This is a genomic window from Mucilaginibacter limnophilus, assembly GCF_004005815.1.
Lineage (GTDB): Bacteria > Bacteroidota > Bacteroidia > Sphingobacteriales > Sphingobacteriaceae > Mucilaginibacter > Mucilaginibacter limnophilus.
The window spans coordinates 1-98,437 of sequence record NZ_SACK01000011.1 but is presented as its reverse complement, the minus strand read 5'-3'; the positions used below and the strand labels follow the sequence as shown (position 1 = coordinate 98,437).

At 42.4% G+C, this 98,437-nt stretch carries 58 protein-coding genes and 1 pseudogene; 32 read left to right on the top strand and 27 right to left on the bottom strand.

From position 1 onward, the window contains the following. Positions 1–127 (top strand): annotated as a pseudogene (locus tag EOD41_RS21110) (PIG-L family deacetylase); the annotation flags it as partial. 255 nt (positions 128–382) lie between these two features. On the opposite strand, the gene EOD41_RS18920 reads toward EOD41_RS21110, so the two are convergent. The 5 genes from EOD41_RS18920 to EOD41_RS18900 form a co-directional block, all read right to left on the bottom strand. After that, complete coding sequence (locus EOD41_RS18920; protein WP_127707900.1) at positions 383–1,822, bottom strand: TolC family protein; 1,440 nt, start codon at positions 1,820–1,822, stop codon at positions 383–385. Positions 1,823–1,844: 22 nt separating this feature from the next. Beyond that, positions 1,845–5,003 (bottom strand): efflux RND transporter permease subunit, encoded by a 3,159-nt coding sequence (locus EOD41_RS18915; protein WP_127707898.1) that lies wholly within the window; start codon positions 5,001–5,003, stop codon positions 1,845–1,847. A 78-nt stretch (positions 5,004–5,081) separates the two neighbouring features. Then, positions 5,082–6,221, bottom strand: a complete 1,140-nt coding sequence (locus tag EOD41_RS18910) for an efflux RND transporter periplasmic adaptor subunit (protein WP_127707896.1) — start codon at positions 6,219–6,221, stop codon at positions 5,082–5,084. Between the two features lie 84 nt (positions 6,222–6,305). Further along, positions 6,306–6,683 (bottom strand): hypothetical protein, encoded by a 378-nt coding sequence (locus EOD41_RS18905; protein ID WP_127707894.1) that lies wholly within the window; start codon positions 6,681–6,683, stop codon positions 6,306–6,308. A gap of 625 nt (positions 6,684–7,308) precedes the next feature. Next, positions 7,309–8,130: a response regulator transcription factor gene (locus EOD41_RS18900; protein ID WP_164849991.1), complete on the bottom strand. Its 822-nt coding sequence runs from the start codon at positions 8,128–8,130 to the stop codon at positions 7,309–7,311. Between EOD41_RS18900 and EOD41_RS18895 the strand changes: the two genes are divergently transcribed. After that, a complete protein-coding gene (locus tag EOD41_RS18895) occupies positions 8,090–10,000 on the top strand; it encodes a six-hairpin glycosidase-like protein (RefSeq protein WP_127707890.1) in 1,911 nt (636 codons plus the stop codon). The two genes, EOD41_RS18900 and EOD41_RS18895, sit on opposite strands and share 41 nt — an antisense overlap. Before the next feature lie 354 nt (positions 10,001–10,354). Here the strand turns inward: EOD41_RS18895 and EOD41_RS18890 are convergent, their stop codons facing one another. From EOD41_RS18890 to EOD41_RS18855, 8 genes are all read right to left on the bottom strand, one after another. Further along, complete coding sequence (locus EOD41_RS18890) at positions 10,355–10,576, bottom strand: hypothetical protein (protein ID WP_127707888.1); 222 nt, start codon at positions 10,574–10,576, stop codon at positions 10,355–10,357. An 8-nt stretch (positions 10,577–10,584) separates the two neighbouring features. Next, positions 10,585–12,015, bottom strand: a complete 1,431-nt coding sequence (locus EOD41_RS18885) for a serine/threonine protein kinase (RefSeq protein WP_127707886.1) — start codon at positions 12,013–12,015, stop codon at positions 10,585–10,587. Further along, positions 12,008–12,802, bottom strand: coding sequence for an FHA domain-containing protein (locus tag EOD41_RS18880; RefSeq protein WP_127707885.1), 795 nt, complete (start codon positions 12,800–12,802; stop codon positions 12,008–12,010). Before EOD41_RS18880 ends, EOD41_RS18885 begins: the two co-directional genes overlap by 8 nt. Positions 12,803–12,861: 59 nt before the next feature. After that, positions 12,862–16,935 carry an FtsW/RodA/SpoVE family cell cycle protein gene (locus tag EOD41_RS18875; RefSeq protein ID WP_127707883.1) on the bottom strand — a complete coding sequence of 1,358 codons (4,074 nt, stop codon included), beginning with the start codon at positions 16,933–16,935 and terminating at the stop codon, positions 12,862–12,864. Further along, positions 16,922–18,367, bottom strand: a complete 1,446-nt coding sequence (locus EOD41_RS18870) for a PP2C family protein-serine/threonine phosphatase (protein WP_127707881.1) — start codon at positions 18,365–18,367, stop codon at positions 16,922–16,924. The genes EOD41_RS18875 and EOD41_RS18870 overlap by 14 nt, the downstream gene beginning before the upstream one ends. A 92-nt stretch (positions 18,368–18,459) precedes the next feature. Then, positions 18,460–19,407, bottom strand: coding sequence for a hypothetical protein (locus tag EOD41_RS18865; RefSeq protein ID WP_127707879.1), 948 nt, complete (start codon positions 19,405–19,407; stop codon positions 18,460–18,462). A 75-nt stretch (positions 19,408–19,482) separates the two neighbouring features. Beyond that, entirely contained in the window at positions 19,483–20,829 is a 1,347-nt protein-coding gene (locus EOD41_RS18860; RefSeq protein WP_127707877.1) for a serine/threonine protein kinase, read from the bottom strand. A gap of 180 nt (positions 20,830–21,009) precedes the next feature. Beyond that, the gene (locus EOD41_RS18855) at positions 21,010–21,288 is read right to left on the bottom strand and encodes a LytR/AlgR family response regulator transcription factor (protein ID WP_205780596.1); all 279 of its coding nucleotides are present in this window, start codon (positions 21,286–21,288) and stop codon (positions 21,010–21,012) included. Between the two features lie 198 nt (positions 21,289–21,486). Here EOD41_RS18855 and EOD41_RS18850 point away from each other — a divergent pair, with 198 nt between their 5' ends. The 8 genes from EOD41_RS18850 (at position 21,487) to EOD41_RS18815 (ending at position 35,112) form a co-directional block, all read left to right on the top strand. Next, positions 21,487–21,663, top strand: coding sequence for a TonB-dependent receptor plug domain-containing protein (locus EOD41_RS18850; protein ID WP_127707875.1), 177 nt, complete (start codon positions 21,487–21,489; stop codon positions 21,661–21,663). Positions 21,664–22,577: 914 nt separating this feature from the next. Next, on the top strand, positions 22,578–23,180 hold the full coding sequence (locus tag EOD41_RS18845; RefSeq protein WP_127707872.1) for an RNA polymerase sigma factor: 603 nt from the start codon (positions 22,578–22,580) through the stop codon (positions 23,178–23,180). Between the two features lie 72 nt (positions 23,181–23,252). Beyond that, positions 23,253–24,485: a FecR family protein gene (locus EOD41_RS18840; protein WP_127707870.1), complete on the top strand. Its 1,233-nt coding sequence runs from the start codon at positions 23,253–23,255 to the stop codon at positions 24,483–24,485. A gap of 369 nt (positions 24,486–24,854) precedes the next feature. After that, a complete protein-coding gene (locus tag EOD41_RS18835; RefSeq protein ID WP_127707868.1) occupies positions 24,855–28,238 on the top strand; it encodes a TonB-dependent receptor in 3,384 nt (1,127 codons plus the stop codon). 32 nt (positions 28,239–28,270) lie between these two features. Next, positions 28,271–30,157, top strand: coding sequence for a RagB/SusD family nutrient uptake outer membrane protein (locus EOD41_RS18830; protein WP_127707866.1), 1,887 nt, complete (start codon positions 28,271–28,273; stop codon positions 30,155–30,157). 21 nt (positions 30,158–30,178) lie between these two features. After that, on the top strand, positions 30,179–31,363 hold the full coding sequence (locus EOD41_RS18825; protein ID WP_127707864.1) for a DUF5000 domain-containing lipoprotein: 1,185 nt from the start codon (positions 30,179–30,181) through the stop codon (positions 31,361–31,363). A 101-nt stretch (positions 31,364–31,464) separates the two neighbouring features. Continuing rightward, on the top strand, positions 31,465–32,511 hold the full coding sequence (locus EOD41_RS18820; RefSeq protein ID WP_164849990.1) for a DUF4998 domain-containing protein: 1,047 nt from the start codon (positions 31,465–31,467) through the stop codon (positions 32,509–32,511). A gap of 102 nt (positions 32,512–32,613) precedes the next feature. Further along, positions 32,614–35,112, top strand: coding sequence for a glutaminase family protein (locus tag EOD41_RS18815; protein ID WP_240663496.1), 2,499 nt, complete (start codon positions 32,614–32,616; stop codon positions 35,110–35,112). Positions 35,113–35,211: 99 nt separating this feature from the next. Here the strand turns inward: EOD41_RS18815 and EOD41_RS18810 are convergent, their stop codons facing one another. Both EOD41_RS18810 and EOD41_RS18805 read right to left on the bottom strand, forming a co-directional pair. After that, a complete protein-coding gene (locus EOD41_RS18810) occupies positions 35,212–36,045 on the bottom strand; it encodes a sugar phosphate isomerase/epimerase family protein (RefSeq protein ID WP_127707860.1) in 834 nt (277 codons plus the stop codon). 5 nt (positions 36,046–36,050) lie between these two features. Beyond that, positions 36,051–38,645: an alpha-L-rhamnosidase-related protein gene (locus EOD41_RS18805; protein WP_164849989.1), complete on the bottom strand. Its 2,595-nt coding sequence runs from the start codon at positions 38,643–38,645 to the stop codon at positions 36,051–36,053. Between the two features lie 329 nt (positions 38,646–38,974). Here EOD41_RS18805 and EOD41_RS18800 point away from each other — a divergent pair, with 329 nt between their 5' ends. The 6 genes from EOD41_RS18800 to EOD41_RS18775 all read left to right on the top strand — a co-directional run bounded on the left by EOD41_RS18800 (position 38,975) and on the right by EOD41_RS18775 (position 52,040). Beyond that, the gene (locus EOD41_RS18800; RefSeq protein ID WP_127707858.1) at positions 38,975–39,862 is read left to right on the top strand and encodes an AraC family transcriptional regulator; all 888 of its coding nucleotides are present in this window, start codon (positions 38,975–38,977) and stop codon (positions 39,860–39,862) included. Between the two features lie 486 nt (positions 39,863–40,348). Continuing rightward, positions 40,349–43,270: a glycosyl hydrolase gene (locus EOD41_RS18795; protein ID WP_240663494.1), complete on the top strand. Its 2,922-nt coding sequence runs from the start codon at positions 40,349–40,351 to the stop codon at positions 43,268–43,270. A gap of 12 nt (positions 43,271–43,282) precedes the next feature. Beyond that, on the top strand, positions 43,283–44,866 hold the full coding sequence (locus EOD41_RS18790; protein WP_127707854.1) for a family 43 glycosylhydrolase: 1,584 nt from the start codon (positions 43,283–43,285) through the stop codon (positions 44,864–44,866). Positions 44,867–44,931: 65 nt separating this feature from the next. After that, the gene (locus EOD41_RS18785; protein WP_127707852.1) at positions 44,932–46,380 is read left to right on the top strand and encodes an arabinose isomerase; all 1,449 of its coding nucleotides are present in this window, start codon (positions 44,932–44,934) and stop codon (positions 46,378–46,380) included. Positions 46,381–47,113: 733 nt separating this feature from the next. Next, positions 47,114–50,248, top strand: coding sequence for a SusC/RagA family TonB-linked outer membrane protein (locus EOD41_RS18780; RefSeq protein ID WP_205780595.1), 3,135 nt, complete (start codon positions 47,114–47,116; stop codon positions 50,246–50,248). 10 nt (positions 50,249–50,258) lie between these two features. Continuing rightward, positions 50,259–52,040, top strand: coding sequence for a RagB/SusD family nutrient uptake outer membrane protein (locus EOD41_RS18775; protein ID WP_127707850.1), 1,782 nt, complete (start codon positions 50,259–50,261; stop codon positions 52,038–52,040). A gap of 86 nt (positions 52,041–52,126) precedes the next feature. On the opposite strand, the gene EOD41_RS18770 is transcribed toward EOD41_RS18775, so the two are convergent. Next, a complete protein-coding gene (locus EOD41_RS18770; RefSeq protein ID WP_127707848.1) occupies positions 52,127–53,014 on the bottom strand; it encodes a helix-turn-helix domain-containing protein in 888 nt (295 codons plus the stop codon). Between the two features lie 208 nt (positions 53,015–53,222). On the opposite strand from EOD41_RS18770, the gene EOD41_RS18765 reads away from it, so the two are divergent. From EOD41_RS18765 to EOD41_RS18750, 4 genes are all read left to right on the top strand, one after another. After that, positions 53,223–55,691 carry a family 78 glycoside hydrolase catalytic domain gene (locus EOD41_RS18765; protein ID WP_127707846.1) on the top strand — a complete coding sequence of 823 codons (2,469 nt, stop codon included), beginning with the start codon at positions 53,223–53,225 and terminating at the stop codon, positions 55,689–55,691. Between the two features lie 231 nt (positions 55,692–55,922). Next, on the top strand, positions 55,923–58,256 hold the full coding sequence (locus tag EOD41_RS18760; RefSeq protein ID WP_164849988.1) for an alpha-L-rhamnosidase C-terminal domain-containing protein: 2,334 nt from the start codon (positions 55,923–55,925) through the stop codon (positions 58,254–58,256). Between the two features lie 250 nt (positions 58,257–58,506). After that, complete coding sequence (nqrF, locus tag EOD41_RS18755; protein ID WP_127707842.1) at positions 58,507–60,786, top strand: NADH:ubiquinone reductase (Na(+)-transporting) subunit F; 2,280 nt, start codon at positions 58,507–58,509, stop codon at positions 60,784–60,786. A gap of 262 nt (positions 60,787–61,048) precedes the next feature. After that, positions 61,049–63,355: an alpha-L-rhamnosidase C-terminal domain-containing protein gene (locus EOD41_RS18750; protein WP_164849987.1), complete on the top strand. Its 2,307-nt coding sequence runs from the start codon at positions 61,049–61,051 to the stop codon at positions 63,353–63,355. Between the two features lie 175 nt (positions 63,356–63,530). Here EOD41_RS18750 and EOD41_RS18745 read toward each other — a convergent pair whose 3' ends face one another. The 4 genes from EOD41_RS18745 to EOD41_RS18730 form a co-directional block, all read right to left on the bottom strand. Then, positions 63,531–64,418 carry an AraC family transcriptional regulator gene (locus EOD41_RS18745; protein WP_205780594.1) on the bottom strand — a complete coding sequence of 296 codons (888 nt, stop codon included), beginning with the start codon at positions 64,416–64,418 and terminating at the stop codon, positions 63,531–63,533. A gap of 688 nt (positions 64,419–65,106) precedes the next feature. Next, entirely contained in the window at positions 65,107–65,349 is a 243-nt protein-coding gene (locus tag EOD41_RS18740) for a hypothetical protein (RefSeq protein ID WP_127707836.1), read from the bottom strand. Positions 65,350–65,512: 163 nt separating this feature from the next. Further along, entirely contained in the window at positions 65,513–66,430 is a 918-nt protein-coding gene (locus EOD41_RS18735; RefSeq protein WP_127707834.1) for a helix-turn-helix domain-containing protein, read from the bottom strand. A 110-nt stretch (positions 66,431–66,540) separates the two neighbouring features. Then, positions 66,541–67,449 carry an NmrA family NAD(P)-binding protein gene (locus tag EOD41_RS18730; protein ID WP_127707832.1) on the bottom strand — a complete coding sequence of 303 codons (909 nt, stop codon included), beginning with the start codon at positions 67,447–67,449 and terminating at the stop codon, positions 66,541–66,543. Between the two features lie 653 nt (positions 67,450–68,102). Between EOD41_RS18730 and EOD41_RS18725 the strand changes: the two genes are divergently transcribed. The 5 genes from EOD41_RS18725 to EOD41_RS18710 all read left to right on the top strand — a co-directional run bounded on the left by EOD41_RS18725 (position 68,103) and on the right by EOD41_RS18710 (position 75,050). Then, complete coding sequence (locus EOD41_RS18725; protein WP_127707830.1) at positions 68,103–70,388, top strand: GH92 family glycosyl hydrolase; 2,286 nt, start codon at positions 68,103–68,105, stop codon at positions 70,386–70,388. 1,247 nt (positions 70,389–71,635) lie between these two features. Next, positions 71,636–73,864: an alpha-L-rhamnosidase-related protein gene (locus EOD41_RS18720; protein ID WP_164849986.1), complete on the top strand. Its 2,229-nt coding sequence runs from the start codon at positions 71,636–71,638 to the stop codon at positions 73,862–73,864. A gap of 387 nt (positions 73,865–74,251) precedes the next feature. Further along, positions 74,252–74,416 carry a hypothetical protein gene (locus EOD41_RS20805; RefSeq protein WP_164849985.1) on the top strand — a complete coding sequence of 55 codons (165 nt, stop codon included), beginning with the start codon at positions 74,252–74,254 and terminating at the stop codon, positions 74,414–74,416. 9 nt (positions 74,417–74,425) lie between these two features. Beyond that, the gene (locus tag EOD41_RS21290) at positions 74,426–74,704 is read left to right on the top strand and encodes an aminotransferase class I/II-fold pyridoxal phosphate-dependent enzyme (protein WP_127707902.1); all 279 of its coding nucleotides are present in this window, start codon (positions 74,426–74,428) and stop codon (positions 74,702–74,704) included. Continuing rightward, a complete protein-coding gene (locus EOD41_RS18710) occupies positions 74,643–75,050 on the top strand; it encodes a hypothetical protein (protein WP_127707826.1) in 408 nt (135 codons plus the stop codon). Before EOD41_RS21290 ends, EOD41_RS18710 begins: the two co-directional genes overlap by 62 nt. 16 nt (positions 75,051–75,066) lie before the next feature. On the opposite strand, the gene EOD41_RS18705 is transcribed toward EOD41_RS18710, so the two are convergent. The 3 genes from EOD41_RS18705 to EOD41_RS18695 form a co-directional block, all read right to left on the bottom strand. Further along, complete coding sequence (locus EOD41_RS18705; RefSeq protein WP_127707824.1) at positions 75,067–75,879, bottom strand: helix-turn-helix domain-containing protein; 813 nt, start codon at positions 75,877–75,879, stop codon at positions 75,067–75,069. A 7-nt stretch (positions 75,880–75,886) separates the two neighbouring features. Next, positions 75,887–76,768: an SDR family NAD(P)-dependent oxidoreductase gene (locus EOD41_RS18700; RefSeq protein WP_127707822.1), complete on the bottom strand. Its 882-nt coding sequence runs from the start codon at positions 76,766–76,768 to the stop codon at positions 75,887–75,889. Positions 76,769–76,853: 85 nt separating this feature from the next. Further along, on the bottom strand, positions 76,854–78,062 hold the full coding sequence (locus EOD41_RS18695; RefSeq protein WP_127707820.1) for an MFS transporter: 1,209 nt from the start codon (positions 78,060–78,062) through the stop codon (positions 76,854–76,856). Positions 78,063–78,717: 655 nt separating this feature from the next. On the opposite strand from EOD41_RS18695, the gene EOD41_RS18690 reads away from it, so the two are divergent. After that, positions 78,718–83,424 carry a hypothetical protein gene (locus tag EOD41_RS18690; protein ID WP_127707818.1) on the top strand — a complete coding sequence of 1,569 codons (4,707 nt, stop codon included), beginning with the start codon at positions 78,718–78,720 and terminating at the stop codon, positions 83,422–83,424. A gap of 1 nt (position 83,425) precedes the next feature. Then, complete coding sequence (locus EOD41_RS18685; RefSeq protein ID WP_127707816.1) at positions 83,426–84,670, top strand: 5'-methylthioadenosine/S-adenosylhomocysteine nucleosidase family protein; 1,245 nt, start codon at positions 83,426–83,428, stop codon at positions 84,668–84,670. A 77-nt stretch (positions 84,671–84,747) separates the two neighbouring features. On the opposite strand, the gene EOD41_RS18680 is transcribed toward EOD41_RS18685, so the two are convergent. Genes EOD41_RS18680 through EOD41_RS18670 form a run of 3 tightly spaced genes read right to left on the bottom strand, consistent with a single transcriptional unit; the run spans position 84,748 to position 90,194 of the window. Continuing rightward, positions 84,748–88,002, bottom strand: coding sequence for an error-prone DNA polymerase (locus tag EOD41_RS18680; protein ID WP_127707814.1), 3,255 nt, complete (start codon positions 88,000–88,002; stop codon positions 84,748–84,750). 4 nt (positions 88,003–88,006) lie between these two features. Continuing rightward, positions 88,007–89,476 carry a Y-family DNA polymerase gene (locus EOD41_RS18675; RefSeq protein WP_127707812.1) on the bottom strand — a complete coding sequence of 490 codons (1,470 nt, stop codon included), beginning with the start codon at positions 89,474–89,476 and terminating at the stop codon, positions 88,007–88,009. Further along, on the bottom strand, positions 89,469–90,194 hold the full coding sequence (locus tag EOD41_RS18670) for an ImuA family protein (RefSeq protein WP_127707810.1): 726 nt from the start codon (positions 90,192–90,194) through the stop codon (positions 89,469–89,471). Before EOD41_RS18670 ends, EOD41_RS18675 begins: the two co-directional genes overlap by 8 nt. A 28-nt stretch (positions 90,195–90,222) precedes the next feature. On the opposite strand from EOD41_RS18670, the gene EOD41_RS18665 reads away from it, so the two are divergent. The 5 genes from EOD41_RS18665 to EOD41_RS18645 all read left to right on the top strand — a co-directional run bounded on the left by EOD41_RS18665 (position 90,223) and on the right by EOD41_RS18645 (position 97,766). Then, the gene (locus tag EOD41_RS18665; RefSeq protein ID WP_127707808.1) at positions 90,223–90,465 is read left to right on the top strand and encodes a hypothetical protein; all 243 of its coding nucleotides are present in this window, start codon (positions 90,223–90,225) and stop codon (positions 90,463–90,465) included. Positions 90,466–90,884: 419 nt separating this feature from the next. Then, complete coding sequence (locus EOD41_RS18660; protein WP_127707806.1) at positions 90,885–91,445, top strand: RNA polymerase sigma-70 factor; 561 nt, start codon at positions 90,885–90,887, stop codon at positions 91,443–91,445. A 78-nt stretch (positions 91,446–91,523) separates the two neighbouring features. Beyond that, the gene (locus EOD41_RS18655; protein ID WP_127707804.1) at positions 91,524–92,534 is read left to right on the top strand and encodes a FecR family protein; all 1,011 of its coding nucleotides are present in this window, start codon (positions 91,524–91,526) and stop codon (positions 92,532–92,534) included. Positions 92,535–92,749: 215 nt separating this feature from the next. Continuing rightward, on the top strand, positions 92,750–96,127 hold the full coding sequence (locus tag EOD41_RS18650; RefSeq protein ID WP_164849984.1) for a SusC/RagA family TonB-linked outer membrane protein: 3,378 nt from the start codon (positions 92,750–92,752) through the stop codon (positions 96,125–96,127). Between the two features lie 16 nt (positions 96,128–96,143). Then, positions 96,144–97,766: a RagB/SusD family nutrient uptake outer membrane protein gene (locus EOD41_RS18645; RefSeq protein WP_127707800.1), complete on the top strand. Its 1,623-nt coding sequence runs from the start codon at positions 96,144–96,146 to the stop codon at positions 97,764–97,766. Between the two features lie 129 nt (positions 97,767–97,895). On the opposite strand, the gene EOD41_RS20800 is transcribed toward EOD41_RS18645, so the two are convergent. Beyond that, positions 97,896–98,437 (bottom strand): hypothetical protein (locus EOD41_RS20800; protein ID WP_449406675.1); only part of this gene is annotated, 542 nt, incomplete at its 5' end.

The window sequence follows — 98,437 nt, the reverse complement described above, 5'->3', positions numbered from 1 at the left end:
TGATGCGCGGGAGTTTTGGGTACGTGCCGAAGACCGCACCCGCGAAACCGCACGGTTGTATAACGAGCTTGGTTTGGCCGAATATGAAGCCATTGAGGCATTTGTTAAATGGAAATTTGAAGAATAAGTATCTTATATTACAACTTATTTGCCCCTATAGACATATCGCTTGCATCTGCATCAACAACCCTGCGGGCAGTAACCGTCTTTATAACTTACACCAATACAACCGATTGAATGCAATTGGGCGCGCTTTTGCTTAGAGCTGGAGTGTAACATGGGTTCAACATATGACTCAATCTTTTGCAACTTATGATAATCAGAGGGCTCTTTGTATTGGAAGAGCATACCCGCTTATCGGCATAAAAGAAAATCATAATCTTTATCGCCAGCCGCCACCAACTGCCTGATACAGGTTTATAGCGCTCGAAAATATGTTGCGTTTGGTGTTAGCCAAACCCAGTTCGGCATCCAAAACGCTTTGTTGCGCGGTGATTATTTCTAAATAATTTGCCCTGCCAACCAGATACAAGTCATTAGCAACCGATAGCGCGTTGTTTAGTGATTGCAACTCCTGTTGTTTAAGCAAATAAAGCTGGTTGTAATTCTCAATGCCGTTTAACCCGTTACTTACTTCCTGGAAACCTGCCAGTATAGTTTTCTGATAATTATAAAGGGCCACTTTGCTTTCAGCAATTGTACGTTCCAGGTCGGCCTTAAGCATTTTACGGTTGAATATCGGCGCTGTTATGCCGCCTAAAATCCCATAGGTGAACGAGCCCGGATTGAACAGCAGCGCGCTTTTAAACGCGTTATAACCTAAGTACGGCGTAAGTGTGAGTGCAGGTAAGAAGTTTTTGCGCGCGACTCTTATATCGGCGTTCATAGCAGCAAGCTCTAATTCGGCAGCCTGTATGTCGGGGCGGTTAAGCAGGAGTTGGGCAGGTATTCCGGCAGCCAATAATCCCGGCAGTTTAGCTGAGGTGATAGAGGTGTCCCTTTTTACCGGCTTATCAAAGTTCCCCGTAAAAAAATTAAGTTGATTTTCGGTTTCTTTTACCTGTTGTTGGGTTTGATACTCCAAACTTTTGGTTCGTAAAAGTTGCGCCTGAAACTGCTGCACTGCGAGTTCAGTCGCGCGGCCGCCCTGTTTTTGAATTTTCACGATCTCCAGCGCTTTATCCTGCAAGGCTATGTTTTTGCGAATGATCTTTAATTCGGTATCAAGCGCCAGCAGTTGGTAATATAACTGCGCAATTTGTGAAGTAAGCGAGGTAATTACTAACCGATAACCGCTATGACTTGCTAAAAAACGCGCGTATGCCGCCTTTTTGCGGTCGTTTAGTTTGCCCCACAAATCAACTTCCCACGAGCTTTGGAAGCCCAGGAAATAGTTAGGTACCGGGTTAGGTATGCGCTGGTCGCCATTAATGTTCGGCGAAAAATTTGTATCATAATTACCCACCCCGTTCATGGTATAATCGCCATACTTTTCCACCCCCGCATTGGCGGCGGCATTTATCTGCGGCAGCAATTGCGACGCATTATAACGCACATTGGCTTTGGCTATCTCAATGCGCTGCACCGCGGTTAAGATATCCGGGTTGGCGGCAATGGCGGTATCAATCAGGCTTATCAGGTACGGGTCGGTAAAAAAATCCTTTATCGGCAGTCTGGCTATGGATAGGGTATCGGCATTGCCGGTGAAAGTTACAGGCAGTTTTATATTGGCCGATGACGTTGTAGCTTTATAATTTTGACAGCCCGTTATTATACAGGCCACCAGTAAAAATGGTATACAATAATTTGCTTGTTTAAGCATGACAAAATATTAAAAGTTTAAATCAATTATGAATAGGTTCGGCCAGTTCAACATGCTGTACCGCGGGTTTCTTTTTCCTGCGTTCCGAGATACCAGCAAAAATCACATACAGGCCGGGTATTAATATCAGACCGAAAATAGTACCGATAAGCATACCACCTGCCGATGCGGTACCTATTGAACGGTTACCCATGGCACCCGCGCCACTGGCAATACAAAGCGGTATCAAACCGGCTATAAACGCGAGCGATGTCATTAGGATAGGGCGTAACCTTGATACCGCGCCTTCAATAGCTGCTTTAAGTATGGTTGCGCCTTCTTTTTGCCGCTGAATAGCGAATTCTACGATCAGAATAGCGTTCTTTCCCAGCAAACCAATGAGCATTACCAATGCTACTTGCGCATAAATATTGTTCTCCAAGCCGGTAATTTTCAGCATAAAGAATGCGCCGAAAATACCCGTTGGCAACGACAGGATAACCGGTAGCGGTAGCAGGAAACTTTCGTACTGCGCAGCCAGCAGCAGGTACACAAATATCAAACAGATAATAAAAATGTAAATGGCCTGGTTGCCCGATAATATCTGCTCCCGTGTCATGCCCGACCATTCGAACACAAAGCCTTTAGGCAGGCTTTCGTCAGCTACTCGCTGTATGGCGGCAATGGCGTCTCCGCTGCTGTATCCCGGTCCGGCATCACCTGTTATCATGGCCGATGTGTACATGTTATAGCGCGTAAGCTGTTCAGGACCAAAGATTTTTTCCATCCTGATAAAGGTTGAAAAAGGTACCATTTCACCCTTGTTGTTCTTTACCTGCAGGTTCAACACATCCTCAGGTTTTGACCGGAACTCGGGCGAAGCCTGTACCATTACCTTGTACATTTGCCCGAAGCGGATAAAGTTCGAGGTATAGTAACTACCCATTAGTGTTTGCAGGGTCGACATCGCTTTGTCTATAGTGATACCTTTTTGCGCCGCCGTTTGCTGGTCAACGTGTATCATGTATTGCGGAAAATTCGGGTCGAAACTGGTGAATGCTCCGGCAATTTCTGGTGAATTATTAAGCGCAGTTACAAAGTTTTTGCCAACTTCAGCGGCTTTTTGCAAATCGCCTTGTCCCCTACGGTCAAGCATCCTGATCTCAAAACCGCTGGCATTACCAAAGCCCGGCACCGTAGGCGGCGGAAAAAATTGTATAGAAGCGTCATTGATGCTTCGGGTGCTTTTTTCCAGTTCCTTTATCACATCATCAAGACTTTCCTTGCGTTCATCCCATGATTTCAAATTGATCATGGCCATTCCGTACGAAGCGCCGGCTATCTCATTCACCAAGCTGTAGCCTGCAAGCGTTGAAACTGACTCGATGGCGTCTATTGATTCGGTTTTCTTTTGTATCTCATTCAGCACTTGCTCGGTACGCTCAACCGTAGCACCGGCAGGGGTGGTTACGTTAACGTACAGCATGCCCTGGTCTTCTGTAGGAATGAAACCTGTAGGCAGTATGGCGCTAAAACCCCAGGTTAACACAAAGAAGCCTGCCAGCATGATTATGGTAAGCCCTTTACGCGGAGAAAGGTAAATCATCAAACCTGAATATTTTCCTTGCAGTCGGTTGTACTTATCGTTGAACCCGGAGAAGAAACGTTGAATGATATTTTTTTTACGAGGCGAGTGGTTATGCTTCAACATGATGGCGCATAGGGCAGGGGTAAGGGTGAGCGCGTTAATGCCTGATATAACGATGGATATTGCCAGCGTTAACGAGAACTGCCGATAAAATACGCCTACAGGTCCCGACATGAATGCCACCGGCACAAACACCGCCGACATAACCAAGGTAATAGCAACTATTGCCCCACTAATTTCTTTCATGGCGCTTATGGTGGCTTCCAATGGCGGCATGTGGTGTTCGTGCATTTTTACGTGGACGGCTTCAACCACCACAATGGCGTTGTCCACCACTATACCAATGGCCAGCACCAGTGCGAACAGCGTAAGCAGGTTAATACTGAAACCCAGCATCTGCATAAAAAATAGCGAACCTATTAGCGCCACGGGTACGGCCAACGCCGGTATCAGCGTCGACCGGAAATCCTGCAAGAAAATATATACAACGATGAATACCAGTATAAATGCCTCAACCAGTGTGCGTAACACTTCGTGTATCGATGCGTCGAGGAAACGCGAAACGTCGTAGTTGACATTATAAGTCATGCCCGAGGGGAAAGATGTTTCCTTAAGTTCGGCCATGCGGGTTTTTATGTTATGGATAACATCCCGGGCGTTAGAGCCGGGGCGTTGTTTTATCATGATTGATGCCGAGGGACGCCCGTCAGTATTCGATACCATGCTGTACGTTAGTGAGCCAAATTCTACATCGGCAACTTCTTTGAGCTTGAGTACAGCGCCGCCTTCTTCAGCCCGTATAACAATGTTTTCGTATTGCGTCGGCTCAAAAAATTTACCGGGATAACGCAATACATATTGCAGCAGGTTGGGTGATTTATCGCTGCTTTGCCCCGTTTTGCCCGGCGCGGCTTCCACGTTTTGCGCGCGTATGGCTTCAATCACCTCATCGGTTGATACGCGGTAGGCCATCATGCGGTCAGGTTTCAGCCACACACGCATCGAGTATTCTTTGGCGCCCATAATTTCGGCACGACCGACACCCTCAATACGCTTAAGCTCCTGCAGTACGTTTATATCGGTAAAGTTGTAAATAAACTTCTCGTCCATGCTGGTATCCTGGCTCATAACGTTGAGGTACATCAGCATACTGTTCACCTCTTTTTCCGTGGTAACACCTGCCTTAATAACTTCCTCGGGCAATTCGTCAATAATGGTTGAGACCCGGCCCTGTACGCTCACGGCAGCCTGGTCAGGGTCGATACCTACGTTAAAGTAAATTTGTATGACGGTTAAACCATCGTTACTGCAAACAGTGGTCATGTAGGTCATGCCAGGCACACCGTTTATGGCACGTTCAAGTGGCGTAGCAACAGCCTTGGCACACACCTCGGCGTTAGCGCCAGTATAGTTGGCCGTTACGGTAACCGATGGAGGCACAATATCCGGAAACTGGGTAACCGGCAGGGTAATAAGCGCCAGCACGCCCAGCAAAGTGATTATCAAAGAAATAACCAGCGACAGCACAGGCCGCTTAATAAAAGTTTCAAACATATCAGTTTAAAATGGAATGGGTATAACAATAAAACACTGCACCAGCGGTGCAGTTAACAATGGCGAAGCAGCCTGCAATTAATGCATGGCCAGAAGTGTATCCTTAGCCAATAGCTTTGGTTTGATTACCATTCCGTCCCGGGCATTTTGGGTACCCTCAAACAGTATTTTGTCGCCCGCTTTTAAGCCCTCTTTAACTATATAATAGTTTGATATGCGGGTAAGCGGGGTGAAGGCCTGCATGTGCAGCTTATTGTTTTTATCAACTATATACACATAGCTTTTATCCTGTATGTCAAAAACCGACTGCTGAGGTATCATCACCACGGCTTTGGCCTTAGTTGATAGGTATAACTTGCCCGTAGCGCCGTGCCTTAACAAGCCTTGCGGATTGGGAAACCGCGCCCTGAAATTAATTGAACCTGTGGTTTGTTCAATCTCGCCTTCCACGGTTTCGATATCACCTCTTTCTGGAAACTCCAATCCGTCGGCCAAAACCAGACTAACTTTCTGACTGGTTTTATCGGGCGAAGTTTTCATGGTACGCACATAATTCAGATACTCATTTTCCGGGAAGCTGAAATAGGCGTACATCGAACTATTGTCGGATATGCTGGTTAGCAGCGTGCCTTCATCTATCAAGCTGCCGGCTTTAAGCGGAATACGGTCGATAATGCCAGCAAAAGGAGATTTTATATAGGCAAATTCCAGCAAATTTTCGGCACTTTGTACCATGCTGCGTGCTTCGTCAATAGTGGCTTTGGACGCGTTCAGTTTTGAAAGCTCAACATCCAGTTCGGATTTTGAGATAACTTTTTTATCGACCAGCATGCGCACACGGTCTGTTTCCAGTTCAATAGCTTTAGCGTCGGCAATGGCGTTGCTTAGCGCCGCCTTTGCTTTGCTGAGCATAACTTTATACTCGCGGTCATCAATCTTAAATAAAGGCTGACCTTTTTTTACGTATTTACCTTCATCAACATATATTTTTTCAAGAAAGCCTTTTACACGGGCACGTATCTCTACATTTTTAAGGGCCTGTATATCGGCCACATAAGCTTTTTGTAAAACCGTATCGCAGGTTTTAAGCGTTATTACGGGCATTTGCAGAGTATCTGCAGCTTCTTTATCTTCTTTATTGGTGCTTGATGAGCAACCCGTGACAAGCAGGAGTAGGGCACAAGCAGCCACATAGCAAATTGCTTTAAATTTTTCCATTATGAAATGTATTTAAGTTAAGGGGACTTGCGGTTTTACCGCGCTAAGTACATTTGGACAGGACACATGTAGCGTGCGCTTTATTTAAAATGGAGAAAGCCGAAATAGAAAGTTGTAATAAGCAGGTCGGGTAGCCGTGCGTATCTCGTATTTAGTATATAGGTGATGTATATGTTGCGGTATGTAACCGGCTATTGATTCCCACACGGGTAATATAGCGTTGATATCAACCGAGCGGTTAACCAAAAAGCGCATTCTGAAACGGGCCAGGTGTCCTTTCTTTCCTGCTGTTTCAGGGCCGTCATCATAAAATCCGGCATCACCTTTTTCGATATTTTCTCCGCTTTGGGTATGGTTTTCAGCGAAGCTTATTGGTGAGGGTTGGTTTGCACAGGCAATGGTGATCGCTGTTGCAAACCAGCAAAGTATGGAGATGAATATGTGGCTTATTCGTCTATACATAACCTTGATTGCTAAGTTATCAATAAAAAGCATGGTTTGCAATATTTATTGTAACAAAACTGAAATCTTAATGAAATAAATCAGGCAAAAGCCAAATTTTAATTAGTAAGATCAGATTAAAATATTGGGCAAGCAGCCAGGGCGTCCTCGATGTCGCGGTAGGCGCGGGGCGTCGATGCTATACTTTGCAACGATAAACATATACTAACGAAAATTTGGATTCGCGATGATAATGCCGTGCTAAATGAATATTGTGCGGCGTGTCGTTCATTTATCCTCATCAGGAAATAACATTTCCTGCGTTTTGCTAATAACATAAAAAAGGTGCCCCTATTCATAGAAGCACCTTTTTTTAAGGAAGCACCGGCAGTTTATTCATTTTTTGTGTTTACAATATCAAGAACTTCACATCATGAACGACGGGCATCTGATAAAAAATACTTGACGATAAGCACACAGCACCTGACTACTCATTTAAAAAATGGGATTTTATATTAAACCCGGGTTGCACTAATGTTTTTATGGTAGTAGTCACACCTGTTACAAACTAAGAATTTGTTGTTGAGAGAAATATACTGTTAACAATGAGTGTTATCAGGTAAAAAGGCATTTATAGTAAACGACTTTAAGCACCAGGAGAAATCTCTCTTAACGCTCGTATATATTGCAACGGAGATTTACCATATTCCTTTTTAAACGCCCTTGAAAAGTTAGAACTGCTCTGCATGCCAATTCTATTAGCGACTTCATTCATTGAAATATCCTCATGTGTCATTATTTCTACAGATTTCTTTAAGCGTAACGTTCGGATAAATTCACCAATGGAACTATCAGTAACACTTTTAATTTTCCGATATAAGGTAGTACGGCTCATATATAACTTATCGCATATAAAATCAACATCAAGATCAGCGTTGGCAATGTTATCGTTAATTACCCCGGTCAGTTTCTCAAAAAACTGTTTATCAACATCAGATTTGACCAACATTGCAGCATTGGTCAGGTAATCATTCAAAAAACGTGTTCTTAAATTTTCGCGCTGCTCAAATATATTTTTGATGGTCAGCAACAATAATTCATTACTTAGTGGTTTGGAGAAGTAAAAATCTGCACCATAACCCAAACTGTCCACTTTCGATTCAAGTGAATCTTTGGCAGATAAAATGATAAAAGGAATATGTCTGGTCTCAAAATTCTCCTTAACCATTTTACATAATTCAATTCCGTTTATTTTGGGCATCATAACATCGCTTATTATGGCATCAGGAAGTTTTTCAACTGATTGATAATAACCCGTTTCGCCATCTGCAGCTTCATATATTGTATATTGTTTTTCCAATAGTTGCCTAAGAAACAGCCGCAATTCAGTATTATCCTCAACTATCAGAATCCGATGCCTGCCTTCAATGTTATTACTGATTGCTTCTTGTAAATCCGAGTCGGGCATAAGCATTAATGACTTGTCCGGTCAGCAGGTGTCAGGCATCATAAGCTATAATGCAACTCCTGAAAAACAGGTAGAGATCACCAGGGACATTATATTTCCGCAGTTACGGAAATTTACAAGGTCGGATGAGTCGGTTTATCGCGCTTATCTGCGAGAACAGTACAAGGATAATATACTTCCGGTAATCATCTCAGATCAAAGGAAATTTGAGCCAGGTATCCTTGATTCAATTTGTATAAATGGTAAAATCAGTTTTTACTTTGGTGAACGCAACGGCCTGAGGCTGGTAAGAACCTTTTTCCCTTCCATGAAGCAACGGGTTTTTATAGAGAAATGGTCTTTGACAAATACCGGCGACACCGCTAAGAATTTGAGAATAGGTGCAACGGACTTTTTGCAGCATGAAACTGGTTGGAATGGTGAATATCGTAGGAAGATATTTAATAATTCATCCTCATCTGTTAGCATTAGTCCTGGCCAGGAATACCAATTTGCAATATATTATACGGCCACTTTAAACAATGAGTCTTTAACTAACGTATCCTGGCAGGAAACAGAGCACGAGCGTAATAAATTTCTGGATACGATCTCCCGTAATTTGGTATTAAGCACGCCCGACAAAACGATCAATACCTTGTTTTACTTTTCGAAGATACGGGCGGCAGAAAGTATCTTTCTGTCAAAGGAAGGTCTTGTTCATTCGCCAGGTGGAGGCAACTACTATGTTGGAATTTGGGCCAATGATCAGTTAGAGTACAGCGGGCCTTTTTTTTCGTACCTGGGTTATCATAACGGTATGACGGCTGCAATGAACGCCTACCGGATATTTCAAAATAACATTCCTAAGGACAACGGAAAAATATGGGCATCATTTGAAATGAATGTGAACTTTCCGTTTGGCGAATACGACCGTGGAGATGCTGCAATGATTGCATATGGAGCTACGCATTTCCTGCTGGCGTCCGGCGATCAAAAAAAAGCAACAACACTTTGGCCTTTGATTGCCTGGTGCCTGGATTATTGCAAAAAACGTCTTACGCCTGAGGGTATTGTGACTTCAGAAAGTGATGAACTGGAAGGGCGTTTCCCTGCCGGAACTGCTAACCTGTCAACATCGTCGCTTTATTATGGCGCTTTGATACAGGCAGCACGGCTTGCCGGGTCAATGAATATGCCTAAGACGGTTGTAGCTGATTTTGAAGCACGTGCTAAAACGCTGTCAGGAAATATTGAGCGCTATTTTGGTGCCGACATGAACGGATTAAAAACCTACAAATACTATAAGGAAAACACGACGCTGCGCAGTTGGATATGTTTGCCGTTGGTGGTAGGGCTAAACGAGCGAAAAAATGGCAGGTTAGATGCGCTATTTAACTACCTATGGTCTGCAAACGGGGTGCTAACTGAAGGTGGCAAAAAAAACAGTGCGCCGCAGGTATTTTGGGATCGCGGAACATTATATGCGTTTAGAGGAGCTTTCAAAGCAGGCGAAACAAACAAGAGTTTAAACAGGTTGCTATCTTACTCACAAACACGGCTTACTGGTTTTCGTGTTCCTTATGCGGTAGAGGCATGGCCTGAAAACAGCATGGCTCATCTTTCTGCAGAGAGTGCGCTATATTGCCGGATTTTTACCGAAGGGGTGCTCGGTTTAGAGCCAACCGGATTTAATACATTTACACTTGAACCGCATCTGCCCGATAAATGGGATAATGTAGCTATTAAACAGATTAAGTCATTTGGTTCCTCTTTTGATATTAAGGTAGCCCGGGTAAAGGATAAGACAAGGATCACCGTTGTTCAGGAAGGTAAACTCCTGTTGAATAAAGTCGTAAATGCCGGCGAAAAAGTGCAGGTATCCCTACACTAATATTATTCAAAATTTAAGTCTATACCTTAACAGGCTCGTATGTACTGATGTATAGAAATTTTCGCAGATCGACTAACAAAAGGTTCGAGTTTAGTCCTGTCCCGCTAGACAAGTAATCCTTTTAACTTTCTGAAGTCATCGAATTCTATCTTACCTATTACGAATGACTTTGTTGCCTTTGCGATAAAAATCCCTGTTCCTTGATTTGTTTCAATATATACGTTCAGTCGGCTATACAGTCATCGAATCTGCATGCTGGATCAGAACGAAAATTTGGTGCGAAGCCTCTTTGCCGACCAGCTCGACTGTCGGGTAACCATACTGGGCATGGATATCCTTTGCCGCCTGCAATCCTCAAATGAAGACAGCCTTCTCTAAGGAGTCCTGGCGTTTCAGACTGTCTTCCGGCATCCCACGTTTGCTCATAGCTTGAGCGGTAAACTGAAAGGACTTTTCTTCATTGAACAGGCTGCCGATCTTTTTGGCGAGTGCCGGATTTTGCTGCGCATAGGCAGCATGCTCTATCGTCATTAACGGTATCAGATAAATGTATTTTTTATGTATAGCGATTGCCATCGCATAGTTTAAAATATCCCCAGGAACTTTTTCTTCTTCTTTTTTTTCTTCTGCGGCCTGTGTGAGATTTTTTTTGAAGATTTTAAGCTGGATTTATTAGCAAGTAACCGTTTTGCATTGGCAATACTGTCCCGTTGGGCGTTTAATACGCTATCGTGATTATATCGCTTAATAAAAATGAAAGGAGAACGGTAGGGTTTTGCTATTGTGGCTGTAGTCGCGGTTGAATTGTCAGCCGTTTTATTTTTTGATAAAAACGAATATAGAAAAAGTGCCATAAATAAGGCTGCAACACCGACAAGCCCTATGAAACCTCGCTTAGGCAGATGCACCATGTTTCTGTCGCGCTCGTAAATCCCGCGGCTTTCGTCGTATTTTAAACCTGCTTTACCGGCAATCAAGTTAATGGAAGCTAACTGCTTCTCACTTCCCGCACTAGTCTGCTGCCATAACCTCAACTGTTCCTGTAGCCTTTTATTTTCAGTTTCAAGGGTAAATGTATTTAATGAGGCTGTTTGCCCGGCTGAAGTGGCCATACTGCCATGGATTATATTGTCGTGTAGTTCCTTCCCGTCAGCAAACCTATTTTCCGGGTCTTTTTCTAGGCATTTCTGCAGCATAGCTGTAAACCAGGCCGGAACCTGCATTTCCATGGTTTTCTTTTCAACGCTCCAGTCATCCGGCAAATTAGCTTTGCGTAGTTGCAGTGGTTCCGGAATTTCGCCTTCCATGTGCATAAGCATCACCGTATTGCGACCGGTGTCGGCATTGCCGCCGGGTAAAGGAAAAGGCACTTGACCGGTAAGCAGTTCATATAAGACGATGCCATAGCTGTAGATATCCGTTTGCAGCAGCATTTTACCTTCATGTTGCTCGGGGGCCATAAATTCAATGGCGCCGGCGTGGCGTATACTGCTGCGGCGCTGCTCTTCACTCATTATGGCGAGCCCAAAGTCGAGCAGCACATAATTGCCGGTATGGATGTTATACTTTACATTATTGCTTTTAATATCGCCATGTTTTACACCAACCTTATGGCAGTGGGCAAGGGCACAGGCCAGCTGCTCTGCAACCTTAATAAGTTCTTTGAGCGTGAATATCTTATCGTGCGGTGGTTGCAATAATTCACCCAAGTCAGGTCCTTCTATATATTCCATCTCTATAAAAGGGAAGGAACCGCTTTCGGTAATGCCCGAGCTGAGTATTTTTACAACGTTAGGATTAGGATGTTCATTAACCTTTTGCAATTTGGTTACTTCGTTTTGGAAGTTACGGTAGTTCTTATCACTTTCGTCTTCGGTATAAATTGGAGTGGGGATCAGCTTCACCGCTGAGTAAATTGCCCCGGTACGCCTGCCTTTATACACCGAACCTTGACCACCAGTGCGCAGCGCGCCGAGATTTTCAAGCCCTTCTGTTATCGTAAATACTTTACTCATTAGTTAGTGGTTGATAACTGAATTCTAACACCACAGATTCGCCTAAAATTACCTGATCGCCTTCCTGTAGTTCATGCCCTATGTGGGTGGAATGCAGCTTTGTGATATTCTCGCTCGCCTCCGACCGTACTTTTACTTTATTACGAGGTGGTATGCCGCCTTCATCAGCAAATATCATAAAACGGCCAGCATCATTGTTCCACTCTATATGTGCATGTTGGCGGCTGATAAATTTGTTGCCGTCATTTTTACTCTCGGACGGAAAGGCGATATGGTTGGTACGAAAGTAACCTTCGTCCGACTGCGCTTTTTTGTCGCGGCCTATGTTCACTTTACCGCCTTCGGATGACAAGATGTATTCGGCTTCCAGCGTTTCGCCGCTTAAGGCACGCACGTAAGCCGTAGCTTTCTGTCTTATAAAATGCTTGCCGGTCTTTACAAATAAAGCGGCATCAATAGCAATAGCCTGAATAGCCGCTGCCGGAACCTCGCCGTCAAACATTACATCTAACGACCAGCTGGCAGGTAATTCAACTGCGTAATCATCTGCTACCCGCTGTATTTCGTCTTTTAACTTGTCAGCATCATCAGCATAAACGGCAGCCTCATAAACGTGCCTGTCGGCTGCACCGGGGTTTAAATACAGACAAAGCCCTTTAATATTGGCGCCTTCACCTCCTTCCACTTTCTGTAGCTCCTGCTTAATAAATTGAAGCAGGGCATGGCGTACTCCCTTTACATCAACCGGACGTTCGTCAGCGTCGTTTCTAAATAATTTAAATATCATGTTATACCAGTACTGATCTTGACAAATGTTGTGCCCGAATAACCAATTTAACCTTGCCGTTATTCTTTTGTTTGCGGCGTAATACTCTTAATATATCCCTTTTTTTGCAAAAAAGGGATAACGTGCTTCCCGGCGAGTTTCACCGCGTCAGAAGAACCCTTTGTCGATTCAATACGTATGCAAACCACTACATGATCATTGCCTCTGGCCACGGGTGCAAAAAACACGTACCAGCCATCGTTTATCTGCTGTCTTTTCCAGATACGCTCAGGCGTACCGGTTTTACCGGCTACAGCAATCCCTAATGTATGAGTTTTCGATGCACTCTGTTCTACCATGTAACGACGGACCAGATCGGCATATTTAGCGTGATTAACAAGTTTTGTACTCGGGTTAACAGGCGCCAGCGAATCACTTACCTTTAAAACATAACGATTGCTTACCAGCGTCCCGTGATTGGCTACGCCGGATACCAGTCTTGCCACCGCTGCAGGAGTGGCTATTAGTTCTCCCTGGCCCCAAGCCATGCCTGAAATGCCCTTAGCACGAGTGAGTCTTATATTGTTCGGATTGTAGCGCGGTTTAGTATTAAATTCAGTTTTACGCCACAACTGGCGCCATTTGTCTTCCTGCGCAGCATTTTCCGCAGGCTTATTGTAATAATAACCTCCAACACCATGCAAAAACATCCCGGTTTTAAGGTACAGGTCGCCCATTTGCTCCTGCAATTGTTCCTCATTAGCCAGTTTAATGAAGTAAACGTTATTTGACTTTACTAAACCGCGCTCTAAATTAATCACTCCGGTTTCATCCGGCTCAAGTCCTTTGGTGCGAATGCGCTCCCAAGAACTAACCGTGAATTTTTTATTAGCTGCTGCCAGCCCAAGCTTATTGAATGCTGCCAGCGAAGTAAGTACTTTGGCGGTTGAACCGGGTTGTGTAAAGTGAGTAAAGCCCAGGTCGGACGTGGTTGTCCATTGCGATAACTGATTTTGCTCGGCCGTGCTCATGGTAAGCTTCTCCCAGTCGTGCACTGGCGGCAACGGATAAACGGCAGAGGTGAGCACATCCCCGTTTCCGGCTTGCATAATGACCACAGATACCCGGTTGTTATTCAGTGATGTATCCGCGGCCATAGACCGTTGTATACTGGTTTGCAGGCCGGCATCCATCGTTAATTTAACATCCCGGTTACGGTTTTTAAAAGCCTCCACCTCCGGGCCGTTAATACCGGCAATTAAAAGTGGTGCAAGCGCTTTGTAGTCTTTTTTTACCACCGTCATTTCTTTTACGCCGCGTGCTAAAAACCTATTTTCGGTAAATCGTTTGGCAATGGCGGTAAAGCTGGTTGTGGGTAATTCAAACCCCCGCAATTCTGCAGCGTGTTCGTATTCAGCAAAGTAGCCATTCACACTGCCATTAAATACGCCGGTATTGGCATCGCCCGTCCAAAAAAACATTTGGTCGTCAAACGGGTAGTATCGGCTCAGCCTTTTGTGCACTGCCGAATCAAGATTGTAATTGACAATACCTGCGCCGGCCAGTTTAAAACGCTGACGCTTCACCGTATCCGGATTACTGGTTGCCAGCAAAATGCCGTTACGGTCATATAGCGATCCGGCTTTCAGCCTGTTCATCAGTATGGCGATACGCGGATTATAGCTAAACATCCGCGCCCCGCTGCGATCGGCTACAAGTGACGGCTGCACCACCCATTTTTCATTATTTAACAGATACCGGGATACGTTTACACTTAACAGTACAATAGCCATACAGGCCGCCATAAGTGCAGGCACAAGATTCTTGTCCTGCTGTTTAGAAATATAAGTCATTTGCACCGGGGTGCCCCGAACCATAGATGCTGAAAGTAAAAAACCGGATGCCAGTAAATTGGCTACCAGGGACGACCCGCCGTAGCTTTGGAATGGCAAGGATACGCCTGATAAGGGCAGCGCACCGGTAGAGCCGCCCGCTATAAGCAGGAACTGCACAAAGGTTGATATGCCGATACCCGCGCAAAGGTAAAACAGGAATGGGGTGCCCGTTCGCCGGCCGATGATGATAGACCGGTGCAGGTAAAGCAGAAACAATACGAAGATTGCTACAATTCCTGTCCAGCCAAACTCTTCACCCATAGAGGGAAGTATCATATCTGTATGTGCTTCAGGAATGGTTTTGGCAAAACCTTCGCCAACACCCTGCCCCGTAACGCCACCGCCAGACATGGCCCAAAGGCCGTTGGCTACCTGGTCGCCGCCGTATACTTCGTTATTCCAGGCATCTTGCCAAATAGCTTTACGGTCTACAAGGCGCTGTACCGGGCCAGGGAAAAGCTTACCTAAATAGGGTATCTGGTCGATAGTTAAAAACGCAGCCATGATCACCAGCACCATAATGGCCGATTCGCTGAGCTGTTTACGCTGGAAAAGCATAAGCAGTGCCACCGCTCCTAAGGTAGCCCCCGCCGCCAGCCAAACATTGCTGAATACCCATGATGTAAGCACATAGAGCAATACGGAAATGGCCATAAACATAAAATCGCCGCGCGAGAAAGAAAACAAGGTTATAAAAGTAAAGCAAACCACCATAGCCGGCCCAAGATCGCCTAAAAGCAAAAACAGCAGCAGGGTTACCAGTATGGCTATTAAAGCGAACGAAAAGAACGACCAGCGTTTATGCCAGCTGGTATACTCGCTGATAAGCTTTTCGTTTATGGCGAAAAATCCTGCCAGGAAAAATATGATGAGGTATTTGACTATCTCGCTGGGCTGAAAGCCAAACAGGTTCACTTTAACGCCGCTCCCTTCTGGGCCTGTACCAAATTTAATGGTTAGCGCCAGTAATAATACGGCTAAAGCTACCCATGGCCACCCGTTTGCTGCCGAACGAATATCTTTAAACAGCAGCATCCTGTACACCCACGAGTCGGTGTTAAATCGGCGCAGCTTTAACATCAGCATAACCAACATGGCGCCCATACCTATGCCTAGGTAAACCAACGAATCTTTAGCCAGGAAACGGTCGCGCAACGGGTCTTGCACACTAAGTAACGTTAAAAATGACAAGCCTGTAAGCAACATCACTACCGGCAAAATCAACTGGTCGGCAGTGCCGAATCTCCACGACAGTATAATATGGATCAGCACAAATACACCTAAAAAGCTTCCCGCAATTATTAAAAACCACCGGTTAAACTCCTGCGGTGTACGGATGATAAGCGACCGCTCCTTTTTCAGGATGTTGAAATCGCGGGTAGAAAAAAGCTTGATTGTATGCGGCGCCTGCTGAAAGGTGAAGGACACATCTTCGTCAAGGCTTTGCACGCCCTGCGAGGTGCCGAACTGGTAGCCGGGTTGCAGAGGCAAAACTTTAAACGCTTTATTATCAGGCAGGTTTTTGAATGTGAAATTTCCGTCCTCGTCAGTTCGGGCGTAGGCTGTCAGTTCCTGCAAGTGGCGTATGCCGGCGCTGTCGGGCAGGTAGATGGTGGTTACGCCGTTGGCTGTTTTAGTGATGCTTTTAATATTTTCTACCGGTTCATCATTAAATATACTGTCCTGCGGTAATATTAGTTCAAGGCGGATAAGTACCCCTGGTACCGGTATTTCTTTGTTAAGTATAGTGCCAGCAATACTATGTCGACCCATTTGCAGGTCGTTAACCGACGGCAGGGCCGGTGGACTTTTCCGCTCCTGCACAAAGCGCAACGAGTCGTCGCCGGTGTAGCCCAGCAGCGACCGCGAAGCGGTTACACGGGCTTTGAACGATTTGCCGCCTTTTTCAAAGGCTTCGTCTGCATCTATGTAATATTTACGCTTGTTCAGTTCACCAACGTTGTCAATTTTAACGTCGGGCGTAATGGCATTGGCTACAGTAGCTTCAATCAGGTCGATGTCTCGCTTGTCATCAAAATAATAACCTTTTTCAAGCAGGTGACGAATGGTTATTGCCGGGTTTTTATCATTCAGGTTAATCATCGTGCCATCTTTCAGGCGATTATCCACATCGGCAAACCTCAATTGCAGTACCGTATAAAGCCTGTAAAAGAACAGCGACAGTATAATGGCCACCAAAAGTACAAACACGCGTTCGGTGCTCCGGCGAATAACCGGTACAGCTTTATCTTGCTCCATTTCCTATTTTGCGATTTATGGCTGAAGATTCAATGGATGTATTCAAAATAGGCAAACTGGCGGTGACGTTTACCTTCCCGCCAAACTGGTAGGCATTGTTTACCGGCACCGCACAGTTAACAAACCGTACGTTTTTCAAAAAAAGCGCAGTATTATTAAGATAAATAGCCACCGGAAAATCATTGAACTGCAAACTGTCTAACACCGTTATTTTGGCATGTGGCGATATTGCCAGCGCCGGGCCGTGGTAGGTGGTGTCGCGCTGTATAATGAGATTTCCCTTTACTTTAACAAACAGGCTATCATTATGGATGTGCAGGGTATCGGTAATTAGCACCGGGCTTTTAAATACCGTGTCAGACAGAATGAGCGTATCACCGGTTGCATTGTCAAAAGCATCCTGTAACAATTGCTCCTCCTCTTTACGGGGTGGCTTTTTTGTAGTGACTTTTTGCGTTTCTGAAGGTATAGCTTTTTGCCATTGCAGGTACAACCATATGGAGGAACCAAGAAACGCCAGGCAAAATATGCCTAACAGCGCAGTGAAGCCGTTACTCTTCTTTGCAGGAACAACCAGTGGCGGTTCAGCGGCTACCGTTCTTCCAAGTGCGGATGGGACGTCTTTATCTATTACGTTACTTTTTTTTTGTGAACCAACTGGAATGGTTACCGTCGGTGTTTGGCGCTCTTTATTGTTGTGCACCAATACCACGGTAATATTATCGCTGCCGCCATTGTTATTAGCAGCATTTATCAGCGCTGTCGCTTTTTGCTCCAGCGTGTTATTTTGGGTAATCAGTCCGGTTATCTCTTCCTTTTCAACCATGTCTGTCAGCCCATCGCTGCATAGCAACAGCATATCACCGGGTAAAAAGGGCGATTGCCCTGTTTCTATGTAACTGTCATCGTCATCTATCTGGTTGCTAAATCCCAGGGCTTTATTTATCTCGTTGCGTTTGGGGTGTTTCATGGCGGCGGTCTCGGTCAAGCGGCCAGAGTCTTCAAGGAAACCAACAAAAGAGTGGTCTTTTGATATTTTTACAAGAGAGCCATCCCGCAGCAGGTAGAGGCGTGTATCACCCACATGCGCATAATAAAACTGGTTGTTGTTTACGTCTGCTATCACAAGGGTGGCCACGCAGGCCATTTTATTATGGTCTTTGTCTTTTTGCCTTTTTTGATAGATTTTGCCGCTCGCCTGCTTAAAGGCATCTATCATCAGGGGGATAATGTCGCCTTGGATTTTACTTAACTTTTGAGTGATCTCCTCGCGTGCAATTGCCGCAGCTATGTCGCCGCCATGATAACCGCCTACGCCATCAATAACACAAGCCAATAGGTAGTTTCCTGTAATCGGATGGGCAATAAATGTATCTTCATTATTGTCCCGGATTTTACCAGTATCTGTTAGTCCGAAAAAGTTTTCAGCCATTTTGTTTGCCGGAGTTTTTAATGTCGATAAAATGAGTTGCCAGCAAACAAATTACAAGCGCCAGCAGGGCTATAGATAACGCGTGTGACATACTATGATTTAAAAAGGTTAACACCAATTATTCCGTTCAGCAGTAATCTTGAATTAACAGGCAGCTCCACCCATTCAGGATTATTGATGCCACTGGGTTTCACCGCACCCTCGTTTAAAGTAGTAATTTCGCCAAATGAAGCCAAGTAAAACTTGCCATCGGCTTTGTTGTATTTTATTTGCAGGTGCGGCGAGTTTACCCATTCGGACGGTATGACAAAAATATTTGGTTCTTCGCGTGTTTCATCACTGCCCGATATAATAATGTCGTCGTCCTTCATCAAATACTCTACCTTTTTGCCGGCAAACTGCTTATCGGGTATAATTGTCTCCAAACGAGCCAGCGTAGTAGCCGGGGCGTTCTTTTGGTCGATGTATTCCAGCTCTTCTTCGTAGGGTATTTCCATATAGCCTTCGCTGTAGTAGGTAAATCCTTTCAATACATCATTATTCACATCAAAAGTTTGGGCTATACCCGTTTGCCGCGGAATGAATGTTACGCGAAGGTTCTCTGCTTTTTGATCATTATTATCAGGCAACAACTTGCCGATAAAGCCTTTGTCACCGCGCACATAATCGGGATGAGACACGAGCCTGAATACCCATTTGGAACCTGACGGCTCAACCGTTTTGCCCAGCGCACGCTGTTCTTTCAATATCTCATAAAACTTCTTAACGGTTTCCTGTACAATCAAGCCAAAAATGCCCTGCTTGTTTTCCACAAATTCGCGGTAGTCTTCGGCGTTGAAACTGATGATAAATTCGTGATAAAAAACCACGCGCTGCCCAAAAGAAAGTTCCTTAATGGAATCTTTGAATTTTTCAATTATGTAGCTGTAAACCGTATCGGGCGTAAGCGGCGGCGTCTTACCGTTGATACCAGAGGTTTCATTGGTCAAAAACCAATCTTGTATACCCAGGCGCTGCCAGAAGTTCGACTTTGTTTCCATTAATTATTTCAGCTATGTTTTACTGAACACTTTACCGCAACAGATGTTTGGACGGCTGTTTATTTGCATTATTATTTAAGGCTCCGGTGCCACGGTCGTGTCTGGCGCCAGGTCTTCGAGGCTATCCGTTACGGCGGGGGTGTCAGTTTCGGGTTTTACTATAACGCTGTCCTGTTGAGCGGTATCACGTGTTACCGGCGGTTTGTAGTAGGTAGCCGGGTTCGGTGCGCTGTCAACCACAGTGGTATCGGCGCTGTTTTGGATAGAATCCGTATTACCTACATGGATTTTGGCCGACCTATCTTTAAAAAATGCCAGGTACCCAGATAAAAGCATGAAAATTATCATGAGCACCATTATCCCGTTGAATGCAGTCTTCGATACCAAAATTTTCGACTTATCAATATCTTCACCAATTTGAGAAAGTTGCGGTTGTTGCGCAAGCGCTTGTTGCAAGCGTTCATTCTCGGTTTGCAAAGCAGCTATTTCCGGGCCGGGGGAATAGCCGGTAACCGACGAAATACTGCCTGCTACAACGGCTTCATGTAATGCTATACCGTTGGCATACCTGTCCTCCGGCTTTTTCTGAAGGCATTTGGCAATCAGGTTAATCAGCCAGGCAGGTACCTGCATTTCCTGGTCTTTCTTTTCCTTATTCCAGGTTTTGGGCATGTTGGTTCTACGCAGTTCCAGCACATCGGGCAACGCATCTTCCATGTGGCATAGCATAACCATATTCCGCCCGGTATCGCTGTTGCCGGTTAACGGGTAAGGAACCTGGCCACCAAGTAATTCAAATAGTACCACACCGTAGCTGTACACGTCGGTCTGCATCAGCATCTTACCTTCGTTTTGTTCGGGCGCCATAAATTCAACGGCTCCCGCGTGGCGTATGCTGGTACGGCGCTGCTCTTCGGTCATAATCGCTAAGCCAAAATCCAGCAATATATAGTTGCCGGTATGGATGTTGTACTTTACGTTATCGCTTTTTATATCCCCATGTTTAACGCCAACCTTATGGCAGTGGGCAAGCGCGCATGCCAGTTGGTCGGCAACTTTTACCAATTCCTTAAGTATGAATATTTTGTCGTGAGGATGAGTGAGCAGTTCACCAAGGTCGGGACCCTCTATAAATTCCATCTCAATAAAGGGAAATGAACCGCTTTCAGTAATACCCGAGCTAAGTATTTTTACCACGTTAGGACTGGGATCTTCATTAACTTTTTTCAGCTTGGCTACCTCGTTTTGGAAATTGCGGTAATTTCTATCCTCCAGGTCTTCGGTGTGTAGGGGGGTGGGTATGAGTTTAACAGCTGTGTAAATGGTGCCGGTGCGTTTGCCCTTGTATACTGAACCTTGTCCGCCTGTGCGTAATGCCCCTAAATTTTCAAGTCCCTCAACTATTGTAAATACTTTACTCATACTGGGTAATGTACATTAAAACAACGATTTTGTTGAGTGTAAAAGAAATTTTATATCCATTAACAGGACTTTGGCCTGGTACCATAAATCATTGTATCGAATGCAACGCAAATTTACTAACCGATACCAACAACCTTTGCGAAATAGCTGGTTTTTTCGGATGGTCGGCCTAGGACCATATCACTTACTTAAAATTTTTCTGGTTACAAATTCATTAAAGAAGTGATCCCTGTAAACATTGCCGATCGGTATCTCGTTTTCCCCTATGTAAACAGTATTGTTATCTACAGAATCTATGTTGTTTACATTGATGATGTAAGATTTGCTGACCCTTACAAAAAAGCTCTTTGGAAGCAGGTCATGAATAGTTTTAATATTCATCAGCGTGATCACTTTTTGAGTTACTAAATAAATGATCACATAATCTTTTAAGCCTTCAATATAAAGTATATCACTCACCGCTGAAAAACAAGTTAAACACGAAAAAAGCCGCTAAATCGCATGATTTAGCGGCTTTTTTGTTCTTTATACTACACAAAACATGCAAAAAACACAATACGAAAGTGCGTCATTCGTGTAGTCACCAAACAAACCGGCGCAGCCGTCAAAGTACAACTGAGAGGCTAAAGTAGTTTGTCAGATGTATAAAGCGAGCCTATGTTTGTAATTGACGGGGTGCCTTTTGTAAACTCAATGGCGGGTAACGTTGTACTGACCGGTTTGGATACTATTTCTGCCTTAAGCTTTATAAATTCTAAGGATATTGAGTCAATTGATCTATTGAAAGATGCGGATGCTACCGTTATTATGGCAGCCGTGGTGCGAATGGCGTAATCCTAATAACTAAAAAATGGGAAAGCTGATGCAACGATTATCAATGGCAGCTTTACGACAGGTCTTTCTAGCGTTGGAAAGCGCCAATTTGATGAATACACAGTAATATCTTAAGATAAAGAGAGAGGCTATAGGAATGCAGGTATGCCAATACCAAGCCCAGCTAACGCCGATTTTGCAAAAGATCTCGGTAATTTTGACCTGATTGTGTGGGATTCAAACAGGTACACCGATTGGTATAAATATTTTTGTATTGCTATCGATTTATTTAATGGCAACTATTAATAAGATTTGTTCATCTAATTGATTGCGAATATTTAGCTCACTTTTGATACCGAATTAACTGATCTGCTCAGGCGGATGATGGTGCTGCGCTTAGGGACATTGCTGCTCCTTTGAGATTACTGCCAGTTAAAACATGTATCAGGAGGAGGTATGTATTTTTTTAGTATCAAAAAGTATAACTTATTTATCAAATCATCTATTGCTGCTATTTATATGCCCCTCTATTTTTGAAATAAAAAGGCTACACTGTATGCTTTTAACCGGACATCAAAATTCAGGTAAGATATAGGGGATCGTGCCAAGTGAAATTCTTTAACTCAATTATTTTAAGTAGGGATTAATTTAGTTGAACAAGCTATAATTATAGCGTGCCATCTTTAATAATAGTTTTTCAAAATGACGTTAATGCGATGATCAGATTTGTGCCATTGTATCAAAATAGATAAACACTATTGCCATTTGGTAAAATAGCTTTTGATTAGCCTTACTTATGTTTGGCATATATGCCCTAAGCCAAAATGCGCTTTGTACCTTTTAGCTTATATCAGTTGAATATCTATATACTGTTTTTAAATACATCTTGTCATATATGAGAGTTATTGCTGTTTTCTACAAACCTAAAAATACCTATGGGTCCATCTGAGGCTGATACTGATGTAGAAATGACCGCCTTACTAAAAAGCGGAAATGTTTTGGCCTTTACCCGGCTTTACCATAAATACAGCCTGAGGATTTATGCCAATGTATTAAAAATGGTGAAAGATGATCAGGTTGCTGAAGAAATTACTCAAGTATTATTCGCACGTATATGGCAGAAGCGCGAAAGTATAACATACGAACGTGATTTCGACTCATACCTCTACCGGGCCGGCGCTAACTTGGTTTGCGATTTTTATCGAAAAATGGAGCGTGACAGGAATATGTCAGCCCATTTTAAATTGAAAATAACAGAACAATACTCGCACATTGAAGAGAATATATATTACCGTGAAAGCGAAACGCTTTTAGAAGAGGCCTTAGCCAAGCTTAGTCCACAACAAAGGCTGGTTTACCAGTTGTGCAAGCTGGATGGGTGCAGTTACAAGGAAACTGCCGAAAAATTAGGCATTTCCACTCACACAGTAAAAGAATACTTGAGCAAGGCAAAAAACCTGGTTAGATTATACATGACTAAAAACATGGAAATTGTTACATTAATAGGTTACATTTTTTATATTGCCTTGTTTTATTGAATATTCAATGAAACATTAGTCCCCCCAAGTATTTTTAAATAGCGTCTTTAGTATTTAATCATAGTGTTTTTAATGGATCACAGCGAAATATCACTGTTATTTAAAAAATTGGTTAATAATCAGTGTACTAAAGAAGAGGCGGACCAGTTAATGGATTTGTTAACGCAAAAGCAATACGAGGAAGTATTTCAGCAATTGATTGAAGAGCAGTTAAAAAGGCCTGAGCCGGATACTGTTGAGATACAAAATACAAGATATTCACTTAATTTAAGACTCAAGGAAATTTTAAAAGATGATACGGCCGAAATAAAGGTAATAGAGCCTAAGTTTAGGACGTACAGATTTTTACGTACAGCAGCTGTTATTATTTCGTGTCTGTCAATAAGCGTTTATTTTATAACAAGGAATATTTCGCATGAAAAAATTGTCAATAAAGACAATGAAATATCTTTTGGAAGCAATAAGGCTTTTTTAACACTAAGTAATGGTAAAAAAATAAACCTAGAAGATGTAGCTAATGGCAATATTGTTACCCAATCAGATTTGTTGATTAAAAAAAATAGTGATGGGTTAATGGTGTGCCAACCCAATCCTACAGCCAAAAACCACGGAAATAGTACACAGACATTCAATACCATAACAACTCCTGATGGCGGGCAATATCAGATCATACTGGCTGACGGGTCAAAAGTGTGGTTAAACGCGGCATCATCTATAAAATTTCCTTCGCATTTTGCACCGGAAGAACGTTTGGTTGAGCTGAGTGGTGAAGCCTATTTTGAAATTGTGAAAGTAACAAATAGCCATGACAGCAAGGCAGCGCGAAAAAAACAACCTTTTGTTGTTTTAAGCAAGCGGCAAAAAATTGAAGTGTTAGGTACACGGTTCAATGTAAATGATTATGCCGAAGAAAACGGAGTTAAAACCACGTTGTTGCATGGCAGTGTTAAAGTCGAAGCTTTTGACAACGGCGGACGGCAAAAAGTATCCCAAACTAAAATACTTTTACCCGGTCAACAGGCCGAATTATCAGCTGTAAAATTTACTATCAGCACAGCTGATACCGCATCGGCTGTTGCGTGGAAAGAAGGTTATTTTCAGTTTGATAACGAGAATATTTACGTAGTGATGCGGAAAATATCCCGCTGGTATAACGTACAAGTAGAATATAAGGGTAACATGCAAGGCAAGATGTTTTCCGGTACCATTTCTAAATATTCACATGTATCTGATGTTTTAAAGATGCTTCAGTTAACCGGAACTGTCTCATTCACAATAAAGGACCGCAAGATAATCGTATCTTAACTCTGCATTTTTTTCGGTCTGCTCCCCCCGTTATATTTTGAAGTACGTCTTTACTGTAACCATTTATAACGTAACCTACCCGTTCACAAAAATTATGGCATTAAACCATATCCTGACAGATAAATATGTTTTGCAAATAATTTGATCGGGGGCCTAAGTAACGAAAGGAGAAGCATATGCAGTAAAAAACTACAAGTCTAAAGGAAACAAACCAGGAGTGGTTACGACACCCCCGGTTTATGTTGGCCTATCGAAATCATTCCCGTTAAAGAACAAATTCATTTTATAAACCTAACTCAAATGTATAAAACTTATACGGCATTTAATTGCGGGATAAACTCCCGTGTGACATTAAATTTCATAAGGATAATGAAGCTAACTATTATCTTATTAATAGCAGGCCTTTTACAGGTTCGGGCGGCCGTTTACGGGCAAAAAATAAACTTGTCTGTAAAAGACAACTCACTCGAAACTGTTTTAAAAGAAATTAAAAAGCAATCCGGATATAACATTCTTTACAACCCAACTATATTTCAGGTATCTAAACCTGTAACCATTCAAATAAATAACCTACCGGTTGAGAAGGCGCTGCAAAAATGTTTCGAAGGTCAGCTGCTAACGTATGTTATTGAACGGCAAACCATCATTGTAAAAATGAAAACTGCTGATAAGCGTATTGATGAAAGCATGGTGCCAGAAACTGATAACACAGTTAGGCAAAAAGGTCCTGTTACCGGTACAGTGCGAGACTCCGTAGGTATTTTGCCGGGTGTAACTGTTATGGTAAAAGGTACCACTATCGGTACGAAAACCGATCAGAATGGAAAATATGTGATAGATATACCTGATGATAATGCAGTGTTGGTATTCTCTTTCATCAGCTATGTATCGCAGGAAGTACCAGTGAACGGTCAAACTACCATTGATGTAACCTTAAAACCAGATACTAAAGCATTAACCGAAGTGGTTGTTGTAGGCTTCGGTACACAGAAGCGTACTGATATGGTGGGTTCGGTAACCTCAATTAAATCATCCGACTTGAAAATTCCGTCAAGTAACCTTACCACAGCTTTGGCTGGCCGTGCCGCAGGACTTATTGCTTTTCAGCGCGGCGGCGAACCCGGTCGCGATAATGCTGATTTTTTTATCCGCGGTGTTACCACGTTTGGTTATAAAAACAACCCGTTGATATTGATTGACGGTATGGAGCTGAGTACTACCGATTTGGCCCGCTTACAACCTGATGATATTGCCAGTTTCTCTATCCTTAAAGATGCTACATCTACTGCAGTATATGGTGCGCGTGGTGCGAATGGAGTAATTCTGGTAACCACCAAACAAGGTAAGGTAGGCAAGGCACAAATTGCAGTGCGTTTAGAAAATTCGGTATCTACTGCAGTGAGAGACATTGAGATGGCCGACCCGGTTACTTACATGATACAGGCTAATGAGGCAACCTTAACTCGTAACCCGTTAGGAACTACTTTATACAGCGACGAGAAGATTGCTAATACCGCTGCCGGTGTGAACCCTATCATATATCCGGCTAATAATTGGAAAAAGCAGATATTCAAAGATTACACTATGAATCAGCGCGCCAATTTAAATGTAAGCGGCGGTGGGGAAGTGGCTAAATACTTTATTTCGGGTGCAATTAACCGTGATAACGGTATGTTAAAGGTTGATCACCGGAATAACTTTAATAACAATATCGATCTGACAAGCTATTCTCTTCGTTCAAATATCACCGTAAACCTCACTAAAACTACTGAAATGATTGTACGCCTGAGTGGTAACTTCGACGATTATACTGGTCCGTTAGATGGCGGTGCCGAAATGTATCGCAAAGTGATGCGCTCTAATCCGGTACTATTTCCGCAGTTCTACCCGGTTGATGCCGACCATGCCTTTGTTAAGCACATAATGTATGGTAATTATGATCAGGGCCAATACACCAACCCGTATGCAGATATGACCAAAGGTTATATGAACTATTCACGGTCGTTGATGCTGGCGCAGTTAGAGGCTAAACAGGATCTTTCAGCCATGGTAAAAGGGCTCAATTTAAGTGCTATGATGAATATCAACCGTACCTCTTACTTTGATGTAAGGAGAGCTTACAACCCGTACCTGTACACGCTTACCGGGTATGATCCGGCTGTGAATACCTATAACATAAAAAACATAAATGAAACCACTGCGACAGAGTACCTCGATTATAATCAGGATCCTAATAACCGGCAGCTTAACTCTGTTTTTTATGCGCAGGCAATGTTAAATTACAGCAACCAGTTTAAAAAACACGGCTTTAGCGGTTTGCTTGTGTACATGATGCAGAACAACATCAATGCAAGCGCTACTGATTTGCAGCAATCGCTGCCATTCAGAAACATAGGTGTATCGGGTAGGGCAACTTATAATTATGATAGCCGCTATTATCTGGAGTATAATTTTGGATACAACGGATCAGAAAGATTTGCAAAAAAAAATCGTTTCGGTTATTTTCCGTCAGCCGGTATCGCTTGGAGCATATTTAACGAAAAATTCTTTGAAAAATTCAGGCCCGTTGTTAATAACCTGCGCTTACGGGCTACTTACGGTTTCATTGGTAATGATGCAATAGGTTCGCCGGCCGACAGGTTCTTTTACTTGTCAAACGTAAACATGAATGCCGGTAACCGTGGCGCTACATTCGGAAATGGTCAGGGGGGAGGCACGTATTTAAACGGTGTGGATATTACCCGGTATGCCAATGAAGATATTACTTGGGAAAGATCGGCAAAAGCGAATTTGGCGTTGGAATTAGGACTGTTCAATAAACTTAAATTAACTGCCGAAGTATATTCTGAGAAGCGTAAGAATATCCTGATGTCGCGCGCTTCAATTCCGGTTACTATGGGTTTAACAGCTGATGTACGCTCAAACGTAGGCCAGGCGTCCGGAAAGGGTATGGATATCTCGATGGAATACCAGCAAACGATTAATAAAGATTTTTGGTTTCAGGCAACCGGTAACTTCACTTACGCACGCAGCAAGTACACTGTATATGAAGAGCCTGTTTATAAAGAGGCGTATCGCAGTCGCATAGGCAACCCTATCTTCCAGGAGTACGGATATATTGCCGAGCGGCTGTTTGTTGACGATGCCGAAGCCGCCAATTCCCCCAAGCAAAACTTTGGCCCCTACGGCGGCGGAGACATTAAATACACAGATGTAAACCGTGATGGCCAGATCACCGATGCCGACCGAGTGCCTATTGGCAACCCCCGTTTACCGGAAATTGTTTATGGGTTTGGTTTTTCAAGTGGTTACAAAAGCTTCGATTTTTCTGCGTTTTTCCAGGGGCTGGCTAACGAGTCGTTCTGGATAGATGCCAATAGTACATCGCCGTTTAATAATCAGACGCAGTTATTAAAAGCTTATGCAGATAGTCATTGGTCTGAAGATTCACGCAATGTGTACGCGCTATGGCCAAGACTAAGCCCCGACATCAACAATAATAATAACCAAACCAGTACTTGGTTTATGCGCGACGGGTCATTTTTACGCCTGAAGCAGGTAGAGCTTGGCTACAAAATTCCACAAGGTTTTCAAAATAAGTTACATCTGTCAAGCTGCAGGATATATATAAATGCCACCAACTTACTCAGCTTCAGTAAGTACGATTTGTGGGATGCAGAGATGGGAGGCGACGGACTTGGCTATCCCATTCAACGCGTGTTTAACGTCGGTTTAAATGTTACCATAAGGTAACATACAGTAGTAAAATCATAAACAAACATATTATGAGAAGAGATTTAAAAACAGGAGCGATTGTATTACTTGTTTTGATAGTGTTAACATCCTGCAAAAAGTTTTTGGATGTAGTTCCTGATAACGTAGCGACCATTGATAACGCATTTACCATGCGTACGCAGGCAATGAAATTTCTATTCACCTGCTACTCGTTTATGCCAAAAAACGGTCGGTTGGACGATGATCCGGCTATGGTTGGCGGCGATGAGCTTTGGGAGATACCGGAAAGGGCCGCTTTTTTGGACATGGCCAAAGGCTTTCAAAGCAAGGTTGGCCCGTTGGGCGACAGGTTCCAGCCTATGTACCAAGGGATAAGAGACTGCAATATCTTTTTGGAAAATATCGGTAAAGTGCCCGATATGCAGGAAACCGAGAAAAAGCGCTGGATAGCTGAAGTGAAGTTTCTTAAAGCCTATTATCATTTTATTCTGGTAAGGATGTATGGCCCCATTCCGGTTATTAAAAAAAACCTGCCTATTTCTGCAGACGTTAATGAAGTTAAGGTTTCGCGCGATCCAGTTGATACTTGTTTTAATTACATAGCGCAATTGCTTAACGAGGCAGCACCAGATTTACCATTAACTATTTTAAGCCCCACTACCGAAGCCGGACGCATTACCAGGCCAATTGCTTTATCACTACGGGCCAAAGCATTGGTTACATCAGCAAGTCCTTTGTTCAATGGTAATGCTGATCAGGGCAATTTGAAAAACCACGACGGAACGCCGCTATTTAACACCACTTTTTCTAAAGTAAAATGGGATACTGCGGCTGTAGCTTGCAAAAGGGCTATAGATGTATGTGAAGAAGCAGGTATTAAGCTATATATATATAACCCGGCCTTTCAACAGTTTCAGCTTTCCGATACCATTAATACACAGCTAAGTATCAGAAATGCGGTTACTGAGCGATGGAATAGCGAGATTATCTGGGCCAATACGCAGGCCAATACCGATGGTTTGCAACGTCTGATATCGAGTTGGTGGGATCCCCGCTATCTTGATGGTGTTATTACCAGGGGAGAACTATCGCCACCATTAAAAATTGCCGAAATGTTTTATAGCGAAAATGGCGTACCCATTAACGAAGACAAAACTTGGAATTATAGCGGCCGTTATACATTACGCACAGCCGGAGATGATGATAAACTATATATCCGGAAAGGTTACACAACTGTTGGCCTTCATTTTGACCGGGAACCTAGGTTTTATGCTGACCTTGGCTTTGATGGAAGCATTTACTATGGACAAGGTCGATTTGATGATAAAAAAGACAATGAACTATTTTACCTGGAAGGAAAATTTAAACAACGTAATGGTAAAGGCAAATATGGTTATAATACAGTAACTGGTTATAACTTAAAAAAGCTAATTAATTTTCAGAATACAATTAATTCTAATAATGATTATTCTGTCGTTGATTATCCATATCCGATAATGCGTTTGGCCGATTTATACTTACTATATGCGGAAGCGTTGAATGAATCATCCGGGCCTTCAGCTGAAGTAAACAAATACATTGACTTAGTTAGAAAACGTGCAGGTTTAGGCACCGTTGAATCATCATGGACCAATTTTTCAACTAACCCAGTGAAATTTTTAAACCAGGACGGCATGCGCGACATTATCCAGCAGGAGCGCCTGATAGAATTGGCCTTTGAGTCGCAGCGCTTATGGGATCTTCGCCGCTGGAAAAAATCGTCACAGGTATTAAATGATCAGATAAGGGGTTGGGATATGTCGCAAACGACACCCGAATCATATTATCGTATCACTGTGCTTTACAACCAAACATTTGGCGCAAAAGATTATTTCTGGCCAATATCCGAAGGCAATATGACGACCAATACAAACCTAGTTCAAAACTTAGGCTGGTAATCAAAAATTAAACAGAAGAAAATGAAAAAAATATATTTTATTGGTGTATTAACAGTCGCCCTTTTATGGTACGGCTGCTCAAAAGAAGGCCGACTGGATTTTGTAGATGCGGACTCTCCCGCACCGGGCCAGGTAAGCGCCGTAAAGGTAGAGGCAACCCCTGGTGGCGGGGTATTAACTTACAAGTTACCGTCAGACGCTAACCTGTCATACGTAAAGGCGATTTACGAAATACAACCCGGCGTATTCAGGGAAGCAAAATCATCGAGATATACCGATACACTTAAACTGGTAGGTTTTGGCGATACGCTCACCCATCCTGTAAAAATATACAGTGTGGGCAGCAATGAAAAAGAATCGGCGCCGCTGCTTGTAGATGTTACTCCTAAAACACCACCGGTACGGTCAGTATTTAAAGAGTCTAACTTTGCCGAAACATTTGGCGGGGTAAGTATATCCTTCAGAAATCCTGATAAGGCTGATTTACAAATAGTGGTGTTGCGCGATACTACAGGAAATAATAATTGGGTAACTGTGCGCACTTTTTACACCGCAGCCGTAACAGGTAATTTTGCGGCACGCGGTTTTGAGTCGAAACCGCAAAAGTTTGCAGTGTTCTTTCGCGATCGCTGGAACAATAAATCGGATACACTGATTAAAACCTTAACTCCAAAATTTGAAATAGAGATTCCTAAAAACACGTTTAGTAAGCTGGTGCTTCCTACCGATCAAACCGAGCTGGCCGATCCGGCCTTTAGCGTCGAAAATATCTGGAATGGTTTGTCTGATAGAAGGATCTACGCGTCGTCAAATGCCTCATCCCTGCCGCAATGGATCACTATTGATCTGGGTAAAAAAGTATTACTGAGCCGGTTTAAACAATGGATGGAACCGAACGATCACTGCTATACAGGTTCGGGTTTGAAAACATTTGAATTGTGGGGCTCAAACTCACCTGACCCTGATGGTGGCTGGACGCAATGGACCTTACTAGGTAAATTTGAAACGCTTAAACCATCCGGGCTTCCATTAGGCCAAAAAACCAATGAAGACCAAAACTACGCTACAAATTTAGGGTGCGATTATAACTTTGATATTCAGCCGCCACCGGTGCGTTACCTGCGCCTTAAATCATTAGAAACATATAGCAGCCCAGGGCAGGTAGTAATTATGGAAATGACTTTTTTTGGCCAAATACAACAATAGATATTTATTTAATATAATCATAGAAGAGTATTATGAAAAGGATATATCATGTCGGGCTAATGTTGTTGATAACGATTTGTGTTATAACAGCTTGCCGTAAAATGGACTCGGCATATAAAAATTATGTAGTTCCTGGTGGATTAACCTATGCAGGTAAGGCAACAAAGCCAAAAGCATATTCCGGCCTTAACAGGGTGAAAGTTGCCTGGCTGAGGGGGGCTGATCCGTCAGTTGTAAAAGCAAAGGTATTCTGGAACAGTTTTGCGGATTCGATAAGCGTTGATATTCCGGAGATAGGTGATACCATAAGCGTGATGATTGACAATCTGCAGGAGAAAAGCTACACCTTCATTATTCGCACTTATGATGCCCAAGGCCATTCATCAATACCCGTTGAAGTGGTGGGCGGCTCGTATGGTGAAAAATATCAGGCACAGCTGTTAACGAGACCTGTAAATTCGACTGTCATAAAAACTAACGGTGCTATTACTATTAACTGGGGCGGGGCTGACGTATCAAACGGCGCTTTTGCATCAGAAGTTGAATACACTGACGTGTCAGGAAATGTTAAGCATAAACTTTTCCCGGTAGAATCGCTTACATCGGAAATATTGGACATGAAACCCAACACGAACTATAAGTTTAGAACCCTGTTCAGACCCGACTCGTTAAGTGTTGACAATTTCTACACAGGTTATACCGACGGTGGTTTACGATCGTTTGACAAAAAGGATTGGAAGATCATAGATTATTCAACGCAGCACTCGCCCGGTGAAAACGCTGTAATTAATTTTATCGACGGTACTGATGGAACACGCTGGCATACCTGCGCCGGTTGTTCAAACTACCCGCATTTTGCGACAATAGACATGGGTGTGGAGCGAACAATCACTCAATTTGGTGTTTGGCGAACTACTTATGCTATGCCTGATGGTGACGATCGCGGACCTGATAAGTTCGAATTTTTAACCAGTATAGATAACATTACCTGGATAAATCATGGCTCATTTAATTTTAACCGCCTTATTAATGGCGAACAGCGTTATTTACTGCCTGAAAATGCAAAAGCAAGATACTTTAAATTTGTAGGTACTCAAGGGCCGCAAAGCTATATGGTTATGGGCGAGATAAGTACATACGGACAATAACAAGTTCTGATCGTATAAAATCACATGGGCGTAACTGGGATGATAGCTTTTTACCGGTCATGTGTTTGATCAAAAACAAGTCAATTTAATATCAACATAAAAATGCAAAACTTACTTTATAAATTATCATTAACTACAAAAGCACTAACCACATTAGTAGCAGTAATGCTTGTTTGCGCGATATTTATCCCGTTTTCTCTATCTGCTCAGCAAAGAAAAGCACCATCATATCCCTTAATAACAAATAACACCTATTTTAGCGTTTGGTCAAATTCGGATAAGCTGGCTGAGTCCACCACTACCCATTGGACGGGTGCTGAACAATCATTGATTGGCTTAATTAATGTAGATGGCACAAATTATCGCTTTTTAGGTAAAGAGCCTGAGCAATATCGAACGATATTGCCGACATCTGAAGAAAAAGATTATGTGGTTAAATACACATTTACCAAACCCAATGGTAACTGGACGGGTGTCGAATTTCCGGCAACAGACTGGGAGGAAGGTTCATCTCCTATCGGAGACGGCAAAGAAGATAAGCTAAAGTGGACAAGCAGAGATATTTGGATCAGGAGGGCATTTACAGTAGCACAAGCTGAGGCTATTAATAAACTGCTTTTGAAACTAACATGGGATGATGATATTGAAGTTTCACTTAATGGCGAACCTGTTTTCGCGAAAAAAGGTGTTAGTAAGGGCTATGAGTTTATACCGGTTGATAAATCTAAATTGAAAGGAGGCGAAAATATTTTGGCTATGCATATAGTGAATACCGGTGGCGGCGCACGCGCAGATATCGGTTTGGTAGATCACGAAAAACCGGCATTAAATAAACAACTACAAATGGCCGATCAGAAAAATGTAACCATCAATGCTACGCAAACCATATACAGCTTTAAATGCGGAAAGGTAGATCTGGATGTCACTTTTACTTCGCCATTGTTATTGTCTGATCTGAATCTGCTGTCAAGGCCAGTGTCATACATTACTTATAATGTAAAAGCCAACGATGGCAAAACACATAAAGTAAAGGTGTTTTTTAGTGCATCCACTAATTTGGCAGTGAATCAATCCAAACAGCCAGTTACCGCTTCTAAGTATGTTACAGCCAACTTATCTATATTAAAAGCCGGTACTAATGAGCAGCCCGTTCTGCAAAAAGCAGGTGATGATGTCCGAATAGATTGGGGATATATGTATGTGGCAGCGCCTAAGTCAATAGCTGTATCGCAATTTATCACCAACGGAAAGGATGCTGTTGAAGCGTTTTGTAACGGTGAAAAAACGTCAACCGTTACAAAAGGCACCCAGCTGGCGTTAAACACAGTAATTCCATTTGAGCAGGTTGGGGCGGCAGCCGTATCAAAATTTATTGAGGTAGGTTATGACGATATCTATTCAGTTCAATATTTCAATCAGAATTTAAGACCCTGGTGGAATACATCCGGCAAAGAAACCATTGAAGGGCAGCTTAGTAAAGCTGCGGACGAATACTCCTCGGTACTACAAAAATGTGTTTCCTTCAATAAAAATATGTACACGGATGCATTTAAGTCAGGTGGCAAATCATATGCCGAACTGTGCGTGTTAGCTTATCGCCAGGGCATTGCGGCGCACACATTGGTAAAAAGCCCGCAGGGCGAGGTTTTATGGTTTTCCAAAGAAAATTTTAGCGGCGGTTTTGTTAATACCGTAGATGTTACCTATCCATCGGCGCCATTATATCTTATTTATAATCCTATACTAATGCAGGGCATGTTAAATGGTATATTTTATTTTAGTGAAAGTGGCAAATTCAAAGATAACTTTGCGGCGCATGACCTGGGCACCTATCCTCATGCTAACGGTCAAACCTATGGCGAAGGCATGCCTGTTGAAGAGTCCGGTAATATGATTATCCTTACTGCGGCGATATGTAAAGCACAAGGAAATCCGGCTTACGCAAAAAAACATTGGAAAACTTTAAGCACTTGGGTTAATTATTTAACCGAAGAAGGGTTTGACCCCAAAAACCAACTTTGCACTGATGATTTTGCCGGGCACCTTGCACGTAATGCAAATTTATCAGTAAAAGCGATAGTAGGTATCGGCTGTTATGCCCAACTGGCCGACGCCATGGGCCAAAAAGCAACAGCTGTTAAATACCGTGCCATTGCTAATGATATGGTTAGCAAATGGATGAAACTGGCGGGCGATAAAGATCATTACACATTGACTTTTGAGAACCCGGGCAGCTGGAGCCAAAAATACAACCTGATTTGGGATAAAGTATTACGGCTGAACTTGTTTCCGCAATCGGTGTATGATACCGAAACTAAATACTATCTCACCAAACAAAACGAATATGGGTTGCCGCTTGATAGTCGTAAAAGCTACACAAAGTCTGACTGGATTATGTGGACGGCTACTTTTGCGCCTACCCGAGAGCAGTTTGATACGCTGGTAGAACCGGTATATAAATATGCGTTGGAAACGCAGAGCCGTGTGCCACTTAGCGACTGGCATGAAACCACCAATGGCAAACAAGTAGGTTTCCAGGCACGTAGTGTAGTAGGAGGATATTTTATGAAATTGCTTTACGATAAAATCCGTAAAGAATAGCCGGTACAAAAGTCCCTGATTATAAAAATGCCTCACTCAAAATTTACTATTGAGTGAGGCATTTTTATGACCATCGGCTGTATTATTTTGCTAATTGAGTTAGGTTGCAATAGGTGAGTGTATATTATATCTATTGCTTAGCAGGTCTTTCATGTAACAGTTGATTTTAAACTGATCGACCATTGGTGTGTTGCTCAATGGCACTTTGGGCATGTAAGGTTCGGGACCAAATTCTGTAGTTATAGTGAATACTTTACGGCCTGCCTGTGTGTTTGCTGTTATAATTTGATCCCACCATTTCAAAAAATTATTCACAGCATATTGCCATTCAGGTGCAGCCGGATCGGCTATTTGAGGGCCTTCTTCAAAACCTACACGTGAGTGAATATGTATGCTTCGTTTAATAGCTATATTAACGGTATCAGCAAAATTTTCGAGCATGCTCTCGGTAACACATACCCAGTGCGAAAAGTCGGCGGTGATACGCATATCGCTGCGCTGATCAAAAAAATCAGCAATCATCTGCGGGCAATAACCAAGCCTGCCGCGATGCGTTTCATGCGCCACCTCAATGCCAGTTTTTGCGGTAAACTCCAGTGCTGTGTCTATCAGGTCGAGATTTTGCTGAAAGGTAAAATAATCTCTGCCTGTGTGCGAATTAATAATTATCGGTTCCATTTCGGCACAAGTATTCAGGTTTCTCCGAAAGGATGCTCTGAATTTTTGAAAGGTGCTGCCGTCTGCTTCGTGCTGGTGCGCTACTATATGCATTTGTTCGCGCTGCAGATAATCGTACAATGCGTTTTTCTCTGTTTTATCCTGCGGCACCCAAGTGTCAATACCATGATAACCTGCAAGCTTTATTTTATCCATAAAAGCTATCACTTCAGCATGCTCATATCCCCATTGCGGGCAAAGAATTTTTATATCCATAGGCTTTATGCCTCCTTGCGTATGTGAAATTTAACAGGCTTTTTGCATTCTTTTCTAAAAGATAAGATACCATTAGCATCTGTTTTTAAAGGCTGTACTATGTTATTCATCCTAACCCGGTAGCTTGTATTTGGCTGTAAGCCTTTAATATCGAACTGGTACTTATTTGCTGAGGTGATGATAAAGGAGAATACATTTGCATGCCATGCATCAACTTCCATATCTATGCGTCGCGCAGACGTTGCGGTTATTTGCAGCATTTTAACTTCGCTGTTATCAGGGTAAAAGGTTAAGGTATTGCGTGTTTTGCTTGCACCAAAGGCTTGCTTACTTTTAACAGAAAAGCCGGTGGTACTCATGGTGTAGTTGTTAACGCTTATCTGCAGCTTGTACACCGTATCCCGAAGCGTATACAAAAATTGGGTGCCGTTTAGTACTTTACTCATATTAGGCTCAATACCCATGCGGTTCCATTTTGGGCGCAGGCCATATATATCGCGGTATAAAGCTGTAATACTAGTACAAATTCCGGCCAAAATATCGTCTCCCAAGCCAGTTTGAGTTTGGCGACTATACCTTTGGGATGACAGACCATCCTTTTCGTATTGCTTCAGCAGGGCATTTATGTACTTCAAGGCTATAGCCTTATCATAATGAGTATAGGCCCTAATACCAAGATATCCCCAAGTAGGGAAGATATCCCCATTCTCATACTTAGGAAAGGGCCAGTTACCACCAGAAACTTCTTCGCGCGTGAACGAATCGAAGCATAGTGGCCAGTGAAACAAGTTTTCCTGTACACTTCGTTGTTCAATCTGGTCAAGTATCAGTTTGATTCGTTCAGGATTATCGCACAATGCAAAAGCAATCGCCGCGAAGTTTACCGGCGTAACCAGATTATTGCCGTGCACTGTGCCATCATTATCGCGCCAGTACACATACTGCTTCTTGTTTGCCGACCAAAAACCGCCTTCTTCAACCGGTTTATTGAAGGCTGTTTTAAGGCGAGCTGCTATATCTGTATAGTGAGCCGCCTTTTGCTCATCGCCGAGTATCTTTTCACAATTAGCCCAAAGTGTAAGTGCCTCATACATTTGCGCATTTACAAAGGCGTTCTCATAACTTGCCCAAACAATATCCAGCCAGTCGCTGGCCTTATTCTCGGCAATATTGTTGTTCATCATTTCGAAGATGCCGTTATTATTGGCATCACGTTTTATGAGCCAGTCAAGAGCCTTTTCGCAACTTTTTTGATGCGATCGCAGCCATTTTATGTCGCCGCTCAGGTCAAATTGCTCGCTGGTATTAATTACATAGTCTGGTTGTGAATCAATTGTATATCCCCACATAGCTTCATAATAACCGGTTTTAAGATTATAGGTTCCGGGAATTTCATCGCCAGGTGCATTATGCCAGCGCGACAGTACACGCCCATCAGGGAGCATGGCTAAATCTCGTTCCTGGTCAAGAGTGGCCGCCATATTATGAACGTAATTTTTATCGTTAAGTGCCATGCCTATTTGGGCGAAGAATGGCTCGTGCAAACATTTCCAATTGGTTAACCAGCCATTTGCACCTATAATGTTATTATCAACTACGCCATATCGGCCGGTAGTGTTCATCAGTTCACGTACGGCAGCGGCATCAATACCCGGTAATGTACCACGTGAATATTCTTTAAAATAATATATATACTGCAATTCATATGATACATTGACGGTTGTTTTTTCCACCTCAAAAGGGGCGAACACATCGGCTTTTCCATTTACAAACCGGCTTAAGTTATAGCGTTGCTGAAGTTGAGTATCGGTTATTAGTTGCGTGCAGGTGAATTCGCCTTTTTCAGTGTGCGAGTATTTGGAGGCGATATGGCTCTTGTTATCAATTACCGGAATTATTCGCAAACCATTGCCAGTTTCGGCATTCCATAAAGTTATGCCGCCTGTATGTACGCCATAAGTATCATTTACCTGTTTCAGGTATTTGCACCAAACCATTCCACCGTTATCTAAAATGCCGCCTTTCCATACCGACAGATCATGGAAATTCCATACAGGGAAAGCCATGTCATCAAGGACGGTTTTATTCTTATAGGTGCGGTTAATATTCCAGATTATCCTATCGCCTTTTATATTAAAACTCCAGGTCTCTTTAATTTCAACAGCGTCATCACCATAATTTATACCGCTCAGCGTGACACCGTTTGCATTTTCAGCCACTTTAACAACGTTAATTTGCATGGCCGATGTAAATGAGTTTTGGTGTGTTTTTATCCCTGTATAAATTCCCGATGCAGACAGGGTGTTTTTGCCTTTTATGTTCAATTGCTTTATGACACAGCCATGCGAGTAATCTATTAATATAGCTAACGTTTTATTGGGTAGCCTAATGGTAATTGTTTTGGTAGCGCGGTTAATCTTTATGGCATTTGTGTTTTTGTCAAAAGCATAGATGCTGTTTTGTGCTGTTATTACTATACTTGCAAGTAAAGTGGTTATAAATAGATGTTTATGTATTTTTCGGAATCGTCGGAAAATACCTTTCTTGTGGTTTTTCGTAGTTGATGTTGACGTACTTTTATACTTGATTAATATATTCATTTTATATAGATTAAATACTAATATTCTTCAGGTTTATCAGATCAAAACTATACCAATGAAATGATTTTAGTTTGTAATTAAAGCAGCATTATTTGTATTTTTTGATATATGTTACAAGCTGTTTTTTTTTCTAAAACTCAAGTAATAAAAAGAACGACATCTTTCAACATTATGTAATATTGTTATCAAAACAGCCGAGTTTTGATTATTGATGTTTAAATATTAATCGTAAAATTAGCACTGTTAAATAAAGACAATTTAATAGTGGTCTTATTACCGTAAGCGGTAGGTGTTTAGGGGGCACTTAAATTATGTAATTTATTACGCATATGATCAATTATTATAAATATCTTCCAGTAAGTAAAGAGGACGAACGATGGGGGCTAACGGTGCTGAATGCCGGCTGCACACATATTGAGGCATCACACACTTATCCTATGCTTAATCACCCTGCTCACCACTATTTTAACTGGAACAGTTGGCGCATACTTCAAGAGTTTCAGATTATATATATCACTAAAGGCAAAGGTATTTTCGAATCAGATAGTTGTAAACAATCATCCGTTAAAGCCGGTACCATCATCGTACTTTTCCCCGGCGAAAAACACCGATACAAACCCGACAGCGACACCGGCTGGGATGAATATTGGGTAGGTGTAAAGGGTAAGATTGTTGATAACCTGCTGGTAAACAATTTTATAAAGCCTGAGCATCCCTGCATTTTTATAGGTTTTAACGAAGCTGTTTTTAACCTGTTTGATGGTATCATCCAAAAAACAAGGCAGGAAACACCGGGTTATCAGCCTATGATATCTGGAGCGGTACTTCATCTCATCGGTACGTTTAATGCCATATCCCGGCAGAACCTGGTCGAAAATAAAGAAGAAGAAATTATCATCGATAAAGCCAGACTGCTTTTTCGTGAAAATATCAATAGCTATTACTCGCCCGAAAGTGCTGCCGTTGAATTAAATGTCGGCTACTCGCGTTTCCGTAAGTTGTTTAAAAATTATACCGGCCTGTCTCCTGGTCAGTATTACATCCAGCTAAAAATTGAAAAAGCGAAGGAACTGTTGAACAGTCCCGATTATTCGGTTAAGCAAATAGCTGTCGATCTAAGCTTCGAATCAAACTTTTACTTCTCCAAAGTATTCAGGGAAAAAACGGGTTTAACACCTACCGAGTACCGCAAAAAATGCCTTTCGCAATGGTCGTGAGCCTGGCATTTTCTATCATAATTTATTGAGGCCATTCTCGCTGAAAAGCCGAAGGCTATCACCAAATTTTTTTACTCCACCAACTTTTTGATGCATGCTGATAACACTCAGGCATAATAGCAATTATCCATGCGTTTAAATGCTTATTATATACATTCTTTTCATTGCATTTATAACCAATTGTTCACGTGAAAGTATGTGTAGTATTTACACTGCTTTTCTGATGTGTCAAAATTTATAACTGATTTATCAAATCATCTATTTCTAAGGCATGTCAGTTCGGATACTTTTGAACTGAAGTTGCAAGCACCTGTGCTCGATGTTTTGTTAAATGAAACCATTTGCCGTAAAGCTTATCTCGTTGGATAGCTAACGTAACCTTATTATAAAACTTAAATAGAAAACGCTGTAATGTACAAATACGCTATAGTTGCTCTTCTTTTACTTTTATGCAGGCTTAACCCTGCCTGTGCACAGATGCACGAAATGAAAAAGAATTTTTTGCATCCGCCTGATTATGCTAAACCCGGCGTTTACTGGTATTTTATGGATGGTAATATGACTGCCGAATCAATCACTAAAGACCTTGAATCGATGAAAAAAGCGGGCATTGGCAACCTTATTTTTTTAGAAGTGAATGTAGGTATTCCCAGAGGTCCGGTTGATTTTTTGAGCGACGAATGGATAAGCCTGTTTGCCCATGCCGAAAAAGAAGCCCGCAGGCTGGGAATAGAAATAACACTGGGCATAGGCCCCGGTTGGACGGGCAGTGGCGGGCCGTGGGTTAAGCCGCAGCAATCTATGCAGCATCTTGTTTCAAGCCAAACTATAGTTACAGCAGGCAATAAGCAAAAGATCATGTTGCCAGTACCTTTACCCAAAAAACCTTTTTTTGGCGAAGGTAGCCTAACCGACGAGATTAAAGCCGAATGGAACCGTTATTATGAAGATGTCGCCGTACTGGCCTTCCCTGTAACAGAAGAGATAAAACAAATAATAGACTATGAAGAAAAAGCGCTTTATTACAGGGCGCCATATAGTTCGGCTGTAGTAAAACCATACTTGCCGTCGCCGGGCATTGCATCTATTGATAAAAACAATATCATTAACAAAAGCCGCATTATTGACCTAACAGGTAAAATGGAGGCCGACGGAACGTTGAACTGGACACCGCCATCGGGTAAATGGGTAATAATGCGCTTTGGCAGCCGTAACAATGGCGCCATTACACGCCCTGCGCCCGTACCCGGGTTAGGCTTTGAGGTTGATAAGTTTGATACAACAGCGCTTAATACGCATTTAGATACCTATATAGGCAAATTGCTTAATAAAATTGATAAGCCACAAAAAAATATACCCGGCGGTTTAAAACGCCTGCACATGGATAGCTGGGAAATGAGCGCGCAAAACTGGACCGGCAGGTTCAGGCAGGAGTTTCTGCGCAGGCGCGGATACGATCCCCTAAAATATTACCCGGTTTATGCCGGCAATATTGTAGGCAGTTTACAGGAAAGCGAGCGCTTTTTGTGGGATTTGCGGCAAACTTCTCAAGAGTTGGTTTTGGAGAACCATGCCCGGCATGTTAAAGCGTATGGTAAGCGCCAAAATCTGCTGCTATCTATTGAGCCTTATGATATGAACCCCACTGCCGACCTTGAATTGGGCAGCATTGCCGATATACCCATGGGCGAATTTTGGAGCAAGGGTTTCGGTTTTAATTCAACCTATAGCGTTATTGAGGCTACATCAATAGGCCATGTAGGCGGCAAATCGCAGATAGCTGCTGAAGCTTTTACATCGCAGAATGACGAAGGCTGGAAACAATACCCCGGTGCTATGAAAAACCAGGGCGATTGGGCGTTTGCCGCGGGCATCAACCAGTTTGTGTATCACACGTTCCAAAACCAATTCCTGCCCGATTCATTAAAACCGGGCGCCACTATGGGTCCCTATGGCGTGCATTGGGACAGAAGCCAAACCTGGTGGCCAATGGTGAGCGGTTATCATGATTACGTAACCCGTTGCCAATACTTATTACAACAAGGCCGCACAGTTGCCGATATCCTTTATTTAACGCCCGAAGGTTCTCCGCATGTTTTTGTTCCACCGGCATCGGCCATAAAAGGCGATACTATTGGCGATAGAAGAGGCTATAACTTTGATGGTTGTGCGCCATCGCAGCTAATGGGCGCTTATGTGAAAAACAAACAGATAATATTCCCTTCCGGCGCTGCATACCGCATGCTGGTTTTGCCTGTTATCGAGACGATGACACCAAAGCTGCTTGCCAAAATTGGTGAACTGGTCAAACAAGGCGCTACGATAGTAGGTAGTGCCCCGTTACGATCTCCAAGCCTTGAGAATTATCCGCTTTGCGATAAAAATATTAAAACGCTAGGCAGGCAAATATGGGGGCCAATGCAAAACGCATTAACAGAAACGCGCGGTAAATATGGCTTAGGCGAAGTGATATGGGGCAGTGCTTACCGTGAAAACATAGATAACCTTTATCCGAAATATGACGTTATAGCTAATCTGCTTCGTGCAAAAAACATTAGTGAAGATTTTAGTACAAACCAGGCTATCAGGTACACCCATCGTACAGCAAATGGCTGGGATATGTATTTCGTATCAAACACCACAAACCAGCCGGTTGATTTTAACGGCACATTTCGGACTAAAATTGGTTCGCCCGAATTATGGAATGCCATTAACGGGAAAATTACACGACTTGATAATTTCACGGTAAGTAATAGCAATACAAGTATACCCTTGCATTTAGATGCCTATGAAAGTGCATTCATTGTTTTTGCAGAAACTAATAAATGGACAGCCACTAATACGAGTAAACTGGTTACTGAGCAAACTATTGCCGAAATAAATGGCTCATGGGAAGTTAGTTTTGATATTAAATGGGGTGGCCCTGAAAATATAAAATTCGATGCTTTGATCGACTGGACAAAGCGGTCCGAGGAAGGTATAAAATACTACTCGGGCACAGCGGTTTATAAAAAAAGTTTCGATGTTCCATCAACAGGCATAACAGGGGGCAAACGCTTATATTTACATTTAGGCGATGTTAAAAATATGGCGCGCGTTAAACTAAATGGAACCGATTTGGGCGTGCTATGGACGGCGCCATGGATGGTTGACATATCCACTGCTGTATTGCAAGAAAATAATCAATTGGAAATTGAAGTTGTTAATTTATGGCCGAACAGACTGATAGGTGACGAGAACCGGCCGGACGATGGAATAAAAAACGGGCATTGGCCCGAATGGCTCTTAAAAAAACAACCCCGTCCCAGCAAACGCAACACATTTTCAACACACCGGTTTTATAATAGCAAGTCGCCTTTGTTTAGTTCGGGATTGTTAGGCCCGGTAACCATTAAACAAAAACTATAAATATTTCACATCATGATTTTTAAAAATAATAAACCGCTGATACGGAAATATATGCTGTTGCAATCGATATTTCTAATAGCAACCGGGTATGTTAATGCACAGTCGGCCGGTAAAGCATCAAAAAAAGCTACCTATGTTAATTTCAACAGTCTGGGCAAACAGGTTACCCGATACGATCAACTTGGCGATGCCATTGATGCACACGATGGTGAGATAGCCCTTTTTAACGGTGTATATTATTTATATGGTACAAGTTACGATTGTGGTTTTGAGTGGGGAAATAAAATAGCGCCATTTTGCGGTTTTAAAGCTTACTCTTCAACTGATTTGGTGAACTGGACTGACCGTGGATTCCTGTTCGATGCCAAAACCGAATTATGGCAAACCCGTTGTGATGGTAAAACCTATGGCTGTTTTCGCCCGCATGTTATTTATAACAGTAAAACACAACTGTATGTATTATGGATAAACGTTTATGATAACAGGGTTGGTTATCGGGTTTTTACCAGCAAAACGCCGCGCGGACCGTTTACAGAGGTTGCTGAACCCAAACTGGCCATTAACTCGGATATGCCGGTTGCAGGTTTAAACAATGGCGACCATGATACTTTTGTAGATGATGATGGCACAGCCTATCTGGCTTACACCGACTGGCGTGCGAAAGGTGCCATAGCGATAGAGAAACTGACCGACGATTACCTTACCGGTACCGGTGAAGTAGTAAAATCGGTTACCCAGGCAAATACCGAAGCACCCTGCCTGTTTAAACGCAACGGGATTTATTACGTGATTTTTTCTGACCCTAATTGTGGCTATTGTTCAGGCACAGGCGCTTCTTATTGTACGGCTAAATCGCCTTTAGGGGCATGGTCGGCACCGATTAAAATAAGTGATAACTCATGCGGCGGGCAACCATCCTTTGTATCGGCCATAAAAGTAAGCGGCGAAATGGTGTATATATTCGGCAGCGACTTATGGAACAATGCGGCTAAAAACGAAGCATTAGCTAACTATTATTGGGCTCCGCTAACCTTTGCTGCAGATGGCGCTATAAATCCAATGAAATGCGAGAAAACGGTAACTTTAACACATTCCGCTAAAGCTTTATCGAGATCTAAACAGGTAAAAAACAAATTGGATAACACATCCGGCAGCTCAGGTTTTACTACCCATTGCGATATTGGCAATAGCCTTTGGCGTATGCAGGCTTTTACAGCTAAGCGTACAGGTGAATTAACTTCGTTGAAGTTTATTACTTCAAAAAGTGGTTATCCGGATGCCGGCTTGTCTTTTGAACTTTATAAAACAGGTGCCAATGGGCAAATCAGCGGAAAGCCAATTAGTGTAAATACCATTGATGCCGCCACTATTGGCTGGTCGCCCAAAGTAATAACCGTAAAAATGAGTGGTATTGTAAAAGCAGGAGTGAAGTACGGCATAGTGGTACACTCGGCATCAACAAAAGGATGTTATAGTTTTCAGTATAATGATCTCGCGCCATACCCAGGCGGTGGCGCAGCGATTAGTAATGATAGCGGTAAAACTTTTACTGTCGAAACAAACCGCACGTTACGATTTGAAACTTATGTGGAATAACGATACTGAGACACTGCAAATCAAAAATATCAATCAATAAAACACGAATAGAATATATAATACAGATGGGCATAAACGGTAGGGTTAATAATATAAATATAAAAGTCGGGCTGTTCGGTATCGGGTTACAAACTTATTGGGAGCAATTTGACGGTTTAGAGGAACGGCTGACTGGTTATATAAGTGTGGTAGAGGAAAACCTGAAAAGTTTTGGCGCCGAAATAGTTAATGAGGGCCTGGTTGATACGCCTGAAAAAGCATTTGAGTCGGGTAGGCGTTTTAAAGAGCGGGATGTAGATATTATTTTTTTATATGTTACCACCTATGCTTTATCATCAACGGTATTGCCAGTGGTTAGAAAGGCTAAGGTTCCGGTAGTTATTTTAAACCTGGTGCCCGAAGCGGCTATTGATTACAGTAAATTTAATAAAATGGCGAACCGTAGAGCCATGACAGGCGAGTGGCTTGCCTTTTGTTCGGCCTGCCCCGTACCCGAAATAGCTAACGTATTTAACCGTGCAAATATTCCTTTTTTCCAAATTACCGGCATGTTGCATAACGACCCATATGTTTGGAAAGAGGTTGAAGAATGGATAGCAGCCGCCCGTGTAGCCTATGTTATGTATAATAACCGCCTGGGTGTAATGGGCAATTATTACGGGGGGATGCTTGATATTTACACAGATTTTACCCTGCAATGTGCGGTTTTCGGCGGGCATATCGAGGTTATCGAAGTAGACGAGTTGTCGGCCATACGCGAAACGGTTAATCAGGCGCAGATTAATGAGAAACTAATAGAGTTTAATAATTATTTCGACATTCAGCACGACTGCACGCGCCATGAACTGGAACGGGCCGCACAAACAGCAGTTGCGCTTGATATACTTGTAAAAGAGCATAACCTCGGTTCATTAGCCTACTACCATAAAGGAACAGGAAACGTCCAAAACGAAAATACCATGACCTCTGTTATCTTGGGCAACTCGCTATTAACCGGGCGGCACACCCCGGTAGCAGGCGAGTATGAGGTAAAGAATGCCCAGGCCATGAAAATAATGGACAGCTTTAACGCAGGCGGATCTTTCACAGAATATTACGCCATGGATTATAACGACGATGTGGTGCTGATGGGACATGACGGCCCCTGCCATCCAACCATTGCCGAAGGTAAAATTAAGGTAAAACCGCTACAAGTTTATCACGGTAAAGTTGGTAACGGCCTGTCTGTTGAAATGTCTGTTAAATATGGCGAAGTAACCTTATTATCAGTAGTAGAAACTTCTGAGGGTAGCCTGATGTTTCTGGTTGCCGAGGGTGAATCAGTTGCCGGGCCGATACTAGAGATAGGTAATACCAATAGCCGTTATAGATTTTCGATAGGGGCGAGAGGGTTTGTTGAAAGCTGGAACTCGCAAGGCCCGGCTCATCATTGCGCTATTGGCAAAGGGCATATCGCTGCTAAAATTATAAAACTGGGTAAATTATTAAATACCGAAACTGTACAGATTTGTTAATGTCATTCCTCATGTTAAATAACGTCAAATCACAATATCTAACCAACTGCGGGTAATTGGCTTATACATATATGCTGCCACCGATAAGTTGATTCGTTCGCCCTGTGTATTTGGATCTTGTTCTCTTAATTCGTCTAATGTCCACCTTTCCAACCATTATTACATGTAAACAAAAGACGTCTTCTTGCAAAATTATGTACAGATGTGATACTGATGTTGCAACTAATGCCAAAAAGCTGACAATTCATATTTGAGTGAAACTACTTATGTGTTGACGAGCTAATCTAAAGTGTAATACCTTATCATTTACAGAATAAAATACATTGTCTATCTCATCCTTATCTCTAATCAAAGCAACTCTGAATCGCTAATTTCTACTTGGTCAAAAAGTTAACAGTATATATCAAAAGTTGCAATGTAATTTTTTTGTTATAAGATACTTTCGTTTTGTCTATACAGGCTTATTGACAAAGTACTTATCCTGTTTGACTAATCGATTATTTTAACTAATTATTTACATACCTACAGTTTACAAAAATTGCCGATGGTTAAGCGCTTGATCGGTCGGGCTTTTGTTTGCCGTAAAAAAGACCAATTGAATTATGAAAGAAATATTACCATTCCATTCTCCATTTCCGGCGGTATAACCTTTCCGGCAAATCAGTAAGTAATGAAACTTTTATCTAAATACTAACCCGGTCAGTTTTACTGACCTTATTACTCCCTAAATCATATGAAAAGAAAATTATCATTTTTTTATAAAGATTTTGTGTGCTTGCTCATATTCGCTTTTTGCCTAATATTAAAATCGGAAGCGCAGGCACAGCAAACAATTGATGTAACCGGTGTGGTTACCGAACAAGCCACCGGAAAACCATTGCCCGGTGTTACCGTAAAAGTAAAAAACGGCAGTAATGGCGCGATTACAGACGCAAATGGCAATTATAGAATAACCGTAAGCAAGGGTGCTACTTTGCAATTCTCCTTTATTGGTTTTGAGTCGATCGAAAAAAACGTAACGGCAGAAAAGTTGAACACACAGCTCATTGCTTCCCAAGGCTCATTAAATGAAGTAGTTGTTGTTGGATATGGCACTCGTAAAAAGGCTACACTTACCGGATCAGTATCAACGGTAAAAGGCTCGGAGGTGGCAAAATCACCTGCGGGAAACGTGTCTAACTCATTAGCAGGTCGTTTACCTGGTTTAGTGGCTGTTACACGTACAGGCGAGCCTGGTAATGACGGCTCAACCCTTCGGATACGAGGCGCTAACACTTTAGGCGACAACTCTCCGCTGATTGTAATAGACGGTATACCTAATCGTAATCTCGAACGTTTAGACCCTGCTACCATAGAATCTGTATCGGTATTAAAAGATGCCTCGGCAGCAATTTATGGCGCACAGGCAGCTAATGGTGTAATATTGGTTACCACTAAGCGCGGTACGACAGGTAAACCAACAATCCAGCTCAATCTTAACCAAGGATGGAATACCCCGACTGTTTTGCCTAAGATGGTTGATGCGGCTACTTATGCGCAGATTCAAAATGAAATTTCTGCAGCCTATCACCCAAACAATCCGCTTCCATATACGGAGGAGGACATTCAGAAATACAAAGATGGATCGGATCCTTGGGGACATCCAAACACTGATTGGTTTAAAGAAACAATTAAAAACAACTCACCACAGCGATATGGAAACCTAACGCTTTCGGGTGGATCAGATGCTGTTAAATATTTTACATCATTAGGTTCCAATTTTACTGACGGTATGTTCCGTAACAGCAATATCAATTATTCGCAAACGAATTTTCAAAGTAATCTTGATGCACGCATATCAAAAGATATACGTTTAAGCTTTGATGTCGTTGGCCGCCAGGAAAACAGAAATTACTCAGGCGGGGGTAATAATGGAGGTAGTACCGACGCGGCACAGAATATTTTTTGGGCTCTAAACAGGGCATTCCCCACAACCCCGGCGTATTGGCCAAACGGATTACCCGGCCCGGCTATTGAATACGGAGCCAACCCGGTAGTGCTGGTTACGGATAAAACCGGTTATACAAGGCAACGGGACTATGTATTTCAGAGTAATGCCAGATTGGTTATTAATATTCCATGGGTGCAAGGCCTGTCTATTACCGGAAATGCTGCTGTTGACAAAACATTTATAACCTATAAACAATTTAGAAAGCCGTGGAATCTTTACACATGGGATAAAGTAAGCTATGATGCAAACCAACAACCGTTGCTTTTGCCCAGTAAAAGCGGAAATACCGATCCGCGCGTTTATCAATCTTTCAATCTTTTAGGAAATATTACACTCAATGGTCTAGTTAACTACGATCGCACGTTTGGCAGGCATGATTTGAAAGTACTTGTTGCTGCTGAACGTATCAGTGGTGATAATATGAATTTTTGGGCATTCAGAAGAAATTATACCAGCGATATACTGCCCGAACTTGACCTGGGAAGCAATGCGCTTAAAGACAACGGCGGTAATTCAAGCCTATCAAGACGACTGGATTATTTTGGAAGGGTAAATTACTCATATGATTCAAAATATCTGGCTGAATTTGTTTGGCGTTACGATGGCTCGTACATATTTGATCCAAAAGGAAAACAATTCGGCTTTTTTCCAGGTGTTTCTTTAGGTTATCGCATATCTAACGAGCAATTCTGGAAAGATAATATTTCGTTTGTAAACGAACTAAAAATCAGAGGTTCATGGGGAAGAACGGGTAACGACCGTATTAGCCCTTATCAGTACATGACTACGTATGGCTATAACGGTTCATACGTGTTTAACCAAAGCGTAGTTCAGCAAACCCTGACAGCGCTGCGTATTCCAAATTCCGGTGTAACCTGGGAAATAGCCAATCAATCAAACATCGGTTTTGATGCGCAGATGCTTGGCGGTAAAATTACGCTCACCGCCGATTATTTCTATAACCTGCGTTCAAACATTTTGGCTTACCGTAATGCGTCTGTGCCAGGTTCAGCCGGTCTTAGCCTGCCGCAGGAAAACATTGGTAAAGTGGTAAATAAGGGCTTCGACTTTCAAATAGGGTATCAAAACCGTGCAGGCGAATTTAATTATAGCATTTCGGCAAACGGCGCGTATTCAAAAAATCACATTCAATTTTGGGATGAAACGCCTGGCATTCCTGATTATCAGCGATCAACCGGGAACCAAATGAATGCGAATCTTTATTACCAGGCTATTGGTGTTTTCAAGGATCAGGCCGCAGTTGACGCTTACCCGCATTGGTCAGGCGCAAGACCTGGCGACATCATTTTCAAAGATGTGAATGGCGATGGAGAAATTAACGGACTTGACCAGGTAAGAAGCAAAAAGACTTCTATCCCAACTTTTACCGGCGGTGTATCTATCAACCTGCAATACAAAGGTTTTGATGCCAGCATACTGTTTCAGGGCGCTGCTGGTGCCGAGCGCGCTTATACCACCTTTTCGGGTGGCCCGGGTGTAGGTAACTTTATGTATAACCTTGTAAAAGACCGTTGGACACCTGAAAATCCAAGTGCAGTAAATCCAAGGGTATGGGAGCGTGGTGGCGCCTACTGGATGACTGACGGTATGCCAAATAACACCTATTTCGTTCGTAGCAGCGATTATATCCGGTTGAAAAACTTTGAACTCGGTTACTCTTTAGCCTCAAAATACACGAGTAAACTTGGCATTCAGTCTCTTAGAATATTTGCCAGTGGTTTGAATATGTTAACATTTACAAAAATGAAAGATTTTGATCCCGAGTCTCCTGATACCGCGCCGGGTTCTATCTGGGTAAATAGCCAGGTTTATCCCCTTAACAAAACCATTAATCTAGGATTATCACTCACCTTTTAAACAATCAAAAATGAATAACATAAAAATAAAAGCATTGGCCACATGGGCTGCATTTGCATTGATGTCATTAGGCTCATGCAAGAAAGACTTTTTGGATACCAAGCCATCTACCCAGTTTGCAGAATCTGATGTATGGTCTGATCCAAATCTTATTCAGCTTAATTTGAACAGCATTTACAACCAGAACCCGTTTAGTTTTTACCTGACATCATTATCTGTTGATGAGGCACGCTCTTACGATGGGGGTAACGATTTTAACATGAGCAACATGTTATTAACACCTGATAACGCCGGTTGGGGTGACTGGAACGGTAAGTACCGCGCAATACGTGATTGTAATATATTTTTAGAGAATATAGACAAACTGCCGGATGATCCCACTTTAATAGACGGTGTTACACTGAAAAATAGGCTCAAAGGAGAGGCCATATTTTTAAGGGCATGGTATTATCAAATGCTTGTAAGTTATTTTGGCGGAGTGCCGTTAATCACAAAATCATACATATTAACTGATGATTTCTCCGCTCCAAGAAATACTTATGAAGAATGTATCAAGTTTATTTCTGATGAGTGTGATATGGCAGCTTCTCTGCTTCCGTTAATCAATACAGGCGATAATAATGGCAGGGCCACCAAGGGTGCCGCACTTGCGCTTAAATCAAGAGTGCTATTATATGCGGCAAGTAAGCTCCATGAACCAAACACTTTTGCAGGCTTTGCTAAGCCCGAATTGCTAGGATATACAGGCGGAGATAATGTTCAACGCTGGCAAGCAGCTAAAAGTGCAGCCAAAGCCGTGATTGATCTTGGGGTTTATAGTCTTTACCAACCCAATCCTGAATCGGCTGAGCAAGCGACTAAAAATTATGAGGACCTGTTCACTTCTAAAGAGAGCACTGAGGATATCTTTGTAAGGTATTTTAATGTTGCCGCCAACCTCGGAGCTGATTTTTGGCCGGTGTTTCCTAACGGTTTTGGAGGTATCGAATACAACGGCGCAACCAGCGAAACTGTTGATGCTTTCGAAATGTCTGATGGAACCGTTTTCTCCAGAAATAATCCTGACCAAAATAAAGAACCTTACAAAAATCGCGATCCGCGGTTTTATGCTACTATTTTATATGAGGGTGCAAAATTCAGACCGCGACCGTCTAATTTACTTGGTGTTGACCCTGTGGGAGTACTGCAGGTTGGAACCTGGGAAAAATGGGATGCTGCGACGGGGAAAATAACCTATATATACGGTCTTGATAGCCGTAACAGTGCGGTGTACGGTGGGGGATACAACAATACAGGCACTTCGATGCTCAAATTTATCAACAGGAAAACAGACATGTACGTGAATCATCAAGATGACCTTACATGGCGATACATCCGCTATACTGAGGTAATTCTTAATTATGCAGAGGCTTGTATTGAGTTAGGAGAGAATGGGGAAGCCCGCACCTACCTTAACATGATAAGAAAGAGAGCCGGTATGCCAGGATTCACCGAATCAGGCTCTGCATTGAAAATGAAATATCAAAACGAACGGCGTATTGAAATGCTGTTTGAAAATCAGAGATTTTTTGATGTTCGCAGGTGGATGATTGGCCCAGAAGCGTATCACCCAATGCATGGTGTTGATGTTGTTTATAAATTAAATGCTGATAAAACAACAGCTACTATACCAACAATTACACCTGTGCAAATCACTACAGGGAAATGGGAAGATAAAGCCTACTTCATGCCAATTTCAAGGAGTGAAATGAATAAAAATAATAAACTAGTGCAAAACCCAGGCTATAATTAAGATGAAGTTTTGCTATTCAACAATAAAGCCGGTTGATGTTAATTCACCGGCTTTATTGTTACTAACAACGTTTACAAGACTACCTGTTATTCCTGTTGTTTCGCAAATGATTTTCTAAATTCTATAGGCGTTAGTTTTGTTTTCTCTTTAAATAAATTGGAAAAATATTGTGTGGAATCGAAGTTAAGCATATACGCTATTTCCTTTATTGAATGAGAAGAATTGACCAATTCTTCTTTGGCTTTTTCTAATTTCAGCTGAATTTGATACTGAATAGGTGCCATTCCTGTATATGCTTTGAATACCTTTCTAAACCGAGAATAACTGATTCCTAATTGATCCGCAATATTATTGGGCCCGATTTTACTTTCTAAATTTTCGCGCATGATAAGGCGGGCTTTATTAATTATAGTTTCCAATTTATCTTGCCCGGAAGCGTTTTGTTTAGCTGAACTGTAAACCTGTCCAAGTAAATATGTAGCGGCGCCCGAAACTAGCGGCTGATAAGCTTGCTTTTCCTGATCAATTACTTCTATTACCTCATCAAATATTGCTATCATGTGTTGATTGTAGCCAATATTTACTACCGGATATAAGGGGTCAAAAAAATCACAGTCAACTAGATTGCTCATAAATGCGCCTTGGTATCCTATCCAATATTCTTTCCATCCGGTTTGCAAATTGGGTCTATAGCGATGTCGGATGTTAGGGAAAATAACAATCACTGAACCACTGGTTATTGGAATGTCGCCCGTGGCTTCTGTATTAAATACTCCTGAGCCACCCGTAATATAAACCAACGAATACTCCTGTAACACGCGGCCATTTTCCCAACTAAAGTTGTGGTGGCTAGGATGCGCGGCATCAGGGTATTGCCCCCCGGGTGCATATTCCTGATATCCGGCATGCAATACCTGTAAACCCCAAGCCTCATCTTTATCTGATATGGGAAGATATTTATAAAAATTTCTCATTGCTGATCGGTATATAGACAATAAGCAATCTAATATCGAAAAAAAAAAAAAATTGCGGTCCTCGAGGCAAAAAACGCACAACAAATATCAAATAGTTAACAGGCACAATTCAATTATCCGTCAAATACTATGAGTGATATATCAAAAACTATACATTTAAATACCATCTTCTTCACACCTTTAAGTTTTCTAAACCCCTTTACTTAATATGATTTTTGGTCGTTCAGCTTTTTCCCGTACATATATGGGTGGTGCCCTCAGTTCTATGCTGCTGATGTTGTTGTTATTGCTGACATCAGCTTTGCATGCGCAAAACGCGCCGTCACCTTACCGCTGGGGAAAAGAGGCATTTATATCTCCAACCTCTCTAACGCTCTATGGTGTAAAACCTTTAGCTAACTGGATATGGGATTCGGGCGAAGAAAATCCGAGAAATTATTACCTGCTTGTTCGAAAAAGTTTTGATTTAGATGAAGTACCAGTCAGTTCCATCACTTATATCTCAGCCTATGCCTATGCAGATGTATATATTAATGGTAAGTTGTTTGAGCGTTGCCCGATAAATAGTGACCCGGAGTACCAGAATTATGATAAATTTGATATCGTCAGTTATTTGCAAAAAGGAAAAAACACAATTACAGCCGTTGTGCATAATTTTGGTGTTGGACTCCATTCGCAAATCAATGCCCGTGGCGGGTTCTTTTTTCAGGGAACGTTAGTTTACCCCCACAAAACGGTTAATTTGTTAAGTGACAGCAGTTGGAAAGTAACACATGCCAAAGCCTGGAACACTCAAACGGCCTTTCGCGACACTAATGCGCATTTAATTGGATTTATTGAAGAATTTGATGCCCGCCTATGGCGTACCGATTGGCAGAATATCAACTTTGATGACACCACATGGGAAAATGCCAAGATGATTGGCGTGCCACCTGTAGCCCCCTGGAACCATATAACGGTTATTGAACGCCCACGACTAAGTCGTAAAGTAATAAAACCAGTTAAGCAATGGAAAAGCGGGAACAAAATGGTTTATGATTTTGGTGTAGAAATAGTGGGCTACCCACAATTTACTATTAATGCCCATAAAGCAGGCATCAGATTTGAAATTGGTACGGGAGAGCGCCTGGATTCGGCTGGTGCGCCATTGCTTCGTGTCAGTAGCGACCATTCAGAAAAGTACATTACAACCACAGGCTTACAAAGCTGGCGGCCTTATACATGGAGCGGATTCAGATATTTTTCTATAGAAACTGATAAAGCTATAGACATACAGAATGTAAGCGCCGAATTTGCCTGTTATAATTATGAAATGGAAAGCGCTTTCGCCTGTTCTGATACCTTGTTAAACAGATTTTGGGAAATTGGGCGGCATACCATGCGTATCAACTCTATTGATACCTATCAAGATCCGTGGCGCGAACATACCCAGTATATCGCCGGCGACTCACGTTATATGCAGATATTCGGGAATTATGCATTTGGTAAGAGTTCAAGGCTGTTATCAGCCTATAATCTGCTCTCAGGTGCGCAATCGCAACGCTGGCGAACAGATGGTGCTGTGCGAAGCCGGTATCCTACCGACTACTTTTTGCAGGCTGGAAGTTCTGCCTACCTGGCCGACTATCAGCTGGAATGGGTGCTTATGATGTACGAATATTTCCTGTATTACGGTAAGGATGAACTAATAGCAGACCTGTATCCTAACTTGAAAATGGCGATGAAATATTATCAGCCTTTTTTAGACCCTGCAACAGGATTATTGGCCAACTTACCCGGTTGGATAGTGCTCGACTGGCCAAGTACCTATCCTATAGAGCAAAAAAAGATCATCACCGGAACAAACTGCCTGTATTATGGCGCCTTAAACGCCGCAGCCAGTATTGCCGATGATTTTGGTCATGATCCACAACAGGCAAAACAGTGGAGAGAAGAAGCTGCCCGTGTGCGTGAAAATATCAATAAATGGCTTTGGTCGGTAAAAGACAGGGCTTACCTGGATAGTTATGACGGTACCAAGGTGCAACAACAATCGCAAGTTTATGCTTTGGAATATGGAGTAGCTAATGCTGATAAAAAAGCTAGGATGGTTGACCTGATTGCAAAAAGCGGTAAAGCCAGCGAGCAATCATTTGCCTACAGGGTATTAAAAGCAATGTTCGCTACGGGCAACGAAGGATGGGCTTTAGACTATATGCGTAAAAACTGGGGTGCCCAAACAAAACTCACCTCTTTTAATGGAGCATGGCACGAAGGCTGGGATTTATCATGGGGCGCAACATCCCACGCTTGGTCATCAGGTCCAACAGCTTTGCTAAGCGAAAAAATATTGGGTCTGGAACCTACCGGTTACGGATGGAAAACCTTTAATGTTAAGCCCATTATAGCAGATTTAAAATGGGCAAAAGGAAAAGTCGCCACTGTATCAGGAGATATTAATGTCGAATGGACTAAAACTACAAGGAATCTATTCACATTAAAACTGAACGTGCCTAAAGGTACAACAGCTAAGGTATATCTACCAACCTTAGCTCAAAAAACGATCAGGATAAACGGCAAAATACCGGAAGTGTCAAGATACCAATCGCACGCTGAAAGCAATAAATGGTATGTTTTAACGATAGGGGCGGGAAATCACGAATTTAAATGCAAGTTACCATCAATGATTCATCATTGATGTAGGGCCGATAAAACATTTACTAATCATCGTTCAATTATGAAAAGAAAATTCGTTGTAGGTAATCTACTGCTTTTTTTTACGATCTTATATCAGTATTCCGTAGCTCAACTATATGTATATCCTCCCATAACAGCAACAAAAACATCTGTAATTAACCCACATTCGCCGGATCCCATATTTTCTTATCGGTGGACGAATCCGGACTTAACTGATGATTTAGAATGTTATGTGCTGAAACCGAAGTGCTGGAGCTTTTCGACCAGATCAAATTTTGTTGCCGAGGTAGAAAATGATGGCCTGCATATAGGGGTAAAAGGTACAGGTGATATTCGTTTCGATTTTGGCCAGAATAATGCGGGATGGTTGGAGTTCGACAGTCCGGATCTCAATGGGGCCGTTGAGATGAGTGTCAGTGAATTTAATGAGCCTCTGATGGCTTTATCTACTTTCCCAAAGAAAACAATGGTACCTAAAAAGCATGGTAATACTTACAGATTAGAGCTTAACCCGGAATTATATGAAGGTGTTCAATATGGCTGGATACATATCCGTTCACTTAACAAAACATGGCATATCAACAATGTTAGATTAGTTTGCCAAGTCAGGCCGGTCAACTATAAAGGAAGTTTTTCGTGTAGTGATACGCTTTTAACGCGCATTTGGTACACCGGCGCCTACACTGTTAAATTAAACTTGCTTAAAGATTATTTTGGCGCGATCCTGATTGATAGAAGCGACCGCTACTCCTGGACAGGTGATGCACATCCTTCGCAAGCCGCCTCACTGGTCGCTTTTGGAAACTATGAAATGGTAAAACAAAACCTGGCACATACTTCCGACCAAAGCAATGGGATACGAAGTTATGAGCTGTACTGGGTACTTAGCCTGATTGATTATTACTACCACACAGGCGATGCCAAAACGGTTACATCCTACATTGCTAATGCATGTAAAAAAATGGATGATGCATTTAAGGTATATAACACTAATCCAAGCCTGGTGTTTTATGGATGGGATGAGCGTCTAGGTGCTGGTTTCGAACACCCGGACAATAAGGAATCACAAAACGCTTATAAAATGCTTTCAATACGGGCGTGGGTAGAGTTTGCAAAGGCTATGAAAGCATTGGGTAGAATGGACCTTTATAATAAGTATAACACATATGCCTCTGAGAAAATAACAGCGCTTAGAAACGATAGTAGGTGGTATGAGGATTTTGGTTTGCATGCAGGTGCCGATGCTGTCAATACACGGCTTTTGTCACTAATAGAACGAAAATTTATCTATTTAAAAAGTTTCACCGATCCGGTCAATCGTGTATCGTATTCGCCTTTTAATCAGTACTTTATTATACAAGCCTTTGCGCTGATGGATAAGTACGATCAAGCGATCGGCTCGATAAAGGATTTATGGGGTGGCCAAATAGCTTATGGAGGTAGTACTTTTTTTGAAGTTTACCGTCCATCATGGAATGCTGTTATTGGCAGGAATTCACCGGTACCAAATAATCAATGTGGTTTCACAAGTCTTTGCCATCCTTGGGGTGCCGGGGTAACCAAGTGGCTTAGCGAAGAGGTATTAGGCATACGGCCAACTGCGCCCGGATTTGAAAGAGTAGACATCGTGCCACATCTTGGACGTTCAATAACTAATGTTGCAGGAACTATGCCTACGCCAAAGGGCGAAGTGAGGGCTAGTTTTAACGTGTTAAACGGACAATGTTCGATCACAATTCCACAGAAAACAATCGCACGGATCGGTATACCTAAAGTTGAGAAAAATATCGTTTCGGTAACCGTGAATAATAAAGTTATTTGGGGTAAAAAACATGTGCCGAATGAGTATGTGGCCTCGGTTTCGCAAGATGATTCTTTCATTTATCTTAATGGCGTTAATAGTGGTCATTACAAGATATTTATACACTATAAAGGAAATACGCCAAAATTAGTTGATGTGCCCGTAAATTATGCAGCCAAATGTGTACAGGTGGATAAGTTGACCGGCGGAAACTGGGGAGGCAAATACGGAAAGGACGGCTACGTATTGTGCAATTATTTAGGAGATGGTAAGGATATCCAGCAACTTCCGGCCTACGTTTCGTCATTAACATACTATAAAAAGAACGGGAATACTTTACCATCAAATAACATTTGGTTAACCAATACTACTGATGATCGTGCGCTTGCCCCGGATTCCAAAAATGGTTTTCCACGATCAGCAACGTGTATTTACGCAATGGATACCGATCAGACAGGTATTACTTATACCGTTACCGTAAATCTTAAACAGGAAAAGGATTATAAGATATCATTATACTTTGTCGATTGGGACGATAAAGCTCGTGAAACGGCGGTTGAAATGTTTGATGAAGCTTCACTTAAATTGATAGCCCCGGTTAAGGTGATTAAAGATATGCGTCGCGGTACTTACATCACCTATGCTTATAACCGTTCAGCCAGATTTCGTATCAACATTGTTCGGGGACCTAATGCGACATTAAGCGGATTATTTATAGATCCGGCCAATCAGTCAACAATGCTTCCGACAAAAAAGGAATCTTAGGCATGTGTTTGCAGATAAATATTTATCACTTTACTTAAGGCGCAAATTGATTGCATTTTCTGATAAATCGATTTGGTCGGTTAGTTCGCTGAATGAAGTTGTGGTAAATTAGCTAATGTAGAATAAACCCTATCGAAATCGAAAATTTAAAATGGATCATGAGGTATTGGATCATCTCACTATGACACAACAATTGTGTGAATTCGTCCTGCTAAAATTATGATCAACATAAATATTAAAAAGAATTGAAATGAAAACAGGTGTGACACAAAAGCCTGCAGTTACTAAACTCGATTACACGCTTACAGGGGTTAATGCCACCAAAGCTATTGAATCAGGTCTGGCCGAAGCAGATTGGTATCAAACGCCGGTACCGCAAAAGTTGATGCGGGAATTATTGATAAGACGTGACGGGCCAGCCATACGGGACACCCTTTTGCTTTTTGCTATTTTGTTAGCCACATCATATTTAACTATAGTTTTATGGGGAACTTGGTGGGCAGTTATACCTTACCTGATTTATGCAGTATTTTACGGAACAAGTTCTGATTCGCGTTGGCATGAGTGCGGACATGGAACCGCGTTTCGAACAGATTGGCTAAACAATTTGGTTTATGGGGTATCATCTTTTATGGTGATGCGTGAATCACATATCTGGCGCTGGAGTCATATTCGTCATCATAGTGATACGATAATTGTAGGTCGGGATCCTGAGATACAATTACCTCGCCCTCCAGATATTAAAGGGTTGATTCTGTCTCTCTTTAATTTGCAGGGTTACAAAACATATTACACTAATTTGTTTCGTCATGCTTTTGGTAAGATGAGCGATGCCGAAAAGACATATGTTCCTGAGAGTGAATTTCAAAAGGTTTTTAAAAATGCCCGGTTCATTCTGATTATATATTTCACGATCATAGCTTCAGCCGTGGTGTTACAAAGTTGGATACCAATCTTCCTGTTCATTTTACCGCAGTTTTTTGGTACATGGCTGATGATCATCCATAATACGACTCAACATGCCGGTTTAGCAGAAAATGTATTAGACCACCGGTTGAATTGCCGTACGGTCTATATGAATCCGGTTAGCAGATTTATTTATTGGAATATGAACTACCATACGGAGCATCACATGTTTCCATTGGTACCTTATCACGCCTTACCAAAATTGCATCAATTGGTAAAGGATGATTGCGCTCCTGTATATCCGTCTATATATTCTGCCTGGAAGGAAATCTTACCAACGCTTATCAGACAACTGAACGATCCGGCCTATCATATTAAGCGAAAATTACCGGAAACTGTTAAATACATTAAGGAGAATGTATTAGAAGTCATTGATTTAAAAAATACAGACGGTTGGCTGAACATTGGTAACGCAACTTTATTGCGAACTGAAAATGTTTTACGATTAGACCATGAGGGAAAAACATATGCCATCTACCGCGATGCTATTGGCAAGCTGTACGCCACTGATGGTATGTGTACACACGGTAACACTCACTTAAGTGACGGACTTGTAAAAGGATCGATTATTGAATGCCCCAAGCATAACGGCCGGTTCAATTTAAAGGATGGATCTCCGGCACGTGCGCCGATATGCCGGGGATTAGTTACCTATCCGATTGAAGAACGCGATGGACAGCTGTGGATCGATTTGCTTAGAAAAAACGAAAGTGGCGTTCAGGAGGAGAAATTATATGAATTGCAGGTGATTTCAAGCAGAAATGTCGCAACATTTATCAAGGAGGTAATTCTGAAACCCGTAGACAAAACTATTAAGATTGGCTTTACTCCTGGCGACTACATTCAGCTTGTGATACCCCCTTATGAAAGAATAGCTTTTAACGATATTGAGATTGATGAGCCTTACAGGCAAGTTTGGGAAGAGCAGGGCATCTTTGATTTGATCAGTAAAAATCCAGGATCACAAAAACGAAATAATTATTCAATAGCAAGCAACCGCAAAACAGATGAGGGATTCAAACTTAACGTTCGTATAGCCACGCCACCACTGGGACAAGATTGTTTACCCGGTGTCGGTTCAAGTTATGTATTTGCATTAAAGCCTGGCGATAGGGTTTGGGCTGTGGAGCCGGTAGGTAATTTCCATATCAAGTCAACACAAAAAGAAATGGTGTACATAGGCGGCGGTGCCGGAATGGCGCCTATACGAGCCCACCTTGCCGAACTTTTTGAGAATGAGCATACTGGCCGTAAAGTAAGTTATTGGTACGGTGCCCGTTCAAAGCAGGAATTGTTTTATGATAATTATTTCAAATCACTTGCTGATGATCATCCAAATTTCAGCTTTCACGTTGCTTTGTCTTCCCCAATAGAATCAGATAATTGGGAAGGGCCGGAAGGATTTATCCATGAAGTTGTTCGTGATAAATATTTACGACATCACCATGACCTTCACAATGTTGAATTTTATTTATGTGGGCCGCCTATGATGATTAAAGCCTGTACAAGAATGCTTACAGCGCTTGGGGTGAGCAACGAACAGGTTGCATTCGATGAATTTTAAACACCCAATTTTTCATATTCCTTATTGATCTATGAGCAAAATTGTCCGCTGCATTACCCAAATCCCTACTATCTCCAGAAGTATTTTTGTTAAGTTCTCCGGTATGCTTCTAATTGCTATCGTTACTATTCCATGCCTTTCATTGCATGCACAGATAAATGTTTACCCGCACATAACTGCTAAGCCAACAGGAAAACGGGTAATACATTCACCTGACCCTTTGGTTAGTTACAGATGGGCAGCGCCTAGAGCTTCAGATAACATGGAGACCTATATTTTAAAGCCTGTAAAAATAAGTGGCAGTAAAAGTTTTGATATGAAAAACTATCGTTCAAACGATAGGATTGCTGTAAATGGCATGGGAGATATTCGCTTTGATTTCGGCAGAGTAAGCGCAGCCTGGGTTGAATTCGATAGTTCTGACCTTGAAGGAGAAGTTGAAATGAGTATTAGTGAATATGATCAGATTCCTGTTTATGCAACTAATTATCCTAAGCGCACCCTAAAGCCTGTTAAAAGGGGTAATACCTATAGATTGGAACTTAATCCGCAACTTTATGAGGGTGTGCGCTTTGGTTGGATACATGTTCGTTCGTTTTCTCGACCGTGGAACATTAGTGGAATACGATTGGTTTGCCAGATAAGACCTACAAACTACAATGGAAGTTTCAACTGCAGCGACACAATGCTTACCCGCATTTGGTATACCGGTGCTTATACCGTAAAACTCAATTTATTGCAGGACCACTTCGGTGCTATTTTAATGAATCGTGGCGACCGGATCTCCTGGACAGGGGACGCTCACCCGGCCCAAGCCGCGTCGATGGTAGCATTTGGCAACTACGATTTTGTGAAACAAAACCTTGTGCATACATCAACGCAAAGTAATGGCATCAGAAGTTACGCGTTATACTGGGTGTTAAGCCTGCTTGATTACTATCGTTATACCGGCGACACAGCAACGCTCGAGTCGTATATTGATAATGTTATAGCTAAACTGGATGACGCCTATAAAGTCTACGGCACTAACCCCGATCTTCTATTTTTCGGGTGGGACGAACGTTTGGGGGCAGGGTTCGAGCATCCTAATTTACCTGAACCACAAAACGGTTATAAAATGCTTTCTATCCGGGCGTGGAAAGAATTTGCCTCTGCAATGAATCAATTAGACCGTAAAGATCTGTTTGATAAATATGCGCGTTACGCTGAAGAGAAAATGCAAGCTATACGAAAAGATGAGGCATGGTATAGATCTTACGGGTTACATGCATCCGCTGATGCTGTAAACACCGGATATTTAACAGCACAGGAGCAGCATGCCGTTTTTAAGCAATCCTTTACAAACCGCGTAAACCGTATCTCTTATTCACCATTTAATCAATATTTTGTTATCCAAGCATTCTCCGCAATGCATCAGTATGATGACGGATTGGATGCTATACGTGACTTATGGGGCGGCCAAATCAAATATGGAGGTACTACTTTTTTTGAAAATTATCGCCCGTCATGGAATGCAATTATAGCAAAGAATGGGGCTGTGCCCAGTAATCAATGTGGCTTTACAAGTTTATGTCATCCTTGGGGCGCTGGCGTTACTAAGTGGTTAAGTGAAGAGATCTTAGGAATCAAACCAACTTCTCCAGGCTTTGAAAGTTTTCAAATAATGCCGCATTTAGGTCGTACCCTTACTTACGTTTCAGGCGCGGTTCCAACGCTTAAGGGGGAGATATCAGCCAGTTTCAATCTGTTAAGCGGTAAGTGTAGTTTTTCAGTACCTGCAGGCACAAAAGGTACAATAGGTATTCCAAAAGTAGAGAAGCGAATAAAGGCTTTGCATGTAAATGACGTATTGTTTTGGGATGGAAATTATCATTCAATTGAGGGGATATCCGGCGCTTATGAAGATGATGAGTTTGTTTATTTAAAAGATGTTCAGCCAGGTGTTTATAACCTTCAAGTGCAATACGGAGGCGTTACGCCAAAACATTCAGTTTTACCGGAGGTGTTTCCTGCGACATATATTGGCAAAGATTATAGTACAGGTGGAAATTGGGGAGGGACCTATGGAAAAGACGGCTATGAATTATGTAATTACGATGGTGATGGGAAACACAGACAACGTTTACCGGACTACATATCTTCAATAAACTATTACAAGATATTTGGGAATAATCTACCGTTAAATAAAACCTGGCGCATTAATACTACTGATAAACGTGCTTTAGCACCAAGCTCGGCAAACGGGTTTCCCAGAAACGCAGCATGTATCTATTCGGAAGATCAGGACCAGATAGGTTACACATTTACATCGACAATTAACATCAAAGAACCTAAGCGATATAGGGTAACCTTATATTTTCTTGATTGGGACGGCAAAGGTCGGAAATTAGCAGTAGAAGCTTTCGACGCTCAGACGTCTGAATTGGTAGCACCCGTGCAGGTGATTGAGCATTGCGAAAATGGTGCTTACATTACCTTCGAGTACAACCGTTCTATCAAATTCAGAATAAATCCTATCCGTGGACTTACACCCGTTTTAAGTGGGATATTTTTTGACGCTACACAATAGAAGTTCTTGAGTATTTTTTAAATAAACGAAGTTTATAAAACTAGCGTAATTTTTACCCATGTTTATTCAGAACATTGATATCTTGCCAATGTCTGTAAAGATTTAAAGCCACACAACTCGACGCTTATTTGAAATTATTAGGTATGCAGTACGAATTGATGGTAAAATTTCTTACTTATTCAGTTTTTGACATCTTATCTCTAAACAATTTAGGTGAGATTCCATTTTTGGCCTTGAAGCGCCTGGAAAAATAAAAAATGGATTCAAATCCGGTTTGATCGGCTATTTGATTAATAGTTAAGTTCGTTGTTGTTAGCAAATCTTTTGCCTTATTAAGGCGTAAATTTAAATGATATTGGTTGGGTGATATTCCACAAATTTCTTTGAATACTTTGCGAAATTTAGAATAACCCATAGGCAGTTCTTTAACCATTTCTTCGAGATTCAATGGATTATCTATCGATTCCTGTAGTATAAACTTTGCTTTAGATATCAAACGTTTTTCCAGGCTTACAGAAGGTTGTTCATATTTAGACGCTGTCATAACTACGCCCAGTATCTGTAATGTAATACCTATTGCAATCTGTTGATAGCCAGGTTCAGCTAGGGATGTGATCTTCATAAGTGTATGAAATAAATTCAATAATTCTACATTTAATCCTACATCTACAATCGCATTATCAGGACTGAATATCTTATTTTTAACAAGGCTGGCTGGATAAGTTCCGTTAAATCCGACCCAATATTCTTCCCAGCCGAATTTAGCATCAGGTCGGTACCTGTGCCAGATACCGGGAAATAAAAAAAAACAAGTGCCGGCATTGATAGCTGTGGTGCTTTTGTTTTCCATGTCGAGAATACCTTTTCCCTTGCTGATAAAAACCAAGTAATAACCATTAAGAATCCTGCCTTTATCCCAATTAAGAACATGGTCAGCCGGATGCGCACGATTGTTTGGGTATGATTGATTTGGTTGAATTGAGGCTGAACCGACAGTATTGATGTAAAAATGCCACTGTTTATCTAATTCGGTATTGGTAATGTATTTACGATAATTAAGCATCAGAGTAAAAATGTTTACGCGTGATACAAGTTACAAAGTGTCGACAATTGATGCAAATGGCCATCCGTTTCTTTAAAAATCAGAAAGATTTGGAGTAGTTGGTATAAAGTTTTGATAGATAGTGCCTTAAATATTTGATAGCCGCGTGTGGAATTTATAATTGACGGTTTATTGAAGATTTATATCAAAAAATATAAAACTTTTAAATAAATGTTCAATAACATTGGTTACATCTTATTAGCTGATGACCTAAACTACTTGGTGAGGTCACCCTAATCTATTTTTTAACCTTATTCCATTTAATTGATTAGCCTGCAATTAGGACCAAAATGCCTTAGTCCGTAAGTTATTGTACCCTAACTCTTTCAACAGCTTTCTAAGCGCGACTACAAAAGATTGGTTGCCGGTGAGATAAAAAGCGGTATGCGTGTTGCAATAGTTCTGCCGACTTAGCCAAGCAGCCAATTCATTATAACTACCGGTAGCTTTAATGGAGCCGTAAAAATAATTAGACAGCAAATGGCGAGTCTCTGCATCATTGGTCAGCAGGCGCCATCGAAACGGCTGTGCGGCAAGGTCAGCTGTCGTAGCGCAAGAAGGTGAGCTATGCTACTGCAGTCACCCAAACCCACAACAAGGTGAGTTTAATGCGGTGACTGATGGGTTGTGTCGATTTTTACATATTGTACTATGTTACCAGCTTGCAAGGCCCGTGCCAGCTCGTTCCTAACCCTTTGTGGGCCGCATCAACCAACAAGGAGCAGGTCTCGGTTTCTGCATCCCAGCCGAACGGTGTATAATCCCGAAATTGCAGGTCGGCGACACGGAATTTGATATATGGAACTTCGACCCACGTTTGCATGCGGCTTCCGGGCAGGTAAAGGTCAATTTCCACTACCGGCGAACCCGGCCACCATCGTACCTCTAGCACTCGGCCCTGCTTCAACAGTCGCTTGTCAACTGCAGTCGTTACTTTCGTTTTAAGCGTTTTTATTATATTTAATTCCATGTAGTTGTGTTTTACAATACATAGAGACGCATTTGATGTACTGGATATGCGTCGTCTTTAAAGTAGTCATTAATGTTGTAGAGGTTCAGTTAGCCATAAAGGATTTTCGGAACTCCAGAGGAGAAAATTGGGTTTTCTGCTTAAAAAATTTGCTGAAGGATTGGGAATGTTCAAAACCCAGAGCATAAGCGATTTCACTTACAGACAGGTTGCTAGCGGATAAATGTTCTTTAGCTTTCGCAATTAGTTTTTCATGAATATGCTGTAGTGCGGATTGGCCTGTTAATATCCGCAACAGACTGCTTAGGTACTTCGGAGAAACATGTAGCTCTTCGGCAAGGTAGCCTACGGTTGGCAGTCCTTTTTCCAATAATTTGCCATTGTCTATGTAGTGTGTCAATAGTGCTTCCAAGTTATCAAGTATCTGGTGATTAGCTTTCTTTCTGGTAATGAATTGACGGTTATAAAAGCGCTCTGAATAATTCAGCAACGTTTGTATTTGCGATATAATAATGTTATGGCTGAATCCGTCAATGTTGTTTTGATACTCTTGCCGGATAGTTGCTATAATTTGCCCAAGCGTCTCTTCTTCTTTTTTTGAAACGAACAGCGCTTCATTGATACCATAGCCAAAGTAATCGTATTTCCTTATTTCAGTTCCCAGTGAAGTTTGCCAGAGATAGTCCGGATGGATAAGCAGCATCCAACCGGATTTCTCAGGGTTTTCTTGCACATTCCTGCTGATGCTGAATACCTGCCCCGGTGCTATGAAAAACATGACGCCCTCGTCAAAATCATACTCCTGCTGGCCATATTTAATGGTGCCGCCGATATTCTTTTTCAGCGAAATAAAATAAAAATCGAAAACCCAGCTTTTGTGACTGTATTCTGGTACAATGCTTACTTGCGCATAATCCACCAAGCTAATCAGCGGGTGCTCCGGTGGCGGTAATGATCGGGTGCGATGAAATTCGCTGATCGTTTTTACTTTTTCAATATCCATACCGATTGTATTTGATTGATAAACTTAGTATCATAATGTTAAATTATTAAGGAGTCGTTTTAAAAAACTTCCTATCTGCGCAAGCAGATCACCGGTGGATAGCATCCGAACTATTTTTGCAGATAAGCTGCAGCAAAGTCTCTGGCAAAGTCGTGTAGTTTTACTTTCCCTAACACTGGACGATGTAGTTCGTAGTCTTCATATAGCTTACCATTACCCTGACTTTCTTGCATTTCTATAAAGCCATGAGCCACCTGGGGGTTAAAGCCCGCATTTAGCCAGATGTTTAAAAGTTGTTCGCTTGGTATAACCTGCCATTGCAGATCCGGTTTGCCAATCGCTTCGCCCAAAGCTTTGGCAACCTCAATGGGTGATACCTCATCACTGGCAATATACCGAACGATCCGCCTTTGAAAAGGCTTATCAATCTCTTCAGCTATAACGTCTGCAATATCCAATGGTGACACCAATGGTTCTTTACGGTTGCCGCCATAGTTAGAAATGATTACTCCTTTCGACCGAATGCTATGGACAAAGGAGAACATATTGGTGTAAAAACCCACCGGGCGCATGGTTTTAATCACTACGTCCTCCGGCAGTCGATTTAGGATATTTTCTACATTGTGGTGAAAGATTAATATGCCGTTGTCTTGAGCCATATGCGCCCCGACACTACTGAGATGAACCACTTTTTTTACACCCGATTTTTCTATAGCCTCTTTATAGTTTTGGCCAATCTGATTGATTACGGCTATAAAATCGTTTTCTTGATCAGCTAAGTCACCACCCGCAGCGTCCATTGTTTCCATCAGGTAAACGATATCCGCGCCGGTAAACGTATCGGTTAAAAATTTTTCATCCAGTATTGTACCAATGGCAGCTTTTGCTCCTAATTTTTCAATAGCCTGTTGCCGTTCAGTATTGCTACTGATCACTTTAACGTCGTGCCCTTTAGCTATCAGGGCTTGTGTCAATGGTTTTCCGATATTTCCTATAGAACCGGTAAGTACAATCTTCATATTTCTCTGTTTTTAATTAATACAAAGATCGGCCGCTGATCAGAAACAGTTGTAGCCAGATGTCGCAATTTTGTAGTCAAATGGGAATTGTAATAATATACCGGCATTGAAGGCTGATTATTATGCGCAATTACTCAACTATTAGCTTGCTCTTATAATTCGGGGGTATCAAGCGGACGATTAATTATTCATTAAATTTTAAGTAGCGACTGAAGCTTTTATTTGTGGCTTTTTACGGCAATTATTATCACTAATTAGATTCATAATATTTATCCTAGTTAAAAATGTCGCATATAAGGGAGCACATTATTGTCAAAAAATGTAAATATTTGATGATTTGTGCTATCCATCTGAACGTTAGGACAAATAATTTTGTATAGTTTCTGACATGTTGTTAACCATAGATCATAACTAATATGCAAGTTGAATTCATCATCTTAATTGATTGCCCATCGTACAATTGATTAGCAGGTTTTAATTAAGACAAAACTTAAATTACCTGGATAATGAATTTCGAAACGCTATCAACTTGCCTGACGTTAGGGAATTATTGTGCATTATAATCTCTTCAATGGTGTTGCCAGCTATTTCCCGTGTCTGGCTTTATCGGATGGTTGCGATTATATGCGCTAGTAAGCATTACACTATCAAATATGAAAAAAACCATTCTGTTATCACTGTTAATATTGTCTTTTGTTCAAGCCTACAGCCAGCAGGTAGGTAAGCTGAACGACCCTGTTGAATGGATAAATCCGCTAATGGGCACTGACTCGGACCCTGTATTATCAAACGGTAACACATACCCGGCAATAGCCGTGCCATGGGGGATGAACATGTGGACACCACAGACGGGCAAAATGGGCGACGGCTGGGCCTATACCTATGACGCTACCAAAATACGCGCCTTTAAACAAACACATCAGCCCTCACCGTGGATGAATGATTACGGGCAGTTTGCCATTATGCCGGTTACCGGTAAGCTGGATGTTGACCAGGATAAGCGCGCCAGCTGGTTTTCGCACAAGGCAGAGGTTGCAAAGCCATATTATTACAGCGTGTATCTGGCCGACCATGACGTAACCACCGAGATAACACCTACCGAACGCGCTGCACAATTCAGGGTAACTTTCCCTAAAACTGATAGCTCATATATTATTATTGACGCGCTTGACAAGGGTTCATACATAAAAGTAATCCCGGCCGAAAAAAAGATAATAGGTTACTCAACAAAATATGCCCGTGGCCCACTTAAAAACTTCAAAAACTTCTTTGTTATTTATGTAGATAAGCCCATTACGTCAGCCTTCACGTTTAAAGGCAATAACAAAAACGGAAACGACCTGGAGTTAACCGCCGACCATGCCTTAGCCGCCATAGGTTTTAAAACAAGCAAAGGCGAAAAGGTAAACCTGCGTGTGGCCTCATCATTTGTAAGCATTGAACAGGCAGAGTTAAACCTTAGACGCGAACTAGCAGGAGATAGCTTTGATGTAACCAAACAAAAAGCAAAAGCTGCCTGGAATAAAACACTGAGCCGAATATCAGTTGAAGGTGGTAGTGTTGACCAAACCCGCACGTTTTACTCATGTCTATACCGCATGCTGTTTTTCCCGAACAAATTGTATGAGTTAGATGCTAATAACAATATAATACATTACAGTCCGTATTTAGGTAAAACTATGCCGGGTTATAAATTTGCCGGTACCGGTTTCTGGGATACCTTCAGAGCGCTGTATCCATTTTTGAATTTAGCTTATCCATCTATCAATAAAGAAATGCAGCAAGGCTTAATAAGTGATTACAAAGAAGGCGGCTGGCTGCCCGAATGGTCGAGCCCCGGCTATGCAGATATTATGATTGGCAATAACTCGGCTTCGGTAGTAGCTGACGCTTATATAAAAGGATTACGTGGCTACGATATTAATACCCTTTGGGAAGCGGTTGTACATGGCGCCAATAACGAGGACGAGAAAAACTCAGCTATAGGCCGCAGAGGTGTAAAATATTATAACGAGTTGGGTTATGTGCCTTACGATGTTAATATAAATGAAAATGCCGCCCGTACCCTTGAGTATGCTTATGACGATTATGCTATTTACAGCTTGGGTAAAGCATTGGGCAAGCCCGAAAGCGAAATAGCTATTTATAAACAACGTAGCCAGAACTATAAAAACCTTTTTGATAAGACAACCGGCTTTATGCGCGGCAAAAACAAGGACGGTCAGTTCCAGTCACCGTTTAACCCGCTGAAATGGGGCGATGCCTTTACTGAAGGTAATAGCTGGCACTATACCTGGAGCGTTTTTCATGATGTTAAAGGCCTGATAAACCTGATGGGTGGCAACCAGCGTTTTGTGGCTAAGCTGGACTCTGTATTCTCTGTTCCGCCGGTATTTGACGACAGTTACTATGGCGGTGTAATACACGAGATACGCGAAATGCAGATAGCCAACATGGGTAACTATGCCCATGGTAACCAGCCCATACAGCACATGACTTACCTGTACAATTATGCCGGTGAGCCATGGAAAACTCAGTATTATGTACGTGAGGTGATGAATAAATTATACCAAGCTACGCCGGATGGTTATTGCGGAGACGAGGATAACGGTCAAACATCAGCATGGTATGTATTTTCGGCAATGGGCTTTTATCCGGTTTGCCCGGCAAGTGATCAATATGTAATAGGTGCGCCATTGTTCAAAAAGGTAACTCTTAATTTGGAAAATGGTAAAACTATCACCGTTAATGCAACCAAGAACAGCGCAGCAAACAAGTATGTGCAAAGTGTAACTGTAAATGGCAAACCGTACAGCTTTAACTGGTTCAGCCATTCGGCGTTGCAAAAAGGTGCGGTAATTAACTTCAATATGTCACCGGTACCTAATAAGCAGCGCGGTATCAGCGGATCTTCGACGCCGTTTTCTATGAGTAAATGATAGAATGCCAATTCTAAACGATTAAATCATTTTATACGTAAGCTTGGTATTTTCTAAAAGCTGTTTCTTGAACTTGTTACAAATAAGATCAAGTTTCTACGGTGTTGTTACCTATGGTATATATATATGAAGTAATGTATTAAAGCGATGTTTCTTTATTATCTCTGTGAAATTTACAGAACAGGTGAGAGGGCTTCGAATTTATTAATCTGCTCTTTTGTTTTTGGTAGTGTGAGGTCTGGACCGTTAGGATAACGCAGATATTAATTTTGTTGAAGCTTATTCTTTTATAAAATAATTATTAAACCGTACAGAGCATTAGCCCTGAAACCATTTACAAGGATAATCTGTATTAACTTAAGCTGGAAATGATCGGGATTGGAAATGAAGAGTGCAAATACGCCTGGAGCATACTTTACAGAGAATTAAAAGAACAGCGATCAACCAGCTTGAATTACTGCTTTTGATACGTTACAGTATGCTAGCAACGAATTTATATATGCCTGTCAGCGCAAGCCATGGGGCGCATCCGTAAAAATCATTTTCGCTACTTTACAGAAGTTAGTTACCATGCTTGATATAGATTTCAGGATACAAAACTAATTAGCAAGGAGGTTAAAATACCGGCCTACCTTGACGACTTTAATTCTGTAGAGGATATGTTGTACATTTCTGATATTTCCATTGTGATCATTCGTTTTCAAATTGCTATTCGGGCGACCGACCTCCTAATTATCAGTAGCTAAACGGGTAGGTTGATATAATGGCAGGTAAAATTAACTTCCAGGCCCTTGCTTCCTTTTGCACATTTCATTTCTTTTTTGCACTTTCTGACTAATGTTAAGTTGGGTCAATGTACCTAGAGCTAACCAATGTTGGCTTTAAGGAAGTGACAGGTAGCTCCGATGAACAAGAACTCTGATAGCTCCGCCTTATCAGCGGTCACCTGAATCTAAATATCCCCGGTGTGTTACACTATTGATCAGAAAGTGCAAATAAATGGTCGAACGCGACAAATTCTGTCAGGTTGTTTTTGATAGTTTTACCCTTAAAACCCAAAGATAAACGGCCCATTGCTGCGGGAATGACTCTCCAATGTATAATTCACACATTCAACAAATTAGATAACTACCATGTCAAAGTATTCCTTGCTCTTTCTTATTTGCCTTAATTCTATAAGGTTATTAGCACAGCCCAAAAACGCAGAGATCCGAGAGCCCTGGCATGCTCAATGGATATCTGCACCTATGTTAAAAAATGACATAAATGTTTGGCAGGTATTCCGCAAAGAGATCGATTTGCCCGATCGGCCTCAATGCGCGGTAGCCAGAATCGCTGTCGATTCTAAATATTGGCTTTGGATAAATGGAAAAATGGTCGTTTATGAAGGTGGTCTAAAAAGAGGACCTGATCCTAAAAATACATACTTTGATGTAGTGGATCTGTCAAGACACTTGAAAAAAGGAAAAAATACGATCGCTGTTTTAGCCTGGTACTGGGGTAAAGATGGTTTTTCACATAAAAACAGTGGTGTAGCAGGCTTTGTCGCCGACTTTGACATTGACGGAAAAAAGATCGGAACTGATGATGCGTGGAAAGCGATGCGCCACACGGCGTACGGAAATACAGGAGCACCACATCCTAATTATAGGTTATCTGACGACAATATTCATTTTGACGCGCGCAATGATATTGGGCCATGGATTTCTTCCGGATATGATGATTCAAAATGGCCTAATGCCATCGTCTACGGGAAACCGCCGGTAGCTCCGTGGCATCAATTGGTAGAACGTCCGATCCCGTTATGGAAAGTATCACCACTTCGGCGGTATGAGAACCTAAAAGGGATACCTAAAGTGAGCAAGGGTGAATCAATTGTTGCAAAACTTCCGCTCAACATCACCATATCCCCTTATTTGAAAATAAAAGCGCCTGCAGGACTTGTGATCGATATGCGGACCGATAACTATAATGGCGGTAGTGAATTTAATTACCGCGCTGAATATGTGACCAAAGAAGGCGTGCAGGAGTTTGAAAGTTTGGCCTATCTTAATGGGCATGAAATGATCTATACTATGCCTAAAGGGGTCGAGATCTTGGAATTAGCCTATCGCGAAACGAAGTACGATACGGAGTTTGTTGGCAGTTTTCAAAGTTCGGATCCCTTTTTGGATAGGCTTTGGCTAAAGTGCCGGAATACAATGAATGTAAATATGCGGGACGCGATACAAGACCCCGACAGAGAAAGAGCACAATGGTGGGGTGATGCGGCGATTGTTCAGGGAGAGATTTTACATTCCTGTGATGTGAAGGCACATGCGTTGATCAAAAAGGCGATCGACAATTTGGTCGATTGGCAAAAAGATGATGGTGTGTTATACTCCCCGGTCCCAGCAGGTAGTTGGGACAGAGAATTACCAGGCCAAATGCTGGCAAGTATTGGAAGATACGGCTTTTGGTACTATTATAGGTACACTGGTGATATGGCTACGATCAAGCATGCTTATCCGGCGGTTAAACGGTATCTAGATCTTTGGAAGCTAGGTCCGGACGGCTTATTGGTACACCGCCCGGGAGGCTGGGACTGGGGAGATTGGGGTGATAACATTGATCGGCCAGTACTTGATAATGCCTTGCTCTATCAGGCATTAGGCACAGCCGTTGATATGGCCAAAATAGTTGGTGACCAAGTAGCAATCTCCAAGTATCAAAATATGATGAAAAGTATTGATGATAATTATGACCGGGTCTTTTGGACAGGCACATCATATCGGTCCGAGGGATTTAAAGGTCTCACGGATGACCGCGGACACGCCTGGGCAGTTATTTCCGGCCTGGCGAAACAACAGTATTATCCAGCTATCAAAAAAGTGTTCGAAACCTCATTTAATTCCAGTCCGTACATGGAAAAATATGTCATGGAATCTCTGTTCAAGATGAATTATCCGGATGCGGCTTTGACCAGGATGAAGCAGCGCTATCAGAAAATGGTCGAAAGTCCGCTTACTACCCTTTGGGAAGGATGGGGAGTAGGTAAGGAAGGCTATGGCGGGGGAAGTTACAACCATGGGTGGTCAGGCGGGCCGCTTACGTTGTTGATGGAATATGTTTGTGGGATCTCTCCATTAGAACCCGGGTTCGTAAAATTTCAGGTATCTCCGCAGCCTGGGCATTTAGTTAATGCGAGTGCATCCTTCGAAAGCGTAAAAGGGACTATCAGATCCTCGTTTGAAAGGAGCAGTGAAGGAATTCAGGTCAAGGTCACCGTACCGGCCTCAAGCAATGCGGTAGTATTAATGCCATCTCAAGCGGTGAAGCGAATAAAGATAAATGGAACTTTGGCATGGGAGAATGGCAATTATCTTAACGGACACAAGAAACCTAGTGAAGTTGTGGAAAGCAGAATAGGATTTGAGGTCGCAGCCGGTGAATGGAAATTCATTGCAGAAGTTGATCATCTAAACCGAAGAGAGTGAAGATAAGACCGAAGCATTCCAACGACAGGTCGAGATCAACCACTTACATTTCTCTTTGGCATTCTGTAAAAATATCCATAAACACAAATATTACTGGAACTGGATAAACAAATTGTTATTTCAGGCATACTAAGATACGGCACGGCAGAATAGACATCATCAGAACAATTACAGCGTTCCCTTAGTAACTGATAACCCAACGTAATAAGCGCATGAAATAAACAAATAATACAAAACCCCCGCTAATTCCCCACTAGGGGGCAATACGGTTTCTACCTTTAACCTAAACCAACATCTTTTATGAAAAGCTTAATTAACAGAACATTCAAAGACTTTGAGAACATTCCCGAATGGGACCTTATGAACGCGCTGCGGAATGGGCGGCTTATGTCACCGACTGTCGTTAACCGGGAGCATTGGAACTACCGGCAGGAAGCTGTTTCCGGCTGCGGCCCGCGTGTGGAACTGAACCTGCCGGGTAACCCGAACAGAAATTTTGTGAGCTTGGTATCGAACGACTACCTGGGCTTCACCCAGCATCCTAAAGTGTAAGCGGCTGCCATCAAGGCGATCGAGCAATGGGGGACGGGAGCGGGCGCGTCACCGGCAATCGGCGGGCACTATCACTTTCATGTGGAAATTGAACGTGCTATAGCTGATTTTTTTGGCAGAGAGAGTGCCATTGTTTATACAACAGGTTATACAGCGAATAGTGCGATGCTGCAATGTCTGTTGAAGTGGGAAGATCTCGCCATCTTCGACGCGGCAGTTCTCGCTAATGTACAGGAGGGCGGTTCCGCTGCGCCAGCTGGGCTTGTTGATACAACAGGCGCTGAATGAGCTGGCCCATAGTGTGTATAACCGCTATCAAACGTTCCTGCAGGAAAGTAAACCACCATTAATTGAAACTAATAACCCGCCACCTAATTTTTTGGATAAAGTGCTGTGCGCCCTGAGCGCCGATCAGTTAGGCATCGTCTTAAAATCGGCATTTGACGTCAAGCTGATATTGGGCAACAGTTTCCGGAAGGTGTGCAAGGCCATCGCGCCGTTTCTGTCAACGCCCTGGAAAACGGATATCTCCTGGGATACGATCCGCAGTATCGCGGGAAGGGCAGAACCGCGGGATAAGGAGATCGCTATCGAGTTCCTGGAAAAGATGATCCTGAAGATAAAAGGCGGCTGAAATAAGCGGCCAGACTTTAGCCCACACTCACTTTCGATGGCGTCACCCCATAGGCTTTTTTGAACGCGAACGAAAAGTGAGACAGGTCCTTGAAGCCGGCATCCAGGTAAACGTCGGTAACTTTGCGGCGCTGCTCTTTGAGTAAAAAGTAGGCTTCTTTCAATCGCTGTTCCTGCAGCCATTTATTGGGCGAGGTATGAAAGGCCTGTTCGAAATCCCGTTTAAAGGTCGCCAGACTGCGGCCTGTCAGATACGCGAACCGGTCAAGGCCGACATTGAACTTATAATGTCGGGTCATGTAGGCTTTGAGGTCAATCTTACCGGGCGGGTCGAAGTCAAACAGCAGGTCATTTAAATTTGGATTGGTTTCCAGCAGGATCATGGCTGCTTCCTTTACCTTCAACCGGGTGATCATTTCGTTCAGTTCGCCGGAGCCATTCAGGTAAGGGCCTAAGGAAGTGATAAAGTTTTGCAGCAAAGGCACCGGCTTTAAGCTTAACAGGGTTTCGCCTGTATAAGCTTTATGCCGGTGTAAATGGTATTCTTCGCTGATGCTGCGAAGGGTGTGCTGATCGATGACTACACTGATGGACTTGAACGCACCGGTATTACTTGGGTATTTGGTAAATTTAGCCAGCTGGTTTTTGGCTGTAAACCTGAACTCACCCTCGCCAAAGCTGTGTGTTTTGCCATTCAGATAGATATCATTCCGGCCGCAGACCACATAACTCAGGGTATGGTTCGGCACAAAGTGTTCGCCGCTCCGGCTGATGTTGACATAGCAGGATTGTAAGATCCTTGGTTCGTCATCTGATCGCTCGGTATTCATTCTTCCTTTATTTTTTTTTCATAAAAAACTGCCCCTGCTCGGTCGCGGTAAAATCAGCGGCGTCATCGCTGTCCGTTGATTCACTTACCTGCAGCCAGGCCTCTAACTCCGCGGTACGCTCGGTATCCGCCTGTCTGATCATTTTGACCGCATCGCTGCCTAAGACCAGGTGTACCGGTGGCTTAGGATGTGTTGCCAATTGGATCATCACTTTTGCCGCTTTATCCGGATCACCGGCAGGCTGGAATTTGCCTTCTGCAAACAGTTCCGCTCGTTTATCGGTCGTTTCTTCATAACCTTCCACTTTAGGCGCAAAGGTCATTGAGGAACTTCCCCAATCGGTACGAAAACCGCCGGGTTCCACCGAAGTTACGAATATTCCTAAAGGGTTGACCTCATTATTCAGCGCTTCGGTAAACCCACCCAGACCAAATTTCGCCGCCTGGTAAATGCTCACGCCAACACTGCCGCGACGGCCGCCGATCGAACTGATCTGCAAGATGCGGCCCGAACGTTGCTTGCGCATATGCGGCAGCACTGCTCTGCTAAGCGCGATAGGCGCATACAGGTTGGTCATTAACTGACTGTTGACCTGCTCTTCGGTATAAGCTTCGGTTGCGCCCGTTATGCCAAAGCCGGCATTATTCACCAGTACATCGATCCTGCCGAAGTGTGTAATAGCATTTTCTACGGCCGCTGTTATTTCTTCCTTCACATTAACATCCAGTTGGATCGGAAGGATCTGCTCACCGTATTTCGCTGTTAATTCTTTTAAATCCTCTGTATTCCGGGCTGTAGCCACGACGTTGTCGCCGGAGGCCAGTACAGCTTGCATAAGGCTGCGTCCTAAACCGCGGGAACTGCCTGTGATAAACCATGTTTTTTTCATTGTCCTTGATATTTGTTAAGACAAAGGTCGGCCCAAAAAAGGTCTGAGGTTTTGTTGTAAGGCTCAAAGTATTTTGTTGGATGGCTCAGCTATCGGTGACCGCTGGCTGTCGATTAAGTTTTAGAAGTAGCAACATAACGATCAGGGAGCAGGCAATAAAGACGAGATAACTGTAACTCAGGTGAGCCATATCTTTAGCCGGTATAGCTGCCACTACAAGATAGGTTAGGAGCGAGAGGATCACATATACCATACCGCCGGTGAGACCGCCGGACATTCCTGCGTTCTTCGGGAAACGTCCGAGGCAATAGGCGAAGTAATTGTTGTAGGTAAATCCCGCGCCGACGTGGATCAGGAAAGCGAAAAATACCATGGTGTACAGATTCGATAAGAAATAACTGCTCAGGATCATCAATCCCACCACGATCAATTGCAATACGACGTTAACCAGTAGTTTACTGAAGAATGGACGGTTAATCAGTGCACGTCCGACAAAGCCACCAAGCATCCAGGCAAGACCAAGGATCAGCGAACAATAGCCAGCGATGACCGGTGTCAGCTTAAAATGGTGTTCAATGATAAAAGGACCTGTCATATTATACATAATGACCATCGAGTAGGCAAAGCACAACATGAGGATTCCCAGGCTAAAGGTGGTTGTCCGGATCATTTCTACATACAGGCCAGCAATGGTTTTTAGGTTGAATTCGGTACGATGCCGGATGGTTTCACCGCTGTAAAAGTACTCCAGCACGGCGATCACGGCAGCCAAGCCGGCTAAAAAATAGAAGTTAGACTGCCAGCCGAAATAATGCTGGAAATAGCCGCCCAAGAAGGGTGCCACAATAGGTCCGGCAGACCAGATGATGGTAAACATACTAAGGTAATGCTGCAGTTGCTTTCCCTCGTACACATCTACAAAATAAGCTCGTTTGGCGATCACGATTATAGCTACGGTAATGCCCTGTATAATACGCATAGCATAGATCACATAAAGATTGGGAATTATGGCGATCAGCACGCTGGCAACGATAAAGACCAATAGCGAAATAAAGCTCATTTTATAACGGCCATAAGCATCCAGTAAGCTCCCTAAGAATAACTGCGAAACGCCGTAGCTAACTAAGAATAAAGTAAGGGTTAGTTGCACTTGTAGACTTGTGGCGCGTAAGCTATTGCCCATGCTGGGCAAAGACGGAATGTAAATATCGGTCGCGAAGCCGGATAAGGGTAATAAAGCAAATGCCAGTATCGTCGGGATGCGCTGGTCTTTTGAGTTAGAAGCGGGTAGCATGATGCGGCAAAAGTAAGCATCGAAGTTTGGCGTATTGTTAGATGAAAGTAAGAATGTATGTTAAAGGTAGGGCCCTAGTGCTTAATGCAGATTCAAGGAATATAGAAGAATATGGACAATCTAGGAACAAAACAGCATTTGCTAAAGCTAAACAATTAGCAATATTTACCGGGAGTATTGATGGATGGCAGAATCATATAACCAGGTGTTAGACAAGGAAATTAGTGAGATGGTTTATACCTTTGCCTTTGCGACTACAAAAGCTAATGCATTAATGAGTCAGATTCAATTGCCAGGAAACAGGTTCCGTCACGGGATATAGATTGCACGATAACTAAAGAATATTTATCTGATCGGTTGGCTAATATTACGGAATATCCTGGTTTGCCAGTAATTGATTTGACTTATATGAATGTACAGGAGGAACTGCTACATCCGGCTACTTAAGCGGTTAGAAGCTTCAATTGCAAAGCCTTTAAGGTCTTTAATCGGCCGTATTACATTGAACATGAAACGTGCTTATTGAGTTAAACGTTTATCTCATATTTCCTTTCATTTAGGATACTTCATATAGGACACAACCTGCTCCAATAAATTGCATTTTTTATAGCGTCAAAAAAATGCTATTATTATCCGGTAAACCTTATCAAGATACATGGATAAACTCGAATTTAATATCTTTTCGGAGATCGCCCTGCTCACTTTACCTCATTATTTTAGAAATGATAATTGGTCAACTGATTTTGGCAAGGTCCAACTATATTGTAATTCCGAGAATGTCAAACCAGAATTTATCATCGACCTTTCGAAGTGTTTATGGATAGATCCGTTGCCACTTCTTTCTTTAATAATTTCGCTTAAGCAAGTCAATCTTGAAATCACAAAGAAGGTTATTTTAAAAAGTGAAGACAATCATAATGATGAACAATGTAGGTTGATGTCATTTTTGGAAAAGGAAGGATTTTTAGACCAATTCACTCGTTCTGGATGTTCTCTCCTCATTTTAGAATCGGAAGATAAATATCGCGTTTACAATGACCGGGACAGAGATGAGTATAAAAACTATGAAAACTCTTTAAGGTATAGTGACTCGACTATAATTAAGGCGCAAGTTGTTGACTTATCTGAGAAAGTAACGGAAGAATCGCTTGATGATTGGGTCGATGCATTGCTTGCTGATCAATATAAGTTAACACATAAAATAACAGAAACATCGAAAGATGACATATTCAGCCGTGTAAGTCTATTTTTAAAAGAAACACTAGATAATATTTATGAACATGCTTATCCTACCCAATCAAGTAGGAAGTATGCGGGCTTCTACATTAGATTTCGAAAGGGTTTGGCTGACAACTCTTTAGATATGCCGTCACGTATAGAACTTAAAAATACGATCGATAAAGAGCACAAACACTGTCCAACTTTAGAGAAATACTTTCTTGAAGATATAAGTTCGTTTATAGAGATATTTGTTATCGATTCAGGCATAGGCATCGCGAAAAGTTTTTATAAGGACATTCCTAAGTCCAAGAAGTTTCCATTTCGAGAAGCTTGGCGTCAGATAATTGGATTTGGCCATAGAGGACAAGATAATCCAAAGAAAAAGAGCACGAAGTATGGCGGCCTATATAGCCTTGGTAGGCTACTTCACCAAAATTATTTGACAGTGCGTGACCATAACGAATGGATCGGAGATGTTTTGCCAATTAAAGAAGTAGGTGACAATCTAGCAAGCAATCGTTCATACCTCTTAATTTCTGATTCTCAGTTGCAATTGTATGGCGCTGCGCTAATTGGTAGAATTACATGGAAGGCGGCGGCCGATGAAAATCCGGACTGGGGGATAATTGAGAATCTAACCGCAGGCGAAAAAAATGATTGGCAAATGCATCCGTTTGCTGTTGCTTTAAGAACTGATAAAGATATTTATCTAAAATATCAGGGGAAGCCATTTAATGAGTTTCCTGAAAACCCATTTTATATCCGCGACGACAAGTATAATTATTCTGATAAAGCCTTGTCCACCTACTATTTGAAACGTGAATCAAAAGCCGATTTCTGTCTTTATTTACCGAAGCCAGGTGCAACTAAAAATGTGATTCACAATATAGTAGAAAACGATTTTATCAACCTTGAATCAAAAAGTAAAACATTAATAATTGGCGATATACCCGTTTGGGAAACTAATGTATACCAGCTCGCTTTAAAAGACGCTGCATATAGTAGTATGTTTCTTGAAAGATTTGACCGATTGATTTTGGTGTCTAAACGTTTGTCCGTGTTACTGCTTGAACGAAGAGGTAAAACATTTGTAGATAGCGCTGTAAAACGGACAAAGTACTTATCTAATTCTTCTTCAATATTTAACCCGGCAAATTGTTTTTCCCATTATATTGAATGGGTTCGTACTCATGACAGTATGATTTACTGGCAATACTTGAATCATACGAACAAATTGAATGAATATTATATCAATGCAGAAATTATTTGGTCCCAGGGCTTAAATGCAATCGGCTTAAACGGTTACCTGAATTTTTCCAAAACGCTTACGGACCGCTTTTGTATGACCATATACAAAGACTCTTTGGAAAGAACTTTGTGTCTGAATAATAGAAATGGATGTTATTATGAAAGTATCGATGTTCTTACTAATAAACTTTGTCAGCAATTTAATTCACTATTTTACAACCGCGTTCAATTAGGGGCTCAGAGAATATTGTTAGGAAGCGTAGTAGTGACCGGACATTCGGCTAAATCTGTGCAAACGCTCGCATCAGACTATTTAAATGCGCTGGTGGTGCATTTTTTTTATAATCTAAACAGCGAAGCTGAAAAAAGCCCGCTGGGAGAAATGCATTTACTTCTCTGGCCACTAAAAGGACAGGCTTGGTTTGCCGATAACGTGCTTCAAACAGAAACAAGTGTTTCGAAAGGTAAATTTGAAAGAGTAGGATCTTCACATGTAATAGCTCCCTCTGGATGGAAATATTTTCCTATTCCCAGATACAAGCTTTTCGATTTAACAAAAAGACGTTTCATCGACACTTATTCGCCTATACAAGCAGGCAATGAAGAACTTTACAGATTTATATCTATCTACAAATGTACTCCACCCGAAACATACCGCTACTGGCAAGGAAAGAAAAACGAAGTTATTTCAATTGGACATACGAATTATGAGAGCAACCATGATCTTTTCAAAATTGACTTTCCCTTCGCACTTAATCAGAGTTTTGCTCTAGGTGACGGCTTAGCGATCTTTCTATTGGGAGAATTTGTTTTAGCGCTTGGTATAGAACCGTCAGACCTCATTTCAGATAATGGAAGGCTGATAGATGGTGTTGCAAATTATGTAAAACACGAGCGAGACTTTTTTTCGAAATCAATTTTTGAATGCTCCCTTATAGTTTATCCTTACCATTATAACACGGAGCATGCAATTGAACTGATAAAAAACTATTTACCGGAAAGTTATCATTCTAAAATCATAGCTATATTTCCTATTAATAAAGATCGATACGGCTCGACTTTTTTACCATCGCCAATAACTATAGAAACTATCGCTCAAAATATTTTTCAAGAAAAAGAAAATATCAGGATGGAAGGGAATGGCCGTCAGCTTAACGCTATGTTATTTGACGATGCGACCATAGGTGGAAAAACAAGATCCGATATTGCACACATTCTTTATAGTCTCGATATAAATAATGTAAAGACGGTAAGTATGGTTGAGCGTTCAAGACTACCTTTTAGTACATCGTATCCGTATAAACATAAAGCGTTTTGGAGACTTGATATCCCCAAACTTGGCGATGACGATTCTTGCCCGATTTGCAGAGCCTTCAAAGAAGTCGACAATTTCTCAAACATATTAATTTCACAGAATGCCATCGATCGAATTAATTCCTGGAGATCTATATGGTCTAAACGTACGCCGTTCGAAATGAAAGGAACGAAGATCTTAACGCCCACCATGCTAAACTTGAAGGAGGATAGACGATACAAAAAATTCGGTATTTATTACGACGGTATTAGCCACCAACAATGTGGTGGGGCAAAAAATAAGATAGAATTGACTACTTCTATAGGTCTTTCAATATATACGGCAGAATTGTATTCAAACACCTCAAAAGATGATGTGGTGATTGAATACCTTGCATTAGATGAAGTTAGTAACAGTGCCAAACTTGAAATGCTATGCACAAATTTGTTATTATTTGGACGAGAGTTTTCTAATACCGTAAAGAAAAATATAATCATCGCGATCTTCATGCTGGCTGAGTTATCTGAAGAAAACAATTTAACAGCCATGGCTGCGATTGCCTTAATTTCACAAAAAAGGGAGCATCTTGATATCCTTTTCGAAGAGGTTAAAGACTCACAAGCTGTAGATGTTCAAGTGAAAAATCAAGACATGCACATAGTCTTAAGTCGGCTTAGTTCCTTTAGAGGCTCGAAATTTTATGGGTCAAAAAAATTAATGCGCCTTCATACAGGCTTTCAAGATCTAAAGGTATTATACAAGCAATTTCATTCTGAATTATACAATGACTTTGGTCTGGCACACGATACTCCGTTGCAACTGGTTATTAGAGAAATCACCAATAGTCTTAGAACAATCAACGCAATAGAAGATTCATGTGACAAGGTTATATTTCTGTTGGAAAAAATACCTATTTGGCATCTGAGGAAGATTGGCTTGGTTAATAATGCTGAAGCCGATACGACATTAAAAAGCGAAATTAATAACCATCTAAATAGTGCGAAAGAATTTTTGGCAAATAAATCTAATAATTTGTTTGTTCCGGAGACAGCAAAAAAGTTTAAAAGTATTGTACGAGCGGCAATTGATCATTTAAAAGCGTTCCACGATCGACTTTTTTTATGCGTAAATGGACTTGATGCTTGGGACATGGGCGATGTACTGGCTGATCTAATAAAACAACAACAACTCCAAGTAGGAGTGTCGCGCAATATAAAACGGCCACTACAAAAAAGCTTAGATTATAGCAATTGGATTTGTTGGGACCGGGAAGTTATTTCATCTGTATGTTCTATTATTGGAAATGCGAGGCATTGTAATAAGAACCTAATTCTAGACTATTATAATGAAAATGAATCAAATAGCGTCAAAAGTGGTTGGATTACTGTTGACATAGGTGAGCGTTATCTAACCATTAAAATGATTAATTTTAGTAAGCAGACTGCAAATGAAATAAGCAGCTTGACAGGTAAGCGAAATAAACCTGAGAAACTCCATCTTAAGGAATTAAATATTAACGTAAATTACGTCGATGTAAAATATCAAGATAACACTTTAGTTGAAACAATAATTGAATTTCCTTACCTAAACACATATTGATATGAAGCTGCAAAAACTTATGATTATTGATGATCGGATAGTAGATAGAAAAGAGATTTATCAGAAGGTTTTATCAGATAGCTTTGAGCTGGTTTTTATTGAAAAAGCCAGTACTTTAATGGACCGCGTTTATACGGAAGAAGTTGATGGCTACATAGTTGATATTGTCCTTTCTAATTGGCTTGGAAAGGATGGCAAACGACTTCCTCTTCAGGAAGTACTAAGTTGGATAGGTACTGAAAAACCAATAATACTCTTAAGTAACGAGTATAATTATCTCGTTACGGAAAATGAATTAACTGATCTATTCAATACTATACTTGACACAGGATACAGAGTGAATCCGTTTTTTTTGTGGGACGAATTCATAAGAGTTTCAAACAATCATCCAGATGATTTAAATCCAATTACAAATGCAATTAAGCTAAGTTTAGCAAGACATAGAAAAAGCGTTGTTAAAGAGGAGGCACAGCGGTTTGATTTGGGGGTGATAGCGGCATTAGGCGAAGAACTTCAACCTTTCCTTCAAAATTTAAAAGATGTTGAAAATGCTAAATTCCAAAGCATACCATATAGTAAGGGTGTTTTAAAAACTAAGAACGGAGCTGAAATTAAAGTAATAGCAGTCCAACAAGAAGAGATGGGAACGGTTGATACTGCCATTATCTCGTCCGCTATTGTTAAGGAATTTCAGTTGGATTTTTTAGTCATGATAGGCGTTTGCGGTGGTAGGGATGGACACGCTCAGATTGGAGATATTATTATCCCAAACGAAATAATAGCATATCAAAAAGGTAAAATAGGTGAAAATGGGTTAATGATGGATATTGATATTTCTCGATCAAACGTTAATTTAAGAATGACCTTTGAGAACAAATCAGAGCAACTTGCCGAAAATATTTCCAAAAAGTATTTAACAAAACTTGTAAATAAATTTGGCTCACCAATAGAGGTAACAAAGCCAAAGATCAGGTTCCATGAAATGGCTTGCGGAGAAAATGTAGTGAATAAGGAAGGCGAGCTTGAAAGAATTGCTACAGATGTCAAAAAACAAAAATTATGCGCAATAGATATGGAAACATATTCGATTTATCGACTGAATCATTTTATGGATGTCTCTACAATTGTCATAAAATCTGTAATGGATCTTAGCTCAAAAAAAAGCGATAAGTTCAAATCTTATGCAGCGCATATGTCTGCAAATTTTTTATACCAAGTACTATTTGAAGAAATTCTCAAAGTTTAGTGCAATAACTCCTTTAATTCTATATCTGAATGTGAAGATTATATAAGATTTAGAATATAACAGTTAACTATAACACTTCATTTGAAATTCCGCCCCTTGTGCAGGTAGTCGGCTGAATCATTATCCAGGGTTTTCAGTGGTTTTTCCATTGGGATGAAGGGTGATGCTTTTTCATCGGCTCTGGATAGGGTGAGCACGGGTTGCTGGGTGTTGGGTATGGCCGTTAGGTTACCGAGCAGTTTAGTGATGTCGAAAATGCGTCTGACGATAATGTGGGTGACTTCCGTGCGTTCCACGACGCCTTCTACCATGAGCAGTCTTGCGTGGAGGATCTCTTTCCGGTATTTGTCGAACAGTTTAGGGAATACTACGAGGTTGCTGGTGCCGGTTTCATCTTCCAGTGTGATGAAGCAAACGCCTTTGGCGGTGCCTGGTCTTTGGCGGATAAGGATGAGCCCTGCGGTTTTGATGAGGGCTTTGTTGTCGGTGGTGTTGGCCTGTTGCGCGGGTACGATGCGCAGCATATTCAGCTGGTGGCGGATAAAGCTGAGCGGATGACCTTTGATGGACAGGCCGGTGGTGGCGTAGTCTTTTACGACGTGTTCAGATAGCTGGAGCTTAGGCAGTTCGACCTCGGGTTCATAGGTGCTTTCGCTGGGTTGCCCTTCGTACAGGTTGACGGGGCGGTCATGTAAGGCGGCGACTTCCCAAAGCGCTTGTCTGCGGTCGAGGTTAATGGAACGGAAGGCGTCCGCGCTTGCAAGGCGTTCGAGTGTGGCTACACTGACACCGGCATCACAAAGCTGGTGGGGTGCGGTGTAAGGTTGCCCTTTGACTAGTTTGCGCATTTCTTCTTCACGGGCGCCTTTGATCTGTCTTGTGCCCAGGCGGAGCGCGAAATATTTGTTTGGTTGATTGTCCTGTTCATCGCGTTGTTTGTCTATCGCATCTTGCCGATCATCAAACATTTCCAGTGTATTATCCCATTGAGAATGGTTAATGTCAATGGGCAGGATCTTGACGCCATGCTGGGCGGCATTCTGGATGATCTGCGCGGGCTGGTAAAAGCCCATGGGCTGGCTGTTGAGTAGGGCAGCGGCAAACGCGTCGGGGTAATAGAACTTGAGCCAGCAGGAAACATAAACGAGCAGGGCGAAGCTGGCGGCATGGCTTTCGGGGAAGCCGTAGCTGCCGAAGCCTTCGAGTTGCTTGAAAATGCGTCTGGCGTACTCTTCGCTGTAGCCTCTTTCTTTCATGCCGTTGATGAGTTTGTGCTCGAACTTGCTGACCAGGCCGTTGAACTTAAAGGTGGCCATGCTGCGTCTCAGGAGGTCGGCTTCGCCGGGGGTGAAGCCGGCGGCAACGATGGCGAGTTCCATGGCCTGTTCCTGGAACAGGGGTACGCCTAAGGTACGTTCAAGGATGCTTTTGATCTCGTCGGATGGATAGTCAACAGGTTCTTCGCCGTTTCTTCTGCGGATATACGGATGCACCATATCGCCCTGTATCGGGCCGGGACGGACAATGGCCACTTCGATGACCAGGTCGTAGAAGCAGGTGGGTTTCATCCGGGGCAGCATGGACATTTGCGCGCGGCTCTCGATCTGGAAGACGCCGAGGGTGTCGGCGGCGGTGATCATCTCGTAGACTTTAGGGTCATCCTGCGGAATGGTGGCGAGTGTCCAGTTTTTGTTATAATGCTTTTTGATGAGGTCGAATGCCTTGCGGATGCAGGTAAGCATACCAAGGGCGAGGATGTCGACTTTCATGAAGCCGAGGGCATCGATGTCGTCCTTGTTCCACTCAATATTGGTGCGGTCGGCCATGCGGGCCTTGAAGATGGGGCAGAGGTCGCTGAGCTTGCCATCGGTGATGACAAAGCCGCCGGTATGCTGGCCGAGCTGCCGGGGGAAGCCGATCATCTCGCCGGTAAGTTCGAGGGTTTTCAGTAGGTGCGGGTCTTTCGGATTGAGGCCAAGGCCTTGTAAGCTTTTGGCAGTCAGTTCATCATCGGAGAAATCGCCGAAGGCATCGGCCAGGTGGCCGACCACATCGACGGACAAGCCCATGGCCCTGCCGACATCACGGACAGCACCCTTAAAGTGCAGCATGGTGACGGTGGGTAGGATGGCGGCGCGGTCACGGCCGAAACGGTTATAGACGTATTGCATGACCTCTTCGCGTCGCTCGTGCTCGAAATCGACGTCGATATCAGGTGGTTCGTTGCGTTCTTTGGACAGGAATCGCGCGAAAAGCAGGTTGGATTTATCCGGTGGAACGGCGGTAATACCGAGCACGAAGCAGACGGCGGAGTTAGCCGAAGAACCGCGTCCCTGGCAAAGGATGTTCCGGTTCCGGGCCCAGGTAACGTAATCCTCTACGGTTAGAAAATAGTTGGCGGTTTCGGTTTCGGCGATAATCTGCAGTTCCTCGTTAATGGCGTTTTTAACCTTTTGCGGGATATTGCCTTTGTAGTATTGGTCAGCGCCTTTCCAGGCAAGGTACTCCAGTTGCTGCTGCGGGGTGCGGCCTTCGGTGGTAAGTTCATGCGGGTACTGGTACTTGAGGCTTTTCAGGTCGAAGCGGCAATGGTCTGCGATGTATCTGGCATTTTGGATGGCTTCGGGATACCGGGCGAACAGGCGCTGCATTTCTTCATCGGGTTTTAAATGCCGCTCGGCATTTTGATGCAGCTTATAACCGGCATTGAAGACGCTGCACTTTTCGCGAACACAGGTCAATACGTCCTGTAACTGGCGGCGACCGGCGTGGTGGTAATGTACGTCATTGGTGGCGACGAGCGGCACGCCGAGTTCGGATAGCAGGAAAAGGCGTTTTTCGTCATCGCCGGTATAGTATTTGGTCGCTGCCAAGTACAGGTCAGGCAGGTGTTTTCTGTAGTCGGCCACGTGTTCGGTAAAAACGAGTTCGAACTCAAAATCAACTGTGAGCGTGGCAGGTGGTATGATCACAAAAAAGCTGCCTTCGCTGTGCTCATACACATCTTTTTTGCTGATATAGCATTTTTCTTTTTCCGCACGAAGGTTGCCGAGTGTCAGGAGTGCGGAAAGCCTGGCATAAGCGGCTTTGTCCTTGGGATAAGCCAGCAGGCTGGGGCCGTCGAGCAGGTCCAGGCGGACGCCGATGATTAATTTTATCTTTCTTTCGGTGGCCACCGTATAAGCTCGAACAACACCGGCAAAAGTATTGCGGTCTGTTATGGCGATGGCATCATAGCCGAGGTCGGCTGCCCGATCCACGAGTTCCTCAGGATGGCTGCCACCCCGCCGGAAGCTGAAGTTGCTGGTGACCTGTAATTCGACGTAATTCATTTTTTTAAGCAAAGTATCCGTGTAAAAACCAGCGGTCGGTAGTTCTGAAGATCCAGTAACGGCGGCCCTGTTCGTCTTCTACGATGAAGTAGTCCCGTTGCGTGTTGGTATCGATCCACCATTCATTTTCGATCCGTTCGGGACCATCTGCGCCGACAATAACATGACGGGTACCGCGATGGATGAACTGTTTGGGTGGATAGTCGGGTGTCAGCGCCATCGCTTCCACGGGTTCCGGCGGTTCCAGTAATTGGATAGGCCGGGGTTTATCCTCGCGCCAGTCGTTTTGCGGTTGAGCGCTGATGCTGTCTGTTTTGGAACTGCGTTCCGGCCAGTAATGTTCATCGGGCAGGTAATGCCTGATCTCCCCCCGGCTCGCGATGCGGTCAAGGAGTTCAGCCACCTGCTCGCTGTCCGCCCACGGTTTACCGGCCCAGAGGTCACTTTGCTTATTGCTTAATGGTTCGGTAGCATCTGCATCCAGCGTAAAGAGTTCAATACCGAGGCCTGGTGCCACCTCATCGAGATGGATGAAAAACAGCTTGAACAGATGCGGGCTGCGGTGGGTGGCGTGATTAGTGCCGATGGTGATATGGCCGCTTTTGCCGTCAACACGATACCAAGTGAGGGTGGCTTTACGCATGCCAAGTCCTTCACTGTGCAGGCGTTTGCAAAGCCGCTCCAGTAAGTCCTGGAGCGCGATCTCAATCGCGGGCCGTGTTTTGACGGGTTCGAGGCAATCCAGTCTTTCGGTATAGGGTACGGGTTCCTTTAGGGGGAACAGGAATTCTGCTTCCTGCCCTAATGCCTGGTAAAGCCGTAAAACGAGGTCTTTTCCGAAGCGGCGGCGGAGTACGGATTTGGGCATATGAATAAAGCTGCTGATCTGGTACAGGCCGAGTTCGTGCAGCTTGAGCAAAAGCGGTGTAGGTAAGCGTAAGGCTGATGGCGGCAGTGGCATGAGCGCGTTGCGGTGCTGCCCTGCGGTTACGAGCAGGCCGTTGCTGGCGCAGCGCGAGACGCCCCAGGCAGCACCAATGGTATCGGCAATAGCTGGGCGAACATCATAACCGATGTCTTTCAGGCGCTGGTAGATTTCAGTGAGATAAGCTTTCTCCCCGCCTTTGAGGTGGGTACAGCCGGTGACATCCAGCAGGAGGCCGTCCGGCGGGTCGATGGCAACCAGCGGTGTGTAACGCAGGCACCATTCGGCCAGGCCTTTCAATAGCTTGAGGTTACGGCCGGGTTTATCATCAAAGATCTGCAGGTCTCCGAGGAGTACCTGGGCATCGGCAACGGTCATGCCGGTTTGCAGGCCTGATCGGATGGCTTTGGCATTAAGGGCGACGATAACTTTGCGACCATGATCGAGCGTAACGATGGCCACGGGTTTTTCACGCAGGGAGGGTCGCCTGATCGCGAGCTGATCGGTGAGTAAATAACGAAACCATATGGCGGCAAAGCGTTTAGGCATAACGGCGCTGGATTTGAATGGTCGGCTGCGGAGTAACGACTTTAAAACTTTTGTTTTTCCATTCTAGCGTCCAGCTGCCGGGTTGCCCGTTCTTCACTTTCAGGAGATCTACCTGCCAGCGGGGATGCCCGACGCCGGGCATGCCGGGACGCAGGGAACTTCGGACAGGACGGATCTGCCAGCGTGCGGTACATGCGGTTGAGTTGGCGTTTTTAACGCCTTTACGCAAGATGAAGCCAGTGACACGGCTGGTTTCAACGGCTAAAAGCAAGCGGCGGGACTCCATAAAGGTCAGGGCGGTGGTTTCACAAATCACGGCAGCAACGCCTTCGCATTTCAGGGCTTCTTCAGCGATCCAAAGGACGTCTTTTTGAATGGGTACGTCCACAAAGATGATACGGTCAGCATTCAGACCGAAGCGTTTCAGTGCCGGCGGATAGATGCGTCTGGACCAGCTGATCCACAAACAAGCGCCGCCATCGGCGAGTAAACGGGAAAGCAGGCCGCAGAGGAACGCGCCGCAGGCAGCGGTATCTTCGGGTGTTGCGCTGAGTACTTCGTGAATAGTTCCGGTGGGAAATATGCTATTGGGAAAAGCGGTTTCGACGGGACCTAAACCGAGCGAAACGTTGCTGCCCGCTTCGGGCGGACGGTAGCCTTCCCAGGCAATAATGTCCTGGCGAAGTTTAGCGATCAGTTCTTCTTTCCTTGCATTCATGATGGTACAATTTGGGGCCTACAAAACTATGCTAATATTTTTAGCAAAACCTATAGCTTTTTACAATTTATTTTTCAACTTTGTTTGCATGGAAGAAATAAAAGCCTGGCTGAAGCGAAAGAAAGATGTGGACGAAGTATTGCGGATCATTCCATTGCGGGAAGGTTCGGTGAGGGTGTTTGTGCTGTTACCGGCATATGACCTTGGCGCAAAGTCTTTGGGGCGAATCTTGTTCGACGGAAACGGTTGTGATGGACCATATCCATGGTGAAGTAACGCTGCTGAGCATTCGAACTAAAGACCGCGGCAGCCAGCAAAACAATCGAAGTAATCGTTTTTAGCATGTTAGTTTTATTTTTTGGTTGGTTAATGTAGAAGAGTTAGCAAAGCCAATTTATTGGTAAAAGCTTTTAGCTAATGGCATACAATAATACAATAAATGTTGAATAATAGAAAAGTGTAAAAACAGATCAGAATTCATTCAAATAAATATACGGTATCTTGAAACTTAATTAGGGTTACAGGCATAAGTTAAAATCAATTAAAATTATAATGATACAAAACACATATTAATCCTGATGGATGTTACTCGTCTTTACGATTCTTCTTTACTAAATCGATTAATTTTGCTTGGTATTGTTTTTTTTCTGACTTTAGAATTCGTAAACCATTTAACCAGTCTCTTAATAGATGAAGAATTACACACAGTTATCCGACACTGAGTTGGTTGCCTTGTTGAAGAGCGAGGATAATAGTGGTGCGTTTAGAGAGATATACAATCGTTACTGGGGTGAATTATATAATACTGCATATAAACGATTAAAATCATATGAAATAGCTGAGGAGCTGGTTCAAGACCTGTTTGCTGATCTTTGGTTGCGAAGGGGCTCACTTAATATTACTACGCTATTAAAAGCATATCTATTTGGGGCAATGCGTTATTTGATAATCAAGCAAATTCACCTGGAAATGTCGGAAAGTGAGTATCAGATAATAGCTGCTATGAACAACATTATTATCGATAATTCGACCGAGGAGACCATATTTGTTAATGATCTTTATAACCGCTTGCAAGTTCAAATGGACAATTTGCCAACGCGTTGCCGTGAAGTTTTTGACCTTAGCCGTAACAAGCACAGGACGAATAAGGAAATAGCCCACTCATTGGGAATTACTGAAAAAACAGTTGAAAATCAGATAACACGCGCACTGCGTTATTTAAAAACCACATTACGCTCCTTTTTATTTTAAAAAAATACGATAGTGTTTGGGGGATAACGTCAAATTTTATCACTTGGTTAAATAACGGGCTATTATAAGCTCAGCCAAATGAAACCATCTATTTCAAAAAAGTTATTAAAAAGATTTTTAGACGGAAACTGTACTACTGACGAGCGTAGGGCTGTTTTGGAGTGGTATAATTCGTTTGATGCTGAGAAAGATGCTCTGTCAACCATTTACCAGGAAAATGAAATTGCCCTCCGTGAGCATATATACCAAAAGGTTAATCACAAAATTATCTTGTCTGAAAGAACCGGCAAAACTGCTAATCGAAAACTTCTTTACATTGTATTAAGAGGGGTAGCAGCAATGTTAATTATTTCGCTAGGCATAACATATTTTAAAATAAGGCCTGTATTTCCATCGCGTTCAACCCCTGGACCAGAAAGCGTAGTTATAGTAAGCAATAAAACCAACCATATTGTTGCCAGGCAATTGAGCGACGGATCACAAGTTTGGCTTAATCCAGGAGCTGAAATTAAGTTTGCAAACAGGTTTCGAGGTACAAGCCGGGATGTATTTATGGTTGGTGAAGCTTTTTTTGAAGTTACAAAAAACTCTAAGATGCCTTTTATAGTGCATAGCTCTAATATAATCACAAAGGTATGGGGAACAAGTTTTCGAGTTCGGGACTCAAGAGCTATCAACTTTGCGGATGTTACCGTGGTAACGGGAAAAGTTTCGGTAAAGTTAAATAGCAGTGTGGTTAAACATCAACAACCAAAAGAGTTTCTGCTCTATCCCAAGGACCACGTAGTATTTAGTAAACCTAAAAAAACTTTTATCAGAGATAAACCTGAGTTAGTAGAATTGAAAATGTGGAAACGGGTTGACTTGTCATTCAACAACACACCTTTAGCCCAGGTTGTTAAAACATTAAATAACCGTTTTAGTTCAAAAATTGAACTAAGAACCACTGATCTTGAGCAATATACCATCAATGTTAACTTCACCGGACTTAACCTGGCCGAAGTGATAACTATACTATGTAAAACACTGAATATCTCTTACCAGCTAGATGGAGATAAAATTATTATGGAAGCCAATAAAAACAATTAAACCTAAATTAAAGCATATGAATAATACCTAACCCCACACAATAAATTAAAAAAAGAAAAGCAGGAGTACGCCAATACCCCTGCTTTCTCTCTCAAAGCCTGAATTGCCGGTTCGCATTTTCATGTGGCTTTGTATTGTCTCATTTTTTCTTAAAAACTTAACGATTTAAATCTATGAAATTATTTCTATGTATTCCCAACACATGGTGTAGAATTATGAAATTAACAATAGGCCAATTGATTATAGCAATCCTGCTTACAGGCTTGTCCTATGCTAAAGATACCAATGGGCAAGCATTGCTCGAAAAAACGGTAACCATTACTATTCAAAATGAGAAGCTTGAAAACGCACTTAAAGAGTTGAGCAAACAAGCGAACATAAAGTTTTCATACAGCCGTGAAATTATAGAAACAGGCAGGCATGTATCAGTCTCAGCTAAAAACGAAAAGCTTTCAAGCATACTTGATGTGTTATTTAAATCATCCGGAATTCAATACGAAGTAATCAGTGACAGAATAATACTTACCAAAACTAAAGAAAACCAACCGGGGCAAATTGCGGCAGCCAATGTACCAAATATGGTTGTTTCCGAAAATGCTTTTTCTGTAACAGGAACAGTGTTTGATGAAACAGGAATTGGCTTACCGGGCGTAACGGTGAGGGTAACTAACACAACCAAAGGCACTGTAACAGATCAGCAAGGAAATTTCAAACTTGACGGTGTTGAGGCTACCGATTCATTGAGCTTTAGTTTTGTAGGCTATGCTGAGCAAAGGGCTGTGGTTGGTAGCGAACGTGTATTTAACATTAAAATGGCTATAAGCCAGAATACCCGGCTGAATGAGGTGGTGGTTATTGGTTATGGTACATTACGCAAGGCCGATCTTACCTCATCAATTTCAACAGTTGATGCAAAAGCGCTTAGGGATTTACCTGTAACCGGTATTGAACAGGCTTTGCAGGGCAGGGCGTCAGGTGTTACGGTAACATCTGCTTCAGGTTTACCGGGATCGCCGGTATCAGTTCGTATTCGTGGTATAGGTACTGTTAATAACAACGATCCGCTGTATGTGGTTGACGGAGTACCGGTAGAGAACATGAACTATCTTAATCCATCAGACATCGAATCATTACAAGTTTTAAAGGACGCTTCCGCGGCAGCAATTTATGGTTCAAGAGCGGCAAACGGTGTGATTTTGATTACTACCAAGAAAGGGAGTAAAGGATCGCCTGTTGTTACGTTTGAAGGATATGTAGGTTCAGCTCAACCATGGAAAAATTATAAACCTGCTGATGCGGATGAATACCTGTACATGATGAAGTCCATACATGGTGAAACAGGTGCAGGTTATTTAAACGCCAAGGCCGAATATGATCAGGGATTCAATACTAACTGGTGGAAAGAAACTGTAAAAAGCGCATTGGTCCAAAGCTATAACGTGGGCATAAACGGAGGTACCGACAACGCGCGCTATAATTTATCTGCTGCTTATTTTGATCAGGAAGGAATCATCAAACCATCCGGCTTCAAGCGGATTTCGGTGCGTTTAAACACAGACTTTAAATTAAATAAACGTGTTAAAGTAGGAGAGAACCTGAGCATATCAAACCAAGTTACAGAAAATACTTTGGCCTCTATCCTCCAGTCGATACAATTGTACGATCCGTTGGTACCTGTTGTAGACCCTGCGCGCGACCAGTCGGACCCGTTTAGCAAATGGGGTAACTCAAATATTACATTTGGCAGCAGCCCTAAGGCGTTATTGGCAAGACAAATTGGTGACAGTCGTGTATTAAGAATAGTAGGTAATGTTTACGGTAATGTAAAAATTGTTGACGGTTTGGATTTCAACACTAATTTTGGTGTGGATATTTCGCGTAACGAAAACAAATCATTTAGCCCTACCTACTATTTTGATCCGAGCGATCAAAATACAGTATCATCAGTAACAACAGGCGCATTAAGCAGGAATGGTTGGGTATGGTCAAACACTCTTAACTACACCAAAAAACTGGGTAGACATAAATTTACAATATTAGCCGGTACACAGGCGGAATATAATGAAACGCATGGCGTTAACGGTAGCAATTATGGTCAGCCCGGCAATGATCCATATTTCCAATATCTTGATGCCGGAACCAAAGACCCGCGTGTAAATGGCACTGCTACCGAATGGTCAATCGCTTCTTATTTTGGCCGTATCAATTATAACTATGATGATAAATATCTACTAGCAGCCAGTATTCGTCGTGACGGATCAGCCAACTTTTATCCGGGTCACCGCTGGGGAACGTTTCCGTCAGTATCTGCTGGTTGGGTTGTCAGTCGTGAAAACTTCTGGCAAAGCCTTAACATGCCTTGGTTCACAAATTTTAAAGTACGGGGTGGCTGGGGCCAGCTAGGCAATCAAAACATTGGCGCGGGTAGTTATACATCATTTGTTGAGGGTACTATTTATAGGCGCTTTGTATTAAATGATGGTGACATCGTTCAAGGTTACGCTATATCAAATACTGGTAACAGGGCATTAAAGTGGGAGACTTCAGAACAATCAAACTTAGGTTTGGAATTTGGTTTCTTTAATGATGCTTTGACCTTAGAGGCCGAATACTATAACCGTAAAACAAGAGACATGCTTATATTGTATCCTGTAGCTGCTACATTTGGTGTGTCATCACCTTGGGTGAATGCCGGTACAGTTAGCAATAAGGGATTTGAGTTTACCGCAAACTATAATGGTAGCGCTGGTAAATTAAAGTATACCCTTGGTGGCAATTTGTCAACCTATCGAAATAAAGTTACCAGCCTTGGGGAAGGCCAGCCATATGTGGAAAGTGTGCCAGGCTCACGAGTAACGGCTGCATCACGCACTGCAGTAGGACATCCTATAGGTGAGTTTTATGGTTGGAAAACAAATGGAATATTCCAAAGTGAGCAAGAGGTAAATAATTATGTAAACAGTTCGGGTCAAAAATTGCAGCCAAATGCGCGTCCTGGTGATTTCAGGTTTGTTGATGTGGACGGAAACGGTATCATTAACGATAATGACAAAACCGCTATAGGTAATCCACATCCTAAGTTTACTTACGGTTTTAACATCAACCTTAAATATAGCAGTTTTGACCTGATTGTATTCCTGCAGGGCTCTTATGGCAATAAGTTATTCAACAATAACAAGTACCAGATAAATCATCCTTTAGGTTTTGATAATATTGCGGCGGGTGCAGCATACAACGCTTGGACACCGGATAACAAATCAAACACTAATCCTATCATGTCTGTAAATGATCCTAACAATAATTTCAGGGCATCTGACTGGTATGTGGAGAGCGGTTCATATACTCGTATTAAAAACATTCAATTAGGTTACAGCCTAAGTTCGAAAGCGTTATCCGCGCTTAAAATCTCTCAAATGCGTGTATATATCTCTGCTCAAAACCTCTTCACATTTACAAAATATTCTGGTCTTGATCCTGAAATAGGCCCTTATGGCGAGGGTGATGTTGGCAAGCGTCAAAGACTTATTGGTATGGACTATTTTACCTTTCCTCAATCAAGAACTTTACAAGTCGGTGTAAACATGAAGTTTTAATCTTAAAATAATAAAAATGAAAAAATCATTATATTTTGTGATAGCAGCTCTTTTGGCGAGCGGAGGCTGCTCAAAAAGTTTTTTAGACCAGGAAAACTCATCAAAAAGGCAAGTTGAGAACTTTTACAAAACACCTGATCATATTTACAGCGCTTTGATGGATAACTATAGCGCCTTGCAAAATGACGGACTTACAAATGCAAGGTGGGTGTTTGGCGATATAGGCAGTGACGATGCCCTTAAAGGTGGCGAAAGTGTGGGTGATGCTCCGGAATTTGAACAAATACTTGAAAATCGCCCTCAGTCAACCAACGGTACGGTTCGGGATCTATGGGTAGGCTCATACACCGGGATCGCCAAAGCTAACATCATCCTTTCAAAGATTGATGGTGTACCTTTCCCAACTGATGAGGCGGGTCAGAAGCTAAAAAATCAATATCGTGCTGAGGCACAATTTTTACGTGCGTTTAATTACTGGTACATTGCCATGGCCTTTGGAGATGCTCCTTTACTGACCAATTCAGTAATCGATTTTGCAGATATAAACCCTAAAAATTTGGTACGTAAACCTGTTGCTGATATTTGGAAACAGGTGGAAACTGATCTTAATGAGGCTATACCTAATTTACCTACCCGGAGCGAACTTGCATCAGGCAAACAATTGGGTCGTGCTTCAAAGGGCGCCGGGCAGGCGTTGTTAGCTAAAGCCTTAATGTTTCAACGAAAATACGACGAGGCAGTGCCGGTACTTAAAGCACTTGTAGAGGACAATGGCGAATATTCATTAGTTAATGATTATGGTAAGCTTTTCCGTTTAGAAGGTGAGTTCAGCACCGAGAACATCTTTGAGATAAATTTCATCAACCAGGCCTCAGGCTGGGGCGATGATTGCGAAGGAAGCCCGCGTGTTGTATTCCAGATGAGCCGGGGCGATTGGGGCTTTGGTTTTAACCAACCAACTCAGGATCTTGTTAATGAGTTTGAACCCGGTGATCCGCGAATTATTTATACGATAAACTGGCCAAAAGATGAGTTCAAAGCTGGTGTGCCACAAAAGAACGACCAGTTTAACCCATATGGTTACAGTAACCGTAAAATTTACACTATTGAGTCCGAGCGTACATCAGATGTGTTTTGTTCAGGAAAAAATGAAACCATTTTCAGACTTGCCGATATGTATTTACTTTATGCCGAAGCATTAACACAGTCATCTGCTGCTAATTTCACCAAAGCATTGTTTTATGTTAATGAAGTACGTAAGCGCGCCAATCAAACTCCTAAAGTTGATCCACAGCGTGCAGTTCAGTTTCATACGGTGGAAAACGTAGAATTGCCGATGCGCACCTTTACTACCAAAGACCAGCTACTTAAAGACATTTGGCACGAACGCCGTGTTGAACTGGCAATGGAAGAAATACGTTGGTGGGACCTGGTTAGGCAGGGCAGAACCAATTTATTAAAAGAGTACTATCAGAAGTGGTCTGTAGCCGGAGGCTTTGAGGCTAAGGGCGATTTAAAAGGTAAGTTTTATACACAATGGATCGGGCAATTAGGTAAGACCGACTATCTTGTTTTTCCGGTGCCTCAAAGCGAAATTGATGCATCCCAAGGAAACTTGACCCAAACCTCAGGCTACTAAGGTAAAAAATCGAAACTGATAGAATGTAAATTATACCTAAACAGCTTCATTCGAGAAGTATCTTCTATAAATTAATTCAGTAGAGGTTGCCTGTAGGCAACCTCTGTTTTATTTCCTAAAATCGTCAACTTAGGTGTAGCTCAGGTAAAAAAGAATGCCTGAGTAACCACGGTTAATAATTAAGTCGACTATACGAACGCTGTTTTCAATGCTGATGCATTGAACAGGATGTTCAGACACTTTCTGCATTGCAATATCCATGTTCAACCCTTGTCCGTATTCCGCACCGATAGCCAAAACCGGTATAATTAATTTAGCGTTATAAGCTAGGTTTTGCCCGGCGCTTTCATTAAAGGCACGATAGTACTCAAAACCATATTTTAAGTTTTCTTTACCCGTGTAACATTGAATATAATGTGAAATAACCTCATCACTCAAGGCGTCTTTTACGAATGTCTTATTATTAAAATACCAGTTCAGGTACTCAGCTTCCTTACCGGCCAGCAGAAATTCCGGAATGTCGTCGATGGCATGGAAATAGAATTGCCATATCTTTTTGGCATTCACCGGACTGAAGATTTCATCGGGTATTAGCCCGGGGATACCAGCATCGAGGACTGACAGGGTTTTTAGTGATTGTTCAAACTCAAGTGCAAATGTCACTGCTACCC

What these genes read in the sequence shown, in the direction of transcription:
- EOD41_RS18860 (WP_127707877.1), bottom strand. Translation starts at nt 20,829, where the DNA reads ATGAGTAAAGTATTTACAATAGTTGAGGGACTTGAAAATTTAGGGGCA.
- EOD41_RS18810 (WP_127707860.1), bottom strand. Translation starts at nt 36,045, where the DNA reads ATGGATATAAAAATTCTTTGCCCGCAATGGGGATATGAGCATGCTGAA.
- EOD41_RS18795 (WP_240663494.1), top strand. Translation starts at nt 40,349, where the DNA reads ATGAAAAAGAATTTTTTGCATCCGCCTGATTATGCTAAACCCGGCGTT.
- EOD41_RS18835 (WP_127707868.1), top strand. Translation starts at nt 24,855, where the DNA reads ATGAAGCTAACTATTATCTTATTAATAGCAGGCCTTTTACAGGTTCGG.
- EOD41_RS18890 (WP_127707888.1), bottom strand. Translation starts at nt 10,576, where the DNA reads ATGGCAATCGCTATACATAAAAAATACATTTATCTGATACCGTTAATG.
- EOD41_RS18700 (WP_127707822.1), bottom strand. Translation starts at nt 76,768, where the DNA reads ATGAAAAAAACATGGTTTATCACAGGCAGTTCCCGCGGTTTAGGACGC.
- EOD41_RS18680 (WP_127707814.1), bottom strand. Translation starts at nt 88,002, where the DNA reads ATGAATTACGTCGAATTACAGGTCACCAGCAACTTCAGCTTCCGGCGG.
- EOD41_RS18705 (WP_127707824.1), bottom strand. Translation starts at nt 75,879, where the DNA reads ATGAATACCGAGCGATCAGATGACGAACCAAGGATCTTACAATCCTGC.
- EOD41_RS18730 (WP_127707832.1), bottom strand. Translation starts at nt 67,449, where the DNA reads ATGAAGATTGTACTTACCGGTTCTATAGGAAATATCGGAAAACCATTG.
- EOD41_RS18770 (WP_127707848.1), bottom strand. Translation starts at nt 53,014, where the DNA reads ATGAGAAATTTTTATAAATATCTTCCCATATCAGATAAAGATGAGGCT.
- EOD41_RS18870 (WP_127707881.1), bottom strand. Translation starts at nt 18,367, where the DNA reads ATGGCTGAAAACTTTTTCGGACTAACAGATACTGGTAAAATCCGGGAC.
- EOD41_RS18685 (WP_127707816.1), top strand. Translation starts at nt 83,426, where the DNA reads ATGAAGCTGCAAAAACTTATGATTATTGATGATCGGATAGTAGATAGA.
- EOD41_RS18915 (WP_127707898.1), bottom strand. Translation starts at nt 5,003, where the DNA reads ATGTTTGAAACTTTTATTAAGCGGCCTGTGCTGTCGCTGGTTATTTCT.
- EOD41_RS18670 (WP_127707810.1), bottom strand. Translation starts at nt 90,194, where the DNA reads ATGAATGCAAGGAAAGAAGAACTGATCGCTAAACTTCGCCAGGACATT.
- EOD41_RS18750 (WP_164849987.1), top strand. Translation starts at nt 61,049, where the DNA reads ATGGAGACCTATATTTTAAAGCCTGTAAAAATAAGTGGCAGTAAAAGT.
- EOD41_RS18885 (WP_127707886.1), bottom strand. Translation starts at nt 12,015, where the DNA reads ATGAGTAAAGTATTTACGATAACAGAAGGGCTTGAAAATCTCGGCGCG.
- EOD41_RS18845 (WP_127707872.1), top strand. Translation starts at nt 22,578, where the DNA reads ATGGGTCCATCTGAGGCTGATACTGATGTAGAAATGACCGCCTTACTA.
- EOD41_RS18910 (WP_127707896.1), bottom strand. Translation starts at nt 6,221, where the DNA reads ATGGAAAAATTTAAAGCAATTTGCTATGTGGCTGCTTGTGCCCTACTC.
- EOD41_RS18660 (WP_127707806.1), top strand. Translation starts at nt 90,885, where the DNA reads ATGAAGAATTACACACAGTTATCCGACACTGAGTTGGTTGCCTTGTTG.
- EOD41_RS18800 (WP_127707858.1), top strand. Translation starts at nt 38,975, where the DNA reads ATGATCAATTATTATAAATATCTTCCAGTAAGTAAAGAGGACGAACGA.
- EOD41_RS18895 (WP_127707890.1), top strand. Translation starts at nt 8,090, where the DNA reads ATGTTATTACTGATTGCTTCTTGTAAATCCGAGTCGGGCATAAGCATT.
- EOD41_RS18785 (WP_127707852.1), top strand. Translation starts at nt 44,932, where the DNA reads ATGGGCATAAACGGTAGGGTTAATAATATAAATATAAAAGTCGGGCTG.
- EOD41_RS18655 (WP_127707804.1), top strand. Translation starts at nt 91,524, where the DNA reads ATGAAACCATCTATTTCAAAAAAGTTATTAAAAAGATTTTTAGACGGA.
- EOD41_RS18645 (WP_127707800.1), top strand. Translation starts at nt 96,144, where the DNA reads ATGAAAAAATCATTATATTTTGTGATAGCAGCTCTTTTGGCGAGCGGA.
- EOD41_RS18905 (WP_127707894.1), bottom strand. Translation starts at nt 6,683, where the DNA reads ATGTATAGACGAATAAGCCACATATTCATCTCCATACTTTGCTGGTTT.
- EOD41_RS18830 (WP_127707866.1), top strand. Translation starts at nt 28,271, where the DNA reads ATGAGAAGAGATTTAAAAACAGGAGCGATTGTATTACTTGTTTTGATA.
- EOD41_RS18840 (WP_127707870.1), top strand. Translation starts at nt 23,253, where the DNA reads ATGGATCACAGCGAAATATCACTGTTATTTAAAAAATTGGTTAATAAT.
- EOD41_RS18725 (WP_127707830.1), top strand. Translation starts at nt 68,103, where the DNA reads ATGAAAAAAACCATTCTGTTATCACTGTTAATATTGTCTTTTGTTCAA.
- EOD41_RS18780 (WP_205780595.1), top strand. Translation starts at nt 47,114, where the DNA reads ATGAAAAGAAAATTATCATTTTTTTATAAAGATTTTGTGTGCTTGCTC.
- EOD41_RS18765 (WP_127707846.1), top strand. Translation starts at nt 53,223, where the DNA reads ATGATTTTTGGTCGTTCAGCTTTTTCCCGTACATATATGGGTGGTGCC.
- EOD41_RS18850 (WP_127707875.1), top strand. Translation starts at nt 21,487, where the DNA reads ATGTTTGTAATTGACGGGGTGCCTTTTGTAAACTCAATGGCGGGTAAC.
- EOD41_RS18805 (WP_164849989.1), bottom strand. Translation starts at nt 38,645, where the DNA reads ATGAATATATTAATCAAGTATAAAAGTACGTCAACATCAACTACGAAA.
- EOD41_RS18665 (WP_127707808.1), top strand. Translation starts at nt 90,223, where the DNA reads ATGCTAATATTTTTAGCAAAACCTATAGCTTTTTACAATTTATTTTTC.
- EOD41_RS18825 (WP_127707864.1), top strand. Translation starts at nt 30,179, where the DNA reads ATGAAAAAAATATATTTTATTGGTGTATTAACAGTCGCCCTTTTATGG.
- EOD41_RS18865 (WP_127707879.1), bottom strand. Translation starts at nt 19,407, where the DNA reads ATGGAAACAAAGTCGAACTTCTGGCAGCGCCTGGGTATACAAGATTGG.
- EOD41_RS18900 (WP_164849991.1), bottom strand. Translation starts at nt 8,130, where the DNA reads ATGCCCGACTCGGATTTACAAGAAGCAATCAGTAATAACATTGAAGGC.
- EOD41_RS18775 (WP_127707850.1), top strand. Translation starts at nt 50,259, where the DNA reads ATGAATAACATAAAAATAAAAGCATTGGCCACATGGGCTGCATTTGCA.
- nqrF (WP_127707842.1), top strand. Translation starts at nt 58,507, where the DNA reads ATGAAAACAGGTGTGACACAAAAGCCTGCAGTTACTAAACTCGATTAC.
- EOD41_RS18650 (WP_164849984.1), top strand. Translation starts at nt 92,750, where the DNA reads ATGAAATTAACAATAGGCCAATTGATTATAGCAATCCTGCTTACAGGC.
- EOD41_RS18815 (WP_240663496.1), top strand. Translation starts at nt 32,614, where the DNA reads ATGCAAAACTTACTTTATAAATTATCATTAACTACAAAAGCACTAACC.
- EOD41_RS18790 (WP_127707854.1), top strand. Translation starts at nt 43,283, where the DNA reads ATGATTTTTAAAAATAATAAACCGCTGATACGGAAATATATGCTGTTG.
- EOD41_RS18735 (WP_127707834.1), bottom strand. Translation starts at nt 66,430, where the DNA reads ATGGATATTGAAAAAGTAAAAACGATCAGCGAATTTCATCGCACCCGA.
- EOD41_RS18720 (WP_164849986.1), top strand. Translation starts at nt 71,636, where the DNA reads ATGTTAAAAAATGACATAAATGTTTGGCAGGTATTCCGCAAAGAGATC.
- EOD41_RS18875 (WP_127707883.1), bottom strand. Translation starts at nt 16,935, where the DNA reads ATGGAGCAAGATAAAGCTGTACCGGTTATTCGCCGGAGCACCGAACGC.
- EOD41_RS18880 (WP_127707885.1), bottom strand. Translation starts at nt 12,802, where the DNA reads ATGATATTTAAATTATTTAGAAACGACGCTGACGAACGTCCGGTTGAT.
- EOD41_RS18920 (WP_127707900.1), bottom strand. Translation starts at nt 1,822, where the DNA reads ATGCTTAAACAAGCAAATTATTGTATACCATTTTTACTGGTGGCCTGT.
- EOD41_RS18745 (WP_205780594.1), bottom strand. Translation starts at nt 64,418, where the DNA reads ATGCTTAATTATCGTAAATACATTACCAATACCGAATTAGATAAACAG.
- EOD41_RS18710 (WP_127707826.1), top strand. Translation starts at nt 74,643, where the DNA reads ATGTACAGGAGGGCGGTTCCGCTGCGCCAGCTGGGCTTGTTGATACAA.
- EOD41_RS20805 (WP_164849985.1), top strand. Translation starts at nt 74,252, where the DNA reads ATGTCACCGACTGTCGTTAACCGGGAGCATTGGAACTACCGGCAGGAA.
- EOD41_RS18695 (WP_127707820.1), bottom strand. Translation starts at nt 78,062, where the DNA reads ATGCTACCCGCTTCTAACTCAAAAGACCAGCGCATCCCGACGATACTG.
- EOD41_RS18675 (WP_127707812.1), bottom strand. Translation starts at nt 89,476, where the DNA reads ATGCCTAAACGCTTTGCCGCCATATGGTTTCGTTATTTACTCACCGAT.
- EOD41_RS18820 (WP_164849990.1), top strand. Translation starts at nt 31,465, where the DNA reads ATGGACTCGGCATATAAAAATTATGTAGTTCCTGGTGGATTAACCTAT.
- EOD41_RS18690 (WP_127707818.1), top strand. Translation starts at nt 78,718, where the DNA reads ATGGATAAACTCGAATTTAATATCTTTTCGGAGATCGCCCTGCTCACT.